The following is a 90,487-nucleotide window of genomic DNA, read 5'->3' as shown; positions in this document are numbered from 1 at the left end:
GCTCCTACAGGGGGGCGGCCAGACACTCATCACCCAAACCCCACAAATCCTTGTAGGAGCGAGCACGCTCGCGATGGACTCGAACGATAACGCGAGCCTCCTGAATGCCCGCGGCGCCCTCGGGTTTTTCGCGAGCATGCTCGCTCCTACAGGGGGGCGGCCAGACACTCATCACCCAAACCCCACAAATCCTTGTAGGAGCGAGCACGCTCGCGATGGACTCGAACGATAACGCGAGCCTCCTGAATGCCCGCGGCGCCCTCGGGCTTTTCGCGAGCTTGCTCGCTCCTACAGGGGGGCGGCCAGACACTCATCACCCAAACCCCACAAATCCTTGTAGGAGCGAGCACGCTCGCGATGGACTCGAACGATAACGCGAGCCTCCTGAATGCCCGCGGCGCCCTCGGGTTTTTCGCGAGCATGCTCGCTCCTACAGGGGGGCGGCCAGACACTCATCACCCAAACCCCACAAATCCTTGTAGGAGCGAGCACGCTCGCGATGGGCGTGAACGATAACGCGGGCATCCTGAATGCCCGCAGCGCCCTCGAGTTTTTCGCGAGCTTGCTCGCTCCTACAGGGGGCGGGGTGTTTCTCGTATGTCAGCGCCCTGCCAGCTCGTGCAGATTAGCCAGCGTCTGAGCATCGAGAGTGATGCCGCAGGCCTGGGATTGGGCGCGTTGCTGATGACGCCGATCCCCCGGCAAGCGCTTCAAGCCAACCCCGTGCATCTGTCGCACCAGTTCCTTGCTGCGTTCGGCGAAGCCTTGGCCGGCCGCCTTGCTCGGGTCGATCACGATCAGTAACTGGCCGGTCCACGGTGTCTTGGCGCCCGGATGATTCTTCCAGTCGAACTCGAAGGAAAAGTTACCCCCGGTCAGCGCCGCCGCCAGCAATTCCACCATCATCGACAGCGCCGAGCCCTTGTGCCCACCGAACGGCAGCAGCGCTCCGCCTTCAAGTATCGCCTTGGGGTCTTGCGTTGGCTGGCCCAGGCTGTCCACGCCCATACCTTCGGGCAAGTGCTCGCCCTTGCGCGCAGCAATTTGCACATCGCCATGGGCAATGGCACTGGTCGCGAGGTCGAAGACAATCGGCTCACCCTCGGCACGCGGGGCAGCGAAGGCAATCGGGTTGGTACCGAACAATGGCCGGTCAGCGCCGTGGGGCACCACGCAGGTCATGCTGTTGACCACACTCAGGGCCACCAGGCCTTCATAGGCGAAGGGTTCTACATCCGGCCACAACGCGGCGAAATGGTGTGAATTACGGATTGCCAGCACCGCAATGCCGGCGCTTCTGGCTTTTTCCACCAACAACTCGCGCGCGGCGGCAAGGGCGGGCTGAGCAAACCCGTTACCGGCGTCAACCCGGACAAACCCCGAAGCCACATCTTCGACCACCGGGACGGCCTGACCGTCGACCCAGCCGCTTTGCAGCGTGGAGACGTACCCCGGAATCCGGAATACACCGTGGCTGTGCGCACCGTCACGTTCGGCACCGGCACAGTTGAGCGCCAGGGTCCTGGCGACTTCGGCAGAGGTGCCATGTCGCACGAAAATCTGTTCGAGCAGTACCACCAGTGAATTGAAATCGAGGGTTTGTTTGGCCGAACTGACTGCCATTTCAGGCGAAGCGGTCATTTGAAGCTCCAGTTTTATTATTAGAGACGGGCGACCCGCCGATTAAGCGCTTCCCAACCGGCTTTCTGTCAAGCCTCTCGCGTTATCGCGCCCAGCAATATGTACCGCACCCTGACCAGTCCGTCCGCCCTATTGTCTTCCCTCGACCCAACGACCTGCGATCGAACCTCTATCGCACTCTTTCGAGGAAACACCATGCCTGAGTCATCGACTCCCTATTTTTTTGAGGAAGCGGAGCGCGCTTCCACGGCCAACCAGCCCGGCGACCGGGAAAACGCGTTGAAATTCACGCTGGATGACCTGAACTGGTTGAAGGCTGTTTATCTACCTGACAAAGCAGCCCGTACCGCCGCAAAAAATCCCATGCAGGTCCATGAACTGCTGCTGGACCTTGCCGACAAACCCGCCATTCCCATGGCCGGCGCCTTTGCCATGAGCCGCCCGGCCAACGGTGAAGCAGTGCTCTACACGCCCTGGAAAGGCCTGATCAAATTCGCCGACATGGATGATTTAAAGAGCAAGCTCAAAGAATGGCTCGAACAGGACACCGGCAAGCACGAACTGCTGCGTTTTCTGTCCGTCGCACAGCGTACCCGGGTACTGGCAGGCAGCGCACCGGGCATTTCCACCCAGGACATCGACGCCGCGGTATTTCAGCGTCAGGAACATATCCTTGAGCGCAATAGAGCCGCTAACCTCACGGCCATGATGGCCGAGCTGGTCGAGGCACCGTCACTGCAGTGGATGCTCGACGAAACCCTGAAAATCGCGCTCCACAAGCCATTCGCGGCACTGGATCAACGTCATACCCGAATGGACACTGTGACCACTTCGACAACCGCTTCCGATGACAAGGTCACCCGAAAAAAAACCTCTTCCGTGCCACTGAGCGACGCCCTGCTCCAGTTGTATTTGCACAACAACCACTGGCCGTCTGGCGATACCAGGACATTTTCCAACCCCCTCCATGGCACCAGCAGCGAGGCCGACAATAAAACCTGGGAAAGCACGCTGCAGCAAATCGTGCAGAGCTTCACGCCGCGCTTGCAAAGCCTGATCGAAACCTACTGGAACACCTCGGTCAACAACGGGACGTCCCGCCAGGCGTTTTTCTCCCAATGCCTGCGTGACGCCTACTACCTCGACCTGTTGCTGAAACGCCAGCAAGGCGTTTTGACGGCTGAGGGCTATCTGCAACTGATCGCGGTCGGCCTCGAGTCGGCAACGACCAGCCCTGTGCGTGTTGAGAAGGTACGGGTCACCGCGCCCTTTAAACATTACGTGGAGTTGGCCTGCACCTTGATGATCGGCAAAGCCGACTCCCTCGGTTATCTGTACAGCCCAGGCAGAGGCATCGAAGTCACGAGCGACCTGTCCAGCGTTCGAAAAACCGTGTTGCAAATGATGATAAGTGATGGCCATGAAGACAACCTGCTCAACTTCCTCTCACTTCAGGAGCGCAATACCTTTATCGAACTCACACCTTTAGACGACCGCATGATTATCGGAGAACCTGTCACCACCCCGGTATTCGAACGGTTGATGACGGGCATTCTCGACAGGCAACTGAGCAACCTCACCTACGCCTTGAACCGCTACCGCGAAAGCGAAGGCACACTTGACCCGCATGCGTTGATCGACAAGGCTCTGGATGTGCGCGCAATGATCGATCAGCGATTGCTGAGCACCGACGCTGGCGGGCGCTGGAGCACGCAAACCGATCTGCGCTGGACCGCGCAACCGGCCACCGTGCGGGCAGAGTCAGCGAAACAGCAATTGGCCACGCTTGCAACGCTCGAGCAAGCCCTTGAAACACGCCTTGAAAGCCATCCCCCCGTCGCCACGACTGCAAGCTCTGTCGACGAGGCAGCGGCAAATGTCGACTCATCCTTGAAAACGTTACAAGCGGACTTTGCCAATCTGTTTGCCACAGCGTTGAAAAGCGAACTGCAATTGCGAACCGTGGCGCGTACATTGAGTGCGCCGGAGCAGGCAATCATCCGCACTGTGCTGCAGACACCGCAGAAACTGCAGCGCGCTGCCCTCAACGGTTTTCTGCCTGATGCCTTTTCCCTGGCGCTGCAAACCGGCAACTCCGATGAGCCGTTGCCACTGGCCAGCTGTTTCGTGCTGACCGAACGTGGCGGACTGGACCGGGAGCATTCGGGCAAAGCCATCCTGTGGACGCCGGCTTTGGGGTTCGAAGCCTTCCCTTCCCTGGCTCCTTTGCTGGCCGAACTCGAAGGACGCCTGAAGGATCACGATAAGCGCCTCACACTATTGGAAAACCTCGGCCGCAGCGAGCGATTGCCGGGTCGGTCCTTCACCCTGGCCCCCCTGCAACGGGTGGTCGACCATCTTTTCGAGCATGTGCAAAAGCCCTTTGTGCAACTGGACCGGGTCAGCGTCACCAAGGCACTGGCCACCGATACCCGATCAGCGGTCGCAACCCGCACCGATTTGCTGAAACTGGTGGCGCTGCGCGAACCCCAGACCGGACTGCGCCGCGCGACAGACATCGCCCAATCGCTGATCACCCAGCAAAACACTCCGCCCTGGCTGGCCAAGGCGTCGATTCAAGACCAGATCCTGCATGCCGAGTTGCTGGAGCAATACCTGCGTAACGTCGACAAAGACCAGGACTACCTCAGCGGTGTTCGCTCGCTGGCTCGCACAGCGCATCATGAACTGCACAAACAACTCAAGGCTGACACCTTCGACCTCGACCCGGACAAAATCGAACTGCAGATCAGCGCACGCGGGGCCTCGACAGCAAAGGCGCAAACCCTCACGAACTTTGCCCTGGACCATCTCCAGGAACTGGACGCCGCGCGCTTCACCCTCGTCTCGCTGGATGAGGGCAAAAAGATCCCTGAGGCGATGGACGCAAACTACATCAAGACCCTGATCCGCAATCTAAAGCTCGGTCAGCACCAGCAGGCCATCCTCGACACAGCGTTTGCCACGACAAACGCAGACGCAACCGAACGACGCAATCGCTTTGCCGCGCAACTTCCATGGCAACTGATGCACTTCGCTCACACAGAAAAGCTCCAGGAACGCCTGAGTGAAACCGGTTTCGACCTGATCAAGCAGGTCATGGACATGCCCGATGCCATTGCCCGAGCGACCGTCGAGGGGGCGAGTGCGATAATTCGGCCGCTGGAGCTCAAAGGCATCAAGGAGCAGCAGACGGTTTCGGTGCCAGGCGTCTATCTGGTCGGCGACAAAGACGAGGCGACCGGTCCACAGGTGCTGCTCGCGCCTTATAGCGCCAGGCACAGTCTCCGGGAGTACGAAAATGAAGCTGCACTGATTACCGAACTGAAAACCCATGGCGCACTGCGCGACTGGGTGCTCAACAGCGTGCCGGCGCAGGTGCGCGAACTGTGCAAGGAAAAGCTGGCCGCCACCTCCGGTCAAACCGGTGGCATCAGCCTGGCGTCGACTCCCGTCAAGGCGAACCTGTTCCAGCGGTTGCTCAAGGACAACCTCGGGTTGATCAGTCGGTTCCTTGGCTTGCAGTCCGAAAACAATTCCCGGGAGCAATGGGAAACCGTCAAACAGGTGCTGGGCGAGGATCTCGACCTGGCCACATCGTTTTTCACCGGCAAACTGCGCTACCCGATCACCGTATGGCAGAGTTTCCGTGAGTTCAAACAGTCCGCCGAAGACTTGCAGACCCACCGGTGGAGCGCCGCAATCAGGGAGTTCATCAGCGGAGTCGGGCAGCTCGCCAGCTTGCGCCAATCGCTGGAGGCACAACAAACCCCGGCGTCGGCGGTGAGCGAGCCTAATGCGCAAGACGACACAGAGACAAAGGCAGAAGATGCAAAGGACAAGATAAAAACGCCAGAGAAGCGATTCAACTACAAGGACATCGCCGTCACCGCGCCAGGACGCACGCAGTTGCAGCGTTTTGAATCCACCGGGGTTGATCTCGGTTCCCTGATGCTGGACACGAGCCTCGGGCTTTACACCGATTCAACCGACAAAAAGAACTATGCCCCCGTTGAAGGCAAAGTGTATTCACTGGAGAAAAACGGTGAGCGCTGGCGGATAGCCGGCAAGAAACCCCTGGGGCCCTACGTGCGCCAGAATGTATCGAAGCAATGGGTCCTCGACCTGGAAAAAATCCCAAGCCTGGGCATCATCAACCGTTGGAGTTCAGCCTACTCCGCCTGGGAGGGCATGAACATCCAGGCCAAGGGTATGCCGCAAATTCGCCGGTTGTTTCCAGTCAAGGCGCGCTTGATCGATGAAGGCCTCGACCTGGCGACCAGCTATGCGTGGAATGCCTTTCGCAATCTGCAATTGCTCAATACTTCCGGGAACACGGTGACACCGGTTCACCGGCTCATCATGGACTTTCTTGATGTACCGGCCGTGCTGCCTGCGCATGTGACCGCGCTGGAAAAAGTCGTCGGTGATGTGTTTGCCGCCCTGCTCGACCCCTCGCTCAGAAAGCCGAAGTCGAAACGATTTGCCGTCGGCCGCGTCCTCGCGGATGAAGATCACACCTACGCATTTGTCGTGCCTAAGGACCCGCAGCGGATCATCTATCTGACGGAACGATTCTTTCACCCAAACTTCGACTACTACCGCAACTACATGACGGACGCCGCCTTTCCCATCAGGGCTCACTCCCGGGCGGCCACCCTTATCCATGAGCTTTCCCACATTGCCTGCCAAACCGCGGATATTGCTTACCTCGACTCTGGCAGGCCTTTTCACGACTTGATCGAAACGTCCCCACAACGGGCCAAAAACTTAAAGAAGGCACTGTCCGATCTGCAACGCAAAGCGCTGTCGAGCCACACTCCCCTCAATGAACTGTTCGCGGTCTACAACGCCGACCTGGGCCAATGGGAGGACTTGGGAAGTACCACTTATGAGGACACCGACGAAGCCAAGGAACGGGTTCTGAAACTGACCGGCAAACCGAGTCTGAGCGAAGCACGCACACGTTTCGCAGCCGAGCCCCTGATTCGGATGGCCGTGCAGCTCGGTAACGCCGACAGCGTCACCTGGTTGATCACCCAGTTGGGACGCCAGTTGCACGTCAGTACGCCCTGAATCTGAATAGATGCCTGAGTAGATGGGCGATTGCCGTGACGGATGTTCTCGACAACTTCCGTCACGGTTCGAATGCCGGGAATCAGGATGAGCCCATCAATCGCTATCTGGATAAACTCTTGCTGGCGCGGACATAAGCCGCGGATCGATTCATATCGGAAGCATCTACAACATCAAAGAGATCGATGGCCTGGTGAAGTCCTTGCCCAGGGAGCTGCCGATCTACCTGACACGCAACCAGGACGGCAATCTGGTGATCAACTCGATGCCGCAAAAGTCTGCGAAAAGGCGACCGACACTGCGCGCTGAGCTTCCCTTCAGGAACGAAATCAACGACTAAAACTCAGTTTGAAAGTCGCATTTGCGCAGCGGCTTACAGACTGATCACGCAATGATTACAAAATTTCTACATTTGAGCCTTCATGATTGGTGCCGTTCATACGTCTACTTATTCAAGAGCTATTCAAGCGCCCGTTTTTCCGACCTGGCTCTCAAAAAGGAGTTTTGCAATGTACAACTCGCAACTGCCAACGGACGGTAGCAACGCGCCAAAGGGTACTTCCATGGAAGTCGGCGTATACGAGCCGCGTATCGAGCGCCACGGCAACGAGCGGATCCGAAGCCTGCTCAAGAGCTTTGGCCTGCGCACCAGTCTGATTCGCCTGAAGGTCATCGATGCCCTGCTCAGCGCCGCCGAAAGCGAGCGCAGCCTGGGCGTGCGCGGTGTTCACAGCCACTTGCTGGACCTGGATATTCCCCTGTCCTTTTTAAGCGTGCGTGAAGTGCTCAAGCGCCTGTGCAGTGAGGGTGTGATTGTCCTCAATCCGGACAAGAGCTACAGCCTGCATCCACAGGCTGCCGCCATTCTGCACCGGGACTGATCAGGCCCGGCCCTGCTCAGGGCTTGACCTTGCGGCGCATCATGCCATTGATGACCACCACGATAACCGCCACGCCGATGGCGATGTACTGGAACAGTTTCTCGCTGATGACGCCGGTGTTCTGCAACCAGGAAAGGCCAAACATGATCGCCAGTACCACCAGGGAGATCAGAATCGAGTATTTCAAACGTTGCGACTGAGTCATTGCGGGTTCCTGAAAAGCTGAAAAATGGTTCGGGTCTGTGTTAAAGGCATGCCATTGATTTGGCTAAGGGCCTGAGCAGCTAAGTGGATGGTGTGGATTAGGGGTTTGTGTGGATAAAGGGGCTTTTGTGGCGAGGGGGCTTGCCCCCGCTGGGCTGCGAAGCGGCCCCCAAAAAAATGGGACTGCTGCGCAGTCCAACGGGGGCAAGCCCCCTCGCCACAGGCAAGCCCCCTCGCCACAACAGCCCCGGCGTCTGCCGTTGCCCCACACCGGGTTCTGCGAAAGGCGCTCATGTTACAGCCGATGGCACGTTTTGGCTTTACCGCATCGATAATCTGTCAGAGCCCCGCTGTCAGATTTGTAATCTTTCCCTCATCCAGCTGACAGCGTTGATCTACGATAATCAATGCCGCTGCCTTTGTATCAATTCGAAACAATCCTGCGATGCCTGACTGGAAAAACGGGTCAGAATGCATTTTTTTGCCCGCCACAACGAGACACTTCCCATGCGAACCCACCTGCGTCTGATCGCCCTGAGCGCCCTGTTCATCTCCTCCCTGGCCCAGGCCGCCGACCTGATTCCGATCGAAGTGCACCGCGACGCCAATTGTGGCTGCTGCAAAAAGTGGATCACCCACCTGCAAGACAATGGCTTCAAGGTCCAGGACCACGTCGAAACCAACATGAGCGAATTCAAGCAACAGCACGGTGTGCCGCCGCGTCTGTCGTCCTGCCACACCGCATTGATCAACGGCAAGTTCGTCGAGGGTCATGTGCCGGCCGATCAGGTCAAGGCATTGAGCAAGCGCGATGATCTGCTGGGTGTCGCCGCTCCCGGCATGCCCATGGGGTCGCCCGGCATGGAAATGGACGGCAAAAGCGATGCCTATCAGGTTATCGGCCTGAAAAAGGACGGCACTGACACGGTGGTAGCGGACTACCCCGCCCATTGATGTCGGGGGCATACATCGGGCTGTTCTTCGCCGCGTTCGGTGCGGCGACGCTGTTGCCGTTGCAGTCCGAAGCACTGCTGGTGGGGTTGTTGCTCAGCGATCACTACTGGCTCTGGGCATTGCTGAGCGTGGCGACATTGGGCAACGTCATGGGTTCGCTGCTTAACTGGTGGCTGGGGCGCGGCATCGAACGGTTTCGCGAGCGCCGCTGGTTCCCGGTCAGCCCGGCACATCTGGAAAAGGCGCGGACTCATTATCAGCGCTACGGCCACTGGTCGTTGCTGCTGAGCTGGCTGCCGATCATCGGCGACCCGCTGACCCTGGTGGCCGGGGTGATGCGCGAGCCGTTGGGGCGTTTTCTGTTGATCGTGACAATAGCCAAAGGCGCCCGCTATGGGGTACTGGCCCTGGCAACGCTGGGCTGGATGGGTTGAACCAATAGGGTTGGCGATTGCCTGTGATTAATGTCGCCCTAATCGTGCCGATCCAGAATCGGCGGACGTTCTATGGAGTTCACCCATGTCGCTTTTCTTTTCCCGCTGGTTGCCCGGGCTCTTTCTGAGCGCTGCGTTACCCGTCGTCGCCCATGCCGAAGGGCCGGAATATGGCCCCGAACTGCAAGGTTTCGAGTACCCCTACACGCTCAAGCATTTCGCCCTTGAATCCCAGGGCCAGTCTTTGCAGATGGGCTACATGGACGTCGCGGCCCACGGCAAGGCCAATGGTCGCAGCGTGGTATTGATGCACGGCAAGAATTTCTGCGGCGCCACCTGGGACAGTTCGATCAAAGCCCTGAGCGATGCCGGCTACCGGGTCATCGCCCCGGACCAGATCGGCTTCTGCACCTCCAGCAAACCGCAGCACTACCAATACAGCTTCCAGCAACTGGCGAACAACACCCAGCAATTGCTCAAGGCCCTGGGCATCCAGAAAGCAACCCTGTTGGGGCATTCCACCGGTGGCATGCTCGCCACCCGCTATGCTCTGCTGTTTCCCGAACAGGTCGAGCAACTGGCCCTGGTCAACCCCATTGGCCTCGAAGACTGGAAAGCCCTCGGTGTGCCCTACCGCACCGTGGATCAATGGTACGAGCGCGAACTCAAGCTCAGCGCCGACGGCATCCGCACCTATGAACGCAACACCTATTATGGTGGCCGCTGGAAGCCGGAATTCGATCGCTGGGTGGACATGCTCGCCGGCCTGAACAAAGGCCCGGGGCATACGCAAGTGGCGTGGAATTCGGCGTTGATCTACGACATGATTTTCACTCAACCGGTGTACTACGAATTCCCCAACCTGAAAATGCCGACCCTGTTGTTGATCGGCACCTCTGACACCACCGCCATCGGCAGCGACATTGCCTCACCCGAGGTCAAGGCGAAGCTGGGGCATTACGACGTGCTCGGCAAACAAGTGGCCAAACTGATTCCGCAGTCGACCCTGGTCGAGTTCCCCGGCATGGGCCATGCGCCGCAGATGGAAGAGCCGGAGCAGTTCCATCAGGCCTTGCTGGCCTGGCTGAGCAAAACCAACCCCGTGCCGGAGTGAGGTAACGCGAATGACTGTGCAGATTGCCGTGCTGGATGATTGGCAGGATGTGGCCCGGGGAGTGGTGGACTGGTCAGTGCTGGACGCCATCGGCCAGGTGAGTTTTCTCCACGACTACCCTGTCGACAACGAAAGCCTGGCCCGGCGCCTCGGGGAGTTTGAAGTGATCTGCGTGATGCGTGAGCGCACCCGTTTCGATGAAGACCTGTTGCGACGTCTGCCCAAGCTCAAGTTGCTGGTGACCGGCGGCATGCGCAACGCCGCCCTCGACCTCAAGGCTGCTGCTGCACTGGGTATTGAGGTCAGTGGCAGCGACAGCTACAAACATGCCGCGCCGGAATTGACCTGGGCCCTGATCATGGCGGCGACTCGCAATCTGGTGGTCGAAGCCAATGCCTTGCGCGCCGGCCGCTGGCAGCAAGGACTGGGTGGCGACCTGCACGGCAAGACCCTGGCGATACTCGGTCTTGGCAGTATTGGCCAACGTGTTGCGCAATTCGGTCAGGTGTTCGGCATGCGGGTGATCGCCTGGAGCGAAAACCTCACGGCAGAACGCGCGGCGCAGGTCGGCGTAACCTGCGTCAGCAAGCAGGAACTGTTCGAACAGGCCGACGTACTGTCGGTGCATCTGGTACTCAGCGAGCGCAGCCGGGGTCTGGTCGATGCTCAGGCCCTGGGCTGGATGAAACCCACGGCGCTGCTGGTGAACACCGCTCGCGGGCCGATTGTCGATGAGGCGGCGCTGATCAAGGCCCTGCAAAAACAGCGGCTGGCCGGCGCGGCGCTGGATGTCTTCGAGCATGAGCCCTTGCCCGCGAATCACCCGTTCCGCACCCTGGACAACGTGCTGGCCACGCCGCATATCGGCTATGTCAGCCAGCAGAACTATCAGTTGTTCTTCTCGCAGATGATCGAGGATATCCAGGCCTGGGCGGCGGGCTCGCCGGTGCGCTTGTTGGGTTGATTACCCGGCACATTCAACAGCTTTGCAGCGACTCCCGGCCCCTTCACGAGCAAGCCTGCCCCCACAGGGGATTTACGCAAGACACAAAATCTGTGGCTACTGAAGATCCCATGTGGGAGCGGGCTTGCTCGCGAAGAGGGCATCACCGGCAATGACGCTGCTGAACGCTGATAAAGGTGTAACGCTGCGATGTGTACTTTCCTTAAAACAACACCAGAACGAATGAATAATTATCCATTGTGCGGTGTTCATCTTTCATGACCGATGAAAATCTACGCAGGGCCAGGGTCTTTCACTTTTACAGCCTGCTTGATGTCTCAATCTTGCGCTGCATGTTGCCGGGGCGCGACCCGATCTGAAACGTATTCACCTGTGGAGCTTTGCCCATGAACATCCGTTTCGCTGCATTGGCTACCCCGCTGTTCCTGGCCGTCGCCTTGTGCGGTTCCCTGGCGCTGGCCAATGGTGGTGGCGGTGAAGACGACGAGGCACCGGCCAGCCCAAACTGCCCCAAAGGCCAGGTCTTCGACTCCCGGGCACAGAAATGCGTCAGGCAAACCAGCAGCCTGGTGCCGGATGAAGACCGCACCCACTATGCCTGGCAACTGGCCAAAGACGGTCGCTACGAAGAAGCCCTGGCCCTGCTCGACACCCTGAAGAACCCGAACACTGCCAAAGCCCTCAACTATCGCGGCTACGCTACGCGTAAACTGGGGCGTACCGACGAGGGCATCGGCTACTACCTGCAATCGGTCAAGCTCGACCCGCAGTACGCGCAAGTGCGCGAATACCTCGGTGAGGCTTATGTCATCAAAGGCCGCCTGGACCTGGCGCAGGAACAGTTGCAGCAGATCAAAGCCATCTGCGGCGATACCCGTTGCGAGGAATACCAGGACCTGGCCGAAGCCATCAACGATTCATCGAAAACCTGACTCCCCGAGCGGACGGAGGTCTACATCGCCAGCGATCAGGCCATACGAGCAGCACTCAATCAGCACCTGGCGCGTTTGTGGCGCTACGGCCTGCTGCTGTCCCGGCAACGGCATGTTGCCGATGACCTGGTGCAGGCGACCTGCGTGCGCGCACTGGAACGGGCCGGGCAGTTCGTGTCGGGCACGCGCATGGACCGCTGGCTGCTGAGCATTCTGCATTCGATCTGGCTCAATGAAGTCCGCGCCCGGCGGATGCGACTTGGCCAGGGCACGGTCGACGCTGATGAGGCATTGTCGTTCGATGGCGAATACGCGGCGCAAACCCATGTGCTCGCCGCGCAGGTGATCCGCCGCGTCGATGCGCTGCCCGAAGCCCAGCGCGAAACGGTATTCCTGGCCTACGTCGAAGGCCTGTCCTACCGCGAAGTCGCCGAAGTGCTGCAAGTGCCGATTGGCACGGTCATGAGTCGCCTGGCCGCCGCCCGGACGAAGCTGGCCGAATATCCGCCGCTACACGCGGTGCGCAACCCCACCAACGGAGAACGTCGATGAACGCGACACCCTCGGACGAGCAACTGGTGGCCTACCTGGACAACCAGCTCGACACCGAACAGCGCGAGCGCATTGACTCGGCCATCGCCGCCGACCCGATGTTGAGCTTGCGCCTGCAATGGCTCGATCGCAGTAGCCTGCCGTTCAAGGACGCCTACGATGAACTGGCGCGTCAGGCCCCGGTGGCACGCCTGCAAGCGATGCTCGACACCTTGCCGTCCCCTGCCCGTCCCGCGCACAGCCGCCGCTGGTTCCTCGCCGCAGCCGCAGGGCTGGTGCTCAGTGGTGTGCTGGCCGATCGCTTGTTCCTGGGGTGGCAACTGACCCGAGAGAAAGACAACTGGCGAGACCTGGTGGCCGACTACATGGCACTTTACGTGCCGCAGACCCTGGCCCATCTACCTCTCGACGAAACCGCCCGGCACGCACAACTGAGAATCCTCGATGCACGCCTGGGCCTCAATCTCGCGCCGGCCAAACTGCTTCTGCCAGGCGCCGAATTCAAGCGCGCGCAAATTCTTGAATACGACGGCGTACCCATTGCCCAGATCACTTATCTGGACCCGGTCCATGGCCCCATGGCGTTGTGCATCATCCGCTCTAACAGCGGCAGACGGCCCCCCACCGAAGAGCAGCGACGCGGGCTCAATATCGTGTATTGGGCCGATATGGAACATGCCTGGATGTTGATTGGACGTAACCCGACGTCGGATCTGACGGAAATGGCGCAACTGTTGCGCAGCCGCCTCAGCGCCTGACAACGCTCCCCACTTTAATCTTGAAGTTTCATCAGGTCCCGGGCCTTGGGAAACTCACCTGCCAGCAAGGTAAATCTCACCTTGTCGCCAACCACAAAAGCTTCACTGCCTTTGGCCATCGTCTTGGGCCCGATGCGGATCGCCAGCCGCGAACCACCACCGTCATCGGGGATGACCATGGCGTAGAGAGTCGACGTTGCCTCGACCCTGACGGGTCTGATCGCGTCGATGGTGCCCAGCCCGGTTGTTTTTGTAAGGGGCGCATCCATGTCCATGCTCCTGCATTGCCGTCACATTCTGACAGCCCTGAAGCCAGTGAAGGCCAGCGCTAATGAAACGCTCAATCTTTGCTCCTGGCTACTGTCAGACCTGACAGATGCAACGGACATTTTTCGACGGTCGCCGTCTTGCCGAGTTGGTTTTCCGGTAGTGAGACAAATGAGCGAGTGTTTGCCCAACGGTCAGACAACCATGCCTCAAGCGTGGACGTACGCCTGTTTCCGCGCGGACCCTAGCAGTTCTGATAGTGGGCAAGATCAAGAAAAGGGAGGACGCTTGAAATCGGTTATCCGAAAATCCACTTGGAGCTCTAGCAATGCCTCCCTCTACTCAGCATTCCCTATTGTGTCACCACCGGTATGATGCGCTGGACCGTCTGGTCGACAGCACAACTGCCGCGCAATCCGCTATCCGGCGCTTCTACTGCAACAGCCGCCTGGCCAGTGAAATTCAAGGTGCCGTGCAGCGCAGCATCATCCAGCACGACGACCATCTGCTGGCCCAAGCGCAGCGTGAGGGTACCAGCACCGACACCACCCTGCTGGCCACCGACCCGCAACGTTCGGTAATCAATGCGCTGGATACCGCTCAATCCCACCCTGTTGCCTATGCCGCCTACGGCCATCACCCCGCGGAAAAAGGATTACGCAGCCTGCTCGCTTTCAATGGTGAGCGACCAGACCCGGTGACCGGTCATTATCCGCTGGGTCAAGGATATCGCCAGTACAACCCGGTGTTGAAGCGCTTCAACAGCCCGGACAGCTGGAGTCCGTTTGGGGAGGGTGGGTTGAATGCGTATGCGTACTGCAAGGGGAATCCTGTGAATCGAAGCGATCCGACAGGACATATGACGTTATTGTCTCGCTTGTCGATGCTTATGTTCGTCAGCAGTGCAGTTCATGGAGTAGCTGCCTATTTCATTGACGATGAGTTCGGTTCAAAAACCTTCACCGCCGTAGCAGCTATGTATCTCACGGTGGGTACAATACTTGGTGCAGGATCGCTGGGAAGGCATTTTGGGAGGGTCCCTCGACCGATTCGTCGCAACTCCATCCCCTTGCAACCGATGGGTGGGCGATCTGCAAATCGTACAGGTGCCAGCAGTGCACCAGTCCCTGTAAGCACCAGTCGTTCTACAGCTACAGCTACAACTACACCTACAGCAGTTACACCTACACCTACACCTACACCTACACCTACACCTACAGCAGTTACAACTACACCTACAGCACCTACAAGCTCTCTACCCAGCAGAGCACAAACATCTGCGGACAACTTCACGCCATCAGCCCCTCCAGCACCAAACTCAACAAATACTCTTTCCAGCCTACCAGGTTACGATACCGCCATGAGAGCAAATAAGGATATTCGACGACCAAACCCGCTTCGTAAGAAGTAGACCCACACTCACCCCGGCATCGGCAACCACAACCGAAACCTCGCCCAGGGGCGAGGCTTCTACCGTCAGGGTTCTACCCTGGGTTTCCAGCGCCCGGCAACTGATCGCCAACCCTAGACCAAACCCGCCAGAGGCCCGATCCCGACTACGATCGAGGCGATGGAACGGCTCGAAAATCCGCTCACGTTCGTCATCCGGAATGCCGATGCCGTCGTCGCCCCATATCTCACGGCCCCGGTCATCTATTCACAGACGGCGTGGACCTACCCCCGTTGCCACGCGGCCCTAGCAGTTCTGATAGTGGGCAATATCAAGAAATTGGAGGACGCTTGCAGTGGCTATCTGAAAATCTGCCTGGAGCTCGAACAATGCCTCCCTCTACTCAGCATTCCCTATTGTGTCACCACCGGTATGATGCGCTGGACCGTCTGGTCGACAGCACGCCTGCCGCGCAATCCGCCATCCGGCGCTTCTACTGCAACAACCGTCTGGCCAGTGAAATTCAAGGCGACGTGCAGCACAGCATCATCCAGCACGACGACCATCTGCTGGCCCAGGTGAAACGTGAGGGTGCCAGTATCGACACCACCCTGCTGGCCACCGACCCGCAACGTTCGGTAATCAATGCGCTGGATACCGCTCAATCCCATCCTGTTGCCTATGCCGCCTACGGCCATCACCCCGCGGAAAAAGGATTACGCAGCCTGCTCGCTTTCAATGGTGAGCGACCAGACCCGGTGACCGGTCACTATCCGTTGGGTCAAGGTTATCGGCAGTACAACGCGGTGTTGAAGCGCTTCAACAGTCAGGACAGTTGGAGTCCGTTTGGACAAGGTGGATTAAATTCGTATGCGTACTGCGGGGGGGATCCGGTAAATCGAAGCGATCCGACTGGTCACATTTCGGTGTTGACAGCTCTTTCTTTGTCTTTTTTCGTCGTGGGTTCAGCTACTAGCTTAGCTGCCTTACTCATTAAAGATGAGCACCCGTCTACCATGAACAATATGTACCCGTCTGCCGGGCTCCATTTGGCTTCAGCTATGTCATTCGCAGCTGGCGCAGCAGCCCTTTCGGCGTCAATGGGAAACCGAGTTGGGCTGCTCCTTAATCCATCGAGGCGTCGCAACTCCATCCCGATGCAACCGATGGGTACTCGTACAGGTGCCAGCAATGCACCAGTCCCTGTAAGCCCTCCTGTCACCAGTCGATCTACACCTACACCTACACCTACACCTACACCTACACATACACCACCTGCAAGCCCTCTACTCAGCAAAGCAACACCTACATCTACACCACCTACAAGCCCTTTCCTCAGCAAAGCACAAACATCTGCAGGCAACTTCACGCCATCCGCCCCTCCAGCACCAGCACCAGCACCAAACTCAACAAATACTCTTTCCAGCCTACCAGGCTACAACACCGTCGTGGCAGCACGTGAGGATATTCGAGGAACAATCCCGTTTCGTAAGAATTCGTAAGAAGTAGACCCACACTCACCCCGGCATCGGCAACCACAACCGAAACCTCGCCCCCCCCAAGGGCGAGGCTTCCACCGTCAGCGTTCCGCCCTGGGTTTCCAGCGCCCGGCGACTGATCGCCAACCCCAGACCAAACCCGCCAGTGGCCCGATCCCTACTGCGATCAAGCCGATAGAACGGCTCGAAAATCCGTTCGCGTTCGTCGTCGGGAATACCGATGCCGTCGTCGTCGACCCAGATCTCGCAGCCCTCGGCATTGACCTGTACGCCGATCTGAATGCGCTTCTCGCAGTAGCGCATGGCATTGCGCAGCAGGTTCTGCAGGGCCCGGGCGGTCAGGCGCGGGTCGAGGGTGAAGCGCTCCAGCTGGCCGTGTAGCAACACGTCGATGACGATTTGCGGCGATTGCAGTTCTTCGTCGACGCTGCCCAGGATGCTGTCGATGAATTCGTCCAGCGACACCTCAACCTGCTCGGGCAGGCGCACCGGATTCTGCAGGCGGCTGTAGGACAACAACTCCAGCACCAACTCGTCGAGTTCGCGGATGTGCGCGACCAGGCCTTGCAGGCGCTTGCGGCTGGCGGCCGGCAGATCGTCGGACAGCGCCAGCGCCAGACCGAAGTCCAGTCGGGTCAAGGGCGTGCGCAATTCGTGGGACACCGCATTGAGCAGGTCGCGCTGCTGGTTGAGCAGGTTTTCGATGTCGCCGGCCATAGTATCGAAAACCGCAGCCAGGCTACCAATACTGGAGTTTGGAGAGATCTGCGTGCGCTCGCTCAAGTGGCCCTTGCCGAAGCGCTCGGCGGTGCTTTTGAGTCGTTCCAGGTCGCGCCAGTGCGGACGCAACCACAGCAACAGGCAGGCGAGCATGGTCGCGCCAATCAGCACGTTGATGCTCCAGTACAACAGGTTGACGTCCATCGGGTCTGGCGGCACCACCATTTGCACCACGGTGGTGTCGTTGAGCGGCGCCACCGCCAGGGTGCGCCAGCCCCAGTCGCCGACACGTACGACGTTCTCGCCGCGCTGCAGGCGTTGGCGCTCGTCGGCTGTCAAACCGGCGTCGTCATTGCGGCTGAGCACGATGTGCAGCGGCTGGAATTCCGCGTCCATTTGCGCTGCCAGGGCTGGCCATTGTTCTGCGGGAACCCCGTGAAACTGTTTGACGATCAGGGTTTGCAAACCCCGGGAATAATCGAGGTTGTAGGTGACAAAGCGCTCCTGGAACACCCTGACCACAATGTCCGGTACCAGGTAAATCGCGGCGCTGAACGAGACGATCGTTACCAGGTACAGGCGAAAGAGGATTCTGTACATCAGCTCAACATTCCCACTCGGATCGGCTGAACAGGTAGCCCCGGCCCCACACGGTCTTGATCTTGCGGGCTTCGCCGGCGTGGTCGTCGAATTTGCGTCGCAGCTTGGAGATCGCTACGTCCACCGAACGGTCGGTGCCATTGAATTCGATGCCGCGCAGGCGTTGCAGAATCTGGTCACGGCTCAGCACTTCGCCGGCATGCCGGGCCAGTACCACCAACAGGTTGTATTCACCGCTGGACAGTTCCACCAGTTGCTCACGCCAGGTCACGGTACGCTCGGACAGGTCGATACACAGGTTGCCGATCAGGAGACGGTCGTTGACGGTCTGCGGTTCGCTGAGGCTGCTGCGGCGCAACAGGGTCCGCACCCGGGCCAGCAATACCCGCGGCTCGCAGGGTTTGGTGACGTAGTCGTCGGCGCCCATTTCCAGGCCCAGCACTTGATCGTGACTGTCATCCCGGGCGGTGAGCATCAGGATCGGCAGCGTCGCCGAGTCGGCGCGCAGCAGGCGGCAGACTTGCAGGCCGTCGAGGCCGGGCAGCATCAGATCGAGGATCACCAGGTCCGGCGGGGTGAGTCGGGCACGTTCGCGCACAGGGTCGCCACGGCCGATCACGCTGACGGAGTAACCGTTGCGTTCCAGGTAGCTGGCAATCAGTTCGGCGAGGGCGGCGTCGTCTTCGACCAGGAGGATGTTGGGCATGGGGTGTTCCAAAAGGTGCGGTGGTGCCTGTACCGGCCCCTTCGCGGGCAAGCCCGCTCCCACAGGGATTGTGTGAACGCCACATATCCACTGTGGGAGCGGGCTTGCCCGCGAAGGCGGCCTCACAGTCACAATTGAATTCAAGAAGTGCAGGATATACGCCCCCGCCCACACCTGAGTAAAACCCTTACACAATTTCACACAGCACCAACAATGCTTCACCGCTACTCTCGCCGACGCCCGGTAGCATGCTGGGGTCTTTATTGGGGTATGAAATGTCGAAAAATCTGCTTGCCAGGCTCGGTCTGATTGCACTGGTGTTGCCGCTGGCCGCGTGTGACAAGTCCTCGAACGCCGAAGAACAGGCGCCACTGGCCACCGTGCGCATCGAAACCATCGAAGCCCGGCCATTGACCATCAGCACCGAACTGAGCGGGCGGATAGCCGCGCCGCGCATTGCCGAAGTGCGCGCACGGGTGGCCGGCGTGGTCTTGCAGCGGGCCTTCCGCGAAGGCAGTGACGTGAAACAAGGTGATGTGCTGTTCCGTATCGACCCGGCGCCATTCAAAGCAGATTTGCAAAGCGCCGAAGCGGTGCTGCGCAAAGCCGAGGCTAATGCCTATCAGGCCAGCTTGCAGGAACAACGCTATGCCCAGTTGATCGATGACAAAGCCATCAGCGGCCAGGATTACGACAACGCCCGGGCCACCGTGCGCCAAACCGCCGCCGACGTCGCCGCCAGCAAAGCCGCCGTGGAGCGGGCAAAGCTCAACCTGGGCTACGCCACCGTCACCGCACCGATTTCCGGGCGCATCGGTCGCGCCCTGGTCACCGAAGGCGCGCTGGTAGGTCAGAACGAAAGCACGCCGCTGGCGCTGATCCAGCAACTCAATCCCATTCACGCCGACCTGACCCAATCAACCCGCGAGCTCAACGAACTGCGCCGCGCGTTCCGTTCCGGCCAGTTGCAGCAGGTTGGCCAGGCTCAGCTCAAGGCCACGTTGATCCAGGACGACGGCAGCCTCTATCCGCTGCCGGGCAAGTTGCTGTTCAGCGATATCAGTGTCGACCCGGGCACCGGCCAGATCATCCTGCGCAGCGAGTTCCCCAACCCGGATCTCGACCTGCTGCCCGGCAGTTTCGTGCGTGTGCGCCTGGAGCAGGCGGTCAACCAGCAAGGCATCAGCGTGCCGCAGCGGGCCATCCAGCGTGACAGCGCCGGTGTCGCCCAGGTACTGCTACTGGACGACGAACAACGGGTCGGCCAGCAGCCGGTCGAACTGGGCGCCGTGCAGAACAATCGCTGGATCGTCACCGGCGGCCTCAAGCCGGGTGACCGCATTGTCATCGAAGGCCTGCAACACGCACGCCCCGGCGAGAAAGTGCAGATCGACGACACCCCTCTTCCACTCGCCCAGGTTTCTGGTCAGTAAGCAGGACGCTTGTTTATGCCGCAGTTCTTTATCGACCGCCCGGTGTTCGCCTGGGTGGTGGCCCTGTTCATCCTGCTGGCCGGTGCATTGGCCATTCCACAATTGCCGGTGGCGCAATACCCCGATGTCGCGCCACCGCAGATCGAAATCTATGCCGTGTACCCGGGCGCCTCGGCGCAAACGGTGGACGAGAGCGTGGTCAGCCTGATCGAGGAAGAGCTCAACGGCGCCGATCATCTGTTGTATTTCGAATCCCAGAGCAGCCTCGGCAGCGCCACCATCAAGGCCACTTTTAAACCGGGCACCAACCCGGAACTGGCCCAGGTGGATGTGCAGAACCGCCTCAAGGCCGTGGAATCGCGCCTGCCGCAAGCGGTCATCCAGCAAGGCTTGCAGGTGGAGAAAGTCTCGTCCGGGTTTCTGTTGCTGATCACCCTGACCTCAAGTGACGGCAAGCTCGATGACGTGGCGCTCAGCGATTACCTGGCGCGCAACGTGATGAACGAGATCAAGCGTCTGGACGGCGTCGGCAAGGCTCAGTTGTACGGTTCCGAACGAGCCATGCGGGTGTGGATCGACCCGCAAAAACTGATCGGCTTCAACCTGACCCCGGCCGACGTCAATGCCGCCATCGTGGCGCAAAACGCCCAGGTAGCGGCCGGCAGCATGGGCGACTTGCCAACCCGCAGCACCCAGGAAATCACCGCCACCGTGCTGGTCAAGGGCCAGCTGTCGTCGCCCGAAGAGTTCGCCGACATCGTGCTCAAAGCCAGTCCTGACGGCTCCACAGTGCGCATCGGTGATGTGGCACGGGTCGAGATCGGCAGCCAGGACTACCAGTTTTCCACTCGGCTCAATGGCAAACCGTCGACCGCCGTCGGCGTGCAATTGGCACCCGGCGCCAACGCCCTGAACACCGCTACCCTGGTGCGGGCGAAGATGGATGAGCTGGCGCGCTACTTCCCGGCGAACGTCGAGTACAAGATTCCGTACGACACCTCGCCCTTCGTGAAAGTCTCGATCACCAAAGTGGTCTACACCCTCGGCGAGGCGATGCTGCTGGTGTTCGCGGTGATGTTCCTGTTCCTGCAAAACATCCGCTATACCTTGATCCCGACACTGGTGGTGCCGGTGGCGTTGATGGGGACTTTTGCGACCATGCTCGCCCTGGGTTTCTCGATCAACGTGCTGACCATGTTCGGCATGGTGCTGGCCATCGGCATTCTGGTCGACGACGCGATTGTGGTGGTGGAGAACGTCGAACGCATCATGGCCACAGAGGGCCTGTCGCCCAAGGAAGCGACGCGCAAAGCCATGACCCAGATCACCGGGGCGATCATCGGCATCACCCTGGTGCTGGTGGCGGTGTTCATTCCGATGGCGTTCATGCCGGGCTCGGTCGGGGTGATCTACCAGCAGTTCTCCCTGTCGATGGCCACGTCGATCCTGTTCTCGGCCTTCCTCGCCCTGACCTTGACCCCAGCGCTGTGCGCCACGCTACTCAAGCCGATCGCCAAAGGTGAACACCACGAACGGACCGGGTTCTTCGGCTGGTTCAACCGTCGTTTCGAGCGACTGACCGAGCGCTATCAGGGCTGGGTCGCCTATGCGTTGAAACGCACCGGGCGCTACCTGTTGATCTATGGCGTGCTGTTGGCGGGACTGGTTATCTGCTTCAGTCGCCTGCCCTCCTCGTTCCTGCCGGTGGAAGACCAGGGCTACACCATCACCGACATTCAGTTGCCGCCCGGCGCGAGCAAAAACCGTACGGTGCAGGTGGTCGAGCAGATCGAGGCGCACAACGCCACTGAGCCGGGCGTCGGCGACAGTACGGTGATCCTCGGCTTCAGCTTCTCCGGCAGCGGCCAGAACGCGGCGCTGGCGTTCACCACCTTGAAAGACTGGTCCGAGCGCGGCAGCGACGATTCGGCTGGCTCTATTGCCGACCGGGCCAACATTGCCCTCAGCCAGATCAAGGACGCGGTGTCTTTCGCCGTGCTGCCGCCCCCGGTAGATGGCCTGGGCACGTCCAGCGGTTTCGAGTTCCGCCTGCAGGACCGCGGCGGTCTCGGTCACGATGCGCTGATGCAGGCCCGCACGGAATTGCTGGCGGCCGCCGAAAAAAGCCCGATCCTGATGAACGTGCGCGAAAGCGCCCTGGCCGAAGCGCCGCAGGTGCATCTGATCGTTGACCGCAAGCAGGCCAACGCCTTGGGCGTGTCCTTTGCCGACATCGGCAACGTGCTGTCCACGGCCGTCGGCTCGGCCTATATCAACGACTTCCCCAATCAGGGCCGGATGCAACGCGTGGTCGTGCAGGCTGAGGGCGACCAGCGCAGTCAGGTGGCGGATCTGCTGAAAATGCATGTGCGCAATAACAACGGCAACATGGTGCCGCTGTCGGCGTTCGTCCAGGCCAAATGGACCTTGGGCCCGGCGCAACTGACCCGCTACAACGGTTACCCGGCGATTGCCATTTCCGGTGAGCCCACACCCGGCCACAGCACCGGCGAAGCCATGGCCGAGGTCGAGCGCCTGGTGGCGCAAGGCCCGGCGGGACTGGGCCAGGAGTGGACCGGTCTGTCGCTGCAGGAACGCTTGTCCGGCAGCCAGGCGCCGATCCTGCTTGGGTTGTCATTGCTGATCGTGTTCCTGTGCCTGGCGGCGTTGTACGAGAGCTGGTCGATCCCGACTTCGGTGCTGCTGGTAGTGCCGCTGGGTGTGCTCGGCGCGGTACTGGCCGTGACCCTGCGCGGGATGCCCAACGATGTGTTCTTCAAGGTCGGGCTGATCACCATCATCGGCCTGTCGGCGAAGAACGCGATCCTGATCATCGAGTTCGCCAAGAGCCTGTATGACCAGGGCCACGACCTGATCGATGCGACCCTGCAAGCGGCGCGCCTGCGCTTGCGGCCGATTGTCATGACCTCCCTGGCGTTCATCCTCGGTGTGGTGCCATTGGCGATCGCCACCGGCGCCAGCTCGGCGAGCCAGCAAGCCATTGGCACCGGGGTGATTGGCGGGATGATCAGCGCGACCCTGGCGGTGGTGTTTGTGCCGGTGTTTTTTGTGGTGGTAATGAAGCTGGTGCGCAAGCGCCACAAAAATACATGAACAAACATCATCCATGCAGGAGCGACGCTCCGGCGATTTGTGCCTGGCCGCCCCCCTGTAGGAGCGAGCATGCTCGCGAAAAACCAGAGAGCGCCGCGGGCATTCAGGAAACCCGCGTCATCGTTCACGTCCATCGTCGGAACGCCGCCCGGAGCATGCTCGCTCCTACAGTCCAACACGGTCAATTGTAGGAGCGAGCACGCTCGCGAAAAACCAGAGAGCGCCGCGGGCATTCAGGATGCCCGCGTTATCGTTGACGCCCATCGTCGGAACGACGCCCGGAGCATGCTCGCTCCTGCGAAGATTTGTGTCTGGCCGCGCGAATGTGGTCCAACGGATCGCACTGGGCTAAGGTGATCGCACACCCCCAGCCCTTCGAGCGCCCATGCCCTTCCTCGCCCGCACTCACCCTCGCCTGTCCGCCGCCGCCACCCTGGGCGTGGCGGTGGGCATTCTGGCCCCGTCCGACTCGATCATCAGCAAAATCCTCTTCGGCTGGAACGCCGGGGTCTGGACTTACCTGCTGCTGATGATCTGGCTCGCCACCCGCGCAAAAGCGCCGGACGTGAAACGCATTGCCGAAATCGAAGACGAAAATGCCGGGTTGGTATTGTTTGTCGTGTGCATCGCGGCACTCGCCAGCCTGGCGACCATCACCTTGGAACTGGCCGGCAGCAAGGACCTGGAAACTACTCGCAAGCTGATGCACTACGGCTTCACGGCAATGACCGTAATGGGCTCATGGCTGTTGATCGGGGTGATTTTCAGCGTGCACTACGCCCGGTTGTATTACACCTGGGACGGCAAGGACCCGGCGTTGCGTTTTGCCGAGGGTTTGACGACCCCCAATTACTGGGACTTTTTGTATTTCTCGTTCACCATCGGCGTGGCGGTACAGACCTCGGATGTGGGCGTGGCCACCCCTGAGTTGCGCAAGATCGTGCTGGCGCAGTCATTGATCGGCTTTTTGTTTAATACGGCGATCCTGGGATTTTCAATCAACATCGCCGCTGGATTGTTTGGTCACTAGCAGCAAGGTGAGTGCAAAGGCAATCGTATGTGCCATGGCAGACTCGTTTTCATTACCCGCGACCCAAGGTCGTTCCGACTTCCGCCCCGCGCAGATACAACCTTTCGGTCAACGCTTTGGCGCACAGGGCTATACGTTCACAGGCCTTGGCCAATTGTTTGCAGTCGAGCACTAACCCGATCCGGATGTATCCTGCCGCACTCGCTCCGAATGCCTCGCCGGCAAGTACCGAGACGCTGTAATGCTCGAGTAATTGCTGCGAAAACTCTTGTGCGGTCGCACCCGTTCCACGTACGTCGACCATCACGAACATGCCGCCATCGGGCCAGATTGGCTGCAAGCCCGGACAATCGCCGAGGCTGATGCAAACCAGATCGCGGCGCCGCCGGTACTCCTCGCGCATCAGTGCCAGTTGCGGATGCTCTTCATCCAACGCCACTTGCGCGGCTTTCTGCACAAATTCCGGAATACCGAACAGCATGCACATCGACAGATGTTCCAGATGATCAATCAGCGGTTTCGCCCCGATCACCCAGCCTACCCGCCAGCCACTCATGGCGTGGGATTTGGACAGGCTGTTGATGGTCGCGGTGCGTTCGGCCATGCCCGGCAGGCTCGCGGGGCTGATGTGTGCGCCTTCGTACAGTAGCTCGCTGTAGACCTCATCGCTGATCAGCCACAAGTCATGACCAATGCACAGCGCGGCCAATTGCTGCCAGACGCTCAACGGCAGACTGGCACCGGACGGGTTGTTCGGACTGTTGAGCAAGATGGCGCGAGTCCTGGGCGTAATCCGGGCTGCGACGTCTGCCGGGTCGACGCGAAAACCGTTTTGCGCACTCACCGGAACCGGCACCACTTTAGCCGCGCAAGCCCCGAGCACGCCTTCGTAGGTCACGTACATCGGCTCGGCGACGATCACTTCATCACCCGGATCGAGCAGGCATTGCGCGACGCAATACACCGCACACTGCGCCCCGGGAAGGACGATTACATGGTTGGCGTCAACGGCCTGGCCGCAGCGTTGCCGGTGGCGGCGGGCGATGCTGTCACGCAAGCCTGGACTGCCACGCACCGGCGGATAATGGGTGTCGCCGGCCAACAAGCTGGCAATGGCTGCCTGGACGATGGGCTCAGGTGTCGCGAAATCCGGATCGCCGATCGATAACAGCAACACATCGACGCCCTGCTCCCGCAATTGCAGCGCCCGATCATGAATCTGCCAGGCCGCCGCTCCGTCTCCAGCGATTCGTTGGGTCAAGGCTGAATAGCGCATGTCTTTCTCCTGTCGCGCGGGCTCCCAGACACAACCCTACCTCAAATCGCCAAACGCGCCAGCATGACAACCCAATCGACGGACGGCCCCGACAGTGCACACCAGGAGCGGGCCATGCCCGAGCCCCTTTGTTTGCCCCGGCATTTCAGTGTTGCGCAGAACCGTATTGAAAATAAAAACCAGCTGAATCAGCACATTAACCTTCAAGTTCCAGAATGAAAAACACCAGCGACTACTCCTACACACGCCGGCGCTTTTACTGACAGCCATTTCTACAACATCTGGCTAAAGTCCGTCACCTGTAATATCTGACAGGTTCCAAACGGCCTGAATCGCGTTATAAAAAGCCCGTGCCTCCGGCCCCTATCCAGGTGCCTGAAGGACGGCCGCGCGAACCACGCCATCCTGCAGTAGGAAGATTCTGCCGCGCCCACGCCGTCATTGATGATGAATGGGAGATCCAACCATGCAACGCTCCATCAGTAGTTCAGTTCGATCTTCGCCCGCCCTGCCCAACGCCTTGCCACGGGAAAGCAAGCCTGCGAAAAAAATCAAACTCACCACCCGGGAGAAAGAAGTCTTGCAGTGGAGCGCCGCTGGCAAGTCATCCTGGGAAATCGCCCGGATCATCAGCTGCACCGAAGCGGGTGTGAATTATCATTTTTGCAATATCCGCCGAAAATTTGGCGTGAGCTCGCGCTGGATCGCGTTGGTCATGGCGTTGGAACAAGGCTTGATTCGATTGCCTTGAACCGGCCTTGCGCAGTGGTCAGCGTGACATCGACCCCTGTTGAGACATTCCATGAACCCCGCACAAATGCCACCACCCTCACAACCCGAAGCTAGCCATTCAAGTGCCTGTGACGATACCCCCGTACCGTACGGGCACCGCATCATTTCCCCCTTGCGCATCATCCTCGCCGATGATCACCCCGTAGTGTTGATGGGGGCCGAAACGGCCCTGTGCCCAGGATCGGGGTCAGCGTTCTCGATTGTCGCCCAGGCCCATAATGCCGATGAACTGATCAGCCATTTGCAACGCACGCCGTGCGACTTGCTGATCAGCGATTATTCCATGCCCTACGGGCGCTTTCCCGACGGCCTGGCATTGATGAGTTATCTGAAACGCCATTTCGACCACCTGCCGTTGATTGTCATGACCATGATGCGCAATCCTTCGCTGCTGCAGGCTTTGCTCAACTCAGGCGTGAACGGACTGTTTGACAAACGCAGCCCCATGAGCGAACTCAAGCGCGCGGTCAATACGGTGATCAAAGGGAGGCGCCACTTGTGCTCGACATTCGCCACGATTCTGCAGGCCCAGACCTTGCCATGCTCGAGTGTGGCGGTGCCTCGGGTGAGCCTTTCCGAACGTGAACTGGAGGTGGTTCGGTTGTTTGTCCAGGGCTTGTCCGGCCGGCAGATTGCCGCGCAATTGAATCGCAGCGAAAAAACCATCAGCAGGCAGAAAAGAACCGCCATGGACAAGTTGGGACTTGACCATGACGGTGGGTTGGTGGAATTTGCGCGGGTGAGTGGGCTTGGGTAGATAATGACCCAATGAAAATCTATTCCGCTTGTATGTCGTGAACGATTAAACGCTGGATGGTGAGGCATTGCACTCCACCATCCAGACATTAAACGTTTAACTCCTTCCGTCACCCAAATAACTTTTTACAACATTACGCCTTACATTTTTGTTGGCTCCCAAGTTTTGCTTATCAAATTGCACCTGTTGCTTATAAAGATATTGTTGTTGCTGCTCCTGCCTGACTTTGTCCGCGGACGCCTTGAACTCGTTTGCTATTGCTTTCAAGGTTTTTGAAGCCTCCTTTGTTATTCCAATTTTTCCGACATTATCGCGCGCCCAAGCCTTTAAATATTGGGAATATTCCAGGTTACCTTTCGCCGCCTCAATTTCCTCCCAAGCCTTGGCTCGAAAACTTCCCACACCATGTTGGCGGTCGTATCTCTGTTCATTAGCAGGGGTTCTATTCCATTCGCCCCACTTTTCGACTACATTTTTTAACTCCGACTCACGCCCCCTCACAACCGTCTTCAACCGCCCTACATCTTTATGCTGAATAGGCCGCACCGAAGCTGGACCAGTTTTGGATTCCGGTTTCTGAAGAAACGCATTTGGAACTTTGGCGTTTGCAGCCTGGATAGTAGTAGGCCTGAACATCCGCAGAATATTGCCAAATACCGAATGCCCATCCGGATCCGCGCTCAACACCGGCTCACCCTCGCAATAGGCGTACCTATTCACTCCTCCCTCGCCAAACGGACTCAAACTGTCGGGACTTAAAAACTTCATCAATCTAGGGTTATAAGCCCGATACCCATTCCCCAACAACTGCCACCCCGTCTGCGGCTCGCTGAATTGCCCGTTGTAATGCAGTTGCGTACTGATCGGCTGTTGCGCACTGGCATGGCCATACGCGGTATGCGCAACCTGATTGACCACCCCGTTACTCGCCTCGCTCAGCAACGTATTTTTATGGTCACCGAGCAGCATCAAGACTTTGGGTCATCACCTTCCTGATACTCGGCGAGCACCATGTTATCGCCGTGCATGAAGGTGCTGTGGCTTGCCCCCTGAATGCGGTTGACCAGCACGCCGTTACGATAGAAGCGCTGCTCCGGCCCGCCGTCGCCGTTGCCCCCGGATACCTTGTCCAGCGGATCGTAGTCATAATTGGTTGGCGTCTCGCCCGCCAGTGCACTGACGCGGATCAAGCGGCCCAAGGCGTCGTATTCCAGAAACCGGCCTTCTTCATCACGAGTCATGCGGCCGTCCCAGTCATACTCAAGTTCGATGAGCGCGGGATAGCCGTCACCCGAGGCCGAGTTGGTCACGCTGGACAATTGCGTCGGGTCGGTGCCGGTGTAGCTGTAAGTGGCGATGTTGTTACTTGTGGTTCCCCCCGGCCCCTGGTAAGTCGTCGTCACCCGCTTCAGATTATCCATGGCGTCGAACATGAACCTCTGACTGACAATGGCCTTGCCATAGGGATCCACCGGTGGTTCGCTGCCCTCGCACTTATAAAGCACCAGGCGCCCGCGCGGGTCGTATTCATAGGTCTCATCACGCAACAATGTCTGGCCTTCGCGCAATGTTCTGCGCACCAGTAGATCGACCTTGTTATAGACCTGGCTCAGCACCTGCAGGACGCCATCAAGGTCAAACGTACGCTTGATCTCGCGGCCCAATCCATCGTGTTCCAGGCTGATGGTCACCTGTTGTCCGCTGGCGCTGTCCCGGGTTTTGATCGTGAGTGGCTGTCCCAGGGTGTCAAAGGTAAAGTCCGAAGACGTGGTTCCCAGCTCGGTGTGCTCCAGGCGGCCAGGGTCGTCGTAGTGATAAGTTTGAACTTGATCTCGTACGTCGGTGTAACTGAGCAAAAGCCCCTGTCGACTGTAGTCATAATGCATGACATCGGTTTGATTGCCCTGCACCCGTGTTTCGCTTTTCATTTCACCGGTGGTGAAGTATTCGCGTTGCAGCTCCAGGTCATCTTCCTTGCAACGGACAAGACGAGCGTTTTTACCGTCGCGCTCGTATTCAGCCGGATCCTTATCGGGCAGACTGCGCTGGCTCGGTTCATCGCCCAACTGGGGCTGGTAGGCATAGTTGATCACTTGGTTGCTGGCGGTGGTGACCGTCGCCGGTTGGGTTTGGCCCGGGTTGTAGGTGAAGCTTTGCACGCGTCCACCGGTGATCGATTCAATCATCCGATCCAGGCCATCGAACGTTTGCTCGCCAAGCACGACATCGTCGACACTGATTTTCGTCGGCAAGTCTGCGGAACTGTGCTCGGCGTAACAGCGGCGAACCTCGGCGCCACCCGGCAGACCGTTGATGATCAACCGGTCAAAAGCATCGTAGGCATATGTCGTGGTGGCATCGCTCGCATCGGTTTCCTCAACCGTTCTTCCAAACCCGTCATAGACGTATTGATGTTTACTCACCAGCGATTGGTCAATCTCGAATCGCTCAACGTGATCGGGCTTCTCGAACAGATTCAGGTAAGTCACTACCTTGCCGCCGACTTTTCCCGGCCCCTCTCGCCAACTGCTCTGGATCGGCCCTCGCCACCCGGAAGTGCCAATCGGATTGGTTTGCTCATAGACCGTTACACCGTCCGGGCCGGTGACACTGCGCTGCATGCCCCAATCGTCGTATTCGAATGTGCTGGTCTGAGCGACCTGCTGCGCCCCCCGCCAGTCGTAGTGAGTTTCCTCGCTCAGGTTTCCGTACAGATCGTATGAGGCGGACCAGGTCTGGCGGTATTTGTCGGCGCGCTGCGGGTTATCCGCGTCATGGCGCTCTTCGTATATCGGGCGGTTGAGTCCGTCGACCAGGCTTCGGGTCTTCACCCCTTTGACATCGGTGACCACCTGACTGGCCTGCTGCCCGGCAATGGATGTCAGGTAGTATTCATAATGACGCGTAGCTTCGAATTCAGGCTCGCCCGGGGCGACGGTCTCACTCCGCACCCGATTCAGCGGATCGTAGACGTAGCGAATTCTCGTTTCATTGTCGTCGCGGGTCAGCAAAGGCTGACCGTGTAGCAGTGAGTCCTCACTGATGATCTTTTTACGGACTTCCTTTTTACCGGGCACATCATCGAAACCCTTGAAGGTTGCAGTGGTCTGCAGCACCGTCGCCCCAGCCAGTGCGCTGTACAACCTCTCGTATTCATATGACGTCGTGCTGGTTTTGCCATTGAGAGTGGTTTGCTCGGTTTGCGGGCGAGCATGCAGGAACGCATCCGCCGGCTCCACGTGATAGGTGCGCTGGGTCTGTTGCAAAGTGGTTTCGCTGGCGCCGTTGATCTGCGCCAGGGTCTCGCTCTCGATCGCCAGCCAGTCGGGTTGCCCGCTGCCGGTCAAGGCTTGGTGCGCCGCATAACGCAAGCGCGTACGCAGTGTCGGGGCGCCCGGTTTGCCTTGGGGCGACGGGGTGACCAGGGTGTCTTTGAGGTTGCGCACAAAACGGTCCGGCGGGCAACCGTCCTCGCCCTCCTTGAGGTAGTAGGTGTAGGTGGTCACGAGGCCATTGGGCTCGACCTGTCTGGTCTGATTACCGTCCGTGTCAAAATCAGTTTCTGCCACTTCTGCGCGGTATTGGGTGGGGTCCTTGTCGATTGTCCAGATGGTGGTGACCTTCCTGGGCAGCTGAAATTGCGCGACCTGCTGCTCGAACGGTATGTCCTCGGCGTAGTAGTCGGTCTTGACCTGTTTGATACATTTTTGCTGGGTGGTTGTTTCTTCGGTCAGCAAATGAAAGCGGTTGTAGGTGCGTTTCACGGTGCGCACCACCTTGGGGTTGTTCAGGTCGGTGGCGTCCATCAGCGTGGCGGTGCTGCCGTAATCATAAAGGGTGCGCACTTTGTACAGCGGGTCCATGCCTTCTTCCCAACTGACGGTTTCCCCGAACCCCAGGAAATTCTGGCTGGTGTAGCTGTAGTCCACCTGGATCATCGGTTGGCCGAAGCCGGGGTAGCTGCGATGACGGGTGACCCGCGGCAGGTTGGGCCGGCTGACGCCGCCCGGATAAGGGTGCCCCAGGTCACCGTAGTCAAGGGTTTCGCGCCCGCCCGTTGGCGTGTGGACTTCATGCAGGCAGAGAATGTCGCGGATCGGCCCGTTGCCGTAGCCAAACCGCCAGGACGCCTTGTCGGCGGTGGGCAACACGATACTGGTGACCCTGCCACTGCCGTTGAGGTTCATTTCATAGCGCGCCAGCGGGCCGCCACCGGGGCCGTCGTAGGGGCGTATGAGGATTTCCACCTGGGTGTCGTTGGGGCGGTTGATGCGCAACAGTTCACCTTGGGCGTCCCTGATGCTAGCCAGGCGCTGGCCACCGCGGAAGTCGTCATAATCCAGCTCGATGCAGTGCCCGGCGGGCGAGTAGATCTTTTTGGGCAAGGCCACCCGATCAGTGCTGCTGCCACCGACCTCGAGCAACTCCACCAGCCCGGACTTGTGCGTCACGCGGTACCAGTCATTGCCCAGGTTTTGGAAGTGAAAGCTGTCGAGTTTTTTTTCCTTGATGGACGGCTCGGTCCCGCTGCCGGTGACCTTGAAGGTTTCCCCGGTGTGCAGGGACAGGATGCTGTTGTGCGGGGTGAACTGGGTCAGGTTGAGGTTCCAGCCCCGCCCGTAGCCGGAATCCAGGATGTTGATCGGGTTGAAGGCCAGGCTCACGGGAAAGGCCGGGCCACCCAGCCAGTTGCTCTTGACCTCGGGGAAGTCGATGGAGAGGGTGTATTGCCCGGTACGGGGGTCGACACCGCCTTGCAAATAACTCATGAAAGCAAAAGCTTGGGAATGCACAGCACTGGACGTAGTCATGTCATGTGTACCTAATAAAATATTATATAAAAAATAATTGATTAATATTTCGGCAGGCGGCCAGCTTCAGGTCTGATTACATGGCAGGCCCGAAGACTGACTGATCGCCTCTTATGAACGCACCGTTGATCTGAACTAATCAATAGTGATCAAGTACGACTGATGGTCAACCTATTCCGACTGTCTTCTTTCGTTGGATTATCAAAAGCAATAATCAATGAATGTCGATTGCCTTCCTCGTCCACCAATACAATCTTGAGACCCGGATCCAGATGTTTACGGTACATTTTACGTTTATCACCCTCTGCCAGTCCGTCATACCAATACTTCACGTCATTCGTTCGGTGCAAACTCACCATCAACTCGCCGGAAGAGGGTTCTTCATTGATTACAAATGAACTGTCCAGTTTGATATTGCGAAACCTCATCAACCCCCAAAGATACGGATCGAACGTCAATCCTTGCGGAGCAGGGCTATCGCTATTTTCGAAGTTTGCCGGATTAAAGGCGATACCGGTAAAACTAACGAAATTCTCGTCGATCAATTCACTTTCCCACTGAATCGTCGAAACATTGCCTTCAATCGTTGCCGTGGAAAACAACACAGGAAAAGTCCCCACGCGCAGATACCTTAAACGCCAATAATCGGTGGATTGACGGTAAAAACTGAATGTATCTCCTTCAGGATACAATTTACTGGGTGGTCCATCCTTACCAAGCTCATCCTGCGCTACGCGTTCACCTGCGAATTTATAATGACTAATGTCCGCCGTGGGTGGCGCGATACCCTGCACGGTGATTTCAGAGCCCTCTGCCATTGGCTGGTTAGAGTTAAAAGTGCCCTTATCCGAATTGAACTGCGCATAAAAGGTGTGGCTGCCCTGCTTTGTTAGCTGGATCCACAGTTCGCGGTACCGCACACCATTGTTCTGCGGCGCCGGGACTGAGACCGAGTTGGGCGTCGCTGCGTTAGAGGGGGAAAAAAGTTTGAATCGATTCCTTTTTTTATTCACCGCCCAGTCGATCCCGCTCTCGTATTCAATGCCTTCCTGACCTGCGGGCACGAACGGCACGGGGCTGTGCGAAGATGCATGAACCAGCCGCAGGGTCGACAAGTGTGCGTCGCTGACCGGTATGTAGACATTCTCGCCACCAATTTCTACCGGACTGGTCTCAATCTTGACCATTACGGCAATCTGTTGATAGCCATTGCTGAAGCACTGGTTCAGTCCGCCGCTGGCGACGATTGAAAACGTTGCGAGCTCTGACCAGGTGGGGTCTGGCATCTTTTGCTTGGTGAGTTCGATGATGCTCAAGCCGCTGGCCCTGACCATTCCGTTAACCAGGTAGGAACACCTCACCACACTGACTCGGGTAGTGGGATCCTTTGGTGGTGTGAACAACCCGGTTTCATCCACTTCACCTCTACCTTCACCTTCACCAATGACAACCCACTTGGCGTTATCCGGTTCAAGATCGGCATACAGCTGGATCGGTGTATCCTCACTTATCGCCGCGACGTAGGGCGGATCGACCGGCCACAAGTGAGGTGACTTCATCAACACAATCGATGCGTCTATCGTCTCTTTGGTCTGGGAATCGGTGACCCTGATGGTCTGTACTTTCACCTGTTCACTCAGTTCCGCAGGAGGTTTGTAAATGGCGTTATTGTTATCGACAACCGTCAAAGTCCCCTCAGATGGCTTGAGAACAGGCCACTGCAATGAACCGCCACTCAGCGTGAACGCTGTCAGTGGAATGCCCGCGGCCCCGATTGCACTGGTGCAAACGCGCGGCGAGATGCTCATGCTTTCGTAGACCCCCAGCACAAATGCCGAACTCGTGCGCTGTACTCCTCCCATGGCATATTGCGCCGTCACCACGACAGGCTGTTGCTCTTTGCCCATTCGTGATGGGGCTGGCGTCGTGTACACACCACCGGTCGACGTGATGGTACCCACTGAAAGCGGGCTGACGGGGTTGCTGACTTGCCATTGGGCACTCACCGTTGTGCCGTCACTTTTACGGGCGGTAAACGCCTGAGTGTTACCAGACTTGAGGTAGATGAACGGCGGGTCGATGCTCACGCTTTCGTCCGTCGGTTTGAGGTTACCGAGTATCAGCAGATCGTTGGGCGTGTGCCGTCCGTTAAGGCTTTCGACAAACAGGTTTTCGCCGGGCAGAATCAGGTTTTTGAGTACGTCCAACTGCACTTCGTCAAGCAGCTCGAGCAAGTCCTGGCTCAACACCATCGATGCCGAGTACAACGGCTTGCCAGCGCTCAGATCGTCCGGAATCAAGTAGGGGAAGCCGCTGCCTTCAATGGGAAATAAACCATCTTTCTCATTGAACTTCAGGCGGACAAACACCAACACCGCACCCTCGTCATCCGTTTCTTCACTACCGGGCACTTTCTGCGTGCGAATATAGAAATCGATTGGACTTAGTGGATTATTACCGCTCAAATCCAACAGCCCAAGCTCAAAGGTGCGCATGTCCTCCGGTAGCAGCGTCAGGTACTCTTTAATAAAAGCGGCCACGGGCTGCGTAACACCTGGCTGCCCTCCCAGATTACAAGTCAACTCTTCGGCGCCGCCCAAATCCAGGGCCACTCGACCTCGCTTATCCACACTGCCTTTAATCTGGTTAACGCTGACCTTCATTTCGATCTTGTAGCCCATCGCTTCAGTGATCTTGAAGGTGGACATCAACTGCTGTGCTCCGTCGCCCAGTGGCCGACTGATGGCCGTGTAGCTGCCCGCGACAATATTCATGCTCACTGTCACGAAAGACTGATTCAGTAACGCCTTTCGAAAGGACAGCACCGGTTGGCCCAAAACCAGACCTTCCAGTTTCATCGACTCAGTCCTGCTCTTGGTAAAGACCTCACCCGTGATAGGCGGAATAAAACGGCCTTTGTCCAACCACGCAAGGTATTGCTCTTGCAGCATACGATTGAGTTGCGCCCGGCCGAACGCCAGCACTGCCCCCCAACCGCTGGTAATCGAGCCCCTTTTCATTTGTTCGAGCAAACTATTTAGCGAATGAGTCGCCATGACTTTATCTCCCGACATTGAGTGAACAACCGATTACTGAGCATCTGTGCTGAGCAACTGACGAAGGGTTTCTGGGGGGAGACTGAAAAACGGCACTGGCAAGATCAAGTAACCGTAATCGTCCGGCTGATTCCTGATGCCGGGAGCGCAGACAGTGACCAGCACATATTTGTCCGGGCCGGCAGGGTTCACTGTGAGCAGACCTTTTTCGGCATCGATCTGCGCAGATCCACCACCTAGCACTACCTCCCATGTTTCTTCAAAGTCACCCGGATTAATGGGGCCTTCTTCGCCCAGGATGGCGAGCTGAAACTGGTTATCCGGCAAGCCAGGTTTTTCGACGATCCCCACGTTCAGCGTGATCCCCCGATGCAGGACCAATACCCGTGCCGTCTCACTCAATTTAGTCCGTGGGTTGTGCACAACGATCGTGTCGACAGTGGGCGGCGATCTGGATATCCGCGGCCCCGGCACATAGACGTGATCCTTTCTTTCTGCGGGATCGGTATTGGGATGCGGCCGTACCACCGCACCCGAGGAAGGATCCTGGATGGACCAGGTCAACGGCCCGCCGTCCACGGTTCCGGCCGAGACGTCAAGCGCCAGCGTATCTCCGGCCGTGGCAACCCGGATCATCGGATTGACGGTGATGGCTTGGCGCAACACCGTGACCAACGCCGAACTGGTACGGCCGCCAGCACTGGCGGTCACCCTTACGCGCACGAAACTACCCTTGAGCTGGGCGCCTGTGGGGGCGGTATAAAGCCCGGTCGTGGGATTGATGGAGCCCTTGGGATCCGTCTCGCCAAGGATGTTATGCACCTCCCACTTCAGGTCGGTGCGCGACGGTTGGGTGGTGAACTGGAATGTTTCGCCGGGACCGACCAGCTGTTGCACTTGATTGATACTGAAGCCGGATGGGCCGGGTCCGACATGTCCAAACAGCGCTACGTCGGTAGGGAATTCAGCCCTCTTGAACTGCACTGCATCTGTGCCGCGAAACAGAAGACTGTTAAGGGTAAATACGTTAATACTCTGCGCACTGCCGATGAAATCGGTTATAGCTTCGTCAAACAGACGTCTCATCCACTGATTGTAGGCTTGCAGCACCTCAGGATAGAAATAATATTGACTGCTAGCTTTACAATTGATTTGATAGCGACTTTCAGGGGACACCTCGATACGAAAATCTTGATTTTCTCCAATAACATAATTAAATAAAACATTTATATCCCAGTCTACCCAGATGGGCTGAGTCAAATCGAAACCGTTTTCACTCAACGGCTGATAAATATCGGGTTCTTTCCACTCAACAGAAAGCTTTCCATCACTCGTATTTAGCGAAAAATAGTCTTTTTCGCTATGAAATCGAGTATAAGCAGTCGTATAGATTGACTTATATGTAATATCCTTAACAACTACTTGCTCTACCTGTCGTCGAGTTCTCTGCCCACTTTTGGCAATAAGCTTCAGGATCTTCAGTTTGTCAGCAGATCGCACCTCCTCATAGACTATTGATTGACTGTTTGAAATCTTTTTCAACCCATCGTCAAATATTTTCTTAATGAAGAACTCATGCCCCAACAACAGCGTTGCCGAATAGCCGTCCGGAAGTAAGTATTTCAGATCTTTATTGAGAGTCGGCGGTCTGCCAAGGTCTCGCCCCTGCATCGCGATGAACACCAGAACAGCGCCCTCCCCCTCGTCTTCACCTGCCAATAGCCTGGCACCCGAACCTTTCTTGTTATGTGTACGAATAACAAATTTGTCCGGCTTCAAAAACTGTTTGTCATCGAACTTCAGTTCGTTCAACACGAAAATTTTCTGATCCTCCGGCAAGGATTTGAAAGCGTGCTGCATGCGTTCGCCGGCCAGCTTATTAAAGACCTCAGATAACCCACCCGTCAGTCGGTAATTTTTCCCATTCGAAATATCCAGTTCCACGCGTCCTGCGGAACTCACCGACCCACGAGCCGCAATGAGATCGACATCAAAACTTAATTTCTCCCCATCCAGTACATCCTCATGGGAAAGTTTGCTCACGTTCCAGACAGTGGTACCTTGCTGCTTTTCAAAATGCACGCGCGAGCCGCCAACGACATTCATGCTTATCTTGGCAGACGATTTTTCCAGCTCTGAACCCGCGAATGAAATCTTCGGGGAGTCCAACTGGTAGTTATTATAATATTCCTTGGAGTTCGGAGTCCCAGTATTTTTGACTTCTTCAGTAATAGGCCGAAGATAATTATCAGTACCGAAGCGATTGATATACTCCTGAAGCAGCACCTTATTTGTTTCACTGCGCCCATAGGCCACGACAGCATCACAGCCAAATGTCCGAGGTTGCACTTTCAACCAGGCCAACAGTTCAGCAATGGAATTACTTTCCATGATCAATATCCTTTCATTAATAGAAAATCCACCGACTTGCGCCGATGACCGTCAACTAACAAGCTTCGGTGTACTGTCCACAAAGTTGATATAAGAGTCGCCGCCATTGAAACTAACTTTCGCCTTCAGGGTGAATGGCTCATTGGGCTTGAGCGTACTGAGAAAAGCTTTTGGCAATTTTGCCGTTGCTTTCTTATTTCTGAACTCCGCCGCGGTAACCGGATGAGTGGCCTCGCGCACGAAAGTCCGGATACTACCGCCACTACGATCGACACCGTGGACTTCCATGATCAATAGTTGTCCCTCGGCCATGAATGGCCATGCGTCGTTGTGGGGCGAAGAGTGAATTTCCAGATCGGCACCGCCAATACCGACAGAGGACAACTTCATTTCGTTATTTACAATCTGCGGCGACGTCGTAAAGGGATACCGTGACGCGGGCAGTGGCGTGATGCGCACGTTGTAAGTGGCGGACTTTTCGCCGACGTTATCACCCGGTGCAAACACGCGATAAAACACGGGAAAATGCACATCCAGGCGCTCCGACATGTTGGCAGCCAGGACGGTGGCGGGAATGAAGTATTTCTTGCCGTTGCCTGGTATAGGCGTCAACGCAATGTGCCGCCCACCATTGGGATTACCCTCAAAATGCAGCTCTACTCTGCCCGAGCCAACTTCGGCCGTTGCGGGTATGCTGACATGGTCGCCACTGGTATTCGCCCTCAGAAATCCCTTGTCAGTGCCTTCACTTGTCGCGTTTTCGACTATCGGCATGGGCAGATTCAACGGTTTACTGATATTCAATTCCAATGTATCAGCAGATTGCGCAACACCCTGGCGGGCAAACTGATAAACCACGGCCACCTTGGAATTGCTATTGTCGGTCAGCCAACGGGGCTCGATCAGAAATTCGATGACCCCGCTGTCCACCGTCGACCGATCGGCCCGCAGTGCCTTGATGACATTTTTGGTCTTATCCGTGCCCGTCCAGTACACCAGCACCCAATCCCCCTCCTGAAGGGCTGCATAAGCAGGTTTTACCTGTAATACCAGCCCATCAGGATACTTCCCGGGATTGATCGGGCCCTCTTCGTGGCCCTTGACAGTGATGGGGTCTAACCGCTTGGCATCGGATTTGACCAAGTCCAGTGTTTGCACCTCGGAGTCACTTGGTTCCCCCACTCCGTTGGCATACTCGATACGATAACTTAACTCGCCATCTTGAACCGGATAGTCGAACTGGGCTTTCGGGACCGTGAACGTCAGCGGCTGGCCCAACTCCTCAGCCTTGATTGTTTTCTTTTGTTTAAAGGGGTCCTCCGGGATCCCGGCATAGTACCCTTGCCAGGTGAGAATCACGGTGTCCCCAACGCTCATCGCGTTATAAGGCGGTACCACGGCAGTGGCACCCGCAGGGTCGAGTTCATCCGGGTCCAATGCACACCCATGGGATTCCTTGATCTGCGGCACCGGTAAACTGCTGACTTTGTCTGGGCGTTTACCCACATAGCAGAAGGTTCGCAGGGACTCTGGCCCCCGGAATGCTGGATCAGAAGCCTTACCGAGCGCGTACGAATAAAAGGCCCAGCCTTGATCAAGCTGCTTGAGCAGTCCATTGGGTACCAGCACCGGCATTCCCGACTCAGGGGTGTACCCCCCTTCAATCGAAACATCCACTCGGGCATTGAAGTGATCGGCGATTGCACCCTGCGCTCCACAGCCTCGCCAGTTCGGCCAAAATACGTCGTCGATGGCAATATCGGGGTATTTGATATAGGTCATCAGAGCATCACTGCCCAACTGGTCCAGATCGATCCAGTCGCCAGGCTGTAGATCCCGGATCACAGGACGGGGGTTCACATCCGCCATTTTTTTCTCCTTGGTCATTGGAATTCATCGACTATGAATCTCACAATAACGCCGAACTCAAGGAGCCGACCACTAACAGAACTACTAGGTTGTCAGGCGCTGGAAATGCGATATGCTTGAAGACTTTGATTTAACCCTGCTGTTTTGCTGCACTCAACCTTACTTCAATCGATATTTATCTTTATTGATCTCTGCGCCCTTCGACAGCTTGTATAGACCTGCCAGCGCATCACACTGTTCCGGCAAAAATCCTGAAAGCCTACGCCTTGCACGTGACGTAAACAACTATCTGTTCTGATAGGTTTCGACAACCCAATCAGGTGATAACGTTAGCCCAAACTCCGAATGTAAGTCCAACCCAACTCGTTACATGAGGCCACCAGATGAACCTCCAAAAATCAACCAGTATCGGGCTATTGCTCGCCACCTGTTTCTTATTATCCAGCGCCGTAATGGCTGAAACCTCTGCTAGTCGGGGTACTATTATTTTAAGAGACAAGGATAGTAACCGCTGCACCTTAAAAGCTCCCGAGCCGGGACAAACAGCAGTCTACGACTTGGAGAAAAGCGGGGAAGGAAAATGTGGTTATGATACTGCTCGCACCATCGCATTTTCAGAAATGCCTTCGGCTACAAAAATTTTTATTCATGACCATGCAGATTGCAGGGAGGACACAAGCAGGGATGGTTTTTATATAGAACTGAAAACAACAAAAAAAAACACAGAAACCACAATTATTGAAGTTGACTTCCTCACCACCTTTCAACCTGGCCTGATCATCGAACCAGGTTTGCAACTCACTCGCACCTGGAAAAAACATGGCTCCTCCGCAGCAGACAACACAGCTTGCGTAAAAATTATCACTTCAGCGCAGCCCCCATCTCCGTAGTGTCGATATACAAATACCGCTTGTCTTTTCGGACGACAGAATCATCTTGGAAATAATTAATAACGAGGCCCCAAAACATGACTTCTTCCAGAGCCGTGCATTCGCAAGCCTTTGGTTTCGTGAATCATATGCAAGGCGGTGTCGACCCCCGTACCGGGCAATACACCCTCTCCATCGACTTCCCCGAGGTCAAGAGCAACTGGCTGGGTGGCCCGGCCTCTCCCGTGAGCCTGGCCTTCAACCCGATCAACACCCTGGATTCCGGCTGGGGGCTGGGCTGGAACCTCAACCAGACCCAGTTCACCCCGCACAACAGCATCCTGTCCCTGCACACCGGGGAAACCTTCAAGGTCACCGGCAGCGGGACCGAGCCGTCCATCAAGGAAAAAAAACTCGACAGCTTTCACTTCCAAAACCTGGGCAATGACTGGTACCGCGTGACGCACAAGTCCGGGCTGGTGGAGTTGCTCGAGGTCGGTGGCAGCAGCACTGATCGGGTGGCCTTGCCGAAAAAGATCTACTCGCCCGCCGGGCACTGCATCGAGCTGGATTATGCCAACTTCCGCGGTGGCCAGCGCCTGGCTAGCATCAGGGACGCCCAAGGCGAACTGTTGCGCATCAACCGCCCCAACGACACCCAGGTGGAAATCCTCATACGCCCCTACGACGGCCCCGGTGGCGGCCCGCTGGCGCGCTATGAAATGAACCTCAACGGCAGTGGCAGGGTCACCAGTATCGTGTTGCCCACCGCCGACAAGGCGTCCTGGCGGTTTGGCTACGGCAACGGGCCGATCCGCGACATTCTCTGCCTGCATGAAGTCCACACGCCAACGGGCGGGCGCGAAACCCTTGACTACGGTGACCTGGGGCACCCTTATCCGGGCGGCGTCAGCCGGCCCAACCTGCCGCGGGTCACCCGTCATCGCAGCTACCCCGGCTTCGGCCAACCGATGACCCAGGTCGACTTCAGCTACACCAGCCATAATTTCCTGGGGTTCGGGGAAACCGTCAGTTGGGAAGAAGGCATGGACCCGCTGTACAAAGTGGTCACCCATTATGAATACGGCAGCACCGCCACGCTAATGGATGCCACCGACCTAAACAACCCCAAGGTGGTGCGCACCGTGAAGCGCACCTACAACCGTTTTCATTTGCTGACCGAAGAGACAACCACCCAGCAAAAATGTATCAAACAGGTCAAGACCGACTACTACGCCGAGGACAAACCGTTCGAGCAGCAGGTCGCGCAATTTCAGCTGCCCAGGAAGGTCACCACCATCTGGACGATCGACAAGGACCCCACCCAATACCGCGCAGAAGTGGCAGAAACTGATTTTGACACGGACGGTAATCAGACCAGACAGGTCGAGCCCAATGGCCGTGTGACCACCTACACCTACTACCTCAAGGAGGGCGAGGACGGCTGCCCGCCGGACCGCTTTGTGCGCAACCTCAAAGATACCCTGGTCACCCCGTCGCCCCAAGGCGAACCGGGCGCCCCGACACTGCGCACCCGCTTGCGTTATGCGGCGCACAAAGCCTTGACCGGCAGCGGGCAGCCCGACTGGCTGGCGATCGAGAGCGAGACCCTGGCGCAGGTCAACGGCGCCACCGACACCACTTTGCAACAGACCCAACGCACCTATCACGAGCTGCCGGCGGATGCGTTCCTGCATGGCCGCCCAGTTACATTGCTGACCACCCTCAATGGCAAAACCAGCACGACTTCGTATGAGTACCAGCGGTTGAACAGTGCACTGACCGGGCAACCGGTGCTGCAGACCACTGAATTGTTTACCGGTTTTGACCGCATCGAGAAATCAATACTTCAACAACACTCGTTGGTCACCGGAGAAGTCGTTCTGTCCACTGATCTCGACGGCGTGCAACTGCTACGCCAATTCGATGCGCTGGGTCGAATCACCAGGGAAGTCGTCTCGCCCTCATCCCCTGATGTTAGCGCCGAGCGGGTTTACACCTATACCTTGACCAGCATCGACGGGCAACAGGCGTCTCAGAGTGTGACCGAAACCACGGGCGCGACCACCCATACCCGCTACGACGGGATGGGGCGGATGATTTACCAGGCATACGCGGAAAAATCAGAAACGCCACGGCAGATTTTTGCCGCCAGCTACGATGAACAGAACAATTGTTTTGAACAGATCAGCTACGACTACTGGCTGGAAGATAAATGCATCAAGTTGCGCCAGCAGTTCGAGTACGACGCCTGGGGTGTCGAGTGCCGAACCACCAACCCGGACGGTAGCGTAAACAATCTCTTATGGTCGCCGTTTGGCAAAAAGGGGCCCATCGAGTATCGCTGGCTGGAAACGCCCGGCGCGCAAACAGAGATTACGATCAGTGGTCTGACGGGGGGCGAATACAACGATTTCGGTAAGCTGGAGCGTTTTGAACGACTGGATGCCCAGCCGTTGATCGAGCGATGCCAGCAACAACCCGAGCGCCCGGTCGCCGAACACCTTCAGCGATTACTGGGTGAGACGGCACTACCAACCGTTGGAGCCACACAGTTTCTCTACGATGGCAACAGCAACTGCGTAGAACAAATTGAGTTGTACGATGGGCAGGAGCGCACCACACATTTCTCCTACGACGTGTGGGAGCGTGTGGAGGCGACCACGCTCGCCGACAACACGAAGGTCACCAGGGAGTTTGCACAGCAAAGTTTTGGCCAGCACGTGACCCGGTTAAAGGTTATACCGGGAAACATCGCCCAACCCGAAGTAACGGTCGGTCACCAGACATTTGACAGTCTCCTGCGTCTGACGGAAAGAAGTACTGGATCGGCGGGCAATCTGCGAACCGAACGATATCGCTATGCGGGCGCTCAGATGCAGCCCAGCCAACGTATCACTGCGCTGGAAACGTTCGACTATGAATACAAGCCAGAGCTGACCCAACAGCCTTTATCCATCAAGACCTGCGAGAGCCAGCCTGCGACGTACAGCTATGACCCCAAAACCGGGGGTATCACCAAGGCGATCAATAGCCATGGCCAGCGCACTTACCGCTATTCACCCAATGGTCAACTGGCGCATGAAAGCTGGACCGACACTGACGGTACAACCCAGGAAACCGATTACGTCACCTCCCTCTTGGGACGTCAAATCAGCCGCCGTGATACCGGCGGCCTTGAAAACCTTCAAACTTATGACAAATGCGGACGACCCTGTTCAGTCACCCAAGGCTCTTTAAAAGCCGACTTTGAATATAACGCTCTTGGACAGCTTCACCGCACTACCACGCGCAACACAGTCTCGGGCGTGACGCTGGTCGTTGAAATGCGATACGACACCCAGAACCGAGAAATTGAACGTACCCTGAGTGTGGATAATCAACCGCCCCGCACCATAATCCAGACCTGGCAGGGAGACAACCAGCTCAAAAGCCGACAGCTGAGTCTGGATGGGCGCAGCCTGCTCAAGGAAGAGTTTGACTATGACCCGCGTAACCGGCTTGTACATCACAAGTGTACGGGCACCAGCAAAGCCCTGCCCAAGGATGCCTACGGCAATGCGATCACCAGCCAGAGATTCACGTTCGATGGGCTGGACAATGTTAAGCGCGTTGTCACGCAATTCGACAATGGACTGAGTGATATCGCAACGTTCACCTATGCCCCTGCTGATCCCTGTCAGTTGACCCAGATTACTCATACCTATACCGACGGAGGCTATTCGCCCTGCCAGGCGTTCGAATACGATGCCAATGGCAATATGCTCAACGACGAACAGAATCGTCGCCTGATCTACGACAGCCAGGGGCGTCTGATCGCTGTCAAGGACCCGACAGGGCTACAAGCCCTGGTGACCTACCGTTATGACGGGCACAACCATCTGGTGGGAATCCGTCTGGGCAATGAACGCGAAACCCTGCGGTTTTACCAAGGCTATAGCCTCAGTCACACGCGCCAGGGTGACACGTACACTCAGTACCTGTTCGACGGCGATCGGCCCCTGGGCCAGGAGCGAAGCGATGATCCCGCACAAGCCATTCTGCTGATGACAGACGCCAGCCCCCATGTCATCGGCGAAATTTTGCAATCTGGAATAAAAACAGCGGCTTACACTGCCTACGGTGCTCGCAGCAGCGAAGACGAACTGCGCAGTTTGCTCGCTTTCAACTGCGAAGTGTACGAAGAAGTTACGCAATGGTATCTGCTGGGGCGCGGCTATCGTGCCTACAATCCGAACTTGCAACGCTTTCACAGCCCCGATTCTTTCAGCCCGTTCGGCTCCGGCGGGGTCAACCCCTATGTGTATGGCCTGGGCAATCCCGTCACCTTCCGCGACCCGACCGGCCACCGACCTACCAATGATCGGCCCGACGACCCACAGAAGGATCCCGTCAAAGAGACAACGGGAGGTTTGCTTGGAAAAATTGCCGCCATTTTTGCTGTTGTTCTCGTTGCAGTGGTTCTAGTCGGCGTTGCCTGGTTTACAGCAGGAGTTGGATTGGCTGCTATTGCAGCATGGGGCGGCGCGGCCTTGGCAACGCTAGGGGCTGCTGCTACCACGTATGGCGTTATCGTGGAAGATGACAATTTTGTGGCCGTTGGCTCAATCTTGGTGGCGCTTGGGGCAACTGTGGGCTCGGTAGGTTATTTTAAGCGGCCTCAGAATACACCGACACCCCGCGCATCTGTTTCAAGTGGTCGATCAAGATCTGGCTCTATTCCCGGCGACCTGAACGAGGTTCCACAAGAACGCCCCCGACAAGCAAGCCTATCTCAGGAAAGTCTGAACAACCCAGCTTCCAGGCGTTCTTCTTCCTCAACTTATGATCCAAGTATATCCGATATTGATACGCCTTCAGGGTCAACTAATACCAATGTCCGGGCGCCTTCGATCTCCGAGATTCCTGTCACAACTGCTTCAGAAAACGTACCCCCGTCCCCGATCCTGACTCGACCATCGGCTAGTCTTGGTAATTGGCATTATCTTGGCTCCGGAAAGTTTGCACCAAAACAGGCGGAAGTTCGAGTTTACCTTAACGAAGGAGCAGTTCGTATGTAAGACATAAGTTATAGCACGCGCCCCTCCTGCCAAGTGCGCAATCCTCTTTGGATTGCGCACTTGGAACTTGCCAACCTGCCTCTCAAATTGCCCGAGGCACAATCACGACACCAGCCGAAACACCCCCAAATAAATACCCGCCCTTGCACCCACACAACTGAGAGTTTTCTCATATTCCCTCTGCCCCCCCGCTTAATACAATCCCCCCATCGAGACATCACCCCCCAAAACCCAACCTATTACTAAACAGTGCAATAACAGCACCGTCTCGACCTTTTAAACGCCCCGCACTGTTTAAACAAACAAGGATCAACGTTTTGAAAAAGTCGCTACTTGCACTTTCCCTCGGTCTGGCTGCCGGCATCGCCGGCACTTCGGCGTTCGCCAACACCGGCAACATCAACTTCGAAGGCAAGATCACCGCCAGCACCTGCCCGATTGAAGTCGTCAACCCTGAGGACGGCTCAATCGGCAATCAGGTGAAAATGGGCAGCCTTGAGGCCAGCCGCTTTACCGGTGCGGGCCAGGAACTCAGTGGCAAATCCTTTGCCCTTCGCGTGAAGGACGGAGTCGCTTGCGGCGTTGCTGTTGGCGGCAAAGGTAGTGTCACCTTCACTGGCAGGCCGGACCCTTCGAACTCCTACTTTGCCGTCACCCCTGACGCGGACGGCGCCAAGAACGTGGTCATCGTGCTCAGGGACAAAAGCGGCGCCTCGATCGCGCCAGGTGGCAGTTCGGTTGAATACGACCTGAATGAGACCGGCTCCAGCGACATGCGTTTCGATGCGTACTACCGCTCCACGGCCACGGCGGTGGAAGCCGGCGTAGCCTCGGCGCAAATAGACTTCATCGTCGACATCAGATAACCCCCCCGCCCCCGCCCTCCTGGCCGCTCACGTCGCCAGGGAGGGCACTCAGTGCTGCCTTGCAGCCTGTTACATCCGAAAAAAGGTATTCAACCATGCTCGGTTTGATCAAGCGGGCGGCCGCTTCCCGGCCCGCCCTTGGCGCCTGCATGACTGCGATCATGCTGGCGTCCAGCATTCCCGCCGCCCAGGCCGCCCTGACCCTGAGCGGGACGCGTGTAGTGTTCGACAGCAGCAAACGCAGCACGTCATTGATTGTCGCCAACCCCAGCGAGCGGACTTACGCCGTACAAACCTGGGTCAACACCGCCGCCGATGATACGACCACAGCCGTGCCGTTCATGCCCTCGCCGCCGCTGTTCCGGCTGAACCCGGGCAAGGAACAACACGTGCAGATCAATGGCCTGCCCAACGATCTGCCGACGGATCGTGAATCATTGTTCTACTTCAATGTTCAGGAAATCCCACAGGTCGACCCGGACGCCGGCAATGTACTGAACATTGCCCTGCGCACCCGCATAAAACTGTTTTATCGCCCAAGCGAGCTCAAGGACACCCCCATGTCCCGCCTCAAAGATCTGCAGTGGTCAACCAGGCAGGCAGGCGGTAAAGCGCAACTGGAGGTGTACAACCCGTCACCCTTCCACGTGACGTTCCTTCGCCTCGCAGTCAAGGGCAATGGCCGCGAGCAGATGATTGAGAACGCCGAGATGGTCGCGCCGATGTCCCGGCAGACCTTTGCAGTGACCGGTGCAGCGCCCGCGCCGGGAGCGCAGATCGAATTCTCGGTCATCAACGATTACGGCGGTTCCTCCACCCCGCTGACTCTGCCGATTCAGGTCACCCCGTGAGACAGAGTATCCGGAGCATGACCTTCCCTCTTTCATTGCCGTGCCGACGTGCACCTGCGCGGCGGTACCTCGTTCATTTGTTTGTAGTGGGCTACAGCAGCACCATTCTCGCGCAGGAAAATCCCGCGCAACCAGCACCTGCGCTTGAATTTCAATCCGGCTTTTTACGCCAGAGCCCCGATCATGCCGTGAGCGCCGGCCAGCAAGCGCTGCAGGCGCTGAGCCAAACCCATGATTTGGGACCGGGGCGCTATCGGGTTGGCACTCAGGTCAACCTGATAGACTTTGGCCAGCGTGAAATCGAGTTCATCCCAAGTCCCGACGGTAGCCAACTGATCCCCTGCCTGTCGGCCGAACTTCTGGATCAGATGGGGGTACGACTCGACAGCATCGCCAACCCCGAATTACTCACAACCCAGTGTGTTGATCTGCTGGCGCTGATCCCCGGCGCGCAAATCGACTTCGATGGCAGCCAGCTGCTGCTGGCCATTTCCATCCCTCAAATCGCCATGCGCCGTGATGTGTTCGGCCGGATCGACCCCGAGCGCTGGGATCACGGCATCAATGCCGCCTTCGTCAGCTACCAGGCGTCGGCGCAGCAAGGCAGCAGTCGCTATCGCGGCCGCCAGAACACCGACGATCTGTACCTCAATGGCGGCGTCAATCTGGGTCCGTGGCGCTTGCGCAGTAACCAGTCGTTGCGACAAAACGAAGACGGCCAGCGTGAATGGACCCGAGCCTATGCCTACGCGCAGCGCGATCTGCCGGGCACCCATGCCAACCTGACACTGGGTGAAACCTTTACCAGCGGCGATGTGTTCAGGAGCCTGCCCATCAAAGGGGCTCTGATTGGTTCGGATATGGGCATGCTGCCGGATGTCCTGCAAGGTTATGCGCCGATCATTCGTGGCGTCGCGCAAACGCGCGCCAAGCTTGAAATCTTTCAGAACGGCTATCCCATCTACACCACCTATGTGAGCGCGGGCCCCTATGAAATCGATGACCTGAGCACCAATGGTGGTAGCGGCGAACTGGACATCGTTTTGACGGAGGCGGACGGTCAGGTCAGGCGCTTTACCCAGTCGTTCGCGACCATCGGCAACCTGCTACGCGAGGGTGTGTGGCGCTACAGTGCGGCCCTGGGGCGCTATAACGGCGCGCAGGACCTGGCAGATCCACTGCTCTGGCAAGGCACCCTGGCCATGGGGACCGCGTGGGATGTGACCTTGTATGGCGGCCTGATGGCCAGCGATTTCTACCGGGCCGGCACCCTGGGCGTCGCTCGGGATCTGGGCCAGCTCGGCGCCCTTGCACTGGACGTCACCCGTTCCGGCGCCGATATCGACACCCAGGATTCACAGCACGTGCAGGGCATGAGTTATGCGCTCAAGTATGGCAAGTCCTTCGCGTCCAGGACCAACCTGCGCTTCGCCGGCTATCGCTACTCGACAGAAGGCTATCGGGATTTCGATGAGGCCGTACGCCAGCGAAGCCACGACTCGGATTGGTACGGCAGCCGCCGTAGCCGGCTTGAGGCCTCCATCTATCAGAATATAGGTGCCAGCAGTGCTTTGAGTCTGACACTGTCACAGCAGGATTATTGGCAGAGCAGCAACACACAACGTCAGTATCAGCTCAACGCCAGTACCCGTTACGAACAGGTGAGCTTCAACCTGTTCGCCGCGCAGTCGCTCAATTCATCCCGGGGCAATGACCGACAGATTGGCTTGAGCATCTCAATGCCGCTCGATATCGGCCACTCGGCCAATGCAACGTTCGACACCCAGAAAAACGGCGATCAATTCACCCAGCGGGCCACCCTCAGCGGCAATACTGATCAGAGCCGTTTGAATTACCAGGCGTCGGTCTCCCGTGAAGACAGTCAGCAACAGTCGGCTGCACTTTCGCTCGGTTATCAGGCAGCTTTCGGCAGCTTCGGTGCCGGTGTGACTCAAAGCCAGGACTACCGGAACGTTTCGCTCAATGCCAGTGGCGCTTTACTGGTGCATGCCGGTGGCGTCGAGGCAGGCCCTTATCTGGGAGAAACCGCTGCGTTGGTGGAAGTGCCAGGCATTGCCGGCGTCGGCGTATTGAATGCCGTTGGCGTCAAAACCAACGAACGCGGCTATGCCCTGGCGCCCTACCTGCGACCCTATCGGGCCAATCAGCTGGTGCTGCAAACCGATCAGTTGGGCCCCGAGGTAGAAATCGATAACGGCACCACCCAGGTCATACCCACACGGGGCGCCGTGGTCAAGGCCACCTTCCCTGCTCGCACTGTCACTCGCCTGCTCATCACCGGTCGAACAGCCCAGGGGCAACTATTGCCGTTCGGTGCTCAGCTGAGCGATGAAAACGGGACGGTCATCGGCATGGTCGGTCAGGCGGGCCAGGTTTTGCTCTCGACCCGCGTCGAACCGCAGATGCTTGATGTGAGCTGGGGCGAACAGGTCGAGCCTCGGTGCCAGTTGCCTATCGACCCGGCGCAAATGGAAGAGACTCAAGGCTATCGCATCCAGGAGCTGACATGTCGCTGATCGCAACCTTGACCCAACCACTTGCAGGGGCAACGCCCCTGCCCTGCCCGGGCCATCCAGGAGAAACCCCATGAAACCTTCCATGCGCTGTTTGACCGCACTGCTGGGCATCGCAGCCGGGTGTCAGGTGCAATTTTCCGTCGCCGTCGCGGCGAGCAATGCCTGCCAATGGGGCCCCGCCGGAGCGGGAACCATGACCTTCACTCAGGATATGGGGAGTGTCTACGTCCCTCGAGATGCACCTGTTGGTAGCATCATCCGTAACCGGCAGTTCATGAGAGTCATCAACACCGAAGGGCGGAACATTCTCTGTGATAACGATGGCAGTGTGCGTTTGACCTTCAACACTCAAACCAGCGTACCGCCGGTTCAGAATATTCCCCTGGGTGCCGGTGCCTATGGGGCGGCGTATACGCTGCTGCCCACCAATATTCCAGGTGTGGGTGTGCGGTTCGAACTGGCGTTCCCCTTCGATAACTCAGCAACTAACGCGTTCACCCCCGACACGGGAGACTCCACCGTCCCCTTTAGCGCCCACCATCAAAAGCCCATGGGATCGGCAGTGCTGAACTTCTCGAGACTGGATCATTTCATCACGCTGATCAAGACGGGCCCCATTCCCACCGGCTCACAGGACTTCAACGGACAGGAACTGTTCAGCGGTAATTTTTCAGGGATCCCGGGCAAGAGCTTTCGAGTCGGACTCAGGGGCCAGGTCATACACGCTCATTGCGGCAGCAACAGGGTCAGTGCCGACCCTGTACAACTAGGGGACTGGAACCTCGCCGACTTTACCGGCCCGGGATATACCACCACCGCTATCCCATTCCACATCACCCTCAGCTCCTGTGTCGCGGCCGACACCCCGCCTGACATTGCCACCGCGAACATCCGCTTCGAAGGCAGCGGCGGGTCAGCGCCAGTCACCCCGGCAATACCTGGCGTATTCACGCTGACACCGGCCTCGGATGCCAAGGGAATCGGCATACAGATACTCAAGGGCGACCAATCGACACCCATAGAACTCAGCACGGAAGTGCCGATACAGCAAATCACCAGCGGAGAAACGACGCTTAACTTTGCCGCGCGCTTCTACCAGATTGAGACCAACTCGAACGTCAGGCCTGGCGATGCCAAAGGGGCTCTGAGCTTTACCCTGACCTACAAATAACTCGCACCCCGGTCCTTGTTCGCAAGGACTGGAGGACGTTATTAACTAATTGATGAATGTCAATTGCAGCAGCGGGAAGTTGGGGGCGGACAAGGGCGGCCATGTTTGCCCGCCATCGAAACTCACATAGACCTTGCCCGTTAAGGGCGCATTGCGCCGCAACCCATTGAGAAACGCCCTGGATACCCTGACCTCGGTTCTGAAACCAATGCCTGCCAGGGTTTCCTGGTCAGTGACAGCTCGCTTTCTGACGGCTTCGAACACCGAATCCTGCCCCGAAGCGTTCACACCTGTCATGGTGATCATGATCCATTGGTCAGTGGTGATCATGCTCCATCTGGCCAGCGTCAACCGTGCCCCTGCCGCTTCAACGTTTTGGTAACTCAGGTTGCCACCGGAAAGACCGTCGCATCTGACTGCCTCGAAACGGTTACTCGGGATGGTTTGAACTGAAAGCCTGCGGGCAATGGAGGGGTGCTCTACCCCTCGCGCATCAATGACGCCATAGCTCACCGATAAGGTTTTGCCGATATGAGCGGCCACCGCTGGCATGTCGATCTGATAGCGGTGTTGCCCTGGAATGATGGGCTGATTAACCCGACGCCCCCCCAGGGTTTCGGGCTCACCCCATTGCACAAATACCCGTTCTTGAGGGTAGATCACGGCATCGTCCGGGACTTGCACAATGCCACCGGCAACGGCCTGCAGTGGGTCCAGGGTCTGCTGCTGCCCCGTGCCCGCGGCTTTTTCAACACTGGGCCAAGGCAATGTGCGGGGTATCGGAGTGGCTGCGACGTCCAGTTCGACCGCATCCGAGGGCCGGCTGCGATTACCGGCACGGTCGTGGACCTCATACCACACATACCGCAATCCATCTTTACGTTCTCGAATCAAATCACCCGCAATGGTGAAGGTCACCGGGTCCAGATAATTTTCCTTATCGAGTTCTACCCCCCCGCCCTCATCCTGATTGCCGGGAGTTCCCCCCCAAAACCAGGTAATGAGATCCCCCGGACGTGGTGTTGCATAATCAGGGAGGCTGACCTCGACTTCGTCATCGTTCAGATCAAGGTAATGCGCGGTGAGTTTGTTGGGAGGAAGAACTTGGGGAGGAAAAACGGCTTTGCTGCCGGGCACCACAACAGGGGCGGTGATATCCAGTGTGAACGCCAGATCTGCGGAGTGGTCTGGTTCGCCATTATAACCGGTGAACCGGTAAGACAAACTGTGTCGCCCCTCATTGCGCTCATTGCCCAACCATGCCTTGGGTAACCATACGAACCGGTCTGAATCCTGGATGGGCGCGGTCCACTGCCTTTTTGCAATTGGGACCGATGTATCATCCACGTAGTCGACGAACAGGTCGACCGTTTCCATGGACAGAGAAGGATCGGAGTTAGGCGGCACGGTAAACCAGACTTTCAGGTCGTCATGGGTCAGGGCCACTGGAATCAGGTTGGTTTCCCCTCCCGGCACATCGGCCAGTAACCCGTCGACCTCAGGTTCGGGCAGGGTGATATTGCGGGAAACAGCACTGTCGACCATGAACAAGACTCCTCAGCAAAATAACGCGCAGGAGAGAGCCCGTTACTGAGCGACTCTCCCGCACCTCACAAAAAGAATATTGAATGCACGGCACACCGGCTTCCCTCAGCCCGGTGACATCAAGTCATTCGACTACCAGTTGTAACGCACGCCGAAGTTCGCTCCCCAAGGCTGCTCGATCTTGTCGCCGTTGCTGTACTCCAGATCAACGTGCATCGATACCTTGTCGGTCATCGCCATGGCTACGCCCGCGCCCAACTCGCCGCGCGAGCCCGACAAGTCGGTGCTGAAGCTGTTGTCATTGATCTCGACATCGCTGTTGCTGGCGAACTCGTGCACATAAGCGGCGCGCAGATAGGGTTGCAGGGTTTTGCCTTCGGCCCAGGTGAAGTTGCGACCAACCGTGGTACCGACTTTACCCAGCAAAGAACGGGCACGATCGCCATCGGCGGCCATACCGTTGTCCAGGTCGTAACTCGCGCCATCGATCATCACGCCGGACAGTTGAGCGTATGGCTCGACGAAGTAGTTTTCGGCCAGTCTGATATGCCGCCCAAACTCCAGCGAAGCACCGACGCCATTGGTGTTGTAATCACCCTTGGTTTTTTTCCCGTCACTGAGTTGTACGCTGGATTCGCTCTGGAATCGGTTGTACTTGAACACACCATCGAAGTAGTAGCCGCTGTCCTCATCCAGCCATGTGGTATAGGCACCCAGGTAGTAACTGTCGACTTCGCCAGTGGTACCGCGACTCAGGTCCAGATCGGATTTGCTGTAACCGCCCAGCAGACCGACCAGCCATTGTCCGTCGCCCATGGGCAGCGGCGCGTCGGCACCAAACGAAATGCCTTGCTGCGTTTGCTTGTAGGCAACACCGGAGCCTTCACTGACGTCGTATTTGTTGCCATAGGCGCGGATCCAGCCACCGGCCTTGCCGTGATCCATTCGCACCTCACCCATGCGCGAGCGCAGGGTGCTGAGCTCGCCGTACCACACCGTCGGTGCGGCGTTGAACAGCGCCATTACCGATTGAGCGCCCGGGCTGACGACGCGGCTGCTGGTGTCCAGAACCCAGTCGTTATCGCCCTGTTTGATCAGGTCATAAGAGAAAGCCCCCAGATCCACCGCCCCCCCTTTGAGGGCAAAGGTGGCGTCGCCCGAGCCGATATGCACCACCGATGTCGAACCTGCCCCGACCGGTTCCGTACCTTGACTGTCGAGCGCAATGGTATGGTTGCCACTGGCATTTCCTGTCACCGTCAGGGTATCGATCTGCCCCTTGTTGAAGTCGTTGTGCATATAGAACGTGCCGCCCTCGCCCGCCAGGGTTTCCACCGAGAGTTTGAAGTACTGGCCCGGATTGCCGAACTGCACCCCCCCGCCGTTCAAGGTCAGGTTCTGTACTTCACCGTCCTCAACCATGATCCATCGGGCGTCGTTGCTGATCGCCAGGTTCTCGACATTTTCCAGGCGCCCGGTCAGCGTCGCCAGGTGGTCAAGCGAGACGTCGGCACTGCTGCCATCGGCGACAACAATATCGCCAGTCAGGTGGCTGTTATTGACCTTGAAATTGGCCGAAGAACCGTTGATAACCTCCAGCAGCGTGCCATTGCCGCCCTTGAGCGTGGAGCCATTGTTGATCTCGATATTGGCCCGTTCGGTGTTGGTCTGGGTCAGACCATTGACGATTATGGCCGAACCCGTCAGGCCTTCGACATGGCTTTTATCGAGAATCAGCGCGTTGTCAGCCGGCAGATTGCCGGCGGTGAACAGGCGGACACCATTGAGCCCGCCAACGATAGTGCTGTCGCTAGCACGAACCTTGCCGCCGAAACTCTGCACGCCGATGCCATCTGCGTTGGTGGCAGTGACTGTTGTACCGGACTCCAGTGTCAGCTGCGATTGCGCGCTCAAGCTTGCGCCAAACTCGCCGCCGATGATTTCGCTGTCGCTGACCCGTGCAGTGGAGCCACCGCGGACCGTGCCGATCAGGCGCAACCCCGTGCGATCGCTGACCACTCGGCTTTTGTTGGTGATCGCGGCGTCACTGTTGGACAGTTCAACGCCGCTGCTGGCACCCAAGGCTGTTGTTTTCGAGTTGTTGAGGACCAGCGTCGAACCTGCCTCGGCACGAATCTGATTGGTCGTAGCGTTATTGGCGGTCAGACTTGAAGCATCCCGCACCAGCCATCTGTCTACCACTGTCGTGCCGTCAACCGTGCGCGAATTGCCATCCTCAACCACCGACAGTGCCAGCGCGCAGGGGCTGATCAGCAGCGCCGGCGCGAAGATGGCAAGTTTGAGCATCCGTGTGAGTGGTGAAACTGAAAATGCGTGACTGACGTACATGGTGTCGCTCCTGGGTCTGGCGGCTAATGGCAACCTATTGGCACCGTTCAGATCGTGCTGCTGAAAAGCCGGCGATCTTAGGAACTTTCCTACAGCGGATATGTAGGAGTAATCCTAAAGAGCGGGAGAATTCTCCCTCACAGCTGCATGACCCCGTACATAGGCAAGCGTCGGCACGGATGGAAAACAGCCGTGCCGAGCCTGGAAGGCGACTAAGGTGTAATCGGACACTCGTCAGCAGGCGAATGGAATGCTGTGCGGGTGACTAACGCCGCAGATCCCACCACTTCCGTTCCGTCATCGAAGAAGTACTGGATCTTCGCCCGGCCTCTGCGACTCGGATTCAGGTCATATAGCGGCTTGAAATAGGTGCTGTAAGGCGTGACATCAAAGTCAAAGCCGGTCAGTGGGGACGCGGAATCACCCAGGACAAAATCCTTTTCGAACTTCACACCGGGAATTGGATTCTCAGGGCTGCCCAGATCGTCGCCGATCATGGGGATGAACACGAAGCTGATGGTGTCCCCCGAGTTGAGCAACCCCGTAAGGTCGGGTATCCGGACTTTCAGGGCCCCGTCGGGCTCCAGAGACCGGCAGCCCGGGTAACCGGTTGGGTTGTCGATTTTCGGGAAACTTGCTGCGGGCAGCTCCACCGCTATCGCGTTGACGTCGACGTCGATGGGTGCTGAATGCAGATCGTTTTCCACGCCGGGCCGCTGGACTTGATAGTGCACAGGCAACTCTTTGTTGTTTCCCCCTGCCTTGATGTAGCTCCAGGGAATAGTGACAGTATGGGGGTCGCCCGCGGTATGGACTGAGTCGTCAAAAGTGACTTGCGCTTCGGTAACCGGGGTACCATCCCAGAAGCAATCGACTACATCGTCATTGATCGCCGTGGCGTGCCAGGTGAAAGTGAATTTGGCGCTCTGGCCTTTATCGGCCCTGGTCAGTTCATTGGTTCTGCTGTCGTCGAAGTTCTTCACTTCCCCTGCCAGCAGTGACGGATGAACAGGATCAGGCCAATCCACCGGAGGCCAGGGCACCCACGGAATCGGAACCTCGAAGTTGACTGGAAAGTTCGCGGACTCGGGGCCAAACGGGCGCCCCTTGCGAAAGATCTGATAACTGACCGCAGTCGTTTTGGTACCCGTGGTGGTTTGCCCGTACTCCTCCAGCATGAGTACGGCAGGTCGAACAGGAACTTCCATGGTCAGCATGTTGAGAAAGTCGAGGTCCGGCGCTATCTCAGTGCCCCCCCATGTCACACGAACCTTGTCACCGGCCTTCCAGTTATCGTATTTATCGATCCAGACACTCACGCCCCGCCCTACGTCCTCAATCAGCAACGGCCCCGGGTCGGCCTGGGGAACTTTCGGTGGTTTTAAATTCTCGGGAAGTGGCCCGAAAGTGAGTCCCACGGCTTTATGCACCGATACTGCACTGGGGTTTTGTGCTGCATCGATCAATACGTACAGAAATACGCATTCCGCGTCGCCAAAAGCACGGACTTTATCGGCGGGAATCTGCACAGTTGTATCATTAACGCCGGGGGCAGGGACATTGTTGAAAAACACCAACTCGGCGTCTGACGGGTCTTCGGGAATCGCTGCAGCATCCACCAGATAAATGGCAATTTTATCGGTAGGTTTCCAGTCCGGATAACCGGGAACCGTAACATTGAGGTTGCCGCCAGCCGGAAGATTGTCATCGTCCAGATAATCAGCGACGAGCTTCAACTCGCTCGGTGGAATATGCTTGTACGGTGGTAGCCGATCACAAATGACTGTGGTCTGCTTTGATTCAGTCTCCTCATCCGTGTAATCGAGGATGATGTACTTCAATATGCACGTCGCGTCGTCCGGAAGAGCATTGGTATCGATAGTCATGGCAAAGGGGAAGGTTTCCGGGAGGGGCCCACCGTCCACCGGGCTGGTGAACTCGTGATAGCCCACCTCGTCCCAACGCCCTGATCCGTTATCCAGATACAGTGTGACTTTGTCGGTTTCCTTCGGCGCTGGAGGATTTGGCCACGATGGAATGTATACCGTCAGCCCATCAATGAGCTTCGGCCCATTCAGCAGGCCAGCCGTCTTGTCGGCGTAATCCTCATCTTTGATCTCGATGACCAAATCGGCAATGTTCGCCCGATGCTGGTTGCGCATTTTCAAATAGTCGGTGCTTGCCTTCTGCCGTTGCAGCCGGTTCGAATCAGTCGCCATGTTCCTGCTCTCCTGTCACGCCAATGCAGCCGTAGGAGCCATGGCCATGCCATGGCCTTAGCGTCGGTCGAAAACATGGGCGCTACGCACAGCCTCGCAAACCCGCTGCACAGCAAGCCGAACTGACCTCTGGCGGAATTTAGCGCTCAACGCAGAGAAAGCGATACTGTCAAAGTTGACAGGTACCCCCTGTTTTTTTTGCATTGCAGATCGAGGTTGCGCAGGGTTGCACCTGATCGACTGGCAACTGAACGGTACCCACCGCCACTCGCCACTCGCCACTCGCCACACCCGCGCCACATCGCTCGCCCGTTCCTGCAGCGGTTTACACCCTGACTCTGGGCACCATGATGTTCGGCAAACAGACCAGCACCGAGGATTCCCTGCGGAGCATCGACAAGGCCTGGAACCTGGGCATCAACTTCATCGACACAGCCGATGTCTACTCCGACGGCCGCTCCGAGGAAATCGTCGGCGAAGCCATCGCCAGTCGCTGGCAGGAATGGGCGCTGGCCACGAAAGTCGACTTCGGACCGGCCGACGGTCTGCCGAACCGCAGCAGCCTGAGCCGCAAGCACATTTTCAACGGCATCGAGGCCAGCCTGACGCGTCTGGGCACGGACTACCTCGATATCTGCACCGCGAAGACCACAACATCCCTACACATTGCTCGGCAGATTCAGCAGTACACACAGGAACGCGGTGTTGGCATTGTCGAGTTCGCCATTGCCTGGGTGTTGAATAACAGTGCGCTGACTTCGGCCATTGTTGGTCCACGCACCGAAGAGCAGTGGGATGCCTACACTAAGGCTCAAGCGGTTCGCATTAGCGCAAAAAACGAGGCCCTTATTGTTCGCTGGTGACACCGGGGCATGCGTCGACGCCGGGGTTCAATGATGTGAGCCATTTCGTGTCGGGGCGTAGATCGCGTACGGCTTGAGTGCCAGCCCTCACCCTAGCCCTCTCCCAGGGGGAGAGGGGACTGACCGAGTACTGCTTGAAATATGTTTGAGCCTGAAATTTTTCTATCGAATCCATAATCGACCCGATTTTTTCAGGTCGCAGAACTTCTTGAGAGGACTCGGTCAGTCCCTTCTTCTGGGAGAGTGATTGACCGAGTACTGCTTGGAATATGTTTGAGCCTGAACTTTTTGCATCGAAACCATAATCGACCCGGTCTTTCAGGTCGCATAATTTCTTGCGACGACACGGTCAGTCCCCTCTCCCCCCGGGAGAGGGTTAGGGTGAGGGGACGACGATTAAAAATCCTGTGCAGATGTTGAAAATATCGATCATCCGACCAATATTCAACACGAAAACCACGTATCCTCCGCACCCCGTTTCACCTTCAGCTTCGCGAGGGCAGCTTGTCTAAAGGTATCGCTCTATCGGTTTCAGCCTCGGTGCTGTTTGCCGTCATGTACTACTACACCTCACTGCTGACTCCGTTGAGCGGTGTGGAGATTTTCGGCTGGCGCATGCTGTTGACCGTGCCTTGCATGACCGTATTCATGGTGCTGTCCGGCGAATGGAAACGTGTGGTCGAGATTGTCCGGCGTGTCAGCGCCAACCGGAAATTGATGGCCGGCCTGGTCGCCTCCTCGGCCCTGCTCGGCGTGCAACTGTGGCTGTTCATGTGGGCGCCGCTCAACGGCTACAGCCTCGACGTATCCCTGGGCTACTTCCTGTTGCCCCTGACCATGGTCCTGACCGGTAGGATCGCCTACGGCGAACGCCTCTCGTACTTGCAAAAAGTCGCCGTGGTATTCGCCTGCCTCGGGGTGATCAACGAGGTGTATCAGGTTGGTGGTTTTTCTTGGGCGACCCTGCTGGTCTGCATAGGTTACCCGGCCTATTTCGTTTTACGTAAACGACTGGCGGCGGACAACCTGGGCGGTTTGTGGCTGGACATGGCACTGACGCTGCCCGTGGCCTTCTGGTTCGTGCACAGTGGCGCGCAAGGCTTCGGCGTGTTCGAGCAGCATCCGTGGTTGTCGCTGCTGATCCCGATGCTGGGCGTGATCAGTGCGTCGGCGCTGGTGGTCTACATCATCGCCAGCCGACTGTTGCCGTTCAGCCTGTTCGGGCTGCTGAGCTATGTCGAACCGGTGCTGTTGCTGGGCGTGGCGTTGTTGCTCGGGGAGAGCATCAAGAAAGGCGAGTGGCTGACGTACATCCCGATCTGGATGGCCGTGCTGGTGTTGGTCTTTGAAGGCTTCAAGCATCTAATGCGACAGCGTCGCCCGTAGGCCACACACAAAAACAAATGTGGGAGCGGGCTTGCTCGCGAAGGCGGTGTGTCAGGCAGTAGATTTCTCACTGACACTCCGCCTTCGCGAGCAAGCCCGCTCCCACAGTTCAAGACAGCGACTGCTTAGTCGGTGGACAACACACCACGGCGAACCTGATCACGTTCGATCGATTCGAACAACGCCTTGAAGTTGCCCTCGCCGAAACCGTCATCACCCTTGCGCTGGATGAACTCGAAGAACACCGGGCCCATCAGGGTTTCCGAGAAGATCTGCAGCAGCAGGCGCTTGTCACCCGACTCCGACGAACCGTCCAGCAGGATGCCCCGCGATTGCAACTCACCCACTGGCTCTCCGTGATTGGGCAGACGGCCTTCGAGCATTTCGTAGTAAGTATCCGGCGGCGCGGTCATGAAGCGCATGCCAATCTTTTTCAGGTGATCCCAGGTCTTGACCAGGTCGTCGGACAGGAAGGCAACGTGCTGGATGCCTTCGCCGTTGAACTGCATCAGGAATTCTTCGATCTGCCCGGCGCCCTTGGACGACTCTTCGTTGAGCGGGATGCGGATCATGCCATCGGGTGCGGTCATGGCCTTGGAGGTCAGCCCGGTGTACTCGCCCTTGATGTCGAAGTAACGGATCTCGCGGAAGTTGAACAGCTTCTCGTAGAAGTTGGCCCAGTAAGCCATGCGGCCGCGGTAAACGTTGTGGGTCAGGTGATCGATGATCTTCAGGCCCGCCCCGACCGGGTGACGGTCGACGCCTTCAATGAACACGAAGTCGATGTCATAGATCGAGCTGCCTTCGCCGAAACGGTCGATCAGGTACAGCGGCGCGCCGCCAATGCCTTTGATCGCCGGGAGGTTCAGCTCCATCGGGCCGGTTTCGATGTGGATCGGCTGGGCACCGAGTTCCAGGGCACGCTTGTAGGCTTTTTGCGAGTCCTTGACCCGGAAAGCCATGCCGCACACCGACGGGCCGTGTTCGGCAGCAAAGTAGGAAGCGACGCTGTTGGGCTCGTTGTTGAGGATCAGGTTGATCGCGCCCTGGCGATACAGGTGCACGTCCTTGGAACGGTGGGTGGCAACCTTGGTGAAGCCCATGATCTCGAAGATCGGCTCCAGGGTATTGGGAGTTGGCGATGCGAGCTCGATGAATTCAAAGCCCATCAGGCCCATCGGGTTTTCGTATAAATCTGCCATGGTCGGCGCCTCATCATGCTTTTGGAATTAACAAATGTCAGTTGCTAGCAATGCTGAGACCGGTGGGTGGCGCACAGGAGATGCCCCGCACACTGCGGGCGAGAAAGTCACCGTAGATCAGTTGAAACCCGAATATCTTCATTGTCGACCCAAGGCTCTTGCGGGCGAGGCTTCTGCTGCCAGAAGACGTTTATTCTTGTATGCGTAACCCGATTCTACACAGCGTAAAACAGTTTGTCCGCCTTCTGTATAAAATCCCCTTTTTCCATGACCGCGCAAGCGCTTTGTTACAGCGTAAAACCCCAAACCGCCGTCGGCCATCTATCATGGCAATCACCGAACTCTTTTTGGGAGGCACCCTGCCCTGCCAGCATTTGAGAGCCCTACTTCACCGCCTCAGGTTGCGCGAATGCCACTCAAAGCCAAGACCCGCCATCGCCGCACCAGAATGGCTGTCACTCTGATTAGCGGATTACTCCCGGTGTTGCTCGGGTCTTTCATTCTTCATATGCAGGCAGAGCGCACCCTGGAGCAAAGCAGCGCACAAACTGCCGAGGACGCGATTCGCCAGATCGAACTGATGCTCGATAACACCGCTCAGGCCGCACACGAGTTACTGCCACTCGCCGGCCAGAGTTGCAACGACGTCAAACTGACCCTGCGCGAACAGGTCACCCGCCGCCCGTTCGTGCGCTCGACCAATCTGGTGTGGGAGGACATCATCTATTGCAGTTCGCTGTTCGGTGACATTGAGGAGAAGATCAACCCCGGTGACTACACCCAGGGGGCGTTATGGCTGATGAACGGCAACCCGGTCACGCCCAACACGGCGCTGCTGGTGTATCGGCTCAGCGAAGGCAAAAAAGGCGCCCTGGCGACCCTTGATGGCTACCACCTGGCTAACGTACTGCGCCTGATTGGACGCAAGACTTTACTGCAATTGCAAGTCGGCAAGAACTGGTTGTCGGCCGACGGTGTATTTCATGACACTGCCCTGCCCCGACTGCCGGTAGCGCAAAGCTATCTGACCTCGCAACGCTATGCCTTTTCCGTGTCGGCCGGTTTTCCTTCAGGCGAAACCTGGCGCTACATGACCAGCGAATACCCGCCGTTGTTCAGCTTGCTGCTGTTTTTTGGCGTGATCGCAGGTTTCATCGGGCATTTCCTGCAAATGCGTTCCGTGTCGCCGACCCATGAAATGCAGCGGGCGCTGGATGCGGCGGAATTCATTCCGTATTTTCAGCCCGTTGTTGATGGCGACAGCAAGCGCTGGTCGGGGGCTGAAGTCCTGATGCGCTGGAAGCATCCAACCGAAGGCCTGGTGCGTCCCGACCTGTTCATCCCGCTTGCTGAACACACCGGGCTGATCGTGCCAATGACGCGCTCACTGATGCGCCAGACAGCCGCCCTCCTCGCGCCGCATAGCGCCTCATTCGAAAAGCCGCTTCATATCGGCATCAATATCACCGCCAATCACTGCCAGGACTTGCAACTGGTTCAGGATTGCCAAGAGTTTCTCGACGCATTTACTCAAGGGTCGATCCACCTGGTACTGGAGCTGACCGAGCGCGAACTGATCGAGCCTACGGCCACCACCCGTAAACTGTTCGAACAACTGCGCGAAATGGGCATAAAGATCGCCATCGATGACTTCGGTACGGGTCACTCGAGCCTTGGTTACCTGAGCCAGTTCAATGTGGACTTCCTGAAAATCGATCAGAGTTTCGTGGCCATGATCGGTATCGATACCCCCTCCAGCCACATACTGGACAGCATCATCGAACTGGCGGGCAAGCTCGATCTGGCACTGGTCGCCGAAGGCGTGGAAACCCTTGAGCAAAGTGATTACCTGAGTGATCGGGGTGTGAACTTTCTGCAAGGTTATCTGTTCGCTAAACCGATGCCCGGCGCGGAGTTCATTAGTGCATTAAGTGAACATTAACTAAACATTTAACCGGCATACAACGATAACCCCCAGCCATGGGAATCAACACAGCACCGTTGTTACATGAAGAAAATGTCAGGATTTACTCTTGAGCAATTAACTACTACAATTTTTCATACCAGCGCTAAACTGGCAGGTGAATCACTGTCACCGGGTCGCTTCAAGGCTCTTGGCTTATAGCTTTGTTTGCGGTTGGTATCAGCCAAACACACTATTGGAGTAAAGATATTGTCCAGACTCGCTGAATTTCGTGCAGCCGAAAAGGCCCTTCAAGAGCAGCTCAAGCAGCTGGAATCGCTGAAGAACGATGCCGGGCTCAAGAAAGAAATCGAATTCGAAGAGAAACTCCAGGGGTTGATGAAAACCTACGGCAAAAGCCTGCGTGACATCATTGCCATTCTCGATCCGAACCCGACAAAATCCGGCCTGCAGCAGGCTGCACCAAAAACCCGTCGCGCCCGTGTGGTCAAGGTCTATCAGAACCCGCACACCGGCGAGCTGATTGAAACCAAGGGCGGCAATCACCGCGGCCTGAAAGCCTGGAAGGAACAATACGGTGCAGGCACCGTGGATTCCTGGCTTCGCGGCTGACACTCGCTGGAACAAAAAAGCCCTGCCGATGCAGGGCTTTTTCATGAATGGCATCTAATTGCAACGAACAGCAGCGATCAACTACCTGGTTGCCGACTAACTATTTGCTTAATCCATTCTGAATATCTAAAAACCCCGCTACCAGCCCGCCAAACACTGTCGCCGCTTTAAAGTTTCAGGCTGTTGCGCGCAGCCGCAATTTCATCCTGACTCGCCTTATAATCCTGCGCTTTTCCGGCGTAGGAAAGAACATAGGCCTTATCGGCATCCACCGCAGCGACCAATGTTTGAGAAAGCACATGCTGGCCGTTCTGCGTGATGGTGCAGGTAGTTTCCAGCGCAGCCAGGCGACTCAACATCGTCGAATGAATTCGAGTGCAAACACTCTGGTATCCACCCTTGAAGAAGTCCTTTTGCAAGGATTTGCGCATTTCCAGCAACACACCCTGCAGATTGACCTGATGCCCGCTTTCCACCTGACTGATGGTCAACTCCATCACCATGACCGGTGTAGCGCCCTGATCAATTTTTACCGCGCGCTGACGGCTGACGCCGGAAGCAGCTTCGGGAACTGTCTCAACCTGCCAGCCGGCTGGCCAGGTCATGACTGGCGCATCTGCGTAAGCGGCACTGGCCAATGAAAGTACACCTGCCAGGACCAACAACGATTTACAGAATCGGAACATTGCACCGGGCCCCTACGGATTGAGGCCTAAAGTCTGAGGCCCGTCCGGCTGTCAGGCAATAGCCGGTCATTCGGGTTTGGCGATGTCGGAACCCTTGCGTATCATTGTCACCATTCGTTAGCCCACATATTTTCCGGAGGGCCCATGAGCCTGCAAGAATTGAACACCTTCCCCGGCGTTACCGCACAACCGGACACCGCCACCCAGAAATTCGTCTTCAACCACACCATGCTGCGGGTCAAGGACATCACCAGGTCACTGGACTTCTACACGCGCATTCTGGGTTTCTCGCTGGTGGAAAAACGCGATTTCCCGGAAGCCGAGTTCAGCCTGTACTTCCTCGCGCTGGTCGACAAAAACCAGATCCCGGCCGATGCCGCCGCGCGTACCGAGTGGATGAAGTCGATCCCCGGGATTCTCGAACTGACCCACAACCACGGCACCGAAAACGATCCTGACTTTGCCTACCACAATGGCAACACTGATCCCCGCGGTTTCGGCCACATCTGCATTTCGGTACCGGACATCGTTGCCGCGTGCGAACGCTTCGAGGCACTGGGCTGCGATTTCCAGAAGCGCCTGAGCGACGGTCGCATGAAGAGCCTGGCGTTCATCAAGGACCCGGATGCCTACTGGGTCGAGATCATTCAGCCAGCACCGCTGTAAAGCACGATGGATCATTCCCACGCGTGGGAACGACCATAGAAAAATCCCCTGTGGGAACGGGCTTGCTCGCGAACGCGCAGTGTCGGCCAACATATCTGCTGGATGACACAGCGCTTTTCGCGAGCAAGCCCGCTCCCACATTTGGAATGTGTCAGACACAAAAAACCCATGATCTCTCATGGGTTTTTTGTGTCTCCGGCTACCGATTTTATGCCGGTGCCGACGTCCGGATCAGGTGATCGAAAGCACTCAGGGAAGCCTTGGCGCCCTCGCCCACCGCAATCACGATCTGCTTGTACGGCACAGTGGTCACGTCACCGGCGGCGAACACACCAGGCACCGAGGTTTCGCCGCGAGCATCGACGATGATCTCACCACGGGGTGACAGCTCGATGGTGCCTTTGAGCCAATCAGTGTTGGGCAGCAGACCGATCTGCACGAAGATCCCTTCAAGTTCTACACTTCGCAGCTCGTCAGTCTGACGATCCTTGTAACGCAGGCCGTTGACCTTCTGACCGTCGCCGACCACCTCGGTGGTTTGCGCGCTGGTGATCACGGTCACGTTCGGCAGGCTGTGCAACTTGCGCTGCAACACCGCATCGGCACGCAGTTGAACGTCATACTCCAGCAGCGTCACGTGGGACACGATACCGGCCAGGTCGATGGCCGCTTCGACGCCGGAGTTGCCGCCGCCAATCACCGCCACGCGCTTGCCCTTGAACAGTGGACCGTCGCAGTGCGGGCAGTATGCAACGCCCTTGTTGCGGTATTGCTGTTCGCCAGGCACGTTCATTTCACGCCAGCGTGCACCGGTCGCCAGGATGACGGTCTTGGCTTTCAATTGCGCACCGCTGGCGAAGTGGACTACGTGCAACTCACCTTCTTTGCCTGGCACCAACTTATCGGCACGCTGCAGATTCATGATGTCCACGTCGTACTGTTTGACGTGCTCTTCCAGCGCAACGGCCAGTTTCGGCCCTTCGGTTTCCTGTACAGAGATGAAGTTCTCGATGGCCATGGTATCGAGCACCTGTCCACCAAAACGCTCAGCCGCCACACCGGTACGAATGCCTTTACGGGCTGCATAGATCGCCGCCGAAGCACCGGCCGGGCCACCGCCGACAACCAGTACGTCAAAGGCTTCCTTGGCGCTGATTTTTTCAGCCTGACGCTCGATACCGCTGGTGTCGATTTTGGCGAGAATTTCTTCCAGGCCCATGCGGCCCTGGCCGAAGTTCACGCCGTTGAGGTAGATGCTTGGCACCGCCATGATCTGGCGCTCGTCGACTTCTGCCTGAAACAGCGCGCCGTCGATGGCCACGTGACGGATGTTCGGGTTCAGCACCGCCATCAGGTTCAGCGCCTGGACAACGTCCGGGCAGTTCTGGCAGGACAGCGAGAAGTACGTCTCGAAGTTGAACTCACCCTTGAGCGAGCGGATCTGCTCGATCACTTCAACACTGGCTTTCGATGGATGACCGCCGACTTGCAGCAGGGCCAGCACCAGGGATGTGAATTCATGGCCCATCGGGATGCCGGCGAAACGCAGGCTGATATCGGCACCGGGGCGGCTGATCGAGAACGATGGCTTGCGTGCGTCGTCACCGTTGTCGAGCAAAGTAATCTGGGTGGAAAGACTGGCAACGTCTTTCAACAGTTCGAGCATTTCCCGGGATTTCGCACCGTCGTCGAGGGAGGCAACGATCTCGATCGGCTGGGTGACCCGTTCCAGGTACGATTTCAACTGGGCTTTAAGATTGGCGTCCAACATACGGGCGATTTCCTTTGTATTCACAGACATAAAAAAACGCCCGAGCGAATCTCGCCCGGGCGTTTTTATTGGGCGGTGCAGCTTGCTTAGAAGGTGCGGAAGTCCGCCCTGATGAAGCGCGTCACAGACTTAGATCTTGCCGACCAGGTCCAGGGACGGAGCCAGAGTGGCCTCGCCTTCTTTCCACTTGGCTGGGCAAACCTGACCCGGGTGAGCAGCGACGTACTGGGCAGCCTTGATCTTGCGCAGCAGTTCGCTAGCGTCACGGCCTACACCGCCATCGTTCAGTTCAACGATCTTGATCTGGCCTTCCGGGTTGATTACGAAGGTGCCACGATCCGCCAGGCCAGCCTCTTCGATCAGCACGTCGAAGTTGCGCGAGATGGCGTGGGTTGGGTCGCCGATCATGGTGTACTGGATCTTGCCGATGGCTGGCGAAGTGTTGTGCCAGGCAGCGTGGGCGAAGTGAGTGTCGGTGGAAACGCTGTAGATCTCGACGCCCAGTTTCTGGAATGCGTCGTAGTTGTCAGCCAGGTCTTCCAGCTCGGTCGGGCATACGAAGGTGAAGTCGGCCGGGTAGAAGAACACCACAGACCACTTGCCTTTGAGGTCAGCGTCCGAGACTTTTACGAAGTCGCCGTTTTTGAATGCATCAGCTTTGAACGGTTTAACTTGGCTGTTGATGATAGGCATCGTTGACTCTCCGTCAGGGGTTAAGAAGTTGATGGAGAGAACTTTACCCACTCGACGAACGCAAAGCTCATTGGCAAACCTCATGCCGCTGATTTGTTTTCGCTATTAGCCGACAGTATTAATAGAAGAATTCGGTATCTCGGGCGCGACCGGCTTTTCTGCGCGCAGCGCCATGCCCAGGAAGGGATTGGTTTCGATGTAACGCATGGCGGACTTCATGTCCTTCCAGCCCACATAACTCATCAACGATTTCAGATCCCAGCCACTTTGGTGCGCCCAGGTGGCGAATCCGCGACGCAGAGAGTGGCTGGTATAGAGTTCGCCCGCGATTCCAGCGCGCCCCAGGGCCTGACGCAACAGCGGTATCACGCTATTGGCGTGCAAGCCCTCCTCACTCAGATGCCCCCAACGGTCAATGCCACGAAACACCGGACCGCGCACCAGTGCCGCCTCGTTGATCCATTCGATGTAGGCCTGCACCGGGCACAAGCGCTGCAGCGCCGGCGTCTGATAAGTCTTGCCAAGGTTCTCGCGATCACTCTTGCTGCGCGGCAGGTAGAGGGTGATCCCCGCGCCGGCGCTGGCTTGAACGTGCTCGATTTGCAACCGGCACAACTCATCGCTGCGAAAGCCCCGCCAGAAACCTAGCAGGATTAATGCGGTGTCCCGCCTGGCGCGCAACAGTGCGGGGCGATCGCCCTGAGTCCGGGCAGTTTGCGCCTCCTGCTCCAACCAGTTGACCACCTGCTCCAAATGTTGAAGTTGCAGGGGTTGCGCCTGTTTCTCCTGCGCCGGATGCAGCGCACGGATGCCTTTGAACACCTTGCGCACCAGCGACGCCTTGGTCGGATCGGCAAACCCCTGACTGTTATGCCACTGCGCCAGAGCCGACAACCGTAGCTTCAACGTGTTGATCGACAACACCCCGGCATGGGCCACCAGGTAACGCGCCACACTGTCGCCGGTAGCCGGCAGAAAACCACCCCAGGTCACTTCGAAATGCTCAATAGCTGCCCTGTAGCTACGCCGGGTGTTGTCGCGAGTGGCGGCTTGCAGGTAACGATTGAGGTCGCTCATGGAAATACCTTCTGACTAGTTACAAATTGGCGAACTGTAGGAGCGAGCACGCTCGCGATGGACATTAACGATGACGCGGGCCTCCTGAATGCCCACGGTACTCTCTGGTTTTTCGCGAGCGTGCTCGCTCCTACAAGGACAGCGTTGAACTGGAGGAGCGAGCACGCTCGCGATGGACGTCAACGATGACACGGGCGTTCTGAATGCACGAGGTGCTCTCTGGTTTTTCGCGAGCATGCTCGCTCCTACAAGGACCGCGTTGAACTGTAGGAGCGAGCACGCTCGCGATGGACGTCAACGATGACACGGGTCTCCTGAATGCCCACGGTGCTCTCTGGTTCTTCGCGAGCCTGCTCGCTCCTACAAGGACCGCGTTGAACTGTAGGAGCGAGCACGCTCGCGATGGACGTCAACGATAACGCGGGCTTCCTGAATGCCCGCGGTGCTCTCTGGTTTTTCGCGAGCATGCTCGCTCCTACAAGGACCGCGTTGAATTGTAGGAGCGAGCACGCTCGCGATGGACGTCAACGATAACGCGGGTCTCCTGAATGCCCACGGGGCTCTCTGGTTTTTCGCGAGCATGCTCGCTCCTACAGGGGACCACTTGTGCCAAAAACGTATCAAAACCACCTTCACACGTGGTAATACCAGTATATCCCGCGTCAGTATCATCGAGCATTTAACTTATTCAATTCAATGGTACAATGTGTATACCAGTGGTATGTACCACAGTATTAAATCGTAGGAGACCCCATGGCTCGCGGTGGTGTAAATAAAGCGATAGTTCAAGCGGCCCGGTTGGCGATCCTCGCCCGCGGCGAAAACCCCAGTATCGACGCCGTGCGGATCGAGATGGGCAATACCGGTTCGAAAACCACGATCCATCGCTATCTCAAAGAACTGGACGACAGCATCGAACGCACCGAAACACCCTCCGAACCCATTGATGACGAGTTGCTGGCGCTGGTCGCAAGGCTCGCCCAACGGCTCAAGGAGCAGGCACAGGAACCCATCGACCAGGCCTGCACGCAGTTCGAACAACAACGCAATGCACTGGAAACCAGCCTCACCGAAGCACAGGACGCCAACACTGAGCTGCAGCAGCAGTACGAGTTTCAAACCCTGGCGCTGGCCCAGGAATCCGACGCACTGCAGGACACCCGCTCGATGCTGCAGACCGAGCAGACCCGCAACGCCGGGCTGAATCAGGCACTGGCCGATTTCGAACTACGCCTGCAAGACAAAGACGAGCAGATCCGCTCCCTTGAGGAAAAGCATCTGCATGCCCGCGATGCCCTGGAGCACTATCGCAATGCGGTGAAGGAACAGCGCGAACAGGAAATCAGTCGCCATGAAGGCCAGGTTCAGCAGCTGCAGATGGAGTTGCGTCAGTCACAGCAGAGCGCCCTGGTGCGCCAGGACGAAATCACCCAACTGCATCGCGACAACGAGCGCCTGCTGACGGAAAACCGCGGCACCCTGCGCGAGTTGAGCTCACTGCACGAACAGCTTAAGCAAAGCCACGCCCGCCAGGATCAGCTACTGGAACAGACCACCCGGGTCGACGGCGAACGCACCCTCCTCCAGGAACGCTTGCGCGTCGCCCTGCTGGAAAGCCAGGCACTCAAACAGAATGTCGACGAGCAGTCGCAGCTGAACAAGGCGCTGGAAACCGAGCTGACCAAGGCCCAGGCAGACCTGGAAGAAAGCGTGCGCCTGGCCGCTGCCGTTGCGGCAGCGCCAGACACAGCCAAAGGCGATTAACCGGCGACCGGCGTGCGCATGGTGACGAACTCTTCGGCGGCCGTCGGGTGTACGCCGATGGTTTCGTCGAAGTGGCGCTTGGTCGCGCCGGCCTTCAAGGCAATTGCCAGTCCCTGAACGATCTCACCGGCCTCAGGGCCAACCATGTGGCAACCCAGGACCTTGTCGGTCTTGGCATCCACCACCAGTTTCATCAACGTGCGCTCCTGGCACTCGGTCAGGGTCAGCTTCATCGGCCGGAAGCTGCTTTCGAAAAGCCGCACTTCGTGGCCAGCTTCCCGAGCCTCCTCCTCGGTCAAGCCGACGGTGCCGATGTTCGGCAGACTGAACACGGCCGTCGGGATCATTTTGTAATCCACCGGACGATACTGCTCCGGCTTGAACAGACGCCGTGCCACCGCCATGCCTTCGGCCAGCGCCACCGGTGTCAATTGCACGCGCCCGATCACATCACCCAGGGCGAGGATCGATGGTTCAGCGGTCTGATACAGCTCATCGACTTCGACAAAGCCGTTCTTGTCGAGCTTCACACCGGTGTTTTCCAGCCCGAGGTTGTCCAGCATCGGACGCCGGCCAGTGGCGTAGAAAATACAATCCGCTTCCAGCACGCGCCCATCCTTGAGGGTAGCTTTCAAGCTGCCGTCAGCCTGCTTGTCGATGCGCGCGATATCGGCATTGAATTGCAAGTCCATGCCACGCCGGGTCAGCTCTTGCTGCAAATGCTTGCGCACCGAGCCGTCGAAGCCGCGCAGGAACAACTCACCGCGATAGAGCAATGTTGTCTCGGCGGCCAAACCGTGGAAGATGCCGGCGAACTCGACGGCGATGTAGCCACCGCCCACCACCAACACTCGCTTGGGCAGCTCTTTGAGGAAGAACGCCTGATTGGAACTGATCGCGTGCTCGTGCCCCGCAATATCGGGAATCTGCGGCCAGCCACCGGTGGCGATCAGAATGTGCTTGGCGCTGTGGCGCTCGCCATTGATCTCGACGGTATTCGGATCGACGATTTTGGCGTGGCCTTCATGCAGCGTGACGCCACTGTTGACCAGCAGGTTGCGATAAATGCCATTGAGGCGATTGATCTCGCGATCCTTGTTGGCGATCAGCGTCGCCCAGTCGAACTGCGCCTCGTCCAGGCTCCAGCCAAAACCCGAGGCCTGCTCGAAGTCGTCGGCAAAGTGCGCACCGTACACCAGCAGTTTCTTCGGCACGCAACCGACGTTCACACAGGTCCCGCCCAGGTAACGGCTCTCGGCCACCGCCACTTTCGCACCAAACCCGGCAGCAAACCGCGCAGCCCGCACCCCGCCGGAACCGGCACCAATCACATAAAGGTCAAAATCGTAGGCCATTTTCAATCTCCTCGGCAGGCCAACAGCATACCTGCGCACGGCCGCTGAGCAAGCGTTGTGCTCAAATGCGCGGGGCCTGGGATTCGCGACTTTTGATCAATGCTCCAATGCAGATTGCATTTGCGGTATGCGCAGAGTGCGCCATGCAATCAAAATCGCCATGAGTGCCAAGCCGAACGTTACCCACGAAACCAAACCGATTCCACCTTCGAACGCCGCCCCCGCCTGCACCATCAACGCCTTTGCCTGATCACCCGACAAGCCTCCCGCCACATGATAAGCGCCAGACAGCGTTTCACTCGCCAGCATCATCTGCACGTCGCTCAGAAACCCCGGAAGCTGCAACGCACCGCGATAGTAGGCCGTGACGACACCGCCGAGCACTGTCGTCCCCAACACCACGCCCACTTCATAGGCCGTTTCGCTGATGGCCGACGCAGCGCCCGCTTTAGCCAGTGGCGCAGCAGACAAAATCACATCGTTGGACACCGTCGCAATCGCACCCACACCAATGTTGAGCAAGGCAAAAGCCACCACCAGAATGGTCAGGCTACTGCCCATGCTGGCGACCAGCAGAAACGCCGATCCAGCAAACGCCATCAAGATGGGTATCAGCACATGCACCTGTACTCGCCGCGCAACCGGCACAACCGCCATCCCCACTGCAATTGCCACGACTTGCCCTGGAACCAGGGCGAGGCTGGCGCTCAAGGGCGACACCTGAAGAACGATCTGCAGGAACTGAGTGGTAAAGAACACGAAGCCGACGAGAAACGCGAGACTCATCAGGTTGATCGCTACAGAGCCGCTGAATGCGCCATTGCGCAACAGACTAAGGTCCATCAACGGCACTGGCAGACGTAATTGTCGACGCACAAACATCCAGCCCGCTACTGTGCCTGTTGCAAATGCTGTCAGCGCCATCCAGTCGATACCACTGCTGGCAATGTGTTTAATGCCATAGACAATGGCACCAAGCGCTACCATCGATTGCAGAATGCTTATCGGATCCAACGGTCCTGAAGCATCCCGCTCGGACTCGGGCAGCAACAGTGGTCCCAACACCAGCAACGGCACCAACACAGGCACCGCCAGCAGGAAAATCGAGCCCCAACTGAAGAATTCCAGCAAAACCCCACCCACCAAGGGACCAAGTGCCGAACCTACCGTCAATGTCGTCGCCCAGATCGCGACTGCCAGCCTGCGTTCTTCTCGATCCTCGAACACCGAACGTATCAACGCCAACGTTGACGGCATCAGCATTGCACCGAAAATGCCCATACAAGCTCGTCCGGCAATCAGTTGTGCGGCGGTACCCGAATACGCGGTCAGCACCGACACAATCGCAAAGCCCAAGGACCCGACCAACAACAACTTACGATGACCAACCCGATCTCCCAGACCACCCATCGACACCAGCAGCCCTGCCAATACCAGCGAATAAGCATCGATCATCCACAGCTGCTGGCTGGCAGTGGGACGCAGGGCCTCAGCAATCTTGGGTAACGCGAATCCGAGCACCGTGTTGTCAACTGTCACCAGCAATACGGGTAGCATCAGGACGAACAGGCCCCACCAACGATTTGATTTTCCTCCCCGTTTTGTTGCCTTACCGAGCAATACCATTTGCAAAACTCCTTATTACCATCGATGAACTCGCACGGCGCACTTCGAAATGCCGTCGCGAGTAAGTCCCGGGCACTCCTTTGCCAAGGTTTGTTTCGTTTTATTAATGACGTTGGGTTATAGGTCAGGCAATGAAAAAAGTATTTCCAATGGGAAATGTTTTGCCGCTGGAGCGAGCAAAAAGAGCCTTCACGCCCCCCCGGAAATCACAGGAACAAGAAAGGTGAAATAAGGCCCTGCAAATTCGAAGTCGCAGGGCGAAACCGGGATATCGCAACACCTGTAGGAGCCTGGCTTGCCAGCGATGAGGCCCGAAAGGACAACACAAAGCTCAATCTCGCATCGCCAGTTCAAGCCGGCCCCTACAGGTTTTACGCGCCCCAAAAAAAACGCCCCGAACCAGTCGGGGCGTTTTTGTGTTTAACCTGCCAAGCGGCTATCAGTAAGCCTTGCCAGTCTTGTAGAAGTTCTCGAAGCAGAAATTGGTCGCGTCGATGTAACCCTCGGCGCCGCCGCAGTCGAAGCGCTTGCCCTTGAACTTGTAGGCCATCACGCAGCCGTTCTGGGCCTGTTTCATCAGGGCGTCGGTGATCTGGATTTCGCCGCCCTTGCCTGGCTCGGTCTGTTCGATCAGGTCGAAGATGTCCGGGGTCAGGATGTAGCGGCCGATGATGGCCAGGTTCGACGGAGCGTCTTCTGGTTTTGGTTTTTCAACCATGCTGTGAACGCGGTAGATGTCGTCGCGGATCATCTCGCCGGCGATGACGCCGTACTTGTGGGTCTCTTGCGGATCGACTTCCTGGATGGCCACGATCGAGCAGCGGAACTGCTTGTACAGCTTGACCATCTGGGTCAGCACGCCGTCGCCTTCGAGGTTGACGCACAAGTCGTCCGCCAGGACCACGGCGAAAGGTTCGTCGCCGATCAGCGGACGGCCAGTCAGGATTGCGTGGCCCAGGCCTTTCATTTCGGTCTGGCGGGTGTAGGAGAACGAGCAGTTGTCGAGCAGCTTGCGGATGCCGACCAGGTATTTTTCCTTGTCGGTACCCTTGATCTGGTTTTCCAGCTCGTAGCTGATGTCGAAATGGTCTTCCAGGGCGCGCTTGCCGCGGCCGGTAACGATGGAGATTTCGTTCAAACCGGCATCCAGTGCTTCTTCGACGCCGTACTGGATCAGTGGCTTGTTCACCACCGGCAGCATTTCTTTGGGCATGGCTTTAGTCGCTGGCAGGAAGCGAGTACCGTAACCGGCTGCTGGGAACAAGCATTTCTTGATCATATAAGTCCTTGAAAAGGCTGTGTGTTCGAGTTTCGGCGCAGTCTAATCAGGCGGCGGGCACCTTACAATGCCCCGCGCTGGCTATCCGATGCCATCATAGAGAAAAATTCTCGCCGATAGTTCCCCGCGAGAGTGAACAGGCCTGCGGACAGCCCATTATTGATAGCAGAGACTCGCGGATTTGCACGGTTTGGCCCTGCAATAAACAAACCACCATACGCCTGTCGACACTGGTTGAGTGCATTTGGCGCTATTATGGTGCGATTGAACCAGACCACGAGGTTATTAAATGTCGGCAGCAAAAAGCGTTAACGGGTACTTGATCAACCAGGCGAAAGACGGCCAATGGTGGGTAGACAGTGTCGCCGGCGAAAATATCGCCGGGCCATTCCCGACCGAGGCACTGGCCATCGAAGTGGCATCGGTGTTGCAAGACCAGCACCCGGCACCGAAGCGACGCGGCAAAGACAAGAATTGACGCGACCCAACCCTGCCCATGCGCAGGGTTTTTTGTGAACTTCTGCGCAGAAGTGGCCTTTCGCTATAACCTTTTGCCTGCGGCGCTGTCACAGCCTTAGCCCTTCCCCCTGACGACGACCACACCATGAACAAGATCTTGCCACTAATAGCCGCACTGGCCCTGGGCGGTTGCGCCACCAGCGAACAAACTTACCTGGATAACGGCGAGCAAGGCCTGACCATCGACTGCTCCGGCGGAGCAAACTCCTGGGCTACCTGTTACGAAAAAGCCGACGCCTCCTGCGCCGGGACCGGCTACCGGATTGTCGGTACCGACGGCACGCCGGCGCTCAAGGAGAGTGACAAGACCCTAGGCGCCGACGTTGGCGAATTCAAGAACCGCAGCGTCGTGGTGGTCTGCAAGTAAGGCGCCTTGCCCTACATGTGGATTTCCGCGAACTTGATCCCGAGACCGCGCACGGTCTCGACCAACTCGTCCAGACGAGCGAAGGACTCGACTTCATCCTGATCGTCCACGAGAAAGTAGCTGCGCCCGGCGCTTTTCTTGAAAAACACGATCCATTCCTCCGGACATGCCGGGTTCTGGATCACATGGGTGGCAGAGATAAGACCCTCTGCATGACGCTCCCGTACCTGTTCCCGCTTCATGCCTGACTCCAGAAATGACAATGCCGCCAAAGCCTGGCTTTGACGGCATCGATGCTGACTGGCGATAGTCTATCAGCCGGAAATGCATTCGTTGGCAGCATCTTGTACGTCCCGTGGACGCACTGGGACGTTGGAGATGCGCTCATGCAGCTTGATGCCGCTGCCATTGGAGCGCTCTTCTATATCGAATACCGCGGCCGGCCCCGAAGACAATTTCTGCGGCACAATCACTCGCAATCCGTCTTTTTGCGGCTCGATTTGCAGGGCGCCACGGCTGTCGGCCAGCTTGTCGCTCAGGCACTGCGCATATTCATGGGGTTTCTTTCCTGAAAGCACGTTCATGGTCGGCAACGTCTGGTTGATATCGGCGACACTTGCGCAACCACCCATTGCCAGCATCCACGGCAGACCCCATACACCCCACTTCATACAAAACCTCCGATAAAGACCCTCCGACCACACAAACCCGGTTTTTCTCCAGAGCGAACTCATTTATGACCCATTAAATGTGCAATATCTGTTCTTTATTGTCCTTGCAGCCCACTATGGCCGGATAATCAGGCCTACGGGCTGATAAACTGCGCGCCGTTTTTGTAGAAAAAGCCCTTCTGGAGGCGCCCCATGAAATTTATCCATCAGCGCGAGCACCTCAATGAAGACGATATCGTCGTCATTCAATGCTCCCAAATGTGCAACATCCGTCTGATGAACGACGCCAACTTCCGCAGCTTCAAAAATGGCGGCCGCCACACCTATCACGGCGGTGCGTTCGACACCTTCCCGGCACGCATTACGGCGCCAAGCACCGGTTTCTGGAACATCACCATCGATACGGTCAACCGCCGGGCGATCAGCGTGACCCGTAAACCGACCCTGACGCACTCGATCAAAATCATCCGCCGCTCCAGCACAAAACTGAGCTGAGTGACGTACCCGATATAAAGAAAGGCAGATATGACCGTGGCTCAAACGACCAAGTACGTCATCAAATACAAGCTCAACGGCGAGCGCCGCTTCGAGTTCGCGCAACTTGAAAACGGCACCGCAGAAGAAGCCAGGGCAGCGCTGGATGCCATTCATGGCCAGGACGACGTGATCAGCGAAATCAGCGTCAGCAAAGCCCTGTAACACCCTCTGCCGCGACCATCTGGACGGTTTGACCGCAAGAGTCGGAGTGTCCGCCCTGGCAATGCCTTTCAGACTGGTCACCTCGAATCCGGAAGGCCTGGTGCCCATTGCCAAACGCTGGTATGAACAGATGGGGCTGGCAGTGCGTTTTCCTGAGTCCCACCAGGCATTTCTCGAACGATGCATCATGAGCCTATGAACCCGCTGACATTCGATCTGTTTGCCGATGCAGAGCCCGAGCAAGCGCCCAGGCGCGAGCAGATCGGTGAGCAATCATACGTTCTCAGAGGCTTCGCCCTGACCTGGCTGGAGCGCGTGTTGCCCGCACTGGAGGCGGTGTTGGCAGCCGCGCCGTTTCGCCAGATGATCACGCCCGGCGGCTTTACCATGTCGGTAGCCCTCAGCAGCTGCGGCACCTGGGGCTGGACCACCGACCGCAGCGGCTATCGCTACACCCGCCACGACCCGCAAAGCGGCCTGCCGTGGCCGGATATGCCCGAGGCGTTTTACCAGCTGGCTCAAGCGGCGGCAACGGAGGCGGGATTCGCCGACTTTGTGCCGGACTCCTGCCTGATCAACCGTTATATCCCTGGCGCTAAAATGTCACTGCATCAGGATAAAAACGAAACCTGCCTAGCGGCCCCTATTGTTTCGGTGTCATTGGGCCTGCCGGCAATGTTCCTGTTCGGCGGTTTTGAACGCAGCGACAAAAGCCAGCGAATCCCCTTGCTGCACGGCGACATCGTGGTCTGGGGTGGCGTGGATCGACTGCGCTATCACGGCGTGTTGCCGATCAAGCACGGGCTGCACCCGCGACTGGGTGAACAACGTATCAATTTCACCTTCCGCACCGCAGGTTGAAGCCCTGGAGTTTGACCGCAAGCGCCGGAGTGTGAAGACACTCAAGCTTGGTTAACCTGCACAGAACCACCCACCGGACAGGCCGCCATGACGACGCAAATGACCACGATCAGCATAGAAAACGATCCGCGCTGGGCCGCCGTCCTTGCCCGGGATCCCAAGGCCGACGGGCAATTTGTCTACGCGGTGAAAACCACCGGTATCTATTGCAACCCCAGCAGCCTGGCGCGCCTGCCCAAGCCTGAGAATGTCGAGTTCTTCGACACCGCCCAGCAGGCCCGGACTGCGGGCTACCGGCCCAGCAAGCGCGCAAGCAAGGACCAGAGCGCCGTTGCGGCACAACACGCCGCGACCGTGGCCGCCGCCTGCCGCCGCATCGAAAGCACAGAGACACCGCCGGCATTGGCCGAACTGGCTGAAGCCGCGGGCCTTAGCAGCTTCCATTTCCATCGCGTGTTCAAAGCCGTCACCGGCCTGACCCCCAGGGGTTACGCCGCCGCCCATCGCTCGCGCAGGGTTCGCGAACGCCTGGCGGACGGCGGCACGGTGACAGACGCCCTGTACGAGGCAGGCTTCAATTCCAATAGCCGTTTCTATGAAGCCGCCGACCACCTGCTGGGGATGAAGCCCGGCGATTACCGCGCGGGCGGCCAGAACAACGATATTCGTTTCGCCATCGGCCAGTGCTCACTCGGCGCGATTCTGGTGGCGCAGAGTGAGCGCGGAGTGTGCGCGATTCTGCTGGGCGATGATCCACAGCAACTGGTCTGCGATCTGCAGGACAAGTTCCGGCGCGCCAATCTGATTGGCGCCGATCAGCAATTCGAGCAGTTGGTTGCCCGGGTGGTCGGTTTTATCGAAGCGCCGGCGATCGGCCTGGACCTGCCTCTGGATGTGCAAGGCACTGCGTTTCAGGAACGGGTCTGGCAAGCCCTGCGGGAAATCCCGGCCGGCAGCACCGCCAGCTATGCCGAGATCGCCCAACGGATCGGCGCGCCCAAAGCCGTCCGGGCAGTGGCACAAGCCTGCGGCGCCAACCGTCTGGCGGTGGCGATCCCTTGCCATCGCGTGGTGCGCAGCGATGGCAATCTGTCGGGTTATCGTTGGGGGGTTGAACGTAAGCGGCAGTTGCTGGACCGCGAAACGCTTTAATGATCCGGGGACAGGACGCCACGCCCAAACCAGTGGCGAGGCGTCCTGCTGGACCTATTTGCGTGCTGGCGTATGCGCAGCCCAAAGTACCTCGCTGGTGTCCAGGCCTGGCGCCCAATCAGGTGCATACGAGGTGTGTCTTTGCAAGCAACGCCAAATGCCGCCGCCATGACTCACAAGAGCGCCGGTTTCATAGAAGGTATCGAGCTTCCATGCCGGGTGGCCGCCACCTTCAGCCTTGGTTTTCTGACGCAAAAGATTGCTCGGAGGGGACAGTTTCCCATCCAGGTCGAGCGCTTTGACTTCATAGCGATACTCGGTGTCAGGTGTCAGCCCCGTGTCTTCATACTCGGTCTGAGTGGCACTGAGCGTTTTGACTACAACGCCATCCCGGTAGACCAGGTAGTTCACGATGGGTGCCGTGCCGGTGGAAGCCCCCCACATCAGCGTGATGCTCTGGGTTGTCTGCCCCATTGAGTGAAGATTGATCGGAGCGCTGGGGCCGCCACCTTCGGGCAGTGTCTGCACTTGAAGCGGCCGACTCGGGTCGGAAACTTCGCCCGCTTCGTCATGCGCCGTAATGACGTAGCTGTAGAGCGTCCGAGGCAGAACGCCTTTGTCAGTCCAGGTCAACGCCGGTGCAGGCACATCCACGGACATGGTCCCGTTGCGCTTGATACGATAAAACGCAATCGGGGCTGGACCATCCGATTCGTTCCAAGCGAGTTCCACTTGCTTGTCGGTGATGCTCACCGCTTTTAGCCCGGTCGGAACGGAGGGGCGTTCACCCCCGCCATCCGGCGGCACAAAATCCAGATCCACCACCTGATAGAACGCATTTGGGGTATCAGCAACTTCCCAGACGGCCAGCAACACATGGTATCCACTGCGCTCGGGCAGCGGCAGCCCGTGAACGGTCGGTGTCGGTGGCTTCATCTGCTCCGAATGTTCCCAGAACGGTTGCAGATTAATTTGCACCGTATAAAACGGCTCTGGTTCAAATTGGTCTCGCGACAGCACCTTGCCGGGATCCCAATCTTTCTTGGTCAGGAAATAGACCCAGCGCCGGGACACGTGATTGGCGGTGAAATACCAGGAAATCTCCAGCACTTCACCAGGGCACACTGGGTGTTTTTGCCAATGCGAGCCCGGCTCATCCAGCATGGCCCCGGTGGCCTGGTTTGCACTGGCAATTTTACCATCAGGCGGCGGCGCGAAACTGGTCTGGTCTTGCGGTGCATAGGGGTCATGCAGATCGCCGACGGTCGCAGGGAAAAACTTGCCCGATTCTCGCTGGTTCAGCGCACCATAATCGAGCTTGCCTGCCTCCCAGGCAAAATAGGCTCTGGACTTAGGGGAAAAGACGTGTCCATGGCGCGGGTTGGGGCTTTTGCTGATGACATTTACACGACGCTGTGACATGGGACTCTCCATTGTTTGCCGGTTGCAACAGTCGATGCCGTGCAAATCACAGCGCTGCCATCACGACCTCAGCGGCTGGGGCAACCGTACGTTTGCCTCACGAAAAAATGCACGCTTGGTCCTTCACGTCCGGCTGGACACCACGTACGAAACAAATTAAGCGCTTTGTCCGAGATCATGCCTACTGTAAAAACTGACAGTTCGACGCCACCGCTCGTCAGTTTTCTCCGGAACGCCCCCTACCCTGAAAGGGCATTTCATAGCCTCCGGTGTTCATCCTCGAACCGCCCCTGCGCCCCCCATTCTCTTTCAAGGGATCCAGCAGTCTCGGTCTTTTGCCAGTAAACTCTCCTCCTTTCGCCGCATCCATTTCCTCGCGGCAGTGACCTTTATTCCTACGGAGTTCGCCTTGCGTCTGTTTCACACCTCCGACTGGCACCTTGGGCAATACCTGCATGGCCAGGATCGCGATTTCGAACACGGCTGCTTTCTCGACTGGCTGCTGCGCCAGCTGAAGCTGGATCAGCCGGATGTGCTGCTGATCGCCGGCGACATTTTCGACACGGTCAACCCGCCGGTCAAAGCCCAGGAACGTCTCTACGATTTCATCGTCAGTGCCCACGAGCAGCAGCCGCTGCTGACCATCGTGATGATCGCCGGCAACCACGACTCCGGCTCCCGGATCGAACTGCCTGCGCCCTTGATGCGCCGCTTGCGCACCCATGCGCTGGGTCGCGTGCTGTGGCTCGACGACGGACAACTGGACGCCGAACGCCTGCTGTTGCCGCTGCCGGATGCCAGCGGCGCCATCGCCGCCTGGTGCCTGGCGCTGCCGTTCCTGCGCCCGGCGGAAGTCACCGGCGCACACCTGGGTGACAACTACTTGCGCGGCATCGGCCAGGTGCATGAATGGCTGATCGAGGCGGCCAACGCCAGACGCCAGCCCGGCCAAGCGCTGATCGCCATCAGCCACGCGCACATGGCCGGCGGTTCGGTGTCGGAAGATTCCGAGCGCAGCCTCATCATCGGCAATGCCGAAGCCCTGCCGGCGAGCCTGTTCGGGCCGAGCATCAGCTATGTGGCGCTCGGGCACCTGCACAAGCCGCAGAAGGTCAATGGCGAAGAACGCATCCGCTACAGCGGCTCGCCGATTCCGCTGTCGTTCTCCGAAATCGGCTACCAGCACCAGATTCTCGACATCACCCTCGATGGCGAAACCCTGGTCAGCGTCGAACCGAAACTGATACCCCGCGCGGTCAACCTGCAACGCATCGGTCCGGTGCCGATGGCGGAAGTACTGCTGCTCCTGGCTGATCTACCGAACATCGATCTGCTGGCCGACATCCAGCGCCAGCCCTGGCTGGAAGTACGGGTACGCCTCGACGAGCCGCAGCCCGACCTGCGCCAGCAAGTGGAAACCGCCCTGCAAGGCAAGGCCGTGCGCCTGGTGCGCATCGCCGCCGAATACGCAGGCTCAGGCAGCCGTGAAGGCAACGACGAGGGTGGTGCGCTGATCGAACTGGATCAACTCACTCCACAGGAGCTTTTCAGCCGCGCCTGGCAGGACAACTACGGCAGCGAGGTCGACGAGCAAACCCTCAAGGACTTTGCCGAGCTGTTGCAAGACGTGCAGATGGAGAGCGAACAACCATGAAGATTCTCGCCATCCGCCTGAAGAACCTCGCCTCCCTGGCCGGGCCGTTCGACATCGACTTCACCGCCGAACCCTTGGCCAGCGCGGGACTGTTCGCGATCACCGGGCCGACCGGGGCCGGCAAAAGCACCCTGCTCGACGCCTTGTGCCTGGCGTTGTTTGGCGCCGTGCCGCGGCTGAGCAACGCCCAGGTGTCGGCCAAGGCGCCGGACGCTGACGGCGAAATCAGCACGGGCGATCCGCGCACCCTGCTGCGTCGTGGCACCGGTGAAGGTTATGCCGAAGTGGATTTTGTCGGCATCGATGGCCGCCGCTACCGCGCCCGCTGGGAAGCCAATCGCGCCCGGGAGAAGGCCGGCGGCAAGCTGCAGGCCAGTCGCCAGAGCCTGCGCGACATCGATCTGGATCAATTGCTGGCCAGCCAGAAAGTCGACTTCAAGGTCCAGCTCGAAACCGTGCTGGGTCTGAACTTCGAGCAGTTCACCCGCGCGGTGTTGCTCGCCCAGAGCGAATTCAGCGCCTTCCTCAAGGCTAACGACAACGAACGCAGCGAGCTGCTGGAAAAACTCACCGATACTGCGCTCTATACCCGGCTCGGCCGGCGCGCCTTCGACAAGGCCAAAGAAGCCCGTGAAACCCACAAGCTGCTGCAGGATCAGGCCAGCGGTGTGACACCCCTGGCCCCCGAGGCCCGGGCGCAGCTTGATGAGCGCTTCAATGGCGCACAACAACAGCTGAAATTGCAGCAGGCGCAGCTCAAGCAGCTCGAATTGCAGCACACCTGGCTCAAGGAATTGCGCCAGTTGCAGGACGCGCAACACAGCGCCACTGAGCAACTGCAATCGGCACAGTCCCATTGGCAAAGCCTGGACGGCGAGCGCCTGCAGCTGACCCGCCTGGAGCAACTCGGCCCCCAGCGGCATCAGTTCGCCCGCAAAACCGAAATCGATGCATTACGGACCCCCTTGGCGGCGCAGATTGCCCTGCACACTCAGCAACACGGCGTACTCGGCGAGCGCCAGACGCAGCTGGAGCAGGAGCTGGGCGCGGTGCGGATCGCCCTGGCCGAAGCGCAACAGCGGCAAACCGACAGCGCGCCGCTTTTGCGCCAGGCCTTCGACGAACAAAGCACCCTCGCTCGCCTGGCCAAAGACACCGCCATTGGCGCCGAAGCGAAGCTCGTCGCCGAACAGGCGTGCACTCAGGGCCGAAGTGCGATTCAAACCCTGCACGACCGGCAAACCCAGGTCGCCGCGCACTTGCAGCGCATCGCCGCCGAACTTGAGCAAAGCAGCCATCTGGCCCCCTTGAGCAACGCCTGGACTGCCTACCGCGATCGCCTGCAGCAGTTGATGCTGATCGGCAACCGGCTGAACCAGGGGCAGGCGGAACTGGCCACCCTGGAGCAGAACGCCACGCACAGTGCGCAAGCGTTCACCGCGCAGAAGCAACAGCTGGAAGTGCTGTACAAGGAGGCCGGCGCCGAACCCGATGCCGTCGCCGAGCAGATCGGCATTCTCGGCAGCCTGCTGCAGGACAACCGCAAACAGCTGCGCGCGATCGAAGAGCTGACCCGCTTGTGGGCAAGCCAACAGGAACTGGACAAGCGCGGCGCCGAGCTGCAACAACGCCAGCTCAGTGCGCAACAGGAGCGTGAGCGCCTGACCCAGGACGGGGTCAAAACCAAGGCTGAGCTGAGTGTCGCCGAGCAGACCCTCAGCGTCACCCGCGAGCTGTTGGAGCGTCAGCGCCTGGCCCGCAGCGCCAGTGTCGAGGAGCTGCGTGCACAATTGCAGGATGACCAGCCCTGCCCGGTCTGCGGCAGCCAAGAGCACCCCTATCATCAGCCCGAAGCGCTGCTGCAGAGCCTCGGCCGCTTTGATGAAGGCGAACAGGCCAACGCCCAGAAAGCCGTCGATCTGCTCAAGGAAAAACTCACCGACCTGCGCGCCGAAGTCGGCGGACTGATCGCCCAGCAAAAGGAACTGCTGCAACAGCAGGAGCAACTGGCGACCCGCCAGCAAACCGTGACGCCCAGCCTGCAAGCGCACCCGCTGGCCAGTCAGTTGCTGAATCAGGACAGCGAGAAACGCGATACCTGGCTCGCCCAGCAAAACAGCCAGTTGAATCAGAGCATCGGTCAGGACGAGCAGCGCCAGAGCGCCCTGCTCACCCTGCAACAGGATGCCGCGCGCCTGACCCAACAACTGCGCCAGGCCGAAACCGCGCACCAGCAAGCAGCACGCCATCTGGACAATCAACAACGGGAATTGAGCAACGACCAGCAGCGTCTGGACGAAGAACTCAAAGCATTCGCCAGCCTTTTGCCGGCCGAGACACTGCAAGCGCTGCGCGTCGAGCCGGCCGCGACCTTCCTGCAGCTCGACCGACAGATTGCCGAGCGCCTGGCGCAACTCGAGCAACAAAAGGAGGAGCTGGCCGAACAGCAACAGCGCCAACAACACCTTGAGAAGGAACAGGATCGGCAGCAAACCCGACTGCAGCAATTGCAAGCCGCCGAGCAGCAATTCAATGCACTGGCCGCACAACAACAGGCGAGCCAGCAGACCCTCGGGCAGTTGCTCGGCGAACACGGCAGCGCCGAGCAGTGGCAGCAACAACTGGAACGGGACGTTGAAACGTCACGCAGCGCCGAAACCGCGACGACCCAGGAACTGCAAAACGTAGTCACTCAGCAAGTGCGAATCGCCGCCGAACTCAAGGCACAACAGGAACGCTTGCAAGCACTTGAATGCGAAGAGCGTGAACTCGCCGGTAAAATCGCCGACTGGCGCGCCCGCCATCCGCAACTGGATGACGCCGGCCTTGAAGAATTACTGCTGGTCGATGACGCCTGCGTCAGCGAGTTGCGTCAACGCTTGCAGGACAGCGAAAAAGCCATCGAACAGGCCAAGGTTCTGGTGCAGGAGCGCGACAAGGTCTTGCTCCAGCATCAGGCGCAGCACAACGGCAACCTCGACGCCGAACAACTCGACAGCGCCCTCGGCGATTTGCAGGGCCAGTACGCCGTCAGCGAACAGCTGTGCGCGGAACTGCGTGCCGAACAGGTCGAAGATCAGCGCCGGCAAAATGCCAATCAGGCCCTGGGCCAGCAGATTGCCGACGCCTACACCGAGTACCAGCGCTGGGCACGCCTCAATGCCTTGATCGGTTCGGCCACCGGCGACACTTTCCGCAAGATCGCCCAGGCCTACAACCTCGACCTGCTGGTCCACCACGCCAACGTGCAACTGCGACAACTGGTGCGGCGCTACCGCCTCAAGCGTGGCGGCAGCATGTTGGGCCTGTTGGTGATGGATACCGAAATGGGCGACGAACTGCGTTCGGTGCATTCGTTGTCCGGCGGCGAGACCTTCCTGGTGTCACTGGCGCTGGCGCTGGGGCTGGCGTCCATGGCGTCGAGCACACTGAAGATCGAATCGCTGTTCATCGACGAAGGTTTCGGCAGCCTCGATCCGGAGTCCCTGCAACTGGCCATGGATGCCCTCGACGGTTTGCAGGCACAGGGGCGCAAGGTCGCGGTGATTTCTCACGTACAGGAAATGCATGAACGGATACCGGTGCAGATCCAGGTCCAGCGCCAGGGCAACGGCTTGAGCACCCTGGAGGTGAAATGACCACCCTGTATTCCTTCCGCCGCTGCCCCTATGCCATGCGGGCGCGCCTGGCCCTGCGTTACTCGGGGGTTGTCGTGGACATCGTCGAGGTCAGCCTGAAAGCCAAACCGGCCGAGATGCTCGCGCTGTCCGCCAAGGGCACGGTGCCGGTGTTGAGTGTTGGCGGCCGGGTGATCGACGAGAGCCTGGACATCATGCGCTGGGCCCTGGCACAGAATGATCCGCAGGACTGGTTGCTCAAGGATGATCCAGCCGGAACCGAGCAAATCGCCAGGCTGATCGAAGAGAACGACACGCGGTTCAAGGTGCATTTGAATCGCTACAAATACGCCGAGCGTTATCCCGAGCAGCCCATGGAGTTTTATCGCACCGAGGGTGAAGTGTTCCTGCGCAGGCTTGATGAGCTGCTGGAGCGTCGCGATTACTTGCTGGCCGATCATCCGACCTTGGCCGACATGGCGTTGATGCCATTTGTACGACAGTTCGCCCATGTCGACCGCGAGTGGTTCGCCCAGACGCCGTATCGGCGTTTGCAGACGTGGTTGCAGCGGTTGCTGGAGTCGGAGTTGTTCACGGCGGTGATGAAGAAGTAAGCCCCACACCTGTGGCGAGGGGGACTTGCCTGTGGTGAGAGGCTTGCCTGTGGCGAGGGGGCTTGCCCCCGTTGGGTTGCGCAGCAACCCCAGCGTATCTTGAGGCAATCGAGCTATTCGAAATTAAAACTGCCGCATAGCTGAACTGGACAAGGGGGGGGGTCGCTGCGCGACCCAACGGGGGCAAGCCCCCTCGCCACAGGCAAGCCCCCTCGCCACAGAAGCCCCCCTGTCACACAAGCCTCCCTCAACACAATTGATCGCATCTGCTCTCAGGTTTCAGTGTGTAATCAGGCCCTGCGCCAAACCCCTTTGCCATTCAACCGCTCCCGATCATGGGCTGCGGTGAAATCCTGCGCCGGGCCTTTTGGCACGATCCCCGTCGGATTGATGGTCTTGTGACTGCCGTAGTAGTGGGTCTTGATGTGGGTGAAATCCACCGTCTCAGCAATCCCTGGCCACTGGTAAATCTCCCGCAACCAGTTCGACAGGTTCGGATAATCGGCAATGCGCTTGAGGTTGCACTTGAAGTGCCCGTAATACACCGCGTCGAAGCGAATCAGCGTGGTAAACAGGCGGATGTCCGCTTCGGTGAGGTACTCGCCTGTCAGGTAGCGGTTGGCGTCCAACAACTGTTCCAGGTGATCGAGCTCAGCAAACAATTCATCGAACGCCGCCTCATATGCCTGCTGCGACGTGGCAAACCCGGCGCGGTACACGCCGTTGTTCACCGCCGGATAAATCCGCTCGTTCAGGACGTCGATCTCACCCCGCAGCGCAGCGGGATAGAAGTCCAGGTCGTTGCCGGTCAGTTCGTCGAACGCACCATTGAACATGCGGATGATTTCCGATGATTCATTATTGACGATGTGCTCTTGCTGCTTGTCCCAGAGCACCGGTACCGTGACGCGGCCGGTGTAGTCGGCGGCATCGGCGGTATAGCGCTGGTGCAGGAAGGTCAGCCCGTCGAGTTTGTCGCCGGTGGAGCCGTGGGCCTTGTCGAAGGTCCAGCCGGTCTCCAGCATCGAATAGCTGACTACGGACACGTCGATCAGGTTTTCCAGGCCTTTGAGTTTGCGCAGGATCAGGGTGCGATGAGCCCAGGGACAGGCGAGTGACACGTAAAGGTGGTAGCGCCCCGGTTCAGCCGCGAAGCCACCGACACCGCTTGGCCCCGGCTTGCCGTCTGCCGTCACCCAGTTTCGGCGCTGCGCCTGTTCGCGCTGGAACGCGCCGTCTTTGCTGCTTTCGTACCACTTGTCCTGCCAGCGGCCATCGACTAATAAACCCATGTTCAATCCTCCTGAAATCGTTAAGCGTTTGAGTCGAGTCTATTCCGATGAGTTCGAACAAAAAGCGCAAAGATCGGGCGTCAATAATCGATTAAATCGATTTGTTACGGGCGGCCCAATATTTCTCGGCAGTTTCGAAGGCTTGCTCACGGCTCTGGCCGAGGCCGCGCAGGGCCAGTGCCATGGTCGAAATCAACGCCATCTGCGGATAGCTGTCGACTACATCGCCACGCCATACGGCTTGCAAATGCCCGGGATCGAGCGCGGCGGGTTTGACGTGACGCTGCGCCGACAGCTGCGGCCATTCCTCGTCCCAGCTTTCGCCGCCGGTGGTGCCATACAGGTGACTGTCGGCGTCCGGGTTGATCTCGATTTCTCCACCGTCGCCCTTGATCACGATGGCGGTGTCGCCGAGCAAGCCGCTGGCATCGCGATGCACAGCCTGATAACCCGGATGGAAAATGCTTTGCAGGCCGCAGCGCGCGCCCAGTGGATTGAGAATCCGCGTCAGCGAGTGGATCGGTGAGCGCAGACCCAGGGTGTTGCGCAGGTCGATCATCCGTTGCAGTTGCGGCGCCCAGTCCACCAGAGGCATGAACGCCAGGCCGCCGTTGTCCAGCGCCGAGCCGACCTGTTGCCAGGTGCGGCACAGGGGGATCTGCAATTGCGCCAGTAATTGCTCGCTGTACATCCGGCCCGCCGTGTGCGCGCCAGCGCCATGCATGAAGATCCGCACGCCGTTCTGCGCCAGGCATTTGGCTGCCAGCAGGTACCACGGCAAATGGCGCTTCTTGCCGGCGTAGGTCGGCCAGTCCAGATCGACATTCAATGCCGGTGCCTGCAAGCGCTCACGCAAGGCCTCGGTGAACCCGGCCATCTCCTCGGCGCTTTCTTCCTTGTGCCGCAACAGCATCAGGAACGCACCGAGCTGGGTGTCCTCGACCTTGTCGTCGAGCACCATGCCCATGGCTTCGAGGGCTTCGACCCGGGTCAGGTCGCGGGCACCGCGCTTGCCTTTGCCCAGGATCCGGACGAATTGGGCGAACGGATGTTCGGCGGGCGTTTCGAGGGTCAGCGCTGGAAAGTCGGTCATAAGCAATTCGTCGGTTTGGGCAGGCCCGCCAGTTTCGCGGCGAGTTTGGCAGGGGTGCCTTTGAACAGTTGGTTGAGGTGCAGGCTGTTGCCTTTTTCCGGGCCGAGCTTCAATGCGGTGTACTTGATCAGCGGACGTGTCGCCGGTGACAGCTGGAACTCGGCATAGAAGCTGCGCAGCAGTTCGAGGACTTCCCAGTGCGCAGGCGTCAACTCGATGTCTTCGGCGGCCGCCAGGGCACCGGCCACGTCGGCATTCCAGTCACTGAGCTCGACCAGGAAACCGTCCTTGTCCAGTTCGATGGCGCGGGCGCCGACCGTCAGGGAATTCATAGCCAACTGTTTACCTTGTCGTAGTGGATCGTCAGTTCGACGAAGGCCGGGTAATCAATGGCTGTGACCCAGTCAGGGGCTTGAAGCGCCCGGGCCTGGGCATCTTCTGCCAGAACGTAGAGTTTCAGGCCGCTTGCCTGCAGCGTGGTGTAGGGCGCGGTGGCGGGTTGCAGGGCATAGGCGGCGTCACCGGACAGCAGCAAGGCGTCGCCGGCGCCAATCACGCGCAGGCAACTGGTCAGGCGATCGTCGCCGAACGGGGAATGAGACAACACATGCAAAGTCGACATCAGAGGGTGATCACCTGGTCGTAACGGTCAATGAGGGCGGTGATTTGCTGGGCAGTCAGCACCTGGGCTTCTTCCAGCGAGAGAGCGCTGGAATCCAGACCACGTTGCGCGGCGCTGTCGGCACAGAAAAACAACTCTTCGACACCGAACATCGGGAGAGCCTGAAGGTTGGCGCTCAGGTCTTTCTGCTGCAGGGCCTTGGCATCCTGTTGCGCGGCCAGCTGGAACACGCCGTCATCGAGAAACAGCAGGCCGATCGGCAGATCGAAGGCGCCGCCGGCCAGCACGATGTCCAGCGCTTCCCGGGCACCCGGCCCGGACCATGGCGATTGGCGGCTGATGATCAGCAAGGATCTGGCCATCTCAAGCACCTCCGAAACAGATCAGGCGGTCAGCATCCTGCACCGCATCGTGCAACTGGCCGAGGCCGGACAATTCCCAAGGCGCGCCGACGGCAACCGCCTCACGTTGATAGCGCCTGGCTTCTTCTTCGTTCAACACACCACGGCGCAAGGCGGCGGCGATGCACACGACGCCGTCGAGTTGATGGTCGCTGACAAAGGCGCGCCATAGCTTGGGCAAATCCAGTTCATCCTGAGGCGTGACCACGCTGCCGGAGGCGTTGCCGACACCGTCCTGATAGAAAAACAGCCGGACAATCTCATGCCCGCCGGCCAGTGCCGCCTGGGCGAACAGCAGGGCGCGGCGCGAGGAGGGCGCGTGGGCGGCGGAAAATACGGCAATGGCGAACTTCATGGCGGACTCGATCAGCGAAACTGCGGCCATGATAAAGCTTTATCGACGGGGCGGCTAAGTCGAAGTTGCCTGTGCCGGCGCCTTCGCGAGCAAGCCCGCTCCCACAGGAGGACTTACTATCGACACAGAGCCAATGTGGGAGCGGGCTTGCTCGCTAAGGCGGCCTGACCGTCACACCTGAATCAACGCGGCATATAACCCAACTGCCAGCGCCGCGGAATCTTCAACGACAACAGCCCCAGCGCGGCAGCCAGCAGACCACTGGCAAACAACGCCTTGAGCCCCAGGTGATGTTCCAGCACGGCACCGAGTACCGCGCCGGCGAACATGCCCGTCCAGGGGATCAATTGCACGCGCCAGCCATTACGGCGCTCGCCGAGCATCCAGCGGCCCAGCCCGCGACCGAAGCGCGACAGGGCACCGGTCACATAGGTCAGGCCGACCGGCAGGCCATTGACCTCCTCGACGGCCGCATTGAGCATGCCCATGGCGATGATCGCCGCCAGTAGCGCGGGCAATTGCTCGTCGTAAGGCCAGGCGCCGGCAGCGCAGAGCAGGGCGGCGATGCACAGCAGCAACGGCAGCGCCCGCCGTCTGCCGAAACGGCTGACGACGATGCCCAGCGCATTGCCGATGACGAACATGAGCACCAGCAGCAGCAACCGCAGGATCAGCCCCAGGTCACCGACGCTGATGGCGACGGCAAGGCGGGTGGTGTTGCCGCTCATGAAGGAGACGAAGTCGCCCGTTGCCATGAAGCCGATGGCATCGGTCATGCCGGCCAGTACCGAGAGCATGGCCACCAGGCTCAGGCCGATACGCCCGCGCCATTTCTGTGTGTGCAGGTGACCGGGGCTGGCGTGGGTTCTGGAAGCGGAAGGCAGCATCGGCGATGGCACTCCTTGAGCGGTGATTACGGTGTTATTCCATATAAATCGCAATATTCCAGCCAATCCATGCCGGCCATCTCCGCCACTTCCCGGTGCACTTCAAGGCGCCGGGCTTCGTATTCCTCTGGCGTGGCGGCCGTCAGTTGCAGGGTCAACTCCCAGGCGAACAATCCCTGTCGCTCTGCCTCGGCCTCGAACGCTTCATGCAAGCGTTCTTCACGGTACTGCGCCGTGGTTTCGCCCTTGGCTTGAGCCAGCAGCGGATTGAGGTGGTCGAGTTCGACGCGCAATTGCGGGCGTTCGTCGAGAAACTTCTTCAGCGCTTGTTCGTGTTGCAGCTCGGATGCCGCCATGGTCGCTCCTTGAACAGGGATTACGAAGACTGCTTTTTGCTGGCCTTGGCGGCAGCCGCCAGGCATTCGAGGGCAAATTGTTCGGTGTAGGTCATCTGGATCGGCGTGGTTTCGCCCTTGACGGTTCTTTCGCCGTCGAGGATGTAACGGATGCGCTTGTCGGTGACGCCGATTCGCTTGGCGATCCAGGAAGGTGTCTGGCCGATCTGGCTGATCAGCTTGTCGGCATATTCAGTGGTTGGTTTGTAAAACTCGGCGTTGGGTATCATTGGGGTTCCAGTCAGGTATTGATGTGGCGGGATTGGCGCGACAG

The 90,487-nt window shown here is 58.2% G+C and carries 72 protein-coding genes and 4 pseudogenes; 40 read left to right on the top strand and 36 right to left on the bottom strand.

Annotated elements, in window-relative coordinates; translation table 11 throughout:
• Positions 1 to 600: 600 nt before the first annotated feature.
• Positions 601 to 1,641: an Ldh family oxidoreductase gene (locus tag AC07OG_RS18640; protein ID WP_495067741.1), complete on the bottom strand. Its 1,041-nt coding sequence runs from the start codon at positions 1,639 to 1,641 to the stop codon at positions 601 to 603.
• Between the two features lie 195 nt (positions 1,642 to 1,836).
• Between AC07OG_RS18640 and AC07OG_RS18635 the strand changes: the two genes are divergently transcribed.
• The 3 genes and pseudogenes from AC07OG_RS18635 to AC07OG_RS18625 all read left to right on the top strand — a co-directional run bounded on the left by AC07OG_RS18635 (position 1,837) and on the right by AC07OG_RS18625 (position 7,598).
• A complete protein-coding gene (locus AC07OG_RS18635) occupies positions 1,837 to 6,717 on the top strand; it encodes a dermonecrotic toxin domain-containing protein (protein ID WP_495067740.1) in 4,881 nt (1,626 codons plus the stop codon).
• 95 nt (positions 6,718 to 6,812) lie between these two features.
• A pseudogene (locus tag AC07OG_RS18630) lies at positions 6,813 to 7,057 on the top strand (hypothetical protein); the annotation flags it as partial.
• 169 nt (positions 7,058 to 7,226) lie between these two features.
• Positions 7,227 to 7,598: a hypothetical protein gene (locus AC07OG_RS18625; RefSeq protein WP_060542913.1), complete on the top strand. Its 372-nt coding sequence runs from the start codon at positions 7,227 to 7,229 to the stop codon at positions 7,596 to 7,598.
• 16 nt (positions 7,599 to 7,614) lie between these two features.
• Here AC07OG_RS18625 and AC07OG_RS18620 read toward each other — a convergent pair whose 3' ends face one another.
• Positions 7,615 to 7,803: a hypothetical protein gene (locus AC07OG_RS18620; RefSeq protein WP_060542912.1), complete on the bottom strand. Its 189-nt coding sequence runs from the start codon at positions 7,801 to 7,803 to the stop codon at positions 7,615 to 7,617.
• Positions 7,804 to 8,309: 506 nt separating this feature from the next.
• On the opposite strand from AC07OG_RS18620, the gene AC07OG_RS18615 reads away from it, so the two are divergent.
• The 7 genes from AC07OG_RS18615 (at position 8,310) to AC07OG_RS18585 (ending at position 13,510) form a co-directional block, all read left to right on the top strand.
• A complete protein-coding gene (locus tag AC07OG_RS18615; protein ID WP_495067739.1) occupies positions 8,310 to 8,756 on the top strand; it encodes a DUF411 domain-containing protein in 447 nt (148 codons plus the stop codon).
• Positions 8,756 to 9,190, top strand: a complete 435-nt coding sequence (locus AC07OG_RS18610) for a YqaA family protein (protein ID WP_495067738.1) — start codon at positions 8,756 to 8,758, stop codon at positions 9,188 to 9,190. Before AC07OG_RS18615 ends, AC07OG_RS18610 begins: the two co-directional genes overlap by 1 nt.
• An 85-nt stretch (positions 9,191 to 9,275) precedes the next feature.
• Positions 9,276 to 10,304 carry an alpha/beta fold hydrolase gene (locus AC07OG_RS18605; RefSeq protein WP_060542909.1) on the top strand — a complete coding sequence of 343 codons (1,029 nt, stop codon included), beginning with the start codon at positions 9,276 to 9,278 and terminating at the stop codon, positions 10,302 to 10,304.
• A gap of 10 nt (positions 10,305 to 10,314) precedes the next feature.
• On the top strand, positions 10,315 to 11,268 hold the full coding sequence (locus AC07OG_RS18600; RefSeq protein ID WP_495067737.1) for a D-2-hydroxyacid dehydrogenase family protein: 954 nt from the start codon (positions 10,315 to 10,317) through the stop codon (positions 11,266 to 11,268).
• Between the two features lie 386 nt (positions 11,269 to 11,654).
• Complete coding sequence (locus AC07OG_RS18595) at positions 11,655 to 12,200, top strand: tetratricopeptide repeat protein (RefSeq protein ID WP_495067736.1); 546 nt, start codon at positions 11,655 to 11,657, stop codon at positions 12,198 to 12,200.
• 66 nt (positions 12,201 to 12,266) lie between these two features.
• Positions 12,267 to 12,752 carry a sigma-70 family RNA polymerase sigma factor gene (locus tag AC07OG_RS18590; RefSeq protein ID WP_495067746.1) on the top strand — a complete coding sequence of 162 codons (486 nt, stop codon included), beginning with the start codon at positions 12,267 to 12,269 and terminating at the stop codon, positions 12,750 to 12,752.
• Positions 12,749 to 13,510 (top strand): anti-sigma factor family protein, encoded by a 762-nt coding sequence (locus tag AC07OG_RS18585; RefSeq protein WP_495067735.1) that lies wholly within the window; start codon positions 12,749 to 12,751, stop codon positions 13,508 to 13,510. Before AC07OG_RS18590 ends, AC07OG_RS18585 begins: the two co-directional genes overlap by 4 nt.
• A 14-nt stretch (positions 13,511 to 13,524) precedes the next feature.
• On the opposite strand, the gene AC07OG_RS18580 is transcribed toward AC07OG_RS18585, so the two are convergent.
• Positions 13,525 to 13,779: a hypothetical protein gene (locus AC07OG_RS18580; RefSeq protein ID WP_060542904.1), complete on the bottom strand. Its 255-nt coding sequence runs from the start codon at positions 13,777 to 13,779 to the stop codon at positions 13,525 to 13,527.
• A gap of 350 nt (positions 13,780 to 14,129) precedes the next feature.
• Positions 14,130 to 14,381 carry a hypothetical protein gene (locus AC07OG_RS18575; protein WP_495067747.1) on the bottom strand — a complete coding sequence of 84 codons (252 nt, stop codon included), beginning with the start codon at positions 14,379 to 14,381 and terminating at the stop codon, positions 14,130 to 14,132.
• Here AC07OG_RS18575 and AC07OG_RS18570 point away from each other — a divergent pair.
• Entirely contained in the window at positions 14,262 to 15,188 is a 927-nt protein-coding gene (locus AC07OG_RS18570; protein WP_495067745.1) for an RHS repeat-associated core domain-containing protein, read from the top strand. The two genes, AC07OG_RS18575 and AC07OG_RS18570, sit on opposite strands and share 120 nt — an antisense overlap.
• An 8-nt stretch (positions 15,189 to 15,196) precedes the next feature.
• Here the strand turns inward: AC07OG_RS18570 and AC07OG_RS18565 are convergent.
• Positions 15,197 to 15,434, bottom strand: a pseudogene (locus AC07OG_RS18565) (ATP-binding protein); the annotation flags it as partial.
• Positions 15,435 to 15,556: 122 nt separating this feature from the next.
• Here AC07OG_RS18565 and AC07OG_RS18560 point away from each other — a divergent pair.
• Positions 15,557 to 16,669 (top strand): RHS repeat-associated core domain-containing protein, encoded by a 1,113-nt coding sequence (locus AC07OG_RS18560; protein WP_495067734.1) that lies wholly within the window; start codon positions 15,557 to 15,559, stop codon positions 16,667 to 16,669.
• Between the two features lie 15 nt (positions 16,670 to 16,684).
• Here the strand turns inward: AC07OG_RS18560 and AC07OG_RS18555 are convergent, their stop codons facing one another.
• Complete coding sequence (locus AC07OG_RS18555) at positions 16,685 to 17,986, bottom strand: ATP-binding protein (RefSeq protein WP_495067733.1); 1,302 nt, start codon at positions 17,984 to 17,986, stop codon at positions 16,685 to 16,687.
• A gap of 4 nt (positions 17,987 to 17,990) precedes the next feature.
• On the bottom strand, positions 17,991 to 18,692 hold the full coding sequence (locus AC07OG_RS18550) for a response regulator (RefSeq protein WP_060542901.1): 702 nt from the start codon (positions 18,690 to 18,692) through the stop codon (positions 17,991 to 17,993).
• Between the two features lie 275 nt (positions 18,693 to 18,967).
• Between AC07OG_RS18550 and AC07OG_RS18545 the strand changes: the two genes are divergently transcribed.
• The 3 genes from AC07OG_RS18545 (at position 18,968) to AC07OG_RS18535 (ending at position 24,269) form a co-directional block, all read left to right on the top strand.
• Complete coding sequence (locus AC07OG_RS18545; protein WP_495067732.1) at positions 18,968 to 20,125, top strand: efflux RND transporter periplasmic adaptor subunit; 1,158 nt, start codon at positions 18,968 to 18,970, stop codon at positions 20,123 to 20,125.
• Positions 20,126 to 20,140: 15 nt separating this feature from the next.
• Entirely contained in the window at positions 20,141 to 23,239 is a 3,099-nt protein-coding gene (locus tag AC07OG_RS18540; RefSeq protein WP_495067731.1) for a multidrug efflux RND transporter permease subunit, read from the top strand.
• A gap of 385 nt (positions 23,240 to 23,624) precedes the next feature.
• The gene (locus tag AC07OG_RS18535; protein ID WP_495067730.1) at positions 23,625 to 24,269 is read left to right on the top strand and encodes a DUF1345 domain-containing protein; all 645 of its coding nucleotides are present in this window, start codon (positions 23,625 to 23,627) and stop codon (positions 24,267 to 24,269) included.
• Between the two features lie 52 nt (positions 24,270 to 24,321).
• Here the strand turns inward: AC07OG_RS18535 and AC07OG_RS18530 are convergent, their stop codons facing one another.
• Positions 24,322 to 25,545 carry a pyridoxal phosphate-dependent aminotransferase gene (locus tag AC07OG_RS18530; RefSeq protein WP_495067729.1) on the bottom strand — a complete coding sequence of 408 codons (1,224 nt, stop codon included), beginning with the start codon at positions 25,543 to 25,545 and terminating at the stop codon, positions 24,322 to 24,324.
• A 466-nt stretch (positions 25,546 to 26,011) separates the two neighbouring features.
• On the opposite strand from AC07OG_RS18530, the gene AC07OG_RS18525 reads away from it, so the two are divergent.
• Both AC07OG_RS18525 and AC07OG_RS18520 read left to right on the top strand, forming a co-directional pair.
• Positions 26,012 to 26,296: a LuxR family transcriptional regulator gene (locus AC07OG_RS18525; RefSeq protein WP_060542895.1), complete on the top strand. Its 285-nt coding sequence runs from the start codon at positions 26,012 to 26,014 to the stop codon at positions 26,294 to 26,296.
• Between the two features lie 51 nt (positions 26,297 to 26,347).
• A complete protein-coding gene (locus AC07OG_RS18520) occupies positions 26,348 to 27,094 on the top strand; it encodes a response regulator (RefSeq protein WP_495067728.1) in 747 nt (248 codons plus the stop codon).
• Between the two features lie 96 nt (positions 27,095 to 27,190).
• Here AC07OG_RS18520 and AC07OG_RS18515 read toward each other — a convergent pair whose 3' ends face one another.
• The 5 genes from AC07OG_RS18515 to AC07OG_RS18495 all read right to left on the bottom strand — a co-directional run bounded on the left by AC07OG_RS18515 (position 27,191) and on the right by AC07OG_RS18495 (position 39,239).
• A complete protein-coding gene (locus AC07OG_RS18515) occupies positions 27,191 to 28,063 on the bottom strand; it encodes an RHS repeat-associated core domain-containing protein (RefSeq protein ID WP_495067744.1) in 873 nt (290 codons plus the stop codon).
• Positions 28,063 to 31,863: an RHS repeat domain-containing protein gene (locus AC07OG_RS18510; RefSeq protein WP_495067727.1), complete on the bottom strand. Its 3,801-nt coding sequence runs from the start codon at positions 31,861 to 31,863 to the stop codon at positions 28,063 to 28,065. The genes AC07OG_RS18515 and AC07OG_RS18510 overlap by 1 nt, the downstream gene beginning before the upstream one ends.
• 191 nt (positions 31,864 to 32,054) lie before the next feature.
• Positions 32,055 to 34,961, bottom strand: a complete 2,907-nt coding sequence (locus tag AC07OG_RS18505) for a hypothetical protein (RefSeq protein ID WP_495067726.1) — start codon at positions 34,959 to 34,961, stop codon at positions 32,055 to 32,057.
• A 33-nt stretch (positions 34,962 to 34,994) separates the two neighbouring features.
• Positions 34,995 to 37,352 (bottom strand): hypothetical protein, encoded by a 2,358-nt coding sequence (locus AC07OG_RS18500; RefSeq protein ID WP_495067725.1) that lies wholly within the window; start codon positions 37,350 to 37,352, stop codon positions 34,995 to 34,997.
• 51 nt (positions 37,353 to 37,403) lie between these two features.
• Positions 37,404 to 39,239, bottom strand: coding sequence for a hypothetical protein (locus AC07OG_RS18495; RefSeq protein ID WP_495067724.1), 1,836 nt, complete (start codon positions 39,237 to 39,239; stop codon positions 37,404 to 37,406).
• 94 nt (positions 39,240 to 39,333) lie between these two features.
• Between AC07OG_RS18495 and AC07OG_RS18490 the strand changes: the two genes are divergently transcribed.
• From AC07OG_RS18490 to AC07OG_RS18460, 7 genes are all read left to right on the top strand, one after another.
• On the top strand, positions 39,334 to 39,519 hold the full coding sequence (locus tag AC07OG_RS18490) for a hypothetical protein (RefSeq protein ID WP_156465529.1): 186 nt from the start codon (positions 39,334 to 39,336) through the stop codon (positions 39,517 to 39,519).
• An 85-nt stretch (positions 39,520 to 39,604) separates the two neighbouring features.
• Positions 39,605 to 40,111: a hypothetical protein gene (locus tag AC07OG_RS18485; RefSeq protein WP_156465530.1), complete on the top strand. Its 507-nt coding sequence runs from the start codon at positions 39,605 to 39,607 to the stop codon at positions 40,109 to 40,111.
• 77 nt (positions 40,112 to 40,188) lie between these two features.
• Complete coding sequence (locus AC07OG_RS18480; protein ID WP_495067723.1) at positions 40,189 to 45,150, top strand: RHS repeat domain-containing protein; 4,962 nt, start codon at positions 40,189 to 40,191, stop codon at positions 45,148 to 45,150.
• A gap of 317 nt (positions 45,151 to 45,467) precedes the next feature.
• Complete coding sequence (locus AC07OG_RS18475) at positions 45,468 to 46,016, top strand: fimbrial protein (protein ID WP_495067722.1); 549 nt, start codon at positions 45,468 to 45,470, stop codon at positions 46,014 to 46,016.
• Between the two features lie 95 nt (positions 46,017 to 46,111).
• Entirely contained in the window at positions 46,112 to 46,867 is a 756-nt protein-coding gene (locus tag AC07OG_RS18470) for a fimbrial biogenesis chaperone (protein ID WP_495067721.1), read from the top strand.
• A gap of 17 nt (positions 46,868 to 46,884) precedes the next feature.
• On the top strand, positions 46,885 to 49,404 hold the full coding sequence (locus AC07OG_RS18465) for a fimbria/pilus outer membrane usher protein (protein ID WP_495067720.1): 2,520 nt from the start codon (positions 46,885 to 46,887) through the stop codon (positions 49,402 to 49,404).
• A gap of 70 nt (positions 49,405 to 49,474) precedes the next feature.
• The gene (locus AC07OG_RS18460) at positions 49,475 to 50,575 is read left to right on the top strand and encodes a fimbrial protein (RefSeq protein ID WP_495067719.1); all 1,101 of its coding nucleotides are present in this window, start codon (positions 49,475 to 49,477) and stop codon (positions 50,573 to 50,575) included.
• Positions 50,576 to 50,620: 45 nt separating this feature from the next.
• On the opposite strand, the gene AC07OG_RS18455 is transcribed toward AC07OG_RS18460, so the two are convergent.
• From AC07OG_RS18455 to AC07OG_RS18445, 3 genes are all read right to left on the bottom strand, one after another.
• On the bottom strand, positions 50,621 to 52,120 hold the full coding sequence (locus AC07OG_RS18455; RefSeq protein WP_495067718.1) for a hypothetical protein: 1,500 nt from the start codon (positions 52,118 to 52,120) through the stop codon (positions 50,621 to 50,623).
• Between the two features lie 132 nt (positions 52,121 to 52,252).
• A complete protein-coding gene (locus tag AC07OG_RS18450) occupies positions 52,253 to 54,469 on the bottom strand; it encodes an autotransporter outer membrane beta-barrel domain-containing protein (protein WP_495067717.1) in 2,217 nt (738 codons plus the stop codon).
• A 212-nt stretch (positions 54,470 to 54,681) separates the two neighbouring features.
• Positions 54,682 to 56,688 (bottom strand): hypothetical protein, encoded by a 2,007-nt coding sequence (locus AC07OG_RS18445; RefSeq protein ID WP_495067716.1) that lies wholly within the window; start codon positions 56,686 to 56,688, stop codon positions 54,682 to 54,684.
• Positions 56,689 to 57,035: 347 nt separating this feature from the next.
• Between AC07OG_RS18445 and AC07OG_RS18440 the strand changes: the two are divergent.
• Together AC07OG_RS18440 and rarD are read left to right on the top strand one after the other, a co-directional pair.
• Positions 57,036 to 57,628 (top strand): annotated as a pseudogene (locus tag AC07OG_RS18440) (aldo/keto reductase).
• Between the two features lie 427 nt (positions 57,629 to 58,055).
• The gene (gene rarD, locus AC07OG_RS18435; RefSeq protein WP_495067715.1) at positions 58,056 to 58,937 is read left to right on the top strand and encodes an EamA family transporter RarD; all 882 of its coding nucleotides are present in this window, start codon (positions 58,056 to 58,058) and stop codon (positions 58,935 to 58,937) included.
• A 125-nt stretch (positions 58,938 to 59,062) separates the two neighbouring features.
• Here the strand turns inward: rarD and hppD are convergent, their stop codons facing one another.
• Positions 59,063 to 60,139, bottom strand: a complete 1,077-nt coding sequence (gene hppD, locus AC07OG_RS18430) for a 4-hydroxyphenylpyruvate dioxygenase (protein ID WP_060542879.1) — start codon at positions 60,137 to 60,139, stop codon at positions 59,063 to 59,065.
• 409 nt (positions 60,140 to 60,548) lie between these two features.
• On the opposite strand from hppD, the gene AC07OG_RS18425 reads away from it, so the two are divergent.
• Both AC07OG_RS18425 and AC07OG_RS18420 read left to right on the top strand, forming a co-directional pair.
• Positions 60,549 to 62,081 (top strand): EAL domain-containing protein, encoded by a 1,533-nt coding sequence (locus AC07OG_RS18425; RefSeq protein ID WP_495067714.1) that lies wholly within the window; start codon positions 60,549 to 60,551, stop codon positions 62,079 to 62,081.
• A gap of 231 nt (positions 62,082 to 62,312) precedes the next feature.
• Positions 62,313 to 62,675, top strand: a complete 363-nt coding sequence (locus AC07OG_RS18420; protein WP_060542877.1) for a histone-like nucleoid-structuring protein, MvaT/MvaU family — start codon at positions 62,313 to 62,315, stop codon at positions 62,673 to 62,675.
• A gap of 167 nt (positions 62,676 to 62,842) precedes the next feature.
• On the opposite strand, the gene AC07OG_RS18415 is transcribed toward AC07OG_RS18420, so the two are convergent.
• The gene (locus tag AC07OG_RS18415; protein ID WP_495067713.1) at positions 62,843 to 63,361 is read right to left on the bottom strand and encodes a DUF4946 domain-containing protein; all 519 of its coding nucleotides are present in this window, start codon (positions 63,359 to 63,361) and stop codon (positions 62,843 to 62,845) included.
• Positions 63,362 to 63,505: 144 nt separating this feature from the next.
• On the opposite strand from AC07OG_RS18415, the gene gloA reads away from it, so the two are divergent.
• On the top strand, positions 63,506 to 64,027 hold the full coding sequence (gene gloA, locus AC07OG_RS18410) for a lactoylglutathione lyase (RefSeq protein WP_060542875.1): 522 nt from the start codon (positions 63,506 to 63,508) through the stop codon (positions 64,025 to 64,027).
• A gap of 208 nt (positions 64,028 to 64,235) precedes the next feature.
• Here the strand turns inward: gloA and ahpF are convergent, their stop codons facing one another.
• From ahpF to AC07OG_RS18395, 3 genes are all read right to left on the bottom strand, one after another.
• Positions 64,236 to 65,798: an alkyl hydroperoxide reductase subunit F gene (gene ahpF, locus AC07OG_RS18405; protein ID WP_495067712.1), complete on the bottom strand. Its 1,563-nt coding sequence runs from the start codon at positions 65,796 to 65,798 to the stop codon at positions 64,236 to 64,238.
• A gap of 129 nt (positions 65,799 to 65,927) precedes the next feature.
• Positions 65,928 to 66,491: an alkyl hydroperoxide reductase subunit C gene (ahpC, locus tag AC07OG_RS18400; protein WP_007975937.1), complete on the bottom strand. Its 564-nt coding sequence runs from the start codon at positions 66,489 to 66,491 to the stop codon at positions 65,928 to 65,930.
• 105 nt (positions 66,492 to 66,596) lie between these two features.
• Positions 66,597 to 67,568: a site-specific integrase gene (locus AC07OG_RS18395; protein WP_495067711.1), complete on the bottom strand. Its 972-nt coding sequence runs from the start codon at positions 67,566 to 67,568 to the stop codon at positions 66,597 to 66,599.
• Between the two features lie 753 nt (positions 67,569 to 68,321).
• On the opposite strand from AC07OG_RS18395, the gene AC07OG_RS18390 reads away from it, so the two are divergent.
• Complete coding sequence (locus AC07OG_RS18390) at positions 68,322 to 69,332, top strand: DNA-binding protein (protein ID WP_495067710.1); 1,011 nt, start codon at positions 68,322 to 68,324, stop codon at positions 69,330 to 69,332.
• Here AC07OG_RS18390 and gorA read toward each other — a convergent pair.
• The 3 genes from gorA to galU all read right to left on the bottom strand — a co-directional run bounded on the left by gorA (position 69,329) and on the right by galU (position 73,592).
• Positions 69,329 to 70,687 (bottom strand): glutathione-disulfide reductase, encoded by a 1,359-nt coding sequence (gene gorA, locus AC07OG_RS18385; RefSeq protein ID WP_495067709.1) that lies wholly within the window; start codon positions 70,685 to 70,687, stop codon positions 69,329 to 69,331. The genes AC07OG_RS18390 and gorA overlap by 4 nt on opposite strands.
• A gap of 96 nt (positions 70,688 to 70,783) precedes the next feature.
• Entirely contained in the window at positions 70,784 to 72,313 is a 1,530-nt protein-coding gene (locus tag AC07OG_RS18380; protein WP_495067708.1) for an MFS transporter, read from the bottom strand.
• 439 nt (positions 72,314 to 72,752) lie between these two features.
• Complete coding sequence (gene galU / locus AC07OG_RS18375) at positions 72,753 to 73,592, bottom strand: UTP--glucose-1-phosphate uridylyltransferase GalU (protein WP_060542862.1); 840 nt, start codon at positions 73,590 to 73,592, stop codon at positions 72,753 to 72,755.
• A gap of 289 nt (positions 73,593 to 73,881) precedes the next feature.
• Here galU and AC07OG_RS18370 point away from each other — a divergent pair, with 289 nt between their 5' ends.
• Together AC07OG_RS18370 and AC07OG_RS18365 are read left to right on the top strand one after the other, a co-directional pair.
• Entirely contained in the window at positions 73,882 to 74,070 is a 189-nt protein-coding gene (locus AC07OG_RS18370; RefSeq protein ID WP_495067707.1) for a hypothetical protein, read from the top strand.
• A 126-nt stretch (positions 74,071 to 74,196) separates the two neighbouring features.
• On the top strand, positions 74,197 to 74,478 hold the full coding sequence (locus AC07OG_RS18365; RefSeq protein ID WP_495067706.1) for a hypothetical protein: 282 nt from the start codon (positions 74,197 to 74,199) through the stop codon (positions 74,476 to 74,478).
• Positions 74,479 to 74,489: 11 nt separating this feature from the next.
• Here the strand turns inward: AC07OG_RS18365 and AC07OG_RS18360 are convergent, their stop codons facing one another.
• Together AC07OG_RS18360 and AC07OG_RS18355 are read right to left on the bottom strand one after the other, a co-directional pair.
• A complete protein-coding gene (locus AC07OG_RS18360) occupies positions 74,490 to 74,720 on the bottom strand; it encodes a hypothetical protein (protein WP_495067705.1) in 231 nt (76 codons plus the stop codon).
• A gap of 72 nt (positions 74,721 to 74,792) precedes the next feature.
• Complete coding sequence (locus AC07OG_RS18355) at positions 74,793 to 75,149, bottom strand: hypothetical protein (RefSeq protein WP_495067704.1); 357 nt, start codon at positions 75,147 to 75,149, stop codon at positions 74,793 to 74,795.
• A 192-nt stretch (positions 75,150 to 75,341) separates the two neighbouring features.
• Between AC07OG_RS18355 and AC07OG_RS18350 the strand changes: the two genes are divergently transcribed.
• From AC07OG_RS18350 to ada, 5 genes and pseudogenes are all read left to right on the top strand, one after another.
• The gene (locus tag AC07OG_RS18350) at positions 75,342 to 75,644 is read left to right on the top strand and encodes a DUF1883 domain-containing protein (RefSeq protein ID WP_007912251.1); all 303 of its coding nucleotides are present in this window, start codon (positions 75,342 to 75,344) and stop codon (positions 75,642 to 75,644) included.
• 30 nt (positions 75,645 to 75,674) lie between these two features.
• The gene (locus AC07OG_RS18345; protein WP_495067703.1) at positions 75,675 to 75,848 is read left to right on the top strand and encodes a hypothetical protein; all 174 of its coding nucleotides are present in this window, start codon (positions 75,675 to 75,677) and stop codon (positions 75,846 to 75,848) included.
• A 97-nt stretch (positions 75,849 to 75,945) separates the two neighbouring features.
• A pseudogene (locus tag AC07OG_RS18340) lies at positions 75,946 to 76,032 on the top strand (2OG-Fe(II) oxygenase); the annotation flags it as partial.
• On the top strand, positions 76,029 to 76,709 hold the full coding sequence (gene alkB / locus AC07OG_RS18335) for a DNA oxidative demethylase AlkB (RefSeq protein WP_495067702.1): 681 nt from the start codon (positions 76,029 to 76,031) through the stop codon (positions 76,707 to 76,709). The pseudogene AC07OG_RS18340 and the gene alkB, both read left to right, overlap by 4 nt.
• Before the next feature lie 87 nt (positions 76,710 to 76,796).
• Positions 76,797 to 77,861, top strand: coding sequence for a bifunctional DNA-binding transcriptional regulator/O6-methylguanine-DNA methyltransferase Ada (gene ada, locus AC07OG_RS18330; protein WP_495067701.1), 1,065 nt, complete (start codon positions 76,797 to 76,799; stop codon positions 77,859 to 77,861).
• A 54-nt stretch (positions 77,862 to 77,915) separates the two neighbouring features.
• Here ada and AC07OG_RS18325 read toward each other — a convergent pair whose 3' ends face one another.
• Positions 77,916 to 79,283 (bottom strand): lytic polysaccharide monooxygenase, encoded by a 1,368-nt coding sequence (locus AC07OG_RS18325; RefSeq protein WP_495067700.1) that lies wholly within the window; start codon positions 79,281 to 79,283, stop codon positions 77,916 to 77,918.
• Between the two features lie 409 nt (positions 79,284 to 79,692).
• Between AC07OG_RS18325 and AC07OG_RS18320 the strand changes: the two genes are divergently transcribed.
• Genes AC07OG_RS18320 through AC07OG_RS18310 form a run of 3 tightly spaced genes read left to right on the top strand, consistent with a single transcriptional unit; the run spans position 79,693 to position 85,168 of the window.
• Entirely contained in the window at positions 79,693 to 80,937 is a 1,245-nt protein-coding gene (locus AC07OG_RS18320) for an exonuclease SbcCD subunit D C-terminal domain-containing protein (protein ID WP_495067699.1), read from the top strand.
• Complete coding sequence (locus AC07OG_RS18315; RefSeq protein WP_495067698.1) at positions 80,934 to 84,575, top strand: AAA family ATPase; 3,642 nt, start codon at positions 80,934 to 80,936, stop codon at positions 84,573 to 84,575. Before AC07OG_RS18320 ends, AC07OG_RS18315 begins: the two co-directional genes overlap by 4 nt.
• Positions 84,572 to 85,168, top strand: a complete 597-nt coding sequence (locus tag AC07OG_RS18310; protein WP_495067697.1) for a glutathione S-transferase — start codon at positions 84,572 to 84,574, stop codon at positions 85,166 to 85,168. The genes AC07OG_RS18315 and AC07OG_RS18310 overlap by 4 nt, the downstream gene beginning before the upstream one ends.
• A 290-nt stretch (positions 85,169 to 85,458) precedes the next feature.
• Here AC07OG_RS18310 and AC07OG_RS18305 read toward each other — a convergent pair whose 3' ends face one another.
• The 9 genes from AC07OG_RS18305 to AC07OG_RS18265 form a co-directional block, all read right to left on the bottom strand.
• A complete protein-coding gene (locus AC07OG_RS18305) occupies positions 85,459 to 86,460 on the bottom strand; it encodes a glutathione S-transferase family protein (RefSeq protein ID WP_060543576.1) in 1,002 nt (333 codons plus the stop codon).
• Between the two features lie 91 nt (positions 86,461 to 86,551).
• A complete protein-coding gene (locus AC07OG_RS18300; protein WP_495067696.1) occupies positions 86,552 to 87,553 on the bottom strand; it encodes a glycosyl transferase family protein in 1,002 nt (333 codons plus the stop codon).
• Positions 87,550 to 87,885 (bottom strand): TusE/DsrC/DsvC family sulfur relay protein, encoded by a 336-nt coding sequence (locus AC07OG_RS18295; protein WP_060543578.1) that lies wholly within the window; start codon positions 87,883 to 87,885, stop codon positions 87,550 to 87,552. The genes AC07OG_RS18300 and AC07OG_RS18295 overlap by 4 nt, the downstream gene beginning before the upstream one ends.
• Positions 87,882 to 88,175, bottom strand: coding sequence for a sulfurtransferase complex subunit TusB (gene tusB, locus AC07OG_RS18290; RefSeq protein WP_495067695.1), 294 nt, complete (start codon positions 88,173 to 88,175; stop codon positions 87,882 to 87,884). The genes AC07OG_RS18295 and tusB overlap by 4 nt, the downstream gene beginning before the upstream one ends.
• Positions 88,175 to 88,537, bottom strand: a complete 363-nt coding sequence (gene tusC, locus AC07OG_RS18285; RefSeq protein ID WP_060543580.1) for a sulfurtransferase complex subunit TusC — start codon at positions 88,535 to 88,537, stop codon at positions 88,175 to 88,177. The genes tusB and tusC overlap by 1 nt, the downstream gene beginning before the upstream one ends.
• A 1-nt stretch (position 88,538) precedes the next feature.
• Entirely contained in the window at positions 88,539 to 88,931 is a 393-nt protein-coding gene (tusD, locus tag AC07OG_RS18280) for a sulfurtransferase complex subunit TusD (RefSeq protein WP_495067743.1), read from the bottom strand.
• Positions 88,932 to 89,113: 182 nt separating this feature from the next.
• Positions 89,114 to 89,818 carry a YoaK family protein gene (locus AC07OG_RS18275; RefSeq protein WP_495067694.1) on the bottom strand — a complete coding sequence of 235 codons (705 nt, stop codon included), beginning with the start codon at positions 89,816 to 89,818 and terminating at the stop codon, positions 89,114 to 89,116.
• A gap of 26 nt (positions 89,819 to 89,844) precedes the next feature.
• On the bottom strand, positions 89,845 to 90,174 hold the full coding sequence (locus AC07OG_RS18270; protein ID WP_495067693.1) for a DUF6388 family protein: 330 nt from the start codon (positions 90,172 to 90,174) through the stop codon (positions 89,845 to 89,847).
• 20 nt (positions 90,175 to 90,194) lie between these two features.
• Complete coding sequence (locus AC07OG_RS18265) at positions 90,195 to 90,443, bottom strand: hypothetical protein (RefSeq protein ID WP_056854591.1); 249 nt, start codon at positions 90,441 to 90,443, stop codon at positions 90,195 to 90,197.
• Positions 90,444 to 90,487: the final 44 nt, after the last annotated feature.

The sequence above is a fragment of the Pseudomonas sp. GW821-FHT09H03 genome (assembly GCF_059415945.1).
This window is presented reverse-complemented; position numbering and strand designations above follow the sequence as displayed.

Excerpts from the sequence above, each read along its gene's own strand:
- AC07OG_RS18640 (WP_495067741.1), bottom strand. The coding sequence starts at position 1,641 with ATGACCGCTTCGCCTGAAATGGCAGTCAGTTCGGCCAAACAAACCCTC.
- AC07OG_RS18635 (WP_495067740.1), top strand. The coding sequence starts at position 1,837 with ATGCCTGAGTCATCGACTCCCTATTTTTTTGAGGAAGCGGAGCGCGCT.
- AC07OG_RS18625 (WP_060542913.1), top strand. The coding sequence starts at position 7,227 with ATGTACAACTCGCAACTGCCAACGGACGGTAGCAACGCGCCAAAGGGT.
- AC07OG_RS18620 (WP_060542912.1), bottom strand. The coding sequence starts at position 7,803 with ATGACTCAGTCGCAACGTTTGAAATACTCGATTCTGATCTCCCTGGTG.
- AC07OG_RS18615 (WP_495067739.1), top strand. The coding sequence starts at position 8,310 with ATGCGAACCCACCTGCGTCTGATCGCCCTGAGCGCCCTGTTCATCTCC.
- AC07OG_RS18610 (WP_495067738.1), top strand. The coding sequence starts at position 8,756 with ATGTCGGGGGCATACATCGGGCTGTTCTTCGCCGCGTTCGGTGCGGCG.
- AC07OG_RS18605 (WP_060542909.1), top strand. The coding sequence starts at position 9,276 with ATGTCGCTTTTCTTTTCCCGCTGGTTGCCCGGGCTCTTTCTGAGCGCT.
- AC07OG_RS18600 (WP_495067737.1), top strand. The coding sequence starts at position 10,315 with ATGACTGTGCAGATTGCCGTGCTGGATGATTGGCAGGATGTGGCCCGG.
- AC07OG_RS18595 (WP_495067736.1), top strand. The coding sequence starts at position 11,655 with ATGAACATCCGTTTCGCTGCATTGGCTACCCCGCTGTTCCTGGCCGTC.
- AC07OG_RS18585 (WP_495067735.1), top strand. The coding sequence starts at position 12,749 with ATGAACGCGACACCCTCGGACGAGCAACTGGTGGCCTACCTGGACAAC.
- AC07OG_RS18580 (WP_060542904.1), bottom strand. The coding sequence starts at position 13,779 with ATGGATGCGCCCCTTACAAAAACAACCGGGCTGGGCACCATCGACGCG.
- AC07OG_RS18560 (WP_495067734.1), top strand. The coding sequence starts at position 15,557 with ATGCCTCCCTCTACTCAGCATTCCCTATTGTGTCACCACCGGTATGAT.
- AC07OG_RS18555 (WP_495067733.1), bottom strand. The coding sequence starts at position 17,986 with ATGTACAGAATCCTCTTTCGCCTGTACCTGGTAACGATCGTCTCGTTC.
- AC07OG_RS18550 (WP_060542901.1), bottom strand. The coding sequence starts at position 18,692 with ATGCCCAACATCCTCCTGGTCGAAGACGACGCCGCCCTCGCCGAACTG.
- AC07OG_RS18545 (WP_495067732.1), top strand. The coding sequence starts at position 18,968 with ATGTCGAAAAATCTGCTTGCCAGGCTCGGTCTGATTGCACTGGTGTTG.
- AC07OG_RS18540 (WP_495067731.1), top strand. The coding sequence starts at position 20,141 with ATGCCGCAGTTCTTTATCGACCGCCCGGTGTTCGCCTGGGTGGTGGCC.
- AC07OG_RS18535 (WP_495067730.1), top strand. The coding sequence starts at position 23,625 with ATGCCCTTCCTCGCCCGCACTCACCCTCGCCTGTCCGCCGCCGCCACC.
- AC07OG_RS18530 (WP_495067729.1), bottom strand. The coding sequence starts at position 25,545 with ATGCGCTATTCAGCCTTGACCCAACGAATCGCTGGAGACGGAGCGGCG.
- AC07OG_RS18525 (WP_060542895.1), top strand. The coding sequence starts at position 26,012 with ATGCAACGCTCCATCAGTAGTTCAGTTCGATCTTCGCCCGCCCTGCCC.
- AC07OG_RS18520 (WP_495067728.1), top strand. The coding sequence starts at position 26,348 with ATGAACCCCGCACAAATGCCACCACCCTCACAACCCGAAGCTAGCCAT.
- AC07OG_RS18515 (WP_495067744.1), bottom strand. The coding sequence starts at position 28,063 with ATGCTGCTCGGTGACCATAAAAATACGTTGCTGAGCGAGGCGAGTAAC.
- AC07OG_RS18510 (WP_495067727.1), bottom strand. The coding sequence starts at position 31,863 with ATGAGTTATTTGCAAGGCGGTGTCGACCCCCGTACCGGGCAATACACC.
- AC07OG_RS18505 (WP_495067726.1), bottom strand. The coding sequence starts at position 34,961 with ATGGCGACTCATTCGCTAAATAGTTTGCTCGAACAAATGAAAAGGGGC.
- AC07OG_RS18500 (WP_495067725.1), bottom strand. The coding sequence starts at position 37,352 with ATGGAAAGTAATTCCATTGCTGAACTGTTGGCCTGGTTGAAAGTGCAA.
- AC07OG_RS18495 (WP_495067724.1), bottom strand. The coding sequence starts at position 39,239 with ATGACCAAGGAGAAAAAAATGGCGGATGTGAACCCCCGTCCTGTGATC.
- AC07OG_RS18490 (WP_156465529.1), top strand. The coding sequence starts at position 39,334 with ATGCTTGAAGACTTTGATTTAACCCTGCTGTTTTGCTGCACTCAACCT.
- AC07OG_RS18485 (WP_156465530.1), top strand. The coding sequence starts at position 39,605 with ATGAACCTCCAAAAATCAACCAGTATCGGGCTATTGCTCGCCACCTGT.
- AC07OG_RS18480 (WP_495067723.1), top strand. The coding sequence starts at position 40,189 with ATGACTTCTTCCAGAGCCGTGCATTCGCAAGCCTTTGGTTTCGTGAAT.
- AC07OG_RS18470 (WP_495067721.1), top strand. The coding sequence starts at position 46,112 with ATGCTCGGTTTGATCAAGCGGGCGGCCGCTTCCCGGCCCGCCCTTGGC.
- AC07OG_RS18465 (WP_495067720.1), top strand. The coding sequence starts at position 46,885 with ATGACCTTCCCTCTTTCATTGCCGTGCCGACGTGCACCTGCGCGGCGG.
- AC07OG_RS18460 (WP_495067719.1), top strand. The coding sequence starts at position 49,475 with ATGAAACCTTCCATGCGCTGTTTGACCGCACTGCTGGGCATCGCAGCC.
- AC07OG_RS18455 (WP_495067718.1), bottom strand. The coding sequence starts at position 52,120 with ATGGTCGACAGTGCTGTTTCCCGCAATATCACCCTGCCCGAACCTGAG.
- AC07OG_RS18450 (WP_495067717.1), bottom strand. The coding sequence starts at position 54,469 with ATGTACGTCAGTCACGCATTTTCAGTTTCACCACTCACACGGATGCTC.
- AC07OG_RS18445 (WP_495067716.1), bottom strand. The coding sequence starts at position 56,688 with ATGGCGACTGATTCGAACCGGCTGCAACGGCAGAAGGCAAGCACCGAC.
- hppD (WP_060542879.1), bottom strand. The coding sequence starts at position 60,139 with ATGGCAGATTTATACGAAAACCCGATGGGCCTGATGGGCTTTGAATTC.
- AC07OG_RS18425 (WP_495067714.1), top strand. The coding sequence starts at position 60,549 with ATGCCACTCAAAGCCAAGACCCGCCATCGCCGCACCAGAATGGCTGTC.
- AC07OG_RS18415 (WP_495067713.1), bottom strand. The coding sequence starts at position 63,361 with ATGTTCCGATTCTGTAAATCGTTGTTGGTCCTGGCAGGTGTACTTTCA.
- gloA (WP_060542875.1), top strand. The coding sequence starts at position 63,506 with ATGAGCCTGCAAGAATTGAACACCTTCCCCGGCGTTACCGCACAACCG.
- ahpF (WP_495067712.1), bottom strand. The coding sequence starts at position 65,798 with ATGTTGGACGCCAATCTTAAAGCCCAGTTGAAATCGTACCTGGAACGG.
- ahpC (WP_007975937.1), bottom strand. The coding sequence starts at position 66,491 with ATGCCTATCATCAACAGCCAAGTTAAACCGTTCAAAGCTGATGCATTC.
- AC07OG_RS18395 (WP_495067711.1), bottom strand. The coding sequence starts at position 67,568 with ATGAGCGACCTCAATCGTTACCTGCAAGCCGCCACTCGCGACAACACC.
- AC07OG_RS18390 (WP_495067710.1), top strand. The coding sequence starts at position 68,322 with ATGGCTCGCGGTGGTGTAAATAAAGCGATAGTTCAAGCGGCCCGGTTG.
- gorA (WP_495067709.1), bottom strand. The coding sequence starts at position 70,687 with ATGGCCTACGATTTTGACCTTTATGTGATTGGTGCCGGTTCCGGCGGG.
- AC07OG_RS18380 (WP_495067708.1), bottom strand. The coding sequence starts at position 72,313 with ATGGTATTGCTCGGTAAGGCAACAAAACGGGGAGGAAAATCAAATCGT.
- galU (WP_060542862.1), bottom strand. The coding sequence starts at position 73,592 with ATGATCAAGAAATGCTTGTTCCCAGCAGCCGGTTACGGTACTCGCTTC.
- AC07OG_RS18370 (WP_495067707.1), top strand. The coding sequence starts at position 73,882 with ATGTCGGCAGCAAAAAGCGTTAACGGGTACTTGATCAACCAGGCGAAA.
- AC07OG_RS18365 (WP_495067706.1), top strand. The coding sequence starts at position 74,197 with ATGAACAAGATCTTGCCACTAATAGCCGCACTGGCCCTGGGCGGTTGC.
- AC07OG_RS18360 (WP_495067705.1), bottom strand. The coding sequence starts at position 74,720 with ATGAAGCGGGAACAGGTACGGGAGCGTCATGCAGAGGGTCTTATCTCT.
- AC07OG_RS18355 (WP_495067704.1), bottom strand. The coding sequence starts at position 75,149 with ATGAAGTGGGGTGTATGGGGTCTGCCGTGGATGCTGGCAATGGGTGGT.
- AC07OG_RS18350 (WP_007912251.1), top strand. The coding sequence starts at position 75,342 with ATGAAATTTATCCATCAGCGCGAGCACCTCAATGAAGACGATATCGTC.
- AC07OG_RS18345 (WP_495067703.1), top strand. The coding sequence starts at position 75,675 with ATGACCGTGGCTCAAACGACCAAGTACGTCATCAAATACAAGCTCAAC.
- alkB (WP_495067702.1), top strand. The coding sequence starts at position 76,029 with ATGCATCATGAGCCTATGAACCCGCTGACATTCGATCTGTTTGCCGAT.
- ada (WP_495067701.1), top strand. The coding sequence starts at position 76,797 with ATGACGACGCAAATGACCACGATCAGCATAGAAAACGATCCGCGCTGG.
- AC07OG_RS18325 (WP_495067700.1), bottom strand. The coding sequence starts at position 79,283 with ATGTCACAGCGTCGTGTAAATGTCATCAGCAAAAGCCCCAACCCGCGC.
- AC07OG_RS18315 (WP_495067698.1), top strand. The coding sequence starts at position 80,934 with ATGAAGATTCTCGCCATCCGCCTGAAGAACCTCGCCTCCCTGGCCGGG.
- AC07OG_RS18310 (WP_495067697.1), top strand. The coding sequence starts at position 84,572 with ATGACCACCCTGTATTCCTTCCGCCGCTGCCCCTATGCCATGCGGGCG.
- AC07OG_RS18305 (WP_060543576.1), bottom strand. The coding sequence starts at position 86,460 with ATGGGTTTATTAGTCGATGGCCGCTGGCAGGACAAGTGGTACGAAAGC.
- AC07OG_RS18300 (WP_495067696.1), bottom strand. The coding sequence starts at position 87,553 with ATGACCGACTTTCCAGCGCTGACCCTCGAAACGCCCGCCGAACATCCG.
- AC07OG_RS18295 (WP_060543578.1), bottom strand. The coding sequence starts at position 87,885 with ATGAATTCCCTGACGGTCGGCGCCCGCGCCATCGAACTGGACAAGGAC.
- tusB (WP_495067695.1), bottom strand. The coding sequence starts at position 88,175 with ATGTCGACTTTGCATGTGTTGTCTCATTCCCCGTTCGGCGACGATCGC.
- tusC (WP_060543580.1), bottom strand. The coding sequence starts at position 88,537 with ATGGCCAGATCCTTGCTGATCATCAGCCGCCAATCGCCATGGTCCGGG.
- tusD (WP_495067743.1), bottom strand. The coding sequence starts at position 88,931 with ATGAAGTTCGCCATTGCCGTATTTTCCGCCGCCCACGCGCCCTCCTCG.
- AC07OG_RS18275 (WP_495067694.1), bottom strand. The coding sequence starts at position 89,818 with ATGCTGCCTTCCGCTTCCAGAACCCACGCCAGCCCCGGTCACCTGCAC.
- AC07OG_RS18270 (WP_495067693.1), bottom strand. The coding sequence starts at position 90,174 with ATGGCGGCATCCGAGCTGCAACACGAACAAGCGCTGAAGAAGTTTCTC.
- AC07OG_RS18265 (WP_056854591.1), bottom strand. The coding sequence starts at position 90,443 with ATGATACCCAACGCCGAGTTTTACAAACCAACCACTGAATATGCCGAC.